Origin of the sequence: Chitinophaga lutea (assembly GCF_003813775.1) — a bacterium.
Classification (GTDB): Bacteria; Bacteroidota; Bacteroidia; order Chitinophagales; family Chitinophagaceae; genus Chitinophaga; species Chitinophaga lutea.
Genome location: NZ_RPDH01000002.1, coordinates 519,045 through 634,387 on the forward strand (window position 1 = coordinate 519,045; position 115,343 = coordinate 634,387).

Genomic DNA, 115,343 nt, shown 5'->3' on the forward strand with positions numbered 1-115,343 from the left:
TTAGCATCCTCCTCATTGCCCAGCAACCGCAGCGCGAAGCGGAACAGCTTCTGCCGGATAGGCATGATTTGAGCAAGGAATACTTCTGACGACATTTTCAGGTTTTTGGTTTGGCGGAAGGAGGCATTCCTTCAGTGTGTTACAATAAGAAGACGACCCTCCGGAAGGTTTGTTACAAAATACGAGAAAAAAAATTGAAGGGACTGTAAATCAGTTGCTTAAACGGATGCGGGGATCCACGATGCTGTACAGGAGGTCCGCCAGCAGGTTGATGATCACGAATATCCCGGCGGTAAACAGCACCGCCCCCATCACCACGGGGAAATCGAACTTCTCCAGGGCGTCCACCGTCACCTTGCCTATCCCCTTCCACCCGAAGATATATTCCACGAAGAAAGCCCCGGCCAGCAACTCGGCAAACCAGCCGGTAATGGCCGTAATAACGGGATTGAGCGCATTGCGGAGCGCATGCCGGTATAAAATGGCCCGCCCGGCGAGCCCCTTGGCATAGGCGGTCCGGATATAGTCCTGCCCCAGCACGTCGAGCATGGCGCTGCGCGTAAGCTGTACGATGATGGCCAAAGGCCGTATGCCCAGCGTCAGGGCGGGCAGGATGAGGTTCCGCAGGTTGAGCACCCGACCCTCGAAAGGATCGATATCAAAGAGGCTGCCGGTCATATGCAGCCCGGTATAGTCCGTGAGCACGAAGCCGAACAGGTACGCCAGCACGATGCCGGTAAAAAACGAGGGCGCCGAAATGCCGATCACGCTGGCAAACACGGCGCTCGTATCCATCCAGGTATTCTGTTTGACGGCGGACAGGATGCCGAGGGCGATCCCCAGCACCGTGGCCAGCACCATGGCGGCCAAAGCAAGCACCAGCGTACCGGGCAGGGCTTCCATGAGTATTTCCCAGACGTCCTTTTTGCCCTGGTAGCTGCGCCGCAGGTAAGGTGTTTTCAGCACGAGCGCACGGTCGCCCCCCACCGAAAAAAGCGCCACGCCATTCAGGGATTCCTGCAGCTCGCCGCGGGTATGGATGCCGAGGGGCGACAAATCATTGAGATACAACAGAAACTGGACGCTCTTCGGTTTGTCGAGGTGCAGCTCCCTGCGCACGTTCTCCAGCGAAGCCACATCGGCCCGCTGGCCCAGCGTAAGCCGCGCCGGGTCGGCGGGCAGCACGTTGAAGAGCAGGAAAATCACGATCACCACGCCCAACAGGACGAGGATGCCGTAGCCCAGTTTTCGTATGAAGAAACGCAGCATTTACGGGATGTCGTTATAGTGCCATTTGCCCTTGATGGTGGCGTTGTTGAGCAACAGCAGGCAGGGCGTGCTGCGGCCGGCGGTTTTGATGGCGGTACCGTCCATCTGCAGGAACGGCATCTCAACGCGGTGCTGGGCTTTGAACAGCTCCACGTCGGATTTATTGGAGCTGGTCACCCCGAATACCACCACTTTTCCTTCCTGCGCCTGTTTGAGCAGGGCGTTCACTTTGTCTTCCCAACCGTAACCGGACTGGCTTACATCCCGCACAAGCAACAGGTATACGGGACGTGTTTCTTTCAGCACGGCGTCGTTCTGGCGGTTGCCGTCGAAGTCGGTGAGGATGAAGTCCTTGATCGCCGGTTCGGCATTGCCTTTTTTGATGAGTTTGTCTTTCCGGTCCACGTACTTCCAGGTGGAATCCTGCCAGGGGTAATTGTCCACCGTAAACTCCTGTTTCTTCCCGTCTTTTTCGTAGATCATCACGGTTTCGTACACATCGGGCGTTGAGCCGGGAGGCGCTTTCATTTTTTCCTCGATGTTGTTGCCTACTTTATACGGCAGGCAGTCCACGATAGGCAGGTGCGCCAGCGTGTACCATTGCAGCAGTATGGGAAACAGTACGGCCAGCACCATGATGATACCGGTGGCGCGACTGGAGAACAGGGGCTCGATGCGCTTGCGATAGATGAAGATCACGACGATCATCACCAGCAGGATGATATCTTTCCAGAACGATTGCTCGGCCGTCAGTTTGATACAGTCGCCGAAGCAGCCGCACTCCCGGATGAGGCCGCTGAACAGGGCGAAGCCGGTGAGGAAGGTGAAGAATATGATGAGCAACAGTAATAACAGGGAGAAGATACGCATCCTGTACCCCAGCAGCACGGCAAAACCGGCGATGATCTCGAAGGCGTTCATCACCAGTGAAAAGGCCAGCGAAAACGGCACCAGGAAAGGCAGGTGCAGCACCTCGAAAAATTCATCCATTTTGTAGCTCAGGCCGAGCGGGTCGTTGGCTTTGATAAGGCCCGAAAAAATGAACAGTACTCCTACTACCAGACGGAACAGAATCAGGATTGGTTTCATTAGAATATCTTTTGTCTTTTCAATTGCCTAATGGCATTTACATGTCATTAGAATATCTTTTGTCTTTTCAATTGCCTAATGGCATTTACATGTCATTAGAATATCTTTTGTCTTTTCAATTGCCTGAGGGCACTTTAACATGCATCAGATATTTTTTGTCTTAGCAATGGCCTGATGGCACTTGCATGTCATTAAAATAGCAATTTGTCTAGCAACTATCCCATCGCATTCGCACACATGGGATATCTTTTATCTTTTCCGGTAGTCTGACGGCACTTGCGTGTCATTAGATACCATTTGTCTTATCATTGCCTGATGGCATTCGCATGTCATCAGGTATCTTTTGTCTTCCCGGCGGTCTGACGGCACCAGCGTGTCGCCAGCATACCTTTCGCCTTATTTATACTGATTTTTCATCCAGCAGGATGAGCGCGAAAACCGCATAGTTGACGATATCTACATAATTGGCGTCTATTCCCTCCGAAATGAGGGTTTGCCCGTTGTTCCGCAGGATTTGTTTGATGCGGAGCAGTTTGGTGAGAATAAGGTCTACAAAAGACTCCTGGCTCAGATCCCGCCAGGCCTCCCCATAATCGTGGTTTTTATTTTCCATCACTTCCCGTACGAAGCGGGCTTTGTCGTCGTATAAATGTTCCACCTGCTCCAGCGGCAGGTCGGTATAAGGATTCTCTTTCGGCAGGTCCATCTGCATCAGCGCGATGATACCGTAATTGATGATGGCCCGGAATTCACCGGCGATATCGTCCTCCACCTTCTGCTGCTGCACTTCCTGGAGGTTGCGGATACGCTGGGCCTTGATAAACACCTGGTCTGCGATCGAAACCGGGCGCAAAACGCGCCACGAAGTGCCGTAATCCCTCGTCTTTTTTATAAAAACATCCCTGCTTTGCGCCACAACCGCCTGATATTGCTCCAGTGTTCTGCTCATAATTTGTGTTAAATTGCCGGTCTATCATCTTAAACCGAATGAAATTCAAAAATACATTATTACATAAAGATTTCACTATCTGTTGCCGGGGAAAGTTGGTCGACCTTTCCACCCCTGCCGTGATGGGGATTATCAATGTAACGGACGATTCGTTTTACGCCAACAGCCGCACCCGCACGCTGCACCACATCGTGGAACGCGCCGGCCAGCTGCTGGCCGACGGGGCCGTGTTCCTCGACATCGGTGCCCAGAGCACCCGCCCCGGCGCCGAGATGGTGGGCGCCCCGGAAGAAACGGAACGCCTCCTGCCGGCCATCCACGCCATCCTGCACCACTACCCGGAAGCCCTCCTGTCGGTCGACACCTTTCACGCCTCCGTGGCAGAGAAGTGCATCCTGGCGGGCGCGGCCATCGTGAACGACGTCAGCGCCGGCGACATGGACCCGGATATGCTGGCCGTTACCGCTTCCCTGCAGGCCCCTTACATCGCCATGCACATGCAGGGCACCCCGGCCACCATGCAGCAGAACCCGCAGTATACCGACGTAACGCAGGAAGTGCTCGGCTACTTCCTGCAAAAACTTCACCAATGCCGCGAAGCAGGCATCAAAGACGTGATCCTCGACCCCGGCTTCGGTTTTGGTAAAACGCTGGCCCACAACCATATATTATTGCAGCAGCTGGACCTGCTGCAGGTGGCCGGTGCGCCCATCCTCGCGGGCGTATCCCGCAAGTCGATGATCTACAGGCTCCTGGGCGGCACGCCGGCGGAAGCCCTCAATGGCACCACCGTGCTGCATACCATCGCCCTGCTCAACGGCGCGGCCATCCTGCGCGCCCACGACGTGAAGGAAGCCGTGGAGTGCGTACGCATTGTTTCTTACCAGCGCTCACTATAGCTGCGCAATTATTTTTATTTTTACCGCATGAAGGATGTATATCAATTTTATGGATTTGAGTTTCGCTGGCTGAATGTAATTGACCTGTTGATCGTAATTTTCCTGGTGATCCAGTTGTACCGCCTGCTGAAAGGCAGCCTCGCGTTCAACATTTTTATCGGGCTGCTGATGGTCTATGCCGCGTATTTCGCCGTGCGCTCGCTACAAATGCCCATTCTCACCAACATACTCGAGAACTTTATTAACGTAGGCCTCATTGCCATCATCATTATTTTTCAGCCCGAAATCCGGAAGTTCCTGCTGGTGCTGGGCAAAAAAACGCCGTTGAGCAAAGACAGCTTTTTCACCAAACTCTTCCTCCCCGACCGTTTCAAAAGTTACAAGGAAGAAGAAAATATCATCAATGAGCTCATTACGGCCGTGGGCCATATGGCCGCCAGCCAGACGGGCGCGCTGATCGTGATCGCCACCACCTACAGGGTGAAGTTCGACACGGCCTCCAGCATCGCCATCGACGGGAACGTGAGCGCCAAATTGATCGAAAGCATTTTTGAAAAGAACAGCCCGCTGCACGACGGGGCGCTGATCATCGTGGGCAATAAAATACTGGCCGCCAAGGTCATCCTGCCCGTATCCGAAAACCCCAACCTGCCTACCCGCATCGGTATGCGCCACCGCTCCGCCGTGGGCATTACCGAGCACAGCGACAACCTGGCCATCATCGTGTCTGAAGAACGCGGTTCCGTATCGTTTGCCAAAGACGGCCAGCTGGTGCAGAATGTGTCGCTCGAGGAACTGAAAGTGAAGCTGTATGAGGTGCTGGTAGACGGGATCTGATCTCTTTCCCTCCAGGTAAATTAGCCCGTCCCGCGAATACCGCCTGTCCTGCTATGCCCATAAATACAAAGTCCTCCCGTTGGTACGGGAGGATCTATGTTTGGGGGGATGACTCTATTAGAATATCTTATTTCACTTCGATTGCCAGTTGCTGTGGCCCTATATGCACCGTATAGGCGCCGGGCGGCAGCGTTTTGACCTGCAAGGTATACAACCCTTTGTGGTGGCCTCCTTCCAGAGGGATCATCCTCACCGGCTCCTGCCCGCTGTTGTAAATCGTGCATTGTACCGCACCCTTTTGCCTTTCCATTGCCGGAACCCTGATACATACATGCCCTTCCGGGGCAGGTAGCTGTTGCATCGCAACGGTCAGTGGATTCAAAAACAATATAAAACTCCAGATATACATAAGAACCTTCTTTCAGGGAATGTTGCTTCGGTTCTTACAGGAAATGATCAAAAGGATTGGATACCTCAAATATACAAAAGTTAACAAATCTGATATACTCAGATTTGTTAACTCGTTGTTAATCCGGTTTTCAAAAAGCGTCTTCGAAATGCACGATCTCTTCCCCGCCCACGCCCAGCGTGACGGAGATAATGTCGAAACGGATGCAGTCGGGCTGCAGTGCATATTGCTCGAGGTAATGCTCGGCCGCCCTTAACAGCAGTTCCTGCTTGGCGCCGTTCACCGCTTCCTCCGGCATACCGAAAAACTGGGTGCTGCGCGTTTTCACTTCCACGAATACGAGCGTGCCGCCCTGCCGGGCGATGATGTCGATTTCTTTTTTACCGGAGGTCCAGTTGATATGCAATATTTGATAATGTTTGCGCAACAGGAAATTCGCGGCTAACTGCTCTCCCTTTTTACCCAGGTCGTGATGAGATGCCATCTGATTTATCTATTTTTACGGCTTAACAATGGAAAAGATGCATCGCTCAAACGTATATTATCTTAAAGGAAAGGTACAACATTATGCCTGGGGAGGTTACAGTTACATTCCTCAATTGCTGGGACAGCCGGTGACCGACAAACCGGCGGCGGAATACTGGATGGGCGCTCACCAGAGTGCGCCTTCGGAACTGGATACGCCGCAGGGACCGGTTTTGCTGAATGAATATATCGCCTCCGCGCCGGCGGGCGTGCTGGGTGCAGCCGCTGCCGAAAAGTTCGGGGAACTGCCCTACCTGTTCAAGATACTGGATGTTAAAGACATGTTGTCCATCCAGGTGCATCCCACCAAAGCCGAAGCGGAAAAAGGCTTCCGGCGGGAAAATGAGGCGGGCATTCCCCTCAGCGCCCCCAACCGCAATTATAAAGATGCCAACCACAAACCGGAGATCATGGTGGCGCTCAGCGAATTCTGGCTGCTGCACGGGTTTCTGCCGGAAGACAAACTGAAAAAAGTACTGCAGGAAGTGCCCGAGCTGCGCTCCCTCGCAGGCACCTTCGAACAGGACGGTTATTTCGGCCTGTATAAAAAAGTGATGGAAATGCCGCAGAACGAAGTGAACGCCCTGCTCCGCCCCCTCGCGGAACGCGTGCTGCCCGCCTACAAAGCCGGTCAGCTGCAGAAAAGCGACCCGGCCTTCTGGACGGGCCGTGCCATCGACAACGACCCCGCCGGCCTGGAGCGGCTCGACAGGGGCATCTTCTCGATCTATTTTTTCAACATCGTATATGCGGCCCCGGGAGAAGCGGTTTTCCAGGATGCGGGCATCCCCCACGCTTACCTCGAAGGCCAGAACGCCGAACTGATGGCCAATTCGGACAACGTGCTGCGCGGCGGCCTCACCCCCAAGCACATCGATGTGCCGGAACTGCTGAAGCACACCCGCTTCGAGGCCGTGCACCCGAACATCCTGAAAGGGGAACCCGTGCATAACGGCCAGGAACGCATCTACCCCACCCCCGCACCTGATTTTGTGATCAGCACCATCACCCTGAAGGCCGGCGACACCTACCAGCATACGGCCACGGCGCCGGAAACCTGGATCGTGCAGGACGGCGAAGGCCAGGTGAACGAACTGCCGATCCGCCAGGGCTCTTCCGTGTTCATTCCCTTCGGCGTGCCCTATACGCTCACGGCCGGGTCCGGACTGGTAGTCTTTAAAGCAGCTATCCCTTAATTGATTATATTTGTATTGTTAAAGAACAATCCGTATGAAGAAAGAAACATTATCGAACATCATCCTCATAGCCGCGCTCATCTTCCTGACCACGCTCGGCCGGCTGGCGACCAATTACATGGCCATCTATAATTTCACCGCCATCGGCGCGGGCGCATTGTTCGCCGGCGTGGTGCTGAAAGAGAAAAAGTACGCATACATCGTTCCGCTGGCCGCTCTTGTGCTCAGCGACATATTCTTCCAGCTGTTCACCGAAATCCCCGGCTTCTACGGCGGCGAAATGCTGTTCGTATACGGCGGTTTCGTGCTGATCACCTTCATGGGCACCCGGATCCGCAAACCGAAAGCGGGCAATATATTCCTGGCATCCATCGCATCGGGCCTGATTTTCTACCTGGTATCGAACCTGGGCACTTTCCTGTTCCGCGACATGTACCCGCATACTTTCAGCGGCCTGCTGGCCTGCTACTATGCCGCCATTCCGTTCTACAAAAACGAACTGTTCGGCAGTTTCTTCCTGAACACCATCATGGGCAACGTATTTTATACCGGCCTCCTGTTCGGTGCCTACAGCCTGCTGAAACCCGTTTTCGTGAAACAGACCGGGAACAGGGAACAATTCGCATAAGTTCTCCAAACATATTTGGAAAAGCTTCCGCCTTAGGGTGGAAGCTTTTTTTGTTGGGGTATGCCTTTACAGGAAATTGCCTGCCACGGTAGATATGCCAGGATCAATACCCTTCATAACAATAAAATCGTTACATTTAGAAGGATGCCGGTTGACCGCCAGCTTCATATCGTTTTAACCCTTACTGCCATGAAAAGTTTGCTGCATATTCTTTGCCCACTCCTCTTATTTACCAGTGCCACTGCGCAAAAGGTACAACGACCGACATTTGAAGGCAACAAACCGTTTGAAACTTTCATGGCGATCCATTTCAGGGTGACGCCGGAGGTAAGGGATTCGATGACGGCAGGCAACGGCACGGCCGCGGTAGTGTTTTCATTCGTGATCAACGGGCAGGGACGGGCAGACAGCCTGGTGTTCCATGAAAGCACACCTACGGCGCTGGAAAGCGAAATACGCCGTCTCCTCGCCAAGCCGGAAAACCGCTGGAAGGCGGCAACGCGTAAGGGGCAGCCGGTGGTTTCCGCGCCGTTCTTTCAGAGTATTTATATTGTCTATGAGGAAACAGATAAAGCGGCAGAAAAAATTGCATCGTTGACGTCGCGTTACCGGCACTTTGCCTATCAGTCATTGCCCAACTGGCAACGGGGCAGTATAGTGATCGAGCCCATGCAGGTGACCGTTTTCCAGGGAATCGTGTGTGATTTCAAGGTAAAGCCGCCGATAGACGATTTACCTTCAGGTTACACCACCTCTCGTATCCCACCGCTTCAAAAACCCGTCGTTTTCCTGCAGCTCCGTCCACAAACCAGCGGCGCTGAAAAACATTGAACCCGTTTTTATGACGGGCAAGCAGGAAAAGTAAACAACCTGGAAAATAGAAAAGGTCACCTCCCGGCAGCCCTTTTCATACAATGATTTATTCCTTACCTGGCGGCGGCTGAATATGCACATCGCGCTGGGGAAACGGTATCACGACCCCTTCCGCTTTGAACAGCGCATGTATGGCCTGTATCATTTCACTGTTCACCTGCCGCCATTCGGAAATATGCCTTACCCAGAACACAAGCTCGATGTTGACCGAACTGTCGTCGAACGATTTGGCCAGCACGCTGGGCACCGGAAAGTGCAGTATCCTTTCATCTTTTTCGAGGAGCGGCCGCAACAGGCCGATCACCCGCGGCAAATCCGTACCATAGGCCACGCCCACTATAATGTCGACCCGCCGAACATTCCGCCCCATCGTCCAGTTCACCAGGTCTTGCTGCAATAGCTGCCCGTTGGGTATGATGATGCACGCGCCGTCGATACTGGTCACTACGCTGCTCCGGAACCCGATCGACTTCATCGTGGCCAGTTTACCGTTGATCTCTATCAGGTCGCCCACGCTCACCTGCTTTTCGAATGCAATGATGAGACCGCTGACGAGGTTATTGACCAGGCCCTGCAAACCGAGGCCGATGCCCACGCCCAGTGCGCCGAGAATGATGGTAATGCGGTCGAGCGGGATGCCCGTGGCCGCGAAAGCAAGGAAAAGCCCCAGGCTGAAGATAAAGATGCGGATGAGCAGGATCCAGTTGCCCAGCCCCATTTTCCCGGCTTTCTCCTGGTGGCCAGCAGGCTCCGCGGCAAAGAAGGAAATCAGCCGCGACAAAAACGCGGCACAAACGAGGATCAGCACAAACACCAGGATGGTATTGATGGAAAACTCATAATGGCCCAACGTCCGCTGGTCCGACAAAAAGTTGTTCAGCGGATCTGCCAGCAATTTGAACCCGTAAAAATTCCTGCCGACGAGAATAAACCAGCCCACCACCAGCAGTACATAAAACAATGCCGGTACCTTCTGGCCCACCCGGCTGAAATTGAGGTAAAACAGACGGCGGTCGGGATGTTTGTATATCATGGCGGCCAGACCGAGCCCTTCGTTGATCAGGCGCACGGTCCAAAGAAACAGGATGGCGATGAGCACGCCGGCGTATCCGCTGACCATAAAGGTTTTGGAGAGATTGTGCCGGCCATATACGTTAAACGCCAGGGCGACGCTTTCCATCGCGCATACGAACGCGATAAAATAGAGGATATTCTTTTCCCGCAGGTCGTGGCGGTGTTTGCTGCTTAAAATGTAACCGGTGTACAGGATGCCCGCCAGCTGCAGCGCCAGCATAAAGTACCGTTCCGTCCGCGATGCCTGCAGGATGAAGTTATCGGCGCCGGCCAGCACGAACAGGGTTATCATCACTATCCAGAAACTCATCCAGAAACCGGTAATAAAACGGCTGAAGATAAAAGCCAGGCAAACGGCGGATACCACCCACAGCACATAGTTGATGATGAACGGGGGCGACTGGAACATGAACTGGAAAATACTGATCGAGATGAGCGCGGCCGACAGCAAGGGATACCGCACCACCAGCTGCTCCTTATGATCGCCTGTCAGCAGCCCGCCCGCAGCCAGCTGCCGTTTCAGCGACCGCAGGAATATGCAGGACGCGACGATCACCAGCAGGAGCACCAGGAACCTGCCGCCGTTATCGGTTACGTAAAACCGCAGCAGCAGTGCTTCTTTCGCCCAGGAGAAGCGCATGATTTCTTCGAGTGGCCGCGAAAAGGCAACCGGCCCCCAGATGTTGCTGAACTCGCGCCGGAAAGTTTTGCCGGACAGGTCCTGGCGGTAGATCTCGATATCTTCCAGGGCCGACCTGATTTCGAACACGAGCGGGTCGAGCCTGAGCTGGAGATTCTGGGCGTTGGCGGTCGCCAGTTTGAGGCTGCTGTCGATGGGCCGTACTTCCCGGACAACCACCGCCAGTTTTTGCACATACTTCACCAGCGCCGCGGAATCCCCCGGGAAAAAATACAGCGCTGAATCTACGGACAGTGAGTCTATCCGGTCTTTAAAACCGATCAGGTCGCTGGTATAACGGTTGAGCGCCTGCTGCCGGTGCAGGGCCGACTGGTACAACTCAGCAAGAATGGCCGCCGATACGGTCAGGTTGCGTTGCGTCTGGTTGCTGCCTTTATTGGTGAATACGCCGTCTTTCACAATGGCAAGGCTGGCGGCGGTTTCCTCTATTTCAGCCGCGAGCCCGGCGTTGCCGGCGCTCTTTTTCAGGTAGATTTTAGCCTGTTCCAGGGTGCGCTTCATCTGCTCGATCAATTCCCCCTGGCGGATCCGAATACGGCCTTCCCGGTATTCCTGGAGGTTCCGGGCAGCGCCGCCCTGCACCGCCTGTTTCACGCGGCTTACCACATCATTGGCGGGCGGAAGCGCGGCGGTATCCGCGGTGATGGAAGTGGTGTCCATGTGCTGTTGCGCGGAAACCGTACCGGCCCAAAAACAGGCCGCCAGCACCAGTAATCGCATGAAGCGCGCGGCGGGCTTTGCTGCCGCGGTGGAACAGAAATGAAACGAAAGGAAATGTTGAAGTTTGTCAGGGCAGTTCGTCCGCATCCGGTATGTTGCTATTATGGCACTGAATTTACTAAAAATATTTACGCCAGCTGCAGGAACCAGTAATCTTCATGCCGCACCTTTGTGAACGGCGGCAGCTGCACCGGGGTGGCAAACAGCGGGCAGTCGAGCACTACGGTATGGAACTCCCCGTTCTCCCCACATACGTCCACGCCTTTTTCCTCCAGTTCCGCGATCAATACATCGTCCATCACACGACCCAGGAAGTCTTCGCCCAGGTGGGTGTTGCACGACACGATCATGCAGCGGATGCCTTCCTGCAGCATGCGGTACACGAGCATCTTACGCTCCTGTTGCCAGAGGGGCAGCAGGGCTTTGAGGCCGGCGGCGGCGCATACTTTTTCTTCCCAGTCGCGGTGCGGCTGCAGGTCGATGTCGCCGAACACCACGGCCTGTGCCGCATGTTCGTCAGCGGTGGTTTTTAAAGTGGCGATAAAGTTCTTTTCGTAATCCTGCCAGGAGCTGGCTACGGTGTGCAGGGGCAGGTCGAGCGCGTCGGCCTGTTGTTGCAATATCGATGTGGGGAGGCCGTGCGAACGGGAAATGCGGCCGTTTTCATTGAGCACATTCAGGAGTGCAACGGGGCTGTGACCCTGCTGCACTGCCTGCATGAGCGCGAAGCAGCTGTCTTTTCCGCCGCTCCAGGATGCAATAACATTAATCATCGAGTTTCAATACGGCGAGGAAGGCTTCCTGCGGCACCTCTACGTTGCCGATCTGGCGCATCCGTTTTTTACCTTCTTTCTGTTTCTCCAGCAGCTTGCGTTTACGGGAGATGTCGCCGCCATAACATTTGGCTGTTACGTCTTTCCGCATGGCGCTGATGTTTTCCCTCGCCACGATTTTGGCGCCGATGGCGGCCTGGATGGCGATGAGGAATTGCTGGCGCGGCAGCAGCTCTTTCAGTTTTTCGCAGAGCTTGCGGCCGAAGTCGGTAGCGCGGCTACGGTGAATGAGCGCGCTGAGGGCGTCCACTTTTTCACCGTTGAGCAGGATATCCATTTTCACGATATCGCTGTCGCGGAAGCCGATGGGGGTATAATCGAAAGAGGCGTACCCGCGGGTCTGGCTCTTCAGTTTATCGTAAAAGTCGAACACGATTTCGGTGAGGGGCAGCTCGAACATCAGCTCCACACGCGTGGTGGTGAGGTAGCTCTGGTTGAGCAAAATGCCGCGCTTGCCGAGGCACAGCGTCATGATGTTGCCGATGTAATCGGGCTTGGTGATGATCTGCGCGCGGATGAACGGCTCCTCGATGCGCTCCAGCTTGGTGGGGTCCGGCATTTCGGAAGGGTTGTTCACCGTGATCACTTTTTCCTTCGTATCGTGGGCGATGAAACCTACGTTGGGCACGGTGGTGATCACCGTCTGGTTGAATTCCCTTTCCAGCCGCTCCTGTATGATCTCCATGTGCAGCATCCCGAGGAAACCGCAACGGAAACCGAAACCGAGCGCCTGCGAGGTTTCCAGTTCGTAAGTCAGCGAGGCGTCGTTGAGCTGGAGTTTGTCCATGCAATCGCGCAGCTCTTCGAAGTCTTCCGTCACTACCGGGAAAATACCCGCGAATACCATGGGCTTCACTTCCTCGAAACCCTGGATGGCCTGTTTGCAGGGGTTGTTGGCCAGGGTGATGGTATCCCCTACTTTCACCTCCTTGGCGTTTTTGATGCCGGTGATGATGTAGCCTACGTCGCCGGCGAACACCTGGTTCTTGGGCTCGAGCCCCAGTTTGAGGATGCCCACTTCGGCCGCTTCATATTCTTCGCCGGTGTTCACGAACCGGATTTTGTCGCCTTTTTTGATGGAACCGTTATAGATACGGAAGTATGCGATGATACCGCGGAAGGAGTTGAACACGCTGTCGAAGATCAGCGCCTGCAGCGGCTCGTCCACATTGCCTTTCGGGGCCGGGATGCGGGTCACGATAGCTTCCAGGATCTCTTCGATGCCGATGCCGGACTTGCCGGAGGCCAGGAGGATGTCTTCATCCTTCACGCCGATCAGCTCGATGATCTGGTCTTTCACTTCCTCGATCATGGCGCCCGCCATGTCGATCTTGTTGATCACGGGGATGATTTCGAGGTCGTTTTCGAGCGCCAGGTACAGGTTGGAGATCGTCTGGGCCTGGATGCCCTGGGCGGCGTCTACCAGCAGCAGGGCGCCTTCGCAGGCAGCCAGCGCGCGGGATACTTCGTAGGAGAAGTCCACGTGGCCCGGGGTGTCGATCAGGTTAAATATAAAGTCTTCGCCGTTTTTGGCTTTGTAGCTCATTTGGATGGCGTGGCTCTTGATGGTAATGCCTTTTTCCCTTTCAAGATCCATGTCGTCCAGCACCTGCGCCTGCATGTCCCGGTCGGAAATGGTATGGGTAAACTCCAAAAGTCGGTCTGCCAGGGTACTCTTCCCGTGGTCGATGTGTGCAATGATGCAAAAATTCCGGATATTCTTCATATATAAACTCCTAAGATCACTGCGTTCTAAGGCTCCGGACGCTTTTTACACCGATTCCATCGCAGATCAGGCTAAGTTCAAGGCGCAAAGGTATTAAATTTTGTTCTTCTTTCATGTGTTGCATCCCTCAATTGCACGTATTTCTTTACTTTTAAAGCAAAAAACCGACATATGGCACTGCAACAACAATTCGAGGAGGCCGTAGCCGCCAGTAAAACGCTCAGCAGCAAACCGGACAACGACATCCTGCTGCAATTGTATTCCCTGTACAAACAGGCCACGGAAGGCGACGTGAACATCGAGCCGCCCACAGGCGCATTCGATTTTGTGGGCAAAGCCAAATGGGACGCCTGGAATAACCTGAAGGGGAAGTCGAAGGACGAAGCCATGCAGCAGTACATCGACCTGGTGAATAAATTAAAGGGATAAAAGCGGAATGCATAACTTTGGGGGATATGGTACCGAATTATACGATCAGTGAAAAGACGCAACATTTCCTGGACCTGGAAGAGCAGTACGGCGCGCATAATTACCACCCCCTGCCGGTGGTGCTGAACCGCGGTGAAGGTGTGTACGTATGGGATGTGGACGGCAAACGTTATTACGATTTTTTGTCCGGCTACTCCGCCGTGAACCAGGGCCACTGCCACCCCGCCATCGTGGCAGCGCTCACTGAACAGGCGCAGCGGCTCACCCTTACTTCAAGAGCGTTCCACAGCAGCCTGCTGGGGGAATATGCCGCTTATATCACCCGTTATTTCGGATACGACAAGGTATTGCCCATGAACACCGGCGTGGAAGCCGTGGAAACCGCGCTGAAGCTCTGCCGCCGCTGGGGGTATGTGGTGAAGGGCATTCCGGAAGACAAAGCAAAGATCATCGTATGCAGCGATAACTTCCACGGCCGCACCCTCAACGTGGTATCCTTCAGCACAGACCCTGTAGCCCGTAAAAACTTCGGCCCTTATATGCCCGGTTATGAGATCATCCCGTTCAACGACCTGCCGGCGCTCGCCCATGCGCTGCAGGACAAAAACGTGGCCGGTTTCATGTTCGAGCCCATACAGGGCGAGGCCGGCGTGGTGGTGCCCGACGAAGGTTACCTCTCAAAAGTGCGCCAGTACTGTACCGATGCCGGCGTGCTGATGATCGCCGACGAGATCCAGACCGGCCTGGGGCGCACCGGCCTGATGCTGGCCTGCGACCATGAAAATGTACGGCCCGACATCCTGGTGCTCGGCAAAGCCCTTTCCGGCGGCGTGCTGCCCGTATCCGCCGTACTGGCCGACGACGACATCATGCTCACCATCAAACCCGGCGAGCACGGCTCCACCTATGGCGGCAACCCGCTTGCCTGTAAAGTGGCCATGGCCGCACTGGAGGCGTTGCGCAACGAACGCATGGCCGAAAACGCCGCCAGAATGGGCGCCCTGCTCCGCGAAGGCATCCGGAACATATCATCTCCTTACATCAAAACCGTCCGGGGCAAAGGCCTGCTCAACGCCATCGTGATCGATCACCCGCACGAAGACGCCGCCTGGCAGCTGTGCCTCGCGCTGAAAGAAAACGGGCTGCTGGCCAAACCCACCCACGGCGATAAAATCCGCTTCGCGCCGCCGCTGACCATCAACGCCGCGCAGATCGCGGAGTGTGTAAACATCATCCGCAAAAGCATCGAGGTATTAAACAGCTGAGTGATTCCATGAATAACAATACAAAAGCCATCAGAAGCTCCGGCTGGAGAACAGACATGCTCATCGGCTTCCCCGACGGGTTGCTGCTGCTCCTGTTCACCACGCAGGTGCTGTATTCCAAAGAGCTGTCCGTCGATTCGTTTTACCTCATCCACCTGTTCATCCTCGGCGTTGCCACGCTGCTGATGATGATCGCCGTGTTCCGCGCCAACCGCGGCGACGATGAAGACGGCACCATGAGCCCCGAAGAAAGGGCCAAACTGCAGAACCTCGATATATCAAGGCCCACCATCGAACAGATCGCCATGGAAATGGAACGCGACCAGCAGATCTGGGAAAAAACCCTGCAGGAAGAAAATGTGGAATTAAGGAGTTACGGACTGGGCCACGCGCTGAAAAGCGCACTGGCAACCGGGTTGTTTTTCCTGTTGGGAGGCAGCCTCACCTTCCTCCCCTACCTGGCCAGTGAAGATTTTTCATTCGCCTCGAAAGTCAGCCTCAGCATCAGCCTGATCGCGCTGCTGATATTCGCTTACCTCAAATCACGCATCACCGGCCAGCGCGCCATCCGCACCTCCCTGCGCTACCTGGCAACGGGCGGACTGGTGATACTGGCGTCGTACCTGATCAGTATTGCTATCTAGATTTTTTTAATGAACCGCTGGTGATTCATCAATACGCAGATGAACGCCAGGATGGCCGCGCCCAGCGAGAGGAACAACCCGATCTTCTGGTCGGGGCAAATCCCCATTTCGCAGCGGGAATAGATGAGCATGTTGCGGAAGGCCCATGCGGCGAGGAAGGCGCTGGTAAACAGGTTTACCCGCGGCGACCAGCCTTTTTGTATCAGGAAGAGAATGAGGACGATGACGGAAACGGCGATGCTTAATTTGCCCGGCTCCCCGAAACTGGAGCCTTCGCTTTGCAGCCCGGTAAACACCAGTACCTGCCCGTTGACGGACACGCTGACCCAGGGCAGGAATGCGCTGACGATCACGACTAAGGCGGCAATGGCGCCGATGATGCTTGATTTCGACATTGGGAACGAATTGAACGGCAAAGTAAGGGAGAATTTTCGGGAAAGGGAAATTCGAAATCACCCGCTCGATAACAGCATTCCAGATCAACCTGCGGCCAGCCGGAAGATATGACTTCCCCCATCGTCGTTATCCGCGACGAGCATGATCTCCATGGTATCGGCGAGCTCGCGGACGCAGATGGATTCGATCTTCTGGCTGTTGAACACAGGATGTACTTCTTCCAGCTTAAACCATTCATCGGGCCTGACGGTTGATTGTTTGACGGCGGCAGTGGCGTTTTTGATGATGCCCATCCGGCTGTCTGATATTTTGCCGTCGTCGTAAACGTTGGTGGTTTCTTCTTTCGATGTCGTAAAGAACAGCCAGTCTTTTTCCGGATGCCAGGCCAGGCCTGATATGCCGGAAAAACCGGGTTCTTCCGGGAGATGCAAATGGCAGATGTGCGTGCCGCTTACCGGTTTCCAGATCTCCTGTACGGCCGATAAAATGAGCAGGTTTTCCGGTTTGCCGAGGTGGCCGCGGTTCCCGAGCAGCAACGCCTCCCCTAGTTCCGTGGCCGCTTCGATGTTCAGGTCCGCTTCGAGCTTCAATGTTTCATAGAATGCCGTGAGATCTTTGATTTCCATTGCTCCCGTATCGGGAAAATAAAGCAGCGCGGCGTTCCGGTGCGGTGCGAGGGAGCCTGAACCGAGGGCCATCAAGGCGGTTTTGTTAGCGGCTTTTATGATGGAGAGGCTTTCCCAGTCTTTTTTGATCTTTTTCGGAATACGCGGTTGCTCACCGTTGCTTTCAGCGCCGGGAACAGGCAGGCGGTTATTGAGCGTGAGATCGGCGTTCAATATGAACAACTTCGTGGCGTCGTCGCCAACGATATAGTAGTGACCGTTATAGAAAGCAAGTCCGCTGGCACTGGGGATGCCGGGGAAGTGCTGGTGATGTTGGAGGGTGAGAACCATGGTGATGGTTTGGATTTTTTGACGGCGAACCGGTTTCACATAGATAAGTAATTCTCCTGAAATTTCAACATAGAAACATGGCCGCCGGTATTCATACAAGGGAAAGCTTTGCTGTCTTCAAACAAAAAAAGCCGCACCCAACGGTGCGGCCCTGAATGTTATGAATAAGCTCCTTACTCCCAGCTATCGTTGTAGGCATACGAAGCTATCAAAGCCAGGCTGCGCCACTGGCCGGACCAGGAGGTGATGGACAGGCTCAGTTCTATATTGCCGGGATATTTCACCACCAGTGTTTGCATACCCGGTTCGCCCCATTGAAGCGCGCCGTCTTTGCCGTAGCTCTGTCCGCGGATGGTCATGAAGGAATCCTCCGTATCCCATCCCAGGAAGTTGCTGTCCATCATCGTGCGCTGCGTTTTGGTCAGCAGTGTTTCCGTGTTGGCGAGGTAGGCCATGAACCGGGCCATTTCCATGGTGGAGAGGTAATATCCTCCGCCGCCGCATTCAGGCGTCCAGTCGAAATGGTCGTAAGTCACAAGTTTCGGTCCTTCGTTCATTGCCTGTGCGGAATTGACGCCCGGCTTGCAAAGGGCGCTGCCGATGCCGATGGGCGTAAAAATATTGCCCTGCAGGTATTTGACATACTGGATGCTCATCCATTCCTCGAACAGGGCGGTTTTTTCCGGCACCAGGCTGGCCTCGATCTGGAGCGCCGCCTGTTTGTTGATCATGTACGGGATCATGACGCGGAAGATGGCGAAGTTCATGTTATCGTAATCCTTGGGTTTGGCGGGATTGTCCAGCCCGTTGAGGCACAGTGCCTTGATAAACTCGATTTTACCCGTGCCCTGTGCGATGCCCGAGCGGTGCGTCAGCAACTGGCGGAAGGTGACGTCTTTGACCTCCTGTACCGTGTTGAAGTATTTAGGCAACCACTGGCCGATGGCATCGTCCAGTTTGATACCGTTTTTCTCCATCAGTTGAATGACCGCCACGGCCGTGAGCGTTTTGGTCACGCTGGCGATGTTCATCTCCTGGTCCGGGTGCATCGGGCTGAACCCGCCGGCGGTTTTCACATAGGCTATACCTGTGGAGCAGGTGTCTACCCAGCGCCCGTTCTGGCTGATGACGAAGGAATACCCGCGCGGTTGCGTGGCAGCGGTTTTCGAGATGTTCTTCTTCAGTTCTTCCTTGAATTTGGCCGCGTTGAATTTCTTTTGGGGTACCGGCGCCTTGTCTTTGACACAGGAGCTTGCTGCGATCACCGTGATACAGGCCACCAGCATAAGTTTCAATAACGTTTTCATGTTTGTTGCAATTGGGGTGAATGATTTAACGCCACAAAAATGCGGTGGAAAGCGGGAGATTATTGAACGGGTTAACGGATGGGGGGATTGGGTTAATGAATGGGAGGATGTGTTCGCACTCGCATCTCAAGTTACAGGGGAGACTATCTAAATAAGCAATTTCCCTTTACATATCAAAATACAAACATCTTTGCATCGCTTCGATACAAACATCTTTGCAATCCTCATTGCATTTGTTTCAACCTGCCCGAACGCTCCTTTTCAACGAATCTTACATAGGCCGAACCTTATGATAGTATTAGGTTTCAAGGGGGTTGCGTCATATCTCCTTTATATTCCCGTCATATCTCCTTCATTGTTGCGTCATCCTTATAAAGATATGGCGCAACAATATTGAAATTCAGGTGTTAGTACGTTGGTAATATATCCATGATATCTGAATTTATTGTTTCACCCTAAAGTATCACTATGGCAATCCTTGATCCGAACGCACCTCCATTCATCGGCACCATCGGCAATCTGACCTACTACCGCCTGCCGGGCAGCGACAAGATTATTGTCCGCCGGAAAGGCGGTGTTTCCAGGAAGAGAATCAAAAACGCAGAAGAGTACCGGCGCACCCGCGAAAACAACTCGGAATTCTCCGGTTGCGCCAGGGCGGCCAGTCACATCCGGGATGTGATGCACACTACCAACCTGGTGGCAGACTATAATTTCACGCCCAAACTGATCGCATTGATGAAGAAAGTCCAGCTGAAATGCGATACCGGCAACCGCGGCGAGCGGAATATCCGCATAACGCGGTACAGTGCCCTGCTGGAGGGGTTTGCCCTCAACCGATATAACCCTTTCACCGGCATCGTGCGCCAGCCCATCCATGCCACCATCGACCGGGAACGGGCAACGGCCACCATCGAAGTACCGGCGCTCATCAGCGGGCTGAACCTGTATTCACCCTGGAAATCGCCGTATTACCAGCTGTCTTTCAGCTTCGGTGCGGTACAGGACCTGATGTTCGATGGAATGAATTTTAAAAGCTGCCAGTCACCGGCAAACTATGAAACCGTTGAAACGGCCTGGGCCCTGGTGTCGCAGCCTGCAGGCAAACAAACCGTCACCCTGCAATTGCCGGTTCCGGTAAAAGCGGACGAAACGCTGATTTTGTCGGCAGGCATACACATGGGAACGCCCGGACATGAAGGGAATATCGCGTGGGTAAAAAGACAGGGCGCCGGGATGATATTGCGGGTCGGGTGATCATAGTATCTCCACATAACCATCCGTCCCATTCACGCGGATACGCTGCCCGTCTCTGATCAGCCTGGTGGCATGCTCCACGCCGACAACCGCCGGCAGGCCGTATTCCCGTGCGATCACCGCTCCATGGGTCATCAGTCCGCCCACTTCGGTGACCAGGCCTTTGATGGAAACGAACAGGGGCGTCCAGCTGGGGTCGGTGAAAGGGGTGACCAGTATATCGCCCGCTTCCAGGTTCGCGTCTTCCATGTTCAGGATGACGCGCGCACGCCCTTCAATAACGCCGGAAGAAACGGCCAGGCCTACGATCGCGCCGGCCGGGAGGTTTTCCCGTTTGTATTGACCGGTGATGGCCTCACCGTCCGACGTGATCACCCGTGGCGGCGTGAGTTTTTCAAATGATTTGTACTCCTCTTTTCGTTGGTTGATGATGTGATAATCGAGCTGATGCGTGCGCACGACTTCCTGGAATTCGTCAAAAGAAAGGTAAAACACATCTTCCTCCTCACGGATAACGCCGGCTTGCGCCAGGCGCCGGGCTTCATTCAGCAGGGCCTGCTTGTAAACGGCGTAGCGGCTGATCTTTTCGTATTTCGGATATTCACGATAACCGCTGAAGTTCCGGACCAGGTCGATCTTCTGTTTTGTTTCCTCCGCCTTTTGTCCACCGTCCGGCAATTGCTTCAGCCGTTCCAGTAGTTCCCGTTCTTTTTTCCCGGCTTCCTGCCGCCCCTGCTCAAATTTGCGTTTACCGGCGCCGGGCTCAAAGTTTTTGATATTACCGAGAATGATGGGGATCAGTGCAGCCGGCTTTTCGCTCCAGCGGGTTTTGGTGATGTCGATTTCCCCGACACACCGCATGCCGTATTTGTCCAGGTAAGCCTCCAAAGCCTGCCGGGCCGCCCGTCCGCCTTCAAGTTCAAGCAGCCCTTCCAGGAAGTCATCATTTTTTACATGCCGCAAATATTCGACCACCGCCGGGTAAGGGCGGATCACATCCGCCACATCCAGCAGCGCGAGCCCCATTTCGGAAGTAATATTGTTCGGCACGGATTGAGAAAGCGTGTCTGCCGCGTTTTTTTCTCCCAGCCACTCATTCATTTTCTCATTGAGCCATGCGGCGGCATTCATCGCAACCATGATCACGCCGATGCTGCCCGATTCAAATAAAATCTTCCTGAGCTGCGCGATATCTTCCCGGATAAAATCAAATACCTCCGGCCCTGATTTCGCCGGGATGGCCTGTTTTAACGCGGCAATCGATGCTTCGCTGTTCCGGATCAACGCCGTAACGAGCGCCGGGTCGTTTTCGAAGTCTGTAGGCACGTCCAGCGCCTCCATACCCCTGCCTTTGCCGGGCACCGGCCCTTCATGACCGTCCGGCAACGATCTTATAAAATCACCCCGATCCAGCACGGTCAGCAGCGCGTCTTTCATGAGCGGATCCGATTTCCCCATGGCATCCAAAAGCTTTTCCCTGGAGGCAGGCGAAGCCAGCATGTGCGTGACGTCCACAAACAACCTCCCGCCGGCCGCGCGCATGGGCGCAGGGGTCACCAGCAGGTAAAAAGACAATCCCAGCGGCGTCATCGGATCCGTCATCATTTGCTGATGACCGACAGATACATACACGTGATTTTCCTGATCGCTGGCCACCGGGATGGGAAATAACGTGGTAACCGGCCGGCTCTGGACGATATAGAAGACATCATCCGCCAGGCACCATTCGATGTCCTGCGGGCGCCCGAAATGCGCTTCGATCTTTCTGCCGATGCCGGCAAGCTGCAAGATCCGTTCATCCGTCATCACCGGCAGGTGCTGCCGTTCCGGCTCAATCGCGTATTCTTTCGTACCACCGCCCTGTACGGCGTAAATCGCCAGTTTCTTGGCGGGTATTTTCTTATCCGTCACCTGGCCGTTGGAGACTTTATAGTTATCGGCATTCACCAGGCCGGAGACGAGGGCCTCCCCCAACCCGAAGCCGGCGTCGATGGACAGCACCTTCCTGTTACCGGTGAGCGGATCGGCCGTAAACAGGATGCCCGCGGCCTGGGGGAATACCATCTGCTGCACCACCACGGAAAGGCTCACTTTCCGGTGATCGAAGCCGTTTTGCAGCCGGTAGATGACGGCGCGGTCGGTGAACAGGGAAGCCCAGCATTTGCTGATATGTTGCAGGATTGATTCCGTGCCGATGACGTTCAGGTAGGTATCCTGCTGGCCCGCGAATGAGGCTGTGGGCAGGTCTTCCGCCGTGGCGCTGGAGCGGACGGCGAAGGCGGTGGTTTTATCGAATTTAGTGAGGTGGCGTATGATTTCGCTGGCTATGTCTTCGGGGATGGGTGTTCTTTCAATGGCCGAGCGGATTTTTGCGCTGGTTGCGCTGATGTTTTCCCGGTCATCTGCTTTGAGGTGCGTCAGTTCTTCGAGGAGGCTTTCGAGGTTGGGGGTATTGGCGGTTATTCTTTGATAGGCTTCCGTGGTGACGCAAAACCCTTCCGGCACCTGTATTCTGCTGATTCGGGACAGCTCGCCGAGATTGGCGCCCTTGCCTCCGGCAATCGTCAACTTCGAATGGTCGATTTCGCTGAATGAAAGTACATGGGTATGTGTTTCCGGGTTGAGTTTCTTTTCGGGTGTCATGCTGATGGCCTTTTTTGAGGGTGAAGGCCACAAAAATACAGGGTGAGATGTATCGAAATATCGTTTCTGCAGTATATTTTTTGGTGCACAATAATGATGGAAGTGAAGGCGTTTTCCTTACAACTAGAGGGGGCAAGCAATATTAACACGTAAGAATCACTCTGCAAACATCTGTATCGCCAAACCAATGAAAGTAACTCCAACAAACAGTAATCCTAAACTTGCCGCACCGCTATCATTTTCTTCCTGAATCAGAAAATCTTCCGGCTTATCAGCATCGTACAAAACAGTAACCTTTTCTCCCTTTTTATACGATGTGAAAATTATGCTCACTGAATACGCAGTCTCTATAATTTTGTTCTTATTAGTCACGAACCGGATAACGGGCGATTGGGTAAACATCTTGTTAGAAAATCTATATTTAAATGCCACCACCTCCCCTTCAGCTTGAAGCCCCATTGTCAAGAGTCGCCTCTTTTTCCTTCTTAAATATATAGCACACACAACGGCTATACCACCCATTACAAGAAATGCAAACGCTTCAAAATCAAATTTACCTAAACATTCAAGCCAGTTCATATCAATCCGTATTATAGAATTTCGAAACTATAAGCAATTTCCCCTAACAACAATTCATAGATATCAAATTTCCCTTTTGGAACAAAAAAAGATATCATGTAAATTTCATTTGACCTAGGAATAAAATACTGTAGCCCAATTAACATTCTTTCATTTACGTTAACATCATAAATAACCTCATATGCTGCCTCCCTTTTTATCTCCACTTCACGACGCGAAATAACTTTTACAATCCCATACGATGCATTTTTTTTTATTTCTTCATCAATAAAATTAATGACACTAACTTTAATGTTTTTATGAATAAAAACGTTAAAGTTAACCGCTGCACCTAAACTATCACTAATTACAAAAAGCGGCATATTAGGAAGACTATCCGAAATAACCTTCCAAGAATCAGGAATACTAATTTTTATCGGTCGCGCTAAGTAAGTTAGCCAGTTAATTCTATAATTTTGGTTTCGAAAATTATATACCCATCGCCCGTCTTTATAATCGTCTTTAAAATGTCCTTCAGCCTTCAATCTTCCATCAGAATGATAGTATTTCCAAACTCCATTTTTGTTCCCAGTTTTATCAACTTCACCTGAATTATTAATAGTCCCATTTGGATAGTATTCTGTATAAAAAAAACGGCTACCCTTCAACAGCACTCTACTCTTCAGTTTCCCATTTTCGAAGTTTTCTTCAATAGTTGTTTTACTACTACAAGCAACTCCAAACAATAAAATGCCTATATAGAAATATGCAGCTCTATACATATCACCTAATTTTATATCTCACCTCACTCTTAACTTCAGCTTCTATACCAAGTACTCTTGCAGCGCCACCAGATACTCCAATGTTTATAAATCTATATTCATGGCCCTTGTTGTCCTTTTTTGTTCCATAATTAAATCCAACTCCCATTATCGAAAATCCAGCTTGCCTGGTATCTTCAGAATCCGTTGATTTAACTACGGTTTTATCGCCCTTTACAAAAGTAGTTTCGTTGCCAGAACTTGCTCCAATGCCCACTCCCCAAGGAACTGAACCATTTAAACTCACTCCTTTTGTCACCTTCACTTCACCACCTTTCCCTATGTATCTTTCCTCCGCTTTATTTTCAATTCCATCTTTTGACACCTTATTGCTCAATTTTAAGCCATATAATTCAACACTTCCCAAATTAACAGATCCTCCCACCGCACTTTTTATTTCTGCCCCTGCCTGAACACCAGCCGTCACTTTTACTTCCGCGCTATTTTCAACTTCAACCCTTTCTCGAACAACTTCTTTTGCAGCTACCGTCGCAGCTTCCGGTGCATCATTAATAATTCTATTTACTTTATTTTTTACTCTATCGACTGCAGACCTAACTACTCTAGACACAATGTTGCTCAGAAAATCGTCCTCGGGCCACATCCCATCAGGATCCACGAACCTAATAGGGTTATCAAATGCATACGCATAGGGACTCCATCTCCTGCCTTTCTCATTCAATGGATCTCCTACATGCCACCTTCCAATCTGTGGGTCTTGCATCCTTGCACCATAATCATACCATTCCAGGCCTCCACCATCACCGAACTCACCGTTCTGCAATTCCTTCCCGTTATACCCGTACCTATTCTGCGCAAGCTTGTTGATCGCCTTGGTGCTAATCCCCGCCATAGTGAGCCCGAATGGATAATAATGCGTCTCCTCTAACACCGGCCCAGGGCTGTTCAGCACCGTCAAATTATCAAAGAACACATCCTGCGGGGTTTCGTTGCTGGTGTAGACGTACAGGAACCCACTGCTCTTCATCACCATCTTATCCTGCGCCAGCGCCTGCAACTGGTCAGGCTCCGCTTTTACCTGCTTCACCCCGCTGTTGTCTTCCACTAAGTTAAACCGATCATCAAACAATGCAAAATTCAGGTAGGCTTTCGGACGGTTCGCCTGCGCAGGGTCAGCCGGCTCTTTCTCCTTCATCCGCTGGTAACCGTCGTTGATGAATTGGTCGTTGAACGGCGTACGGCCGGCGCCTTCGGTGGTTACCTCCTTCTGGCTGCTGCCTGGCTGTCCGCTACCGAAGGCTCGGATAAGGGAGGCGGCCATGTCAGCTACCGGCACCGGTGATTTATCCTGTTTAGAACCAATCGATTTGTAAAAGGCCTTGGCCCCGATGGAGATTGTATCGCCTGCCATCACCCGCAGCACCAGTGACGGCCCTACCCTTTTGTCCGGGTGCTGGCCATTGAGTTTGGCCACCTGTTTGTTCTCCGAGCCCGTGGTGGCATCCTGCGGATACCCGGCCGGTTTTACGCTCCGGCTCGATTCGATGTTGCTGAACAGGCATTTTCGGTAGCCGAGCGTTCGGTCTCCATGGTGGCCAGGTACATCTGCTGTTCGCTGCCTTCCGTCAGCACCATCCGCACGTTACCCAGGTGGTCCTTGATAAAGTAATCGTAGGTATAGGTCACCGGCTGGTTCGAAGGATAACTCAACCGGATACGGCCTTCTTCATGGCTGATCAGCCGCAGGCTGTTACGCTCGTACACCAGCCCGCCATTATAGGCCGTGGTGGTGGTTTGAGATTGGCCACTGGTGTTGTCCGTTACCGTTTTGCGGTGTTTGACACCAGCAGCATCATACACATAGCGGATGGTGCCTTTGCCGGTGATGGTGATCTGCTCCGGCAGGTTCAGGTGATTATAAGTGATCTGGCTGATGCCTTTGTTGGCATCACTCACCATATTACCGTTGGAATCGTAGATGTAGTCAACGCTCTGGCCGGGGGTGATTTCCTTACAACTAGAGGGGGAGAATTTATCATAAACCTATCGATATAGCGCCTACGGTCTTAAAACAAAAAGCACATAAACAGCACTACCCAAAATCCCAGCAGTTGTGAAATCTTAGTATTTAGGTTATTCCATCAAGTATAGATTCCAGGGCGCATCTGTGCGATCTCTATATGCAGCCCATCCCAATGGCAAATCAGCGAGCTCTAAAACGGAGGGATCCAATTTTATAATTTCTTCTAAAGCTATAATCATGTAATCAGTCTCATTAACAGACTTATCACTCCCTATAAACTCCCATGCACCATCTTCATCATGATGAAATACATACAGAATGGGCTTACCTTCCCTGTAAACATATCGTGTAGTAAATACTGCGACGTTCATTTCTTCGTTAAATTTTTTCATTCTTTTGGTTTTTGCCCGGGCTTTCCGTTAAAGTGTATTCGTACATTGCCAATCCTCCAAATCGAAACCAGCACCTGCCGTTGTAAACGCAGTTTGACACAGATAACAATTTGACCCTTCAATAATTTCAATAGAATCAATAATCTCTGCAACTGTGCTCTTTTCTATATCCCGATCCGACAAACTGCAATTGTATGTTCCGAATACCGCTATTCAATTTCTACCTTCCCAATAATTGTCCCATCAGGAAGATCTTTGGTTTTCTTCACGATCTCTCCATTTATGTGCCAATACACTTCCATATCCTGCGCCTCATAGTTGCCTATACTATCTTCTCCACCCAAAAAAAGTGGAATTTTGAAGCCCAAACATTGATCATAATTCAGGCTGCTCATTTTGTTGTGAGCAAGAATCCGGTCAAACATATTTACAGCCAGCATCTCGTCCGTATCATCCGCAAAATCTTCATTATGCAATGGCACCAACGTTTGGTCTATTTCAAAATCCTCTGCCGTCGCGGGATCAAACATAAAAAGCCGCTTGTCGTTTATTGCAGCACAGAACTGCCTCCCCATCCAGTCGAATCCGAAAGGCAAAATTTTGTTTTTATATTCCGTAAAATAATCGCCGATAATTCCCGCCCACTTAAAGCTGCTCTGGAAAGAATGCAGCCTGTATAAACCATTACCGAAAGTACTCCCGGCGTAAGCGTTGAGTATTCCTGACAACTCAGCGGGGAGGTTTTCGAAAACCCCACCTTGTTTTTCATCTACGGCTGTTGCGGTAATGCCGATTTTTTTTACTAATCGTTCAATCATTTATGAAGGTATTTTGTTCTGTTATCGAAAGCCAGCCATCACTTCATCATTTTCATACCCATCTTGTATATTACGAAGAAAATCCCCAACGCCGTCAAAACGTCAAAAACAATAATGAATTCCTTTTCCCGGAAACCCGCTGGAGACAGCGAACGGTGAATGGAATAGGGCAACAGGTTGAAAACACTCGGGGGCGTCAAAACCATCATCAGGAAAAGTATGCAAATGGATAAAGCGATCGCAACCGCAGCAAACTTCTTTTTCATAGATATTCTTCAACGGTGTTGAATTATTACAAAAAGCCCCGGTACTTCACCGGGGCTTTCCAATTTCATCAAGGGTTCGTCACTTCCCTCCACCCGCACAATGCTCATTGATAAACCGCCTGTACATCGCCGAAAGATGGGCCGAGGTGCCTTCTCCTTCGTTGATGCTGTGGGTGCGGTTGGGATACGGCATGAACTGGAATACTTTTTTATGCCTGATCAGTTCGTTCACCAGCATCTCCGCGTTCTGGTAATGCACGTTATCGTCGCCGGTGCCGTGTACGTAGAGTAACTGGCCCTGGAGGTTTTTAGCGTACGTCAGCGGGGAACCTTTCACGAAGTCTTCACGGTTTTCCTGGGGCAGGCCCATGTAACGTTCCTGGTAGATGTTGTCGTAAGTGAGCTGGTTGGTCACCGCTGCGATGGATACGCCGGTTTTATAGATCTCCGGGTACTGGAACATCAGGTTCAGCGTCATGGAGCCGCCGCCGCTCCAGCCCCATACCGCTACGCGCTCCGCGTCGATGAAGGGCCATTTCAGGATCTCTTTGGCGGCCATGGCCTGGTCGCGCGCATTGAGGATGCCTACTTTTCGGTAGATCGCCTTGCGCCAGGTGCGGCCTTTGGGGGCCGGGGTACCGCGGTTGTCGAGCGAAATGCAGATGTAGCCGTCCTGCGTGGCATTGCCGTACAGGAAGTTGGTACCGGCGCCGTACGTGTCCGTTACGGTGCACGCGGCGGGCTCGCCGTACACGTAAAAGAGCACGGGGTATTTTTTGGTGGAATCGAAATTATCGGGTTTGGCGATCCACCCGTCCATCGTTACGCCGTCGGCCGTGGTCACCTGGAAAAAAGAGGCGCGGCTTTTTGTGATGGCCGGCGTGGTGACGGTGCCGTTCGCGGTGTTTTTATGATCGGGCAGGGTAATGAACTCGTTGAGGGGTTTTACTACGTGGCTTTGATAGATGTGCATGGCGTAGTTGCCCGCGGGTGAAATATTGTACTGGTGCGTGCCGGGCTGCACGTCGGGCGTGAGCCTTACTGCTTTGCCGCCGGCCAGGGGCACTTCGTACAGGTATTGTTGGGTGGCGTTGTCGGGAGAAGCGATCAGGTAGATCTTGCCGCCTTTCTCGTCGATCTGCACAATGCGGATCACGTCATAGTCTCCGGGCGTGAGGAGTTTTTCCTCCTTGCCGTCGGCCGACACGCGGTAGAGATGCCGCCAGCCGTCTTTTTCGCTGACCCAGATGAAGGCGCGGCCCTGCTGTATCCAGTCCCAGCCTTTGATGTCGTCGTTATCCCAGCGGGACTTCACGTCTATCCAGGCTTCGTCCTGTTCGGAGTAGATGGGCTTCACCTGTCCGCTGGCGGCCTGTGCCGTCATGAGGCGGGAGGTGTTCTGTTTGCGGTTCAGCTGCTGGAGGATGAGCTCGTTTTTACCGGGCACCCATTCCATGCGGGGAATATAATGCTGCTGTGCGTCGCCGGGCACCTGCAGCCAGGTGGTTTTCTTCGTTTGCAGGTTTACCACGCCCACTTTGCAGGCGGACGGGCTTTCGCCGGCTTTCGGATATTCCACGGGGATGGTGTAGGAATAGATCGAATCGGTGTTATCGATCATGAGGAAGTCGCGGATTTTGCGGGCGTCGATCTGCCAGTAGGCGATGCTTTTACCGTCCGGGCTCCAGCGGAAACCGTCGCGGCAGCCGAATTCCTCTTCATAGGCCCAGTCGAACGTACCATTGATCAGGCGGCGGGAGCCATCCTGCGTGAGCTGTTCGGTTTTCCCGCTGGCGAGGTCTTCCACATACAGGTTATGGCCGCTTACATACGCCGCTTTGGTACCGTCGGGCGAAAGTTTCGCGAACATCAGCGACGCTTCGGGCAATTTTTTGCCCAGCTGGCGCAGCTGGCCGCTGCGGCGGTCGAGCAGCCAGTAATCGCCCCGGGTATGGTAGCGCCACACTTTCCGGGTATTGGTGAAGATGAGCACCTGCTGTTCATCGGGCGAAAAGGTGAACCCGGCGATGGACAGCGGGCTCTGCGCACCCGCGGGTGTAAGTTGTTTGGCGGTGATTTTTTCGCCGGGCTGCCGGTCTTTCACCCGGTAGGCGGCAATCTCCCCCTCGCCGTCCTGCCAGATGGCATCGCCGTTGCGGGTCCATTGCACCTCCTGTGCGGTGGCGCCAATACAATAAAGAGCAATAAAGCAGAGCAGGAATAGAAAACGCTGTAGTTGCATCATAGTAAGATAAGCTAGTTGGTAATGAGTAAAATAAGGGAAATAAAATCAATCCCCGAAAAGGAAAATGTTAAATGGCGCAAGGGGGGTAACAAAGCGGCCCGGGGTTTGATATACATGAGCGGAACAGCTTTATTATAAATGGTTTATTACGTAGTAGCATGGACTTTGCCAATTTATTCATAATAAATTTTGACAATTTATAAAATTCCGTATTTTTATGGCGTATAGCGATCCTATTGAAAAACGAAAAATAATGGTACAAGTATCCTATTCTTACAAAAACCGGGAGTTCTTCCACATGGAAGACTATATCACGAACCAGATAGCGGAAAGCGGCAAGAGAATGCTTTTTGCCCTCCTGGAACCGATTCACGAACTTTTGATGCACGAGAACGGCAAGATCAGGATCTGCCTCGACGAGCGGCCCAATATTGAGCTGGAAGGTTTCAGCGCACCTGTAAAATACCGGATCGAATGCACCCTCCGGGGCGAAGACCTGGAAGACTAACCGGATACGAACACACCACCTACTGATATTTGCGGCGCCCTTCCCTGCGCCGCATTTTTTTGTAAAAGGAAGGCTGCATCTCCAATGAAGACAAAGACCCGCACGACTACAAACCGCGGCAGCAAAACGCTGCCGGGCAAACTGCTCTACAGCCCCCTCACCCTCTTAGCCCTGCCCGTGCTGCTGCTGGGCCTTTTTCTCCGCAGCGCCTGGCTGATCGTTCCGGCCGCCCTCCTGCTCAGCGGTTCGTTCGCTGCCCGGCTGGTCCGCGCCCGCACCGTGGTATCGCTCAATGAAAAAGGCATTTATTACGACAGCCCCTTCCGCCGGCTGCACTTCGAATGGCACGAAATCAGGGCCGCCGGGGTATATTACGTCAGCAAGGGGCAGGTGTACGAAGAAGACCATACCGAGCCATCTCCGCCTGAGCACGAGGGCATCCCCCGCACGATTTATGTGTCGCTGCGCCCCGCTTATTCGCCTGCCCGGCACCGCCGCCTGGTGAATAAAACGGACATACATTTCCGGTGGAACCAGGAGGCCTGGGAAGTGATCACGGCCAAACGGGAAAAGGCGGTAACTGAAAAGGCATAAGGGTTTACCGGCGTACAGCGCGAACTCTTTCCGCCGCTTTCCCTCCCCGGCCGGCAGCTTCGGCCCGGGCAAACGCAGCGGCGAGGGATATTCGTTCTCAGCAACGGGCGAACTCGGCACAAAAAAGCCCCGGCAAATCTGCCAGGGCCTTTCTATTCGTAGTAAATGCTTGTCGCTTAGCGGTTGCTGCTCAGTTTGGAGAGCAGGCGCAGTATCTCGAGGTACAGCCATACCAGCGTTACCAGCAGGGCAAAAGACGCATACCATTCAAAATACTTCGGCGCACCCTGCGCGATACCGTTTTCGATCATGTCGAAATCGATGATCAGCATGAGGGCGGCGATGGCGGTCACCAGAATGGAGAAACCGATGCCGATCAGGCTGCCTTCGTGCAGGAAGGGAATGCGGATATCGAAGAAACCGAGCACGAACGCGATCAGGTAAAAGATCGCAATGCCGGCCACCGCGGTGAACATGATGGATTTAAACCTTTCCGTGGCCCGGATGATGCGGGCGCGGTACAGGATGAGCATGCCGATGAAAGTAGCAATGGTGAGGCCCACCGCCTGGATCACGATACCGTCGGTACGGCTGGCGTAAAACGCGGAGATAGCACCCAGGAAAAGGCCTTCTGCCAGCGCATAGGCCGGCGCCAGGTAACTGGCCCACTCTTTTTTGAAGGAAATAACAATCGCCAGCACAAAACCACCCAGCGCTCCGCCGATCACGTAGGGCATCACGTTTTCTCCCTTGATGAATATACCCCAGGAATACACGGATGCAGCCAATACCATCGCCAGCAGAAACGCCATTTTACCGATCGTGCCGTTCAGGGTCATCGCGTCGCTGTACTGCGTTTGCGAAATCTCCTGGAAGGTCTTTTCTTTCAGTACAGGGTTGTTTGATTCAAATAATGCCATATTTCGTTCTGTTTTAATTCACTCAAATATACAAAAAAAATTTAACGTTCAGCTCAGTCGTCTTTCCCGCCCTTCTCGCCTGTAAACCAATGCTCCTTGTCGCGGAATAGCACGTTAAAGGTGGTCAGCGACCCGTAAATGCGGGTGATGTATTGCTGCAGGTTCACCTTGTCTTCATCGCTCAGCAGCTTATGGGCGTTGATCTGCTGCTCCAGCACCCGCAGGCGGTCGCGCACCATCACGATCTTGTGGAAAAACACCTCAACGGGCACTTCCTTTCCTTTCTGCGACGGGTCTTTGGGCTGCAGCACCATCGTGCCGCCCATCCAGCGGTCGCCAAGCGGCACCACTTCGGAGAAACCGCCCCACAGGCGGAGGATCTTCAACAGGGAGGTTTCCACCGCGGAAACGGTTTCGACTTCCACCGTTTCGTTTTCGGCATATAATACTTCGAACAGGGGATCGGTTTTGTCTACTTCCACCGTACCCTGGTTGATGAACGTCACCATGTACTGCGCGTATTTAACACCGATGATCACACCGGGGCCAAAACGTGCATGCTGTACACGTGAGCCGATGCCTGCTGTCAGTTCTGTCATGTTTTTTTCCGGAAATATAATATAAGATGTTGAATCATGCACCCTTTTCACCTTCATTTAACAGGTCATACGCCCTGCTCGGCGGCGTTGATTTCGCGGCCGGAGAAAGAAAGGATCGTATTGATGAGCATCCGGCGCATCCGGCGCTCGGTTTCCTTGTCGGGCCGCGGTATCAGGAACTGCACCTTGTAATGCACGAGGTCTTTTTTGATCTCGAGAATCTTCAGCGAAAAACTGTTTTCGGTGATGTTGCTGGCGAAAGGGCGCAGCACGCTTTTCAACTCCTGCTCCAGCTGGTCGGGCGACGACTGGTATTTGAGATCGAGCTCGAACTCGATGGTGAGCTTCTTGATGTTCTGCTTGCTCTGGTTGAGCACCATCGATGAAAAGATCACGGAATTGGGGATGAGCACGATGTCGTCGTCGTCGTTCTGCAGCACCACGTTGATCAGCGTAATGTCGAGCACCTTGCCCTTGTAATCTCCCACCCTGATCTGGTCGCCGAGCGAAAGCTGGTCGGAAAACATGATGATGAGGCCGTTGATCATATTGGCCACGTATTCCTTGGACAGCAGGGCGAACGCGGCGGCGGCGATACTGAGACTGAAAAACAGGTCTTTGATATTGGCCCCGAACAGGGTGAGCACCGCCACCAGGAACATGATGGTGTTGAGCACGGACGAAATGCGGTTCAGCCCCAGCACGAAGTTATCGCGCGTGAGCCGCTGCAGCCGGTGTTTACTGAGGTACCACGATATCATCACTATCCACCCGATGGATATCAGCAGGTTGGCCCCGAGGAAGAGCGACAGCGCATTCACGGCCCTGCCGAGCCAGCTGTATTTTTCGAACAGATCGTGCTTGGAGAAGTTGAAGAGCAGTACAGCCAGGTACACCACGAGTTTCAGGATAAACACAAGTATCTCATTCCTGAACCGTTTCTTATTGTATGTAGCCTGATCTGTTACCATGGGTTATTCATTTTGCATCCTAGGCTGCAAAAATAGGTAATTATGAGGCATGGAAAAAGTGACGCCGGGCGAAAATGAAGGCGCTTTGGATAATTCCTTCTCCATCGCAACAAAAAAGAAGAAACGTTGTTTTGCAGAGTATGACGGTTTCAGATTTCAACTGGGAGTTTGCGGGCACGCATTTTCATGGCATGCAATGGCGTCCGGAAAAATTCGGCAGCCTCTTCATCATCATTCACGGCATCGGGGAACATGTGGGCCGGTACACCCATGTAGCGCGGTTTTTCGCAGAAGAAGGATACCTGGTAGCGGGAATCGACCACTACGGCCACGGCAAAAGCGACGGCAAGCCCGGCGCCAGCAAAACGCTGGATGAGATCTTCGACTACGTCGACGCCTTTATCGGGCACATGCAGCATGTGTACCGCATGCCGGTGGTGCTGTACGGCCACAGCATGGGCGGTGGCATCCTGACGGGTTTCCTGCTACACCGCCATCCTCGGGTCAAAGCGGCCATCATTTCCGCCCCGGCGCTGATCGTGGCACGCAACCCCAATGCGTTGCTGCGGGGCGTGCTGGGCATCGGCGCCGCGCTCTTCCCCCATCTGCGCATCGCCCAGGGCCTCGACATCCATAAAATCTCGCACGACCCTGCCGAAATAGAAAAGTTCACAGCGGATCCGCTGCGGCACGACAAAGCCAGCCTGCGCCTCCTGCACCTGCTGGTGTCCAATGGCCGCTGGTGCCTCGAACATGCCGGGCGCCTGCAGGTGCCCGCACTCCTGCTGCACGGCGACGCCGATGAATTCACCAGTGTGGCCGGCTCGCGGACATTCGCGGAGCGGGCGCCGAAACAATTACTGACTTACAAGGAATGGAAAGGATTCTATCACGAAATGCATAACGAGCCGGAGAAAATGCAGGTGCTGCAATTCATGGCCGGCTGGCTGAGCCATCTGCCAGGTGCAGCGCCTCCAGTAACATAATGCCGCTCATCTGTATGGACGCATCCTGCCCAATCGTGGCCGGCGCCTTGCACCAGCGGGTGTCGAACAGGTATTCCGGCCGGCGGGTGCCGTTTTCCAGCAAACTGCGGCCATTGTTGCGCAGCCAGGCAAGGAAAGCTTCTTTTTCGGCGGCCTCCAGTTTGCCGCGCAATAGCAGCTGGGTGAAGTACCGCACAAAAATCCCCTTGAACAATCCGCCGTCGCCGTTATTCTCCCCTTTCAAAATGCCCTGTGGCGAAAACCGCACCGTATCGCGCACCACAAAACGGGCCGTGCGCAACGCGCTTTCGAGATATTCCGGCTGCCCGGTAAGGGTGTACAATTCCAGCGCGCCGCCCAGCCAGGTGCCCTGGTTGTAGGTAAACACCATGCCGGGATTTTTATTGACCTGCGCTTCCCCGTTCTTCACCTGGACATTATCCCACACAGTGCCGTTTTCGGGGTTGATGAGATGCGCCTGCTGCCAGCGGTAAATCTTCGTCGCCATGGCCAGGTCGCTTTCCCTTTTGAAAAGCCGGTACATCCGCGCGGCGATGATCATGGCCGGGCCGTTGGAGCAGGCGTTTTTGGAATGCGGGGTGGTTTTCATCCACATGATGCCGCCGCCCGCCACGGGCGTCCAGCCTTTTTGAATGTCGGCCCACAAGGTATCCGCCAGCCGCGCGTACCGCGTATGACCGGTGGCTTCATAAGCGCGCAGAAGCGCGAGCGCCAGCCATTGTTCGTCGTCGTAGAAATCATTGTACCAGGAGCTTCCGTTCATGCGGTGCATACCGTCGAGCAGCTGGTCGAGCTGCTGTATGTAGCTGTTCCGCTTCGTGCGCAGGTAACCGTCCACCATCAGGTCGGCCGCGTGCGCGTTCCACCAGTAGTCGAAGCTCCGGTTGCCGGTATTGTTGTGCTGGTAATATTGCCGGGAAGCAGACCAGTATTGGGTGTTGAGGGCATGGTAACCGCTGTCTGCCGCGGCGCCCCAGTGCTGCGCGCAAACGGAAAAGCCGTGCAGCAGGCAAAGGAGGAATAAACTGTAGCGCATGCAACAAAATAAAAACTTAGGGAATACTTTCCAGTTTTATTTTATAAGTGTTCAGCAACTCTTCGTTGTTGTTTTGCCGGGACACGAGGTCCATTGCCGTGCGGATGGCTTTTTTGGCCTCTTCGTTCCGCTGCGCCTTGATATACAGGTTGCAGACGTTCTCGTATACCAAGGGGTTTTCAGGGGTGTATTGCACGGCCTTTTCCGCCCACGACAAAGCCCTTTCGAATTCCGGTTTTCCTGCCGGGAACATGGCCCCATAAAACCGGGAATGGTTCTGCAGAATGATACCGACCTGTTTGGAATAGGCATGGCGGTTCCGTTCGTCGTTGCCGTCGTACACTTCCTCAAACCGGAGCCTGTCGTATTTCGCCAGCGTATCCGGCGGCAGTTGCGCCAGGCTGTCGATGAACGGCACGCCTTCGGTGAAGTATCGATCCTTCGGGTAATTACGGTAAAGAAAATGCAGGCGGAAAGCATCGAATACCAGCGGGTACAGTACAGACGCGTTCCGGATGCGGGCGCTTTGCGCGGTGAGCCGGTTCAGCAGCGTATCGTTTTTGGCGGTGAGCTGCCTCATCATGGTTTCGGTGATCAGGTTGCTCAATATCACCCCCAGTTTTTCAGCGTTGGTGCGGCGTACGACGTCCGGTTCCACATCCGGCGTGAGCACCGCCTCTCCGGTAAAAAAAGCCTGGTGGTCGAGGATGTAGTTGAATGTGCGGGATTGTACATCCGTCACATGTTTCAACAGGAACTGCCCCTGCTCCGGCTGCTCCAGTTCCGCCGGCGTCAGCAGGCTGAGATATTGGTCCAGTGCGGCGGTTGCGGCGGTGTCTTTTTGCAGGCTGTGCATGCGGGCCACATACTGGCGCAGGAATTCCCTGTCTGTTTTTTTCTCTTCGTACAGCCGGGCCATCTCCTGCTCCGATTCTCCGCTGGCGGATTCGCGCAACGCGGCGTTGGCATGCGCCAGGAAAACACGGGGATTGTTATTGTATCCTCCGGCACGGTACACCAGGTCGCCGTTGCCGTTCACCCAGAGGTAAGTGGGATAAGATTTCACGTTGAATTGCCCTGCTACAAACCGGCCATCGCTTTCGGCATCGAGCTGGAGGTTGATGAAGTGGGTGTTGAACACTTCGCCGACCCCGGGCAGCGGGAATATTTCCTCTTCCATTTTTTTGCAGGGCACACACCAGTCGGTATACACATCCACAAAGACCAGCTTGCCTGTTTTCTGGGCTTCGGCCAGGGCTTTGCGCCATGAACCTTTAAAAAACCGGATACCGGGTTTGGAAGATTGGGCACCTGCCAGGAGGGTGGTCAGTACAATGGCCAGGGTCAGCAAATATTTCATGTCGGGATTTTCTGTGATCCAATTTACACATTTTATGAGTAACGGGGGCTTATCGTACCGGCACCGGCTCCACTGTAAAACCGCTCCTTTGCAGGCCCGCCAGTATGCCATCACTGTAAAACAGGTGTGCAAGGCCCACTGCCACAAAACAATCGGTGCCTTTCAGGAGCTTGGCCGCGAAAAAGGTCAGGCTGTATGTAGCCTGACCTTTTTATATTAAGAACATCGGAATGCTGCTATCAGAGGGTGGCCATATCGATCACGAAGCGGTAGCGCACATCGCCTTTCAGCATCCGCTCGTATGCTTCATTAATATCCTTGATGTCGATCACTTCCACGTCCGACACGATATTATGTTCGGCGCAGTAGTCGAGCATTTCCTGCGTTTCGGGAATACCGCCGATCATCGACCCGGCGATGCTCCGGCGTTTGCCGATGAGGTTGAAACCGAGCACTTCGGTTGGCGTAGGCGGCACGCCCACACAGATCTGCACACCGTTCACCCTGAGCATGGACAATACCTTGTTGTAATCGTGCGGGGCGGATACGGTATCGATGATAAAATCGAAGTAACCGCGCACGCTTTTCACCTGTCCGGGATCGGAGGTCAGCACGAATTTATGCGCCCCCAGCCTGCGGGCATCGGCCTCTTTGGCCGCGGACGTACTGAGCATGGTTACTTCCGCACCGAAAGAAGCGGCGAACTTCACGGCCATATGCCCCAGGCCACCCAGACCGATCACGCCCACCTTATGCCCCTTGCCTACTTTCCAGTGGCGCAGCGGCGAATAAGTGGTGATACCGGCGCAGAGCAGCGGCGCCACGGCGGGCAGCGGCAGTTTGTCCGACACCCTGAGCACAAAAGCTTCGTCGGTCACGATCATGCTCGAATAACCGCCGTAGGTAGGCGTTTTATGGTCCTGCTCCAGCGAATTATACGTGCCGGAGGAGCCGTTCTCGCAATACTGCTCCAGCCCTTCCCTACAGGGGTCGCAATGGCGGCAGCTGTCTACCAGGCAGCCCACCGCGGCCAGGTCCCCTGCTTTGAAGCGGGTCACTTTATCGCCCACTTTCGTTACGCGCCCTACAATTTCGTGGCCGGGCACCATCGGGAAAATGGCGCCGCCCCATTCGTCGCGGATCTGGTGCAGGTCGCTGTGGCATACGCCGCAATAGAGAATATCGAACTGTACGTCGTGCGGGCCCGGCTCGCGCCGGCTGAAATTCCAGGGAGCGAGCGGTGTGGTGGCATTCTGCGCTGCATAAGCTTTTACTTGAGACATTGTGTTGATTATTTTAAGCGTCAATATTCCAGGTCATTCATCTTCGAACATCATCGGCGGTCCGGTAACGCCGCGCTTTCCGCGGCGGGCATCGAGGGTGTAGTAAAAAAAGAGCCGGAGCGTATGGTTCCGGTCGTACTGGTAGCCGCCGGCTTTTTGCTGGTACACGAGCATGTACCCCAGGTCATAACTCCAGCCTTTGCCGATGTTCTGCCGGATGCCGCCGAAAAGCCGCACCTGGTCGAACGTATTAAAGATAACGGATCTCCCGAATTGAATAAGCACTTCATTGGCGAAACTGATTTGCGGGAAGTGCGGTTTGGCGGAGAGCGGGATGCCCAGGCTGAGCAGGTACCGCAGGCGGTTGGAATAGGTGTAGGAACCCGTCGAGCGGTCGCCCGTAATGGTTTCGCGCCAGCGGTGCTCGTCGCGGAAACGGTTGAGGATGCCTACTTTGCCGAGGGTGCTGGTGTAGATCACCTGTTCGTACAGGCGGTTCTCATCCGAAAACGTATGCAGCCCGGGCTGCGGGGGCGCCAGCCACATATGCGCGTACCCCGCCACGATGGAAAGATTGTCGTGGAGCCAATAGCTGGCGCCGCCGCGCACAAAATAAAACGAAGGGTTGGCGAGGAAGTTATTCCTGCGCACATGCACGTCTGCAATGGTGCCCCAGCGGTGGCTGAGGCGGATGGTGCTGTTGACCGACAGCCAGACCTGCTGCTGGTCGTTGATCTGTTTGGCCGGCGGGGTTTGCGCCGCTGCAGCCAAGCAGGCATGCCATGCGAGTAAGGATAGGATAAACCGGGTCATCGCAGTAACAACAATGCCGCACTCATTTTAGTTTGATGGAAAGGTTGCCGGGCGCATCTTTCACTTCGAACACCGCTTCTTCGTAAGTAGCGGCGCGCATGGCCGGCAACACGTTGTTGGAGAAACCGTACTTTTCGCGGGGAATGCCCACCAGGTTGGTATCAAGCTCGCCGTTACCATTTTCGTCGAGGAATACGGAAATGGCGTATTTACCGGCCGGGATGCGGTCGAATTCCACCAGTACTTCACTTTTACCGCTGACCGGCACCACTTTGGCGAATACCGTTTTATCGCGTTTCATAAAGGTGCCCGCATTGCCGTACCAGCCGATGTAGAGCTTGCCCGTTTTATTTCCGAGGTTCGTGACTTTGACCGCGTATTTCGTTTGTGCGCCCGCGGTAAGGCAGCTGAAGAGGGTTAGAATGAGGCCGGGGATGAGGTAACGTAAAGCCATAAAGTTGTTTTAACAATTGAAGGAAAAACTGTGCCGGAACGGATGGCGCATTATTTGATGCTGATGCAATGATAATCACTTTTATTCAACCCATTAAAAGTAAGATCATGGCAAAGTATTCCAGAAAAGCCGGCGACAAGGTGGAGCGGGCCATGCATGAAATGCATGAAGGCAAACTCAGGAGCGGCCGGAGCGGGAAGAAAGTCACCAATCCGAAACAGGCCATCGCCATAGGCCTTTCCGAGGCCCGTGAAGAAGGCGCCAAAGTGCCGAAAAAAGCGGCGGCCAAAAAAGGCGGTGCGAAGAAGGCCACCCGTAAAGCCGCCACCAGGAAGGCTGCTCCGAAGAAAGCAGCGGCCGGCAAAGGAAGAACAAGAAAAGCGGCGGCAAAGAAAGCGGCGCCTAAAAAGGCGGCCGCGCGAAAAGGCGGCGCAAAAAAGGCCGCTACCCGGAAAGCAGCAGCCAAAAAAGCCGCTCCGAAAAAAGCGGCAGGCAGGGAAAAAGCCGCTTCCAAAAAAAGAAGCACCAGCAAGGCCACGGCATAAACGTAAAAAGCCGGTACAGCAAGTACCGGCTTTTTGTAGAAAATCATCCCCAATCAGTTGCCCGGCGGGTAAAAACGGATATGTTCAAATACATAATGGTCATTCCTGCGGAGGGTATCGATCAGCTGCTTCAGTTCACTCTCCTCCCACTTCTTCTGAAACATTTCGTCGTGCACCAGTATCACGATATGGTCTTTGGTCAATGTGCTGCCCGCGGCGAGGCGCGCGTTGATGGCTTTGGCCATCTGCTGCACCGTCTGGACGGGTGTTCCGTCTTGATCGTGATGCTGCCATTCGATATCCCACCCGAATAATTTAAACCCGCGTGCCGCCAGCGAATCCGCCGCCGCTTTGCCGCTTACGCCGTCGTCGCGCTTTTTGTTCCCCACCCGCCACATGTTGCGGCCCGGCAGGCGCACGATCTTATAACGGAGGTTCAGGCTGCTTTCGTTCTTCTCCACGTCGTTCACCACGTTCAGGGGGTTACTGTAAAATTGCTGGTATTTGTTATGGGCGTGCGTGAAACTGTGGTTATACGATTCCACGTAAGGATTGCGTTCGTACATGCCGTAATAGGACTGCAGCTTTTTGCTTTCCTCCGCATGTTCGCCGACGAGGAACACACTGATCTTCAGCTGTTCGGCCAACACCACGCTGTCGATGTTTTCACTGCCCTGGAGCGGGCCGTCGTCGAACGTCAGGTAGATATATTTGATGGGCGCCCTGTAAGCGGAAGGCTCTTCTTTAAACGCCACCAGCACGGAAACAAACAAAATGACGGCGAGTGTTTTCATACGGATACGGGTTATACGATAAAGATAAGCGATTCCCATAAAAAAACCCGGCTGCTGCCGGGCTGTCGAAATAATGGGTTGGTAAGGGGATAAAGCGGTATTGTATAAAAATAACGTGTAATCTCCTGGCGGGGAATACTCAGAAATAGGTATTTATGGCAGCTCTTTGTGCGCGGGAGAACCCGGGTGATGTGGAGGAGAACATTCTGCTTTGTTGAAATTCGGCCGCCGCTAAAAAGCAAAATCGTCCGCTGAAAATTCAGAAGGCGTGACGCCAAGAAACTGGCGGAAATCGCGGATGAGGTGCATCTGGTCGGCATACGCAAATTCGTAAGCAAGCGCCGCCCAGCGTGTCTGGCTGTTTCGCATTTTGTACTGCAGCATGTTGGAGAAACGCAGCATCCGGCTGTACATTTTCGGCGTAACGCCTACTTCCTTTACAAAGTTCCTTTCGAGCTGTCGCTTGCCAAGGCAGACCTGTTGTTGCAGGCAGGCGATGGACAGGGCGCCCTGACCGCCTGCGATGAGCGCCGCCATTTCCTGCACGGCGGGCGACGGATGGATATGCCTGCCGGCCTGCTGAAGCAAATGCAGCAGGTAAGGTTCCGCCGTTTGGATGCAGTGGTCGAGGCTGGTACAGGCCATCAGCCGTTCGGTGAGGCCAGGGAACACGGCGGGCATTACCAGCGCACCGTCTATCGCTTCATCGCTGAATTCGCTGGCGGGAATGCCCAGCAGCGCATACAAACCTGCCGGTGTAAAGCGGATACTGAAACTCACCAGGTCCCCGCTCAGGCGAATGGCATACTTCCGGTGCGTGCGCGGCCCGCGGATGGTGCAGCGCGCAAACGGCACCACCCTGCCGGACGCGCAGTCCGTTGTTTCAAATGCATCACCCATAAAAAAATCGATGGAACTGACGCTGCGGAGCGGCATCGCTTTGTGCACCGCCGCGTCTTTCGCGCGGATGGCGGCCGTACGGAACACGTATCCCGCAACATAAGGGCGCAACGCTTCGGTGGGGAGTTGCTGTGCGACTATGGAGAGCAGCCGGGGCATGGGGCATGATTTACACCTGTAAATTACGGCTTTCAGCCAGCGGGAACAAGCGAACAAATACGTTTTATCAAAAGAAAGCCGCCCTGGAACGGAGCGGCCTTGTATATCACGCGGTTAGTAGTCCACATGATAATCTTTTTCAAAATTCTTCCCGGCCCAGGCCTTTTTTGCCGACCATTCCGCCGCCGGCGCCGCCCAGAAAGGATTACCGGCCGGCAGGCCCAGCGGTAAAAACGACAGGGTGGCCATGTACAGGCTGCCCGTGGAGGTATAATAATCCGCGATCTGCGGATCGTGCCCGACGAAGCCGAGGTTCAGCCAGTTATCTTTACCGAAAGTGCCTTTCGCACCGTACATGTTTTTCTTCACGAGCGTGAGCGCGCTTCTCACCTGCGCCGGTTCGATGCCTTTGGGCAGCAGCTCCATCAGCGCGATCTGGCTCAGGGCCTGGAAAGCGCCGGTGCGGTAGGTGATCGAACGGCCGATGGGCGGGAAAGTGCCTTCCGGCGATATCATTCTTTCCTGCTCCAGTGCGTACCGCTGCATTCTTTTCACAGCGAGATCGTATTCCTTTTTCCGTTCCGGCTGATGGCGGGCCAGCACGGCCAACGTATCCACCAGCATGGGATGTATCACAAAGGAATTGTAATAGTCGAACGCCAGGTTCGGGCCATCGCCATACCAGCCATCGCCTTTGTACCATTCCGCCATTTTGGTGATACCCTTTTCCAGCCGCTCCGCGTCCGGCTCCTCGCCTACCGACAGCAGAAAGGCTTCCGTCAGCGAACCGAACAGCAGCCAGTTGCTGTTAAACGGTTTGCGGTTGCGCAGCGATTTGAACGCCGTGATAATGTGCGTTTTCGTATCCGCCGGCAGCGGTTCCCAGAGCACTTTGGGCGCGCGCAGGAACGTTTGCGCCAGGTAAGCCGCATCCACGATCGGTTGATAGTCGGTTTTAAAATTCAGCGCGTCCGCACTGCCGGGCGTAAAGCAGGCCACCAGCCCCTTCACGGCATTCGTGCGCATGCGCTGCCGGTACTCTCCTTCCCTGCCCACATCATCGGTCAGCGCCAGCCAGGGCGCGATGCCTGCGTAAGTGCGGCCCACCGCCTCGAGATAAGTAACATGGGCAGAGCGTTTATCGAACGTCGGGGATTTCTCCACCGGCATATTTTTAACGAGTGTGCCCGCGGCGAGATTGGCCACCACCGGGTCGGCGATTTTATACAGGAGTTGCCACCAGTATTCACGGTCGTTTCCCGCCGGTGCGCTTACCGCCGGCTGCTGCGGCCCGCCTGCCAGCAGTTCTTTCGGGCTCAGCGCGCCCGCTACGCCGGCGAGTGACAACGCGCCTAAAAATTTCCTTCTTTCCATCGTGCTAATTTATAGATACCAGGTTTTGTAACGGTGCAGCGCTTCCAGGAAATAATAATCCGCATACGTGAGCGGCACATCCACCTCCGATTTGAGCGGCAGCGCGCCGGTGCTGTGCATCAGCAGGAAACCGCCGTTTTCACCCGGTTGTGCGCGGTAGGCGGGCGACGACAGGGAGCGGATGATCTTTTCCGCGGCGGCCACATAGGTTTTGCGTTCCTTTTTGCTGCCGTATTGCGCCAGCTCCAGCAGCGCAGAGGCCATCACCGCCGCCGCCGAAGCGTCGCGGTAGGTGTCGGGGATACCGGGCGCATTAAAGTCCCAATAAGGCACCAAATCCACAGGCATGTTGGGATGGCGGAGCATGAACGCGGCAATGTTTTTGGCGTGCGCCAGGTAACGTTTGTTCCCGGAGAAACGGTACATCATGGTGTAACCGTACAGTCCCCAGCTCTGCCCGCGGCTCCAGGCAGATTCATCCGCAGCGCCCTGCGCGGTCACCTTTTTGATAACCTTGCCGGTCTGCATATCGTAATCGATCACATGGTAAGAACTGTGATCGGGCCGGAAATGATTTTTGAGGGTATTGTCGGCGTGCGTCAGGGCGATCTCGCGATACTTTTTATCGCCCCCGTGGTCGCTCACCCAGTACAACAGTTCCAGGTTCATCATGTTGTCGATGATCACCGGGCCCTGCATTTTTTTGCTGGCGTTCCATGACTGGATAACGCCGGCGCCGGGGCGGTACCGGGTGGCCAGCGAGGCCGCGGCCGTATCGATGGTGGTTTTATAGGCGGGATTGCCGGTTATCCGGTAAGCGTTCCCGAAGCTGCAATACATCATGAACCCCAGGTCGTGGTTGCCGGTGTAATGTTTTTCTTTTTCGAGAATGGCGAGGCGGCGGCCGGCTTCGGCCATGGTAGCCTCGTCTTTGGTGTTTTCGTAAATGTAGAGGAGCGCACCGGGGTAAAAACCGCTGCACCACCATTTGGTGTCGCTGGTTTCCACCTTACCCGTTTTGGCATAGTAGGTTTTCGGCATCCGGTCGGCCGGCACCTGCCGGCTCAATACCTTGTATTGCTCTTTGGCAAACTGGAACTGTTCGTCGATCAGCTGTTTCATGCCGGCCTGCTGCGCCAGCAGCCCCAGGCTGTTGCACAGGAAAAAACAAATCATCAATCCTTTTCTCATTATCGTTCGTTTAACGGAACGGTAAAAATAACCGGACTGATGGCCGTATTTGCGGGTTTAAATGGTCAAATATGCAGGTGAAATGTTACAAAACGCCTAAAAAAGGGCTAATAATCAACATTTTACCCGGTTGATTATCAGCCCTTCCCTGCCGGGGGCAGGTGGACGGCATACATCGTTTTACCGCCCCGCTGCTCAGGCAAAATGCTGCGCGAGCATCCGGAGTTTCTCCGGGTCGACGACGTTGTTGATCTGGAGAATCCGTCCGCTTTCCGGCGACACGTCGAAGATCTGGCAGGAAATAAGCCGGCCCTGGTAATAATACAGGAAAGCCGGCTGGTGATTGATCGTGGTGGCTTTGATGTCGGAGCTTGCCTGGTATTTGTGGAACACGAGCATCAGCAGTTCCGCCACTTCCGTAGCCCCGATGCAAACCCGCTTCACCACGTTCAGTTTCGTACCGCCGTCCGCATAGAAAGCGATGTCTTCCGCCAGGAGATGCTCCAGCTTTTCCAGGTTCCGGCTGCGGATGGCGTTGATATAGTTTTCCAGCAGCACATTGGTCTGGGCCGACCTTACCGGCGGGGCTTCGGCTTCGCCCGGCTTGAAGAGTTTGGTTTTGGCACGGCTCAGCAGCTTGCGGCTGTTTTCTTCGGTGGTAGACAGGATGTCGGCGATTTCCTGGTGGGAATAGTCGAAACTTTCTCTCAGGATAAAGGCTGCCCGCTCTTTGGCGTTCAGCTTTTCCAGCAGTACCAGCAGCGAGTATGAGAGAATATCCTTCAGGTACACATTGGTGTCCGCCGCTTCGGTGGCCACCGGCTCCGGCAGCCACACTTCCGGCTGGAGGGTGCGCTTTTTCCGGTTTTTGGCGTTGATGGCATGATTGATCACGCTTTTGACGAGATAGGCTTTTTCGTTTTCGATGCCTTCGCGGGGCGAGGCATAATAATGGGTGAGCACATCCTGCACAATGTCGCGCGCATCTTCGGCGCTGCCGGCGATATTGTACGCGTACGGAAACAATTCGTTCTGATAGTCTTTCATGAGATGGTTATGCTTTTGCCCTGGCCAGTTCTTTGCGGAGCAGGTGGATGTTCATGAGAATGATGGACACGATGATGAGCACGATGCCGAACCATTGCCAGCCGTTCACCCGTTCGTGGAGGAGCAGCCAGGCCATGCTGACCGATACCGGTATTTCGATGGCGATGATGATGGCGCCCAGGCCGATGCCCGTTTTCGGGAACCCGACGTTGAACAGCAGCGGGGGCAGAATGGTGCCGAACAGCGCCAGCAGCAGTCCCCAGGTCCAGAAAATCGACAGCTGGAACTGCGGCGGCATGTTGAACAATCCAACCGCTACCACCATCACTGTACCACCCAGGAGGATAAAAAATCCTTTCTTTTCCGATGGCATGCCGGTGGCCACGCTGTTGGAAACATATAACGAAATGGTATACATGACCGCCGCCGCCAGGCCCCACAGCACCCCGATGGCGCTGGGGCTGCCGTGGGCAGACAATACATTGGTAGCGAGCACGGTACCCAGCAATACCACGATAACCGCGATGATCTTGTTCAGCCCGGGCCATCGCGCCGCCAGCAGGCTTTCCAGCACCACGCCCATCCAGATGGTCTGCATGAGCAGGATGACGCATATCGACACCGGGATATATTGTACGGAGAGATAATAAAATACGCCCGTAAGGCCGTAGCTGGTGCCGCCCGCGATGAGCTTCAGCACATCGTTCCGTTCCCTGGCCGGTTGCGGCGCCGGCGAAGGTTTCCTGAACAGCCACAAACAGCCCATCACCACCAGGCCCACGAGGTACTGGGCGTAAGTCACTTCCGTTACCGAATATCCCTGGTTATAGGCCAGCCTCACCAGGGTAGCCAGTACACCGTAACTTGCCGCGCCAATACCTACGAATAAGATGCCTTTTAATAAATTCCTGTCCATGACACTTTCCTTTTCAACTGCAATGATACGTTTTCCGGGCGTGTGCCGGCCTTATTGCCATATGGTATTCGGCTGATAGTTGCCGGCGATGGTGCGGAAAGCCTTGTTGAGCCTGTTCCAGGTGTTGATCATGCCTACCGCCAGGGAGATGTGGGCGATCTCCGCTTTGGAGTAATATTCCGCGAGGTGATCGTACACTTCATCGCTTACTTCGCATTTAACGGTCAGTTCTTCTGCGAAAGCCAGGGCCGCTCTTTCCTCTTCGGTGTAATACGGCGTTTCGCGCCAGGCAGCGAGGCCGTGAAGGCGTTGTTCGGTTTCACCCGCATGGATGGCGTCTTTATGGTGCATATCGAGGCAGAACGCGCAGCCGTTGATCTGGGACACGCGGTAGTTGATCAGCTCCTGTAATTTGCTGTCGAGGCCAGATTTACGGATGTAACCGCCTACTTTCAAAAGGGATTCGATAAAGCCATTGGGCATTTCCTGCATGGAGATTCTTGCTTCCATTGTGTTTGATTTTTAATTGTGATGTAAAAGATTCCCTAATAAGACACAACGGAAAAAGGAAACGTGACAGGATCCGGAAGTTTTTTTTATTTTTTTATGAAAAAAGCCCCTGGAGTGGCCAGGGGCTTTCGTTTCGCCTTATAAAATATTTTTAAGCACAGCCTGCAACCGGCTGCGATTTCCCGTTTTACCGACGGAAAAACGCACGTGCCCATCACCACTGCAACACGAAATCAACCGTTACTGGCCCGGATATTTCATCGCCGGATATCCCAGCAATCTTCTCCACAATCCGATCTGGCCGATACCGTAGGATTCCATGTATATAAAGAAGCCGATGATGCCGGAGAGTTTTTCCTTATCGCCCATCCCGGGAATGGCGACCATTTCATCCAGTTGTTCTTCGGTGAGGGAGGCCAGTTTATCGCGCAGCGCGGGAGTGATCTTGTCCCAGTCTTTTTTATAGTCCGCCAGCGGCGGATAGGTAACACCATCCTGGATACTTTTGAAGTTGTCGAGGAAGGCCTTCTGCGCTGCATCGAGCGCCACGCCGGCTACGTCTGCCAGCCTCAGGCGCAGCTGCACCATATTGTTGGTCAGCCAGGCCACGTGATTGGCCGGTGTGTTGAGGCGGTTATGGGCGTCTTTATCGGAAATACCGTCTATGACATTGGGAAACAGCCCTGTGTGCAGGTCGTGGAGGGCAATGAGGCTGCTGATTGAGTTTTTCTTTTCCATGGCTCAGTATTTTAGGTAAAAGTAGCGATTGCGGGGTTGGTGAAGCGGGTGTGTATATGGCAGGAATGGGGGCATTTGCGCCATCCGGTTTAATGTGTATCTTGGCTACCGGCCGGTATGCATATACCGCACGAAACACAACAGCCTATGCAACAACTGAAACACATCCTGACCGCTACCGCCCTGCTGATGAGCGTTGGCGGCTACGGACAATCCGGGAACGGGCTCATCTGGGCCGATGAATTCAACACCGGCAGCAGACCGGACACCAGCAAGTGGAGCTATAACATCGGTACCGGCAACAACGGCTGGGGCAACCAGGAACTGCAATACTATACCGACCGTCCACAGAACGCCGAAGTGTCTGACGGCACATTGAAGATCAGGGCGATTAAAGAAGACCATAACGGCAGTGCCTATACCAGCGCGCGGTTGCTCACCAAAGGCAAATTCGATTTCAAATACGGTAAAGTGGAAGTACGCGCCAAACTGCCCGTGGGTAAAGGTACCTGGCCGGCCATATGGATGCTGGGCGCCAACATCTCCGAGGCTGGCTGGCCCGGCTGCGGGGAAATCGACATCATGGAGCACAAAGGCAGCGTTCCCGGGAAAATATACGGTACGGTGCATCACCCCGGCCACTCTGGCGCTAACGGCGACGGGCTGACCACGATGACCGCCAGGGTGTCGGAAGACTTCCACATTTATACGGCCGACTGGTCGGCTACCAGCATCCGGTTTTATGTGGACGGAAAGCTGTATTATACATTTGCCAACAATGCTGCCGTTCCTTTTAACCACCACTTTTTTATCCTGTTGAATTTCGCCGTAGGCGGCACATTCGGCGGACCGGTGGATCCTGCGTTCACATCCGGCGTACTGGAGATCGACTATGTGCGGGTGTACGGGAATTGACAGGTCGCGAAACGAAGGAGTACTGGATAATGAGCAGGTGTACCGGGGAATTGATACGTAGCAAAGGAGTGCTCGATGATGTGCGGGTGTACCGGAAATTGACATGTCACGAAGCGAAGGAGTACTGCATAATGTGCGGTGTACCGGGGCCAATGGACAGGTCGCGAAACACAGAAACACCGGATAATACATTCAACTGCAACAACTGAATATGCACACAATACAGGGCCGCGCAACACGCGGCCTCTTTTTTATGTTCCCTGTTCGTGCGGCAGCTTCACCAGCATGGTTGTTCCTTCCACGGTAGCCTCCAGCTGCAACTCCCCTTCATGCAGTTGCACTATCTTTTTACAGATCGACAGGCCGAGGCCATGGCCGCGCGTTTGCAGTGCATTACTGCCACGGTAGAAAGGCTCGAATATCTTGTCGGCTTCCGATGCGGGAATGCCTTCGCCCTGGTTCTGCACCCGCACAAGAATGTGCTTCGCATCGAAGTCGATGCTGATGCGGGCGGTATGATCGGGGGAAAATTTACAGGCATTGTCGGCCAGGTTGATGAACAGCACCTTCAGGAGGCTTTCGTTGCCGTTGCAGGTGAGCAGCGTGTCCTGCTCCGGCTCGCGGAGAAACTGGATATCGACTTTCCCGCCGGCCTTTCTTTTTTCGCGCACAAGCTCGCCGGTATCCCATAACAGTTCGTCGATGCGTACGGGGGTAAATACAAACTCCTGCCGGTTGAGCTCCGATTGCGCGAGCTGCAGCAGGCCGTTGGTGAGGTCGGACAGCCCTTCCGCATCTTCCAGTACCGATTGCAGCACGGCCTGGTACTCCTCCCCGCTCCTGTTTTTAGCGAGCGTTACCTGCAACTGGCTGATGATGGAGGCCAGCGGCGTGCGTAGTTCATGCGAGGCGTTGCTGACGAAACTTTTCTGCAGGTCGAACGAATGGCTCAGCCGCTGCAGCATGGTGTTGAAGTTGGCGCCCAGTTGAGCTATTTCATCTTTGCCCTTTACGGCCACGCGTGTGTTTTGCAGGTTATTGGCGTTGATCTGATCGGCCTGATCCACGAGGCGGTCGATCGGCTGCATCATTTTGCGCGCAAAAAAGTACCCGATGCCCACCAATAGCACCACGGCCGCCGCGAGCTCTATCAGCAGGATGCGGCTGAGGTTCTGGAGGTTCTGGAAACCGTATTTGTCGAACGACGACACCAGCACCAGCACAGACATGTTGCCTTCGCGGTAATAAATCCCCACGGTTTCGCCGCCGCTGTCGTTGTGATTGTATTGTTTGTGCTCCCTGATGTGCTCCAGGAGCTGGCGCGGCGTGCGCACGGCCGTATCGAGGAGGTTGGTGTACAGCAGCTCGTAGCTGTCGCTGTATACGAGAATGCTTTCGCGGTAGAGATCCTGGAAAGTGGTTTTATCGAGTTTTCGCAGCAGCCCTATCTGTACCTGGTCGTTCTCGATGATCACGCTGCCGATGGAGCGGGCGCGGTATTCCAGCCGGTCGAGGTACTCGGCGCGGCGCGATTGGCCGGAGAAATAATACGCCAGCACGGCGAAGGCGATCAGCAGGAAAGCCGCGGAGAGCGTATAATAGAGAGCTATTTTGTATTTTATCTTCATTCGTCGGCCAGGTAGTATCCCATTCCGGTTTTGGTATGCAATAGTTTCCGGTCAAAATCCTTGTCGATTTTTTTGCGGAGGAAGTTGATGTACACCTCGATGACATTGGTGCCCGTGTCGAAGTCGATGTTCCAGACCCTTTCCGCGATCGTCATTTTGGAGATCACTTTGCCTTTCTGCAGGGCCAGCAGCTCAAGCAGCTGGAATTCTTTGGCGGTGAGGGGGATTTTTTTGCCGCCGCGCCACACTTCTTTCCGTTCGCGGTCTATTTCCAGGTCGGCTATCGTGAGTTTGAAACGCTGGTCGGGCACCACGTCTGCCCCGGCCCTTTTGAGGAATACGCGGATGCGGGCCAGCAGTTCGCGGAAGTCGAAGGGTTTCACCAGGTAATCGTCTGCCCCCAGTTCGAAGGCCTGCATTTTATCGTCCATCCCACCCAGTGCGGTGAGCATGATGACCGGCACTTTCGCGTTACGGCGGCGGATGACTTCACATATTTCGTAGCCGTTGTGGTGGGGCAGGTTCAGGTCGAGTATCACGAGGTCGAAATCCTGCCCTGCGGCGAGGCTTTTGCCCATGCGGCCGTCGTACGCCACCTCCACTTCAAAGCCGTTCTCTTCCAGCCCCTTCTTTACTGCATTGGCTACTTTTACTTCATCTTCGACAATCAGGATCCTTTGCATATTGCTAATCTAGGAAATTCATTTCGTATGCTTGCGGTTTGGCAGCACATTCTCCCGCGTCCAGGTGATTTTGCGGGTAAAGGGCTCGCTGCGCACCGGGCATTCGGTCAGCTGGCAATGCCGGCAGCTGGCGGGCACACAGGGGTCCATATGGATGAAGAATTCCACTTCGCCCGGACCCAGTTCACGGTTCACCAGCAACTCTATCTCTTTCACGGCATCGTGCGCCTGTTCGAGCGACAGGTAATATGGCAGCGTTACATGGCAGTCGATATGATAATTGTGCCCGTATTGCTGCACGCGCATATTATGCACGTCGATCCAGGCGGCCTGGCGGTGTTCGTTGAGGATGCCGATCACGCGGTCCACCACCTTCATATCCGTTTCATCCATCAGGCCGGAGATGGATTGCCGCATCAGCTGGTATCCCTTGCGTAAAATCAGCACACCGATAACGGCCGACGCCACGGGGTCTATCCAGGTCTGGCCGGTAAAATACAGGATCACGAGGGCGATGATCAGCGCGGCGGAACTGTACACATCGGTCAGGATATGCTGTCCGTTGCCGGTGAGGGTGATGGACTGAAGGCGTTTACCCGAACGCGTGAGATACAGGCCCAGCAGCAGGTTGATGAACGCCGTGGCGCCGATCATCCAGATGCCCGAATCGATGCGTTGCAGGCCGGGCTTCAGGATAAAAAACTGCACAGCTTTAAACAAGATAAGAATGCCGGCGATGAAGATCATCGCGCCTTCGAAGCCGATGGAAAAGAACTCCACCTTGCCATGGCCGTAGGGATGGTTCTCGTCTTTCGGCTTGCCTGACAGGTAAATGCTGTAACAGGCGAAACCGCCGGCCACCACGTTGATAATGGATTCCAGCGCGTCAGAGAGTATCGCCACCGACGAAGTGAGGAAAAACGCCAGGAACTTGGCAATGGTCAGCAACAGGCTGATGCCCAGCGACAGCAATATGATGCGCAGTTCTTTTCTGATCAAAACAGGCCGGTTTGTTGAATTATGGCAAAGAAAAAGGAAAAATGGCGGAATTCGGGACGCCTGCTAAGTTTTTTATCTGGTTTAATTTAATTAAATTAGATATAACTTTATATCGTGGAATAGCAAAATGGCAAAACGAATCTAAATCTAAATTAACCAAAGTCAACGCAATTGAAAGGTCGCAGCACCTTTGTTCCGTCTTGTATTATTTAATATATCTGCTTTCATGAACAGGTAGCAAAATTCAGTAAACCGCTTCGATCAATCATTCGACTAAACAACCAAAATCCGTTACACTATGATGAGACGTCTATGCGCGTTCCTTTTACTCATGGGAATCTGCAGCGCTGTTTCGGCGCAACAAAGCATCCGGGGAAAGGTTACTTCCGACGACGGAAGCCCCTTGCCGGGCGTTACCGTGCGCGTGCAGGGTACCACTACCGGCACCGCCACTAATGTGGAAGGTAACTACACCATCGTGGCCTCTCCCGGCCAGGTATTGCAGTTCAGTTTCATCGGTTATACCACCCGCAACATCACTGTGGGCGCGCAGGCCGTTGTGAATGTGTCCATGATCCCTGACCAGACGCAACTGAAGGAAACCGTGATCTCCGCTTACAACATGTCGAAAGACCCGCGTTCGCTGGGCTCTTCGGTGCAGAAGGTCAACGGCGCCGAGGTAGCGCAAACACAGCGCGAGAACTTCCTCAACGGGCTTGCCGGCCGCATTGCGGGGGCTACCGTTACAGGCACTTCGGGCCTGCCGGGCTCGTCGTCGCAGATCGTGCTGCGCGGCGCGGTATCCATCGGGGGCAACAACCAGCCGCTGTTCGTGGTAGACGGCGTGCCGTACGACAACCAGACGCTCAACCAGGAAGCGCTCATCAGCGGGCAGTCCGTTTCGTTCGCCAACCGTAACTCCGATTACGGCAACCGCGCCATGGACCTGAACCCTGAAGACATTGAAAGCATCACCGTACTGAAAGGCCCAGAAGCCGCTGCGCTGTATGGGTCGGACGGTGCTTCCGGCGCCATCCTCATCACTACCCGCAAAGGGAAGGAAGGAAGGGCGTCCGTTACGTACGACAATAACTTCCGCTTCGAAAAAGTATACCGCTTCCCGGAAACGCAGCGCGTATACAGCCGCGGCACCAACGGTGTAGCCGACCCCAACGCTACTGTAAACCCGTTTTCGTTCGGCGCCATTTCTGCTTATTTCGGCCCGAAGTATAATACAGACACCACCACGTTCTACGATAATTTCAACGCCTTCTTCAAAACCGGTTTCCAGAACCGCCACAGCCTCAACATCGACGGCGGTACCGACCGGTACACCTACCGCCTGTCCAGCAGCTGGCTGAAGCAGGACGGTACCGTGCCCAACACCAGCTTCGACCGCGGCAATATCCGCCTCTCCGGCACGGCCAAAGTGAGCAAGATATTCGACATCAACTCCAGCTTCACCTATGTGACCTCCACCACTAAAAAAGGCTCAAAAGGCGCAGGCAGTTATTTCCTGACCCTGCTGACCTGGCCGGCGGACGAAGACGTGCGCGACTACAAGAATCCTGACGGCACCCGTAAAACCTTGCGTGGCGTGGCTTTTAACAGCGAATTCGACAACCCCTTCTGGGATGTGTATAAAAACTCCTCGCAGGATCATACGGAAAGAGTGACCGGCAACCTCACCCTGAACCTTAACCCGCTTTCCTGGCTGAGCTTCAGTGGCATCTTCGGTGTGGATTCCTATGCCACCGATGGTTTCTTCACCACCAACCCGCAGTCCCGCTACGGGTTTGCTTCCAACGGTTTTTATTCCGGCGATGATGTGCTGACCAAAAACCTCAGCGGCGTATTGAGGGGCTCGGCCCGCAAAACCTGGGGCAAGTTCGGCCATGTGCTGAACCTCGGTTTTGCGTTCGACGATAACACCACAAAGATCAACGCATTCAAGGGGGAACGTTTTTATGAACCGAATTTCGTGTCGATCAACAACACCGACCCGCTTTCCCGCGATGCGAAGCTGACCTATTCCAATATCCGGAAAACGCGCTTTTTCGGGAATTACGAATTCAATTACAACAGCATCCTGTACCTCTCGTTCGCCGGCAGCCGCGAAGGCCACTCCGCATTCATGAGCCGGTTTGTGGACAAAAACCCGTTCTTCAATTACGGCGCTGCTTCGCTGAGTTTCATTTTCTCCGATTTGCAGGTATTCAAGAACTGGACGCCGCTTTCCTACGGTAAAGCCCGCCTGTCTTACGCCACTACGGGTAAAGCGCCTTACACGCCTTACATCATCGACTATACGATGCAGTCGCAGATCACTACCGGCGGCGGTTACGCCTACGGCTTCACGGGCAACAACTTCGGCCTGCAGCCGGAAATTACCCGCAACTTCGAATTCGGCGGCGAACTACGTTTCTTCAAAAACCGTATCGGGATCGATGTGGCCCGTTATTCGCTCAAAAGCCGCGACCAGATCCTGGGCGCCAGGGTGAGTTACGGCACCGGTTTCGTGATCAAATACCTCAATGGCGGACTCGTGGAAAACCGCGGCATAGAAATCCAATTGTCCGGCAAGCCCGTACAAAGCAAGAATTTCAACTGGGACGTGCTCGTGAACTTCGACCGCAACGTGGGTGAAATCCTCGAAATGCCGGCCGATCTGCCCACGTACTACGACTCGGATACCTGGGTATTCGGCAATGCCCGTTCCCAGGCCTACAAAGGCGCATTTACAGGCAACATCTCCGGGTTCTCCCTCCGCCGCAACCGCAGCGGACAGATGCTGATCAGTCCTACCACCGGCCTGCCCCTTTCCAGCGGCGATTTTGTGATCATCGGCGACCGCCAGCCCGATTTTAAAGTGGGGCTCATCAACAACTTCTACTACAAGGATTTCAGTCTCAGTTTTAACCTCGACTTCAGAAAAGGCGGCGATGTGTTTAACGGGAACGAATATTATCTCTATCTCTGCGGCCTCAGCAACCGTACGCTCGACAGGGAACAGACCATCGTGTACAAAGGTGTGCTGGCAGACGGGCTCGAAGAATCCGGCAAACCCACCCCCAATAATATCGCCATTACACCGTATTACCGTTCCGATTACTTCGGCACCACGGTGGCCACCGAAGCGGATTTCATAGAAGAGGTGAACTGGATGCGGCTGCGCGATATCACCCTGATGTACAACCTGCCGAAAACACTGCTCCGCAAACAAAACGTGGTGAAAAGCGCATCCGTGTTCGTAACGGGAACAGATGTATTTATGATCACCAACTACAGCGGTGCGGATCCCAGCGTGAATACGAATACCGCTGCCAACAGAGGTTACGGCGGTGCGGGCATCGACTTCGGTTCGCTCGCCAATCCGCGGGGCATCAACTTCGGGATGAAAGTGCAATTCTGATTTTAAAACAGACTTATCATGAGAAAACACACCATTATCTTCATCATATTCGGGTTACTGACCATCACGGCCGGCTGTAAAAAATGGCTGGATGTGAACAGCGACCCCGACACGCCACAGAACCCGGATCCTTCATCGGTTTTCCCGACCCAGCTGGCCGGCATTCCGAGAGGCATACAATTCGACGCGCGTTATATCGGCCGTTATATCCAGAACTGGAATACAGACCTCAGCACGCGCACGGCAGACGTTAACTGGGACCAGATGGGTTATACCGGCAGCAGCGACACCAACGGCGACATCTGGCGGCAGGTATATTTCGGGCTGGGACAAAACCTGAACTATATCATCGACGTGGGCCGAGCCAAAGGCCAGTGGGATTACGTGGGGGCCGCCTACGCCCTGAAAGCGTATATGTTCCAGATCTGTACCGACCAGCATGGGGAGATCATCTTCACAGAAGCATTTAAGGAAAACACGGCGATCTTCCGGTTCGACGGGCAGGATACCGTGTACCAGGGCGTGCGCAACTACTGCGATTCCGCGTTGCTGTACCTGCAGCGCACGGATCTGAACCCGTCTTCCAACAAGCTTTCACGCGGCGACTTTGTCTACGGCGGCAATACCGCCAGGTGGATCCGCTTTGTGTATGCGATACTCGCCCACAACTACAACCACCTGTCCAACAAGAGTTTTTATGACCCGAACAAGGTGATCGAATTCTGTGATAAATCTTTCCAGTCAATCGACGATGATTTCCTCATTCCCTTCGACGCATCCAAGAACGACGACTCCAATTTCTTCGGGCCGTACCGTAACAACCTGACAAACTTCAGGCAGAGCAATTTTATAGTACAGCTGATGGATGGCACATTGCTGGCCGGCGCCAGATCTTACGTGAACCGCGACCCGCGCATCCGTCACATGCTGTCTGTTTCGCAGGATACCACCAACGGTAATGGCGGTTACCGCGGTGTATCACCCGGCGCAGGCGACCCTAATTTTTCCACCACCGATTCCCTCCGTAAGCGGCAAAGGGTGGCGGCGCCGTTTGGCGACAGCCTGTACGACAATCCCAGCTCCAACGTGTTTACTCCCAATGCGGGCAAATACCTGTTCAGGGATAAAGCCGTGTCACCCGTGATGACGTATGCCGAAATACTGTTCATTAAAGCGGAGGCGGCCTACCGGAAAAAAGACTATGCCACCGCGCTCGACGCATATACCAAGGGCATCAATGCGCACTTTGATTTCATCAACCGGGGCACCATGCCGCGCGGCAACGATAAACTGTACAAGGGCGATCCGATTTCCGTACAGCAGCGCAATGAGTACCTCGGCGGCGCGAATGTGAAGAGAAGCGCCGCTACCCTTACACTGCGGGATATTATGATGCAAAAGTACATCGCGCTGTGGGGCTGGGGATTCGTGGAAACCTGGGCCGACCTCCGGCGGTTTGCCTATAACCAGGTGCCCGACGAACGTACCGGGCAACCGGTGTACCAGGGTTTCACCCTGCCTGCCACCATTTCCGCCGACAACCAGGGCAAGCTCGTGTACCGTGCGCGCCCGCGTTTTAACTCGGAGTATGTGTGGAACAGGGATGAACTGAGCCGTATCGGCGCACTCGCGGGCGATTACCATACCAAACCCGTCTGGTTTATTTTACCCTAAATTCAATCATCATGAGAGTAATTTTCATCATCATATGTATATCGGTGCTGGCGGCCTGTAAAAAGAATTCATTCCATATCACCGAGCGCGACATCATCACCAATTCGACGGTGGCCCGCCTGAAAGTCGGTTACTTCAGTGCATCCGTCAACAACCAGGGCGTGCAGGTCAAGATCAACGGCGTGCGCCAGAGCAACAACCTCATCTATCCCATCGCCTTTCCCGGCGGCGGCCTCAATACCGGAGGTTCCAGCAACAGCGACTACCTGTACCTGACACCGGGTGAGACCAACGTCGACATCTCCGTGCCCAAAGCCAGGACAGACGAAGATTCCGTGAAGATATTCAACTTCGCGGCTCCCCTGGAAGCCGGTAAACGGTACACATTGTTCACCACCGACACGATGCCGAACGTAACCGGCATACTGGTGCCGGACGATACCGAGGCGCCCACGAACACCGATGCCCGTATCAAGTTCATCAACCTGATGCCCAACGTGCCGGCAGTGGACTTTTATCAGCGTACAACGCTGGTATTCGGCAACGTGGCGTACAAAAGCGTAACCGAATACAAAAACATTCCGTTCGGCAGCGATACGTTCCTGATCCGCGCGGCAGGCAGCGGCCCCACCGGCACGGTGATCGCCACACGGGTGATCGCCACGGCCAGGCAACGCATCTATACGTTTTTCTCGAGGGGTTACAGGACCGCCACCGGTACCCGTGCTCCGAACGTATCTGCCTTGATTGTGCAGTAACGTTGCGGCAGCATGGCAAAGAGGATGCACCTCCTGTTCAGAACGATGCGTTCTTCACAGATGGAAACATTCAGGCCTGCTACGCATAAAAAAATCATGGCATACGCCGCCCGTTTCACCGGGCGGCGTATTTTTGTATATGCACCTGCGTAACGACATCCTCAAAGAACATTCCCGCGAAAACACCCTGCGCATCGCCAAATGGATCGGTAACAAACCCGACCGTGTCACCGCCCTGATGGAACTTTTCCTGCACGACGAATACCGCGTGGTGCAGCGCGCCGCCTGGATACTGAGCCATGTGGCGGAGAAACATCCTGCCCTGGTAGAGCCTCACCTGCATCAGATGGTGGACCGTATGGGACATCCGGGTATACCGGTAGCGGTTAAACGAAATGTAGTACGGATTTTGCAGTTCCTGCCTGTGCCTGAAAACCTGCAGGGGCCGGTGATGGACTATTGTTTCCGTTTCCTGGAAGACCCGCAGGAAACGGTGGCCGTACGCGCGTTTTCGATGACGGTACTGGCGAACCTCGCCGAGCAGTATCCGGAGATCAGGAACGAGATTGTTCTGCTGATCGAAGACCAGCTTCGGGAAGGCGCCACACCCGGCTTTAAAAGCCGTGGTAAAAAAACGCTGGCACGGCTGGCGAAGGGGCATAAGAACTGATGGCGTTGTTGTGATGTGTAGAACGGCACGGCAGGATGTAAAACAGGGAATTGCAGGAGAACTCTCTCGGGTGATGTGCAGTATGAGAGCTGTTGTAATATGAAAAAGATGCGGCAGGATGCAAAACAGGTAATTGCAGGAAAGCACTTTTGGGTGATACTGCAGTATGGGCTGTTGTAGTATGAAAAAATACGGCAGGATGCCCGGCGTGAAGCCCCTTCGAATCTCAAACGCAGTATCTTCCGCCGATGACAAGGCATAAAAAAACCCGGAGCATGGCACTCCGGGCTATTGAATCTATTTCGATAACACTTAAAAACTAGTTGTTACCTGCAGGCTTGTCTTCTGCCGGTTTATCAGCAGGCGGCCTGTTGGCATACTTGATCTCAATCGGGCGGCGTGCCGGGGCAGGCTGCGGTTGAGCGGGCTGAACGGGCTGGGACTGTGATTCGCCGCCTTCCCTGGGCTCTCTCGGTTCCCTGGGTTCTCTTGCCTCTTTCGGCGGTTTTTCGCCGGCCGGTTTTTTCTTGGCAGACTTCGGTGCGAAAATCGCGATCATGCGTTTGCCTTCCATCAGCGGCATCCCTTCCAGGGCGCCTACTTCCGCCAGGCGTTCCGCGAACTTCAGCAGAATCAACTCACCACGTTCCTTGAACATGATGGCGCGGCCTTTAAACTGCACGTATGTTTTAACCTTATTGCCTTCCTTGAGGAATTTCTCGGCATGTTTGGCTTTAAAATCAAAGTCGTGATCATCGGTATTCGGCGTAAAGCGGATTTCCTTCACCTCGCTCTTGTGAGCGTTCGCCTTCATTTCCTTTTCCTTCTTCTTCTTCTCGTAAAGGAATTTATTATAATCGATGATACGGCAAACAGGGGGGGCTGCATTGGGGGATATTTCTACGAGGTCAAGCCCCTGGTCTTCCGCCATGCGCAATGCTTCGTCCGTTCTGTAAATGCCCGGCTCCACATTTTCGCCTACCAACCTGATTTCCGGAACACGGATCATCCTGTTGGTACGATGCTCCTGTTGTTGTTCTCTTCTGAAATTTGGGTTTCTTCCCCGGTTGTTAAAGTTTGGTCTTGGTCCTTGTTGCATTAAAATGTTGAATTGTTAAATAATAATGATGATACTGCCGGTGGACTTTTCAAAACCAACAGTAGCATACTACTGGTTAAAATCGTTTAAGGGAATATTCATGTCAATTTACCACTGAACCATATGAATAATCCGCCTGACCACTGAAAAGATAAATAAATATGAGCAAACGAAAAAAACAAAGGCTTATTCGAAAGGTTTGCGGTTGATGACTTCATCTTCCACCAGTTTCATAAACGCTGCTATTTCCATTGTTCCGAGATCGCCTTTGGCCTGCCTGCGTACCGCTACCTTGCCGTCTGCCTCTTCTTTTTCACCTACCACGAGCATGTAAGGTACTTTTGCCAGTTCCGCCTCACGTATCTTCTTACCGATCTTTTCGCTCCTATCATCAATTTCAGCGCGAATTTCCGCATTTTTTAGCAATTCTGCCACTTTTTCTGAATACGGCACGAACTTGTCGCTGATGGGCAGGATTTTCACCTGGGTGGGCGTCAGCCACAGCGGGAACTTACCTGCGCAGTGCTCGATCAGCACGGCAATGAAACGTTCCAGGGAACCGAAGGGCGCCCGGTGGATCATGACCGGCCGGTGGGGCTTGTTGTCGGCACCGATATATTCCAGCTCAAAACGTTCCGGCAGGTTGTAGTCCACCTGGATGGTACCCAGCTGCCACTTGCGGCCCAGGGCGTCTTTCACCATAAAGTCGAGTTTCGGGCCGTAGAACGCCGCTTCGCCGTATTCCACGACGGTGCGCAGCCCTTTTTCGGCGGCAGACTCGATAATGGCCTGCTCCGCGAGGTTCCAGTTTTCGTCGGAACCGATGTATTTGCTGCGGTCTTCCTGGTCGCGCAGGGAGATCTGGGCGGTAAAATCAGTGAAACTGAGACTGTTGAACACATACAGCACCAGGTCGATCACCTTGCAGAATTCCTCTTTCACCTGGTCGGGCCGGCAGAAAAGGTGGGCATCGTCCTGGGTAAAGCCCCTCACCCTTGTCAAACCGTGCAGTTCACCGTGTTGTTCGTAACGGTAAACGGTGCCGAATTCGGCAAAACGCACGGGCAGGTCTTTATACGATTTGGGCGAAGTTTTGTAAATCTCGCAGTGGTGCGGGCAGTTCATGGGTTTGAGCAGGAACTCCTCTCCCTCTTCCGGCGTATGGATGGGCTGGAAGCTGTCTTTCCCGTATTTTTCGTAGTGCCCGGAGGTCACATACAGGTTTTTACTGCCGATATGTGGTGTAACCACAGGCAGGTAGCCGCTTTCCACCTGTGCTTTCTGCAAAAAGTTCTGCAGCCGTTCGCGGAGCATGGCGCCTTTGGGCAGCCACAGCGGCAGGCCCAGGCCTACCCGCTCGGAGAAGGCAAACAGTTCCAGTTCCTTGCCCAGCTTGCGGTGATCGCGTTTTTTCGCTTCTTCCAGCAGGGTCAGGTACTCGTCGAGCTCCTTTTGGGACGGGAAAGTGATACCGTAGATGCGGGTGAGCATCTTGTTGTTTTCGTTCCCCAGCCAGTACGCGCCGGCAATATTGGTCAGCTTTACGGCTTTGATGAAGCCGGTGCTGGGAATGTGCGGGCCACGGCAGAGGTCGGTGAACGCCCCCTGGGTGTAGAATGTAATCGAACCGTCTTCCAGCTTTTGCAGCAGGTCAAGTTTATAAGGGTCGTTTTTGTCTGTAAAGTACTGGATGGCATCCGCCTTGGAAACGTCTTTGCGGACGTAGGCGTTGTTCTGTTTGGCCAGTTCGGTCATTTTTGCTTCCAGCTGGCGCAGTTCCTCATCGGAAATGGCGCGGCCGTCGAGGTCTACGTCGTAGAAGAAACCGCCGTTTTCCAGCGGGGGACCGTAACCGAATTTCACTCCCGGGTACAGGCTCTCCAGCGCTTCCGCCATGAGGTGGGCGGAAGAATGCCACATAGTCGCTTTGCCGTCCGTATCCGTCCACGTGAGCAACTGCAGGGTACCATCTTTCGTAATGGGGCGGGTTGCGTCAATCACCTGTCCGTTTACTTTCGCCGCTAAAACCTTGCGGGCTAAACCTTCGCTGATGGATTTTGCAATGTCCAGTGCTGATACGCCTTGTTCATACTGTCTTACTGCGCCGTCCGGGAATGTAATGTTGATCATATATCCTTTTCTCAAATAAAATGCATGCGAAATTACGAAATCAATTACAGATTGCGAAGCAATCATTCGCATCTGTAAAAAATGACAAATATGATGACGCCGGCAGGGCAACAAACCGTCCACATCTGTGAAAATCCGCATATGATACGGACAATCAACGGTGCCGGTCAAACCCTGGGCGATGGCATGGCTATGCCGCCATCGGCCTGCTTCCCCGGCCCGTACAAATTATTGCGAATTACGATAAATTGACTGTAGTGTGCGTGCAGCCCTTATATTTGCAGCCCGAACAACCCAGAAAAGACATGACAGCGGAGATCGTCACTGAAGAAAATGTTACCCGGATACTGGACAAACTGTTGGATACCCAGACCTTTTCCACCGAATCGCGCATTCCCGGCCTGAAAGGCTCCGTGATCGCAGGCAGTTCCTATCTGGATGCCTACCACACCGAAGAAAGCCTCGATTTCAAAAAACACGGATTCGACAGCGCCGACGCCTTCCTGACCTGGCTGCTGGGCCAGTGCGGAGCGACCACCTTCGCCCGGGAACACCTGCTGGTAGTGTATTATCCTGAAAACACCACCGGCGAATTATCGAAGCACCTCAAATGGCTGACCATCCCGTTTTATTTCGCTTTTACGGACAAAGGCATGCACATCCTGCAAAGCACACGGCATAGCTATATCGACATTATCGAGGAAATGAAGGCGCTACGCCCACTGGAGAACGTGCCGGAAGCCGACCAGGCAAAGGCCACGCAACAACTGGCCGATGCCTTGCTCAGCCTGGGCAGGCGGCTGCGCCTCCCCTTCGCCGCCGGCAGCGCACCGAAAAAAGCGCCCAGCGAAGAAAAACTCATCAAGGAATTGACGGCTCTCCTGCTGAAGCCCGATGCCAAAACCGCCAAAGAGCTGAAAACGATTACCGCAGAAGCCGTGGCCGAACTCCGCACCGGTTCCGGCGACGATGAAGACGACAACGATGGCGAAAACAGCCGCGCCATCCGCGGCCTCACGTTACTGCAGCACGTACCGGTAGCGCATGCCGACTGGAAATTCAGCGCCGCGGACATGGAAAGCTACCTGGAAGAAATCACCGGCCAGGAAATGAAACTGGACCTTCCCCGGCCCGACATACTCTCGTCCGATCTGTTCCCTTACGCCCAGCAGGCCATGGCCGGCAACGGCTGGACGCTGCTCTCCTACGATACCGGCGGCGACAGCTATATGTTTTTCGCCGTATACACCGCGGACGCCGACAGGGTTATCCGGCTGTTTGAGCAACTGGGGCTGCCCGCGGAGATCTGCAAATAACCGTATACTGCCGGATCGCTGCGTCCGGCAGATTCCCCTATTTTTGCGCCATGAAAACAATGGCCGACAAGATCATCCACTTCAACACCCACCTTGTTTACAAAGGCACACTGCCACCCGGTATCCGTATCATGAACCCTTTCCGGGAGCAGCCGGGCGTGGTGGACATCATGACCACCTTTTACAAGAAGTTCTATAACGACACCCATACCCGCAAACTGATACTGGGCATCAATCCCGGTCGCTTCGGCGCGGGTGTTACAGGCATTCCGTTCACGGACTCGCACCGGCTGGCCGATCCCTGTGGCATTATTATTCCCGGCATCAAAACCTACGAGCCCTCATCGGTCTTTGTGTATGATGTAATTGCAGCCTATGGCGGGCCCAAGGCGTTCTACCACGACTTTTACATCGGCGCCATCTGCCCGCTCGGGTTTACCTCCCAAAAGCCCGGCGGTAAAGAAGTCAACTACAATTATTACGACAGCAAGGCGCTCACCGATGCCGTATTGGAATTTATGCTCGACAGTCTCCGGAAACAGCTGGCCTTCGGCCTCGACACACGGGTGGCCTATGTGCTGGGCACCGGCAAAAACGCCGCCTTTATCCAAAAACTTAATGAGCAATACCGTTTCTTCGAACGCATCGAGCCGCTGGAGCATCCGCGGTTCGTGATGCAATACCGGCTGAAACGGAAGGAGGAATACATCAATAAATACCTCGAGGCGTTCCATCTTTGAATGCGTGCGTGAGCATATCCGACCTGTTGATGCCGGCGTCAAGTGAAGTTCGGTCTCAATCAGAAGTCGGAATCCCTGCTGATGCTGATTTCCTAATATCAGATGCCGGTGTGTACCGGTATAAATAGCATTCGGGCAAATACGATTGCAGGATGGATTTTCACGGGAACATACCGGAAACATTCGGATACACAATTTTTACCCGCCCGTTCTGATTGAAATATAGTGTTCCGGGAATCGGGTTTCCACAATACCGCCGGGGTCAGAACTTAAAATTCCACGTAATGGCCGGGATAATCGGGAACAGTGACACCTGCTTCGCTTTGATCTCCAGATCGCCGTTCAGCACCGCCCCTGTCTGATCGAAGTAGATGAAATACGGGTTGAGGCGGCTGTAAGTGTTGTAGATGGAAAAAGCCCAGCTGCTGGTGAATTTCCTGTTTTTCTTTTTCTTCTTTCCGGGCGTGTAAACGGCCGACAGGTCGAGGCGGTGATAGGGCTTCATCCGGTAACCGTTCATGTCTCCGTATTCCTGCATCAGCACGCCTTCCACGAAATAGAATTTCTCCGGCAAGGTGGTGGTATTGCCGGAACCGAAAATGAACACGCCGGAAAAGCTCCAGCGTGGGTTGAGATCATACATGGCCACAATCGCCAGGTCGTGCCGCCGGTCGTATTTCGCGGGGAACCTTTTGCCGCCGTTGAGATCGGGAAACTGGCGCCAGGTCCAGGCCAGCGTGTAACCCACCCAACCCGTGAATTTCCCTTTGATTTTACGCAGGAACAGCTCCAGTCCATAGGCATACCCCCTGCCGAATACGAATTCCTCTTCCGGATCTTTCAGCGTGGGCGTGTACCCGGAGCGGTACTCTATCTGGTTTTGCATATCCTTGTAATAGGCTTCCCCGGAGGCTTCCCAGGCATTTTCATTGAAGTTGCGGTAATAGCCGATGGCATATTGCCAGGCATATTGCGGTTTTACGTTGAGGGTGCTGGGCACCCAGATGTCTGTCGGTAAAGTGCTGCCGGCATTGGTCACCAGGTGAATGAACTGGTTGTTGCGGGTAACCGCCGCTTTGATCGAGTTCCGCTCGTTCCAGGCATACCGTACGATGATGCGCGGTTCAAACCCGCCGTAGCTGCGCACTTCTTCGTTCCATTTATAGGTAACGCTATCGATTTTGTTACCGTCTCCGTCCCGGATATAGCGCGTGTACGGGCCGATCTGGCGGAAACCGCTGTAACGCAATCCCAGGTTAACTTTCAGCTGGGGGCTTATTTCCCAGTCGTCCTGGATATACAACGCCGCCTCATGCGCATATTTGCGGAAGGCGTTGTCCGGTTTGAAGGTCGTGGTATCCTGTCGCCCGCTGATGGACGACGGCGTGAAGCGGTGATAGATATAGTTGCCGCCGAATTTGAGGTGATGCCTGAAGTTGATGAAATAATCGAAGTCCAGCTTCCCGTTGTAATCCCGGATGCCGGATTGCAGGTTCATGTGGAAGGTTTGCTGGGTAGCGCTGAACTGGAATTTGTAATCGTTGTAGATCAGCGAGGTGTTCATAAAGAGTTTTTTGCTGAACACATGATTCCACCGGAGTGTAGCTGTATTGTTCCCCCAGGGGATATCCGTTTCAAAGCTGCGCCCCGCGTTACGGTAGCGGAAAACATCCCGCCCCACGTAACCGCTCAGGAAAAGGCGGTCTTTATCCGAAAAGCGGTAGTTGATTTTGGCGTTCAGATCGTGGAAGTGGTAGCCCGAACCGTAAAAAGAACTCGTCTTTTTGACAAAGGGTTTGGCCAGCAGGTCCGCGTACGTTCTTCTGCCGGAGATGATAAAGCTCGATTTGTCTTTCTGGATGGGCCCCTGGATGCTAAGCCGGGAGGCGATTGCGCCGATGCCGCCTTCTACCTGGAACACCTGGTTGTTGCCGTCTTTCATGACCACATCGAGCACAGACGACAGGCGTCCCCCATAGCTGGCGGGCATTCCGCCCTTGATCAGGGTCACATCGCGGATGGCGTCTGCATTAAACACGGAAAAGAATCCGAAAAGGTGCCCCGTGTTGTATACCGGCGCTTCATCCAGCAGAATGAGGTTCTGGTCCGGTCCGCCGCCCCGCACATAAAAGCCCGCGTTACCTTCCCCGGCAGCCTGTACGCCCGGCATCAGCTGTATGGCTTTCAGCGGGTCCACTTCCCCCATCAGTGCCGGCAGTTTCTTCATTTGTTCCGTAGCCAGCTCCACTTTGCCCATCTCGGTGTTTTTGACATTTTCGTCTTTGCGTTTTTCCGTGATGACGATTTCGCGGGCCTGGAAGGATTTTGGCACCAGGGAAGTGTTCAGGTTCTGGGAAGCTTTTACCTGGACGGTTCTTTCCTGCGCTTCATATCCCATGAAAGAAAACGCGAGAGTGTATTCGCCCGCCGGCAGCGTGATCGCGTAAAAACCGTACGTATTGGCCTGCACGCCGCTGCTGGTGCCTTTGATGCCGATGCTGGCGCCCATCAGGGATTCGCCGGATGTACTGTCGCGCACATAACCGCTGATGACGAACCGCTGCTGCGCATACGATAGCGTGGAGAAAAAACAGGATAATAAAAGAAAGAGGCGGCAGGCGATTTTCATCCCGAACAGATTGATATGGTTTTAATGATGGGTATGCGGGAAAACAGGAAGTTGGTGATTCAAAGGATACCGGGCGAAACAGGATACTTGTCAAAGGAATACAGGACGAAACAGGAAACGCTTATTCAGGAGTATAGGACTAAATCGGAATCCGGTCATCGAAAGATACGGGAACACTGGACAATACAGGAAACGTTTATTAAGGAGTATAGGACTAAATCGGAAACCGGTCATCAAGGATATGGGAGTATAGGACGAAACGATACAGCTGGTTATTCAAAGGTACTCGGTATGTCGAACAAACTGACGCTCAAAACCTCAGCGTATCCGTCACGGAGCCGCAGTGCAACATTTCATCCCCGAAATATGGATTGACAATTTCCGTTTTATCACTGAGCCAGTGAGCACCGCGGTTATCGAAGGCCATCGGGCAGTATTGGCGGAAAATGGCGGTGTTTTTCAGCGGCGTTACCCTCAGCAGGTCGTATAGCTGGTCGGAAACCATCTGAAAAGCGAGGCGCCGGCCGTCCAGCCCGTTTTTGTCGATCAGCATACCCTCCAGTTCTGCGGAAATCCCCGATGCCTGGCCGGCCAATTGCGCCACCCGGGAGGAGTCGAGCCCTGTACGTGCCACCGGCAGACTGTCGAGGTGATATTTCAATGCCGCAGCCGCCATATCCGCTCCCATTGTGTCTGCCTTGACGAGCGCGGCCGACAGCTGGTAATAGGCGGACATAGTCACTTGCAGGGAATCATAGTACACTGCAGGCAAGGTGGCGGTTACAGCAGTAAGGGGCTGCTCCGCCGCTGCTTTACCGGCGGCATCATCCGCGCCCTGTGGCTGGTTGCAGGCGGCCAGGGAGGCGGCTAATAAAATGATTCCTGAAAAACGACGAATAATCATGATATGTGAATGACGGATTTACAGTGATTGCGGAACAAACCGCCCTGAAACGAGCGCAACTCATTGCAGCAAATATAGCACCAAAAAATATACTATCTTTGCGGGTTTAATAGCAATTTACGTATGCTCATCGCACTGCAGGACATCACATTTGAATTCGGCGCAAGAACCATTATAGAGGATTCTTCCTTGCACATTATTCCGGGCGACCGCATCGGGCTGATCGGCCTGAACGGGACCGGTAAATCCACCCTGCTCCGCATTATCAACGGAGAATATACCATTTCGAAAGGCAGTATAAATAAAATACGCAACCTGAGCATCGGTTTCTTCAACCAGGACCTGCTGAGCTTCGAAACCGACGACTCCATCCTCAATGTAGGCATGACGGCCTTCGAGCAGGCCCTCAAAGTGGAAAAGGAGCTGGAAGAACTGACCGCCAAACTGGAACATTCGCAGGACGAAGCCCTGTTGCATGAGTATAGCGACAAACTCCACGAGTTCGACACCCTTGACGGCTACAATATCCGCCACAAAACGGCCACCGTGCTGGAAGGCCTCGGCTTCAGCACGGCCGACCTGGAACGGCCCTACAACCAGTTCTCCGGCGGCTGGCGCATGCGTGTGCTCCTGGCCCGCCTCATCCTGCAGCAGCCCGACGTGCTGATGCTTGACGAACCGACCAACCACCTTGACCTTCCGTCGATCGAGTGGCTGGAAAAGTACCTGTCCAACTATAGCGGCGCGGTGATCATCGTTTCGCACGACCGGTATTTCCTCGACCGGATGGTCAACAAGATCGTGGAAGTGTACCAGGAACAGCTGCACCATTACGCCGGCAACTACAGCGACTACGAAAAAGAAAAGGTGCTCCGCCGCGAGCTGCAGCAAAGGGCTTACGAAAACCAGCAGGACTATATCCGTCAGCAGGAAAGGTTTATCGAGCGGTTTAAAGCCAAAGCATCCAAAGCCGCGCAGGCCCAGAGTATCGCCAAAAGGCTCGATAAACTTGAACGCGTGGAACAGGTAGACGGCGGCCCGTCCAAAATCCGGATGAACTTTTCCGTAGACAAAATGCCCGGTAAAATCCTCTGCACCCTCGACAATGTCAGCAAATCGTTTGGCGACCTTCATATTCTGAAACATGCCAAAGCGGAGATCAACCGCGGCGATAAAATAGGCCTTATCGGGGCCAACGGTAAGGGGAAGTCCACCCTCCTGCGCGTAATCGCCGGCACGGAGCCCATCCAGGGCAACCGTACCCCCGGTCATAACGTGGTGACCAGCTTCTATGCGCAACACCAGCTGGAAGACCTGCACCTCGACAATGAAATACTCGAGGAACTGAAAAGCTGCGGCAGTGGCAAAACCGAAATGGAACTGCGTTCCCTGCTCGGTTGTTTCCTGTTCCAGGGAGACGATGTGTTCAAAAAGATCCGCATCCTCTCCGGTGGTGAGAAAGCCCGTGTGGCGCTCGCCAAGGTAATCATCAGCCAGGCGAATTTCCTGATGCTTGACGAACCGACCAACCACCTGGACATGAACTCCGTGGAAATGCTCATCGACGCCCTCGGTAAATATGAGGGAAGCCTGGTGCTCGTTTCGCACGACCGTTATTTTGTGAGCAAAACCGCCAACAAAATCTGGGAAATCGTAGACGGGGAAATCAAGGAATTCAAAGGCACCTATACGGAATGGGAAGAATGGAAGAAACGCCAGGCGCTGGCAGCCCAGCCTCCCAAACCCGATAAAAAATCGGCGTCCGCTGCGGCCAGCGTATCCGCTCCTGCACCGGCGCAACCCGTCCAGGCGCCTGCCAATACACCATCAGCCAACAAGCCGATCGACAAGGACCTGAAAAAGGAACTGCAAAAACAACAGCGCCAGTTTCAGCAACTGGAGCAACAGATCGCCGGCCTGAAAGACAAAATGCAACTGCTGGAGGCGGACCTCGCCAACCCGGACATTTACGGTGACAAACAAAAATTCCTCAACGCCGAAACCGCCTATAAAAAGGCCACCGCCGAACTGGAAAAAGCCAATAAGGAATACGAAACCGTATTTGAAAAAGTCATGGAACTGGAAGAAAAAATGCAGGCTTAACAAAACTGTTTTTCGTCTACTAAACGTCCCTCATGGCTCCGCTATGCGGGATGTTTCTTTTACGCCCGGGTTGCCGGCCCAATGTATGTTCAACGTGCATCGAACCGCATTCCATACAATACGTCCTGCTTTAAATCACACCTGGGCGATTTTGTTCAACCCTTTCGTCAAGCCATTTCTCCCCTTCGTGTAGCGCCGCTGTCCCTAAAAAAGCTTACATTTAAATTGCCATATGAACATTCTCAAAAAGATCATCGACTGGCGCCTCCATCACGTGCTTTTCTGGCTGGCATTCTTTGTGGTGTGGATCACATTGCGGATAGATGATTACCCGGACCTCCTGCCCACGATCCTGGCAGGCCTCCTCAAAGTCCTTTCCCTCGCCGGCGCCGTCTATTTCACCAACTATGTTCTCATCCCGAAGTTTCTTTACACCAAAAAATACATCGCGTTCCTCCTCTCCTTCACCGCCCTCGTTTTTGTCACCGGCTTTCTCGTCATCAAACTGCTCGACCTCATCCTGCTGCCCTACGCCTCCAGCATCACCCACTGGCCCAACGCCACCCTCAACAGCCAGCTGTACGACGTGTACATCCCGTTGTTCTTTATGGTAGGCGCCGCGGCAGGCATCAAATTCTATATCGACCAGCTGCGCACCCTCCACCGCCTCCAGAGCGCCCTGCGGGCCGGCGCGGAACAGGAGTTGCAATACCTTCGTTCCCAGATCAACCCGCATTCGCTTTTCAATTCTCTCAATACCATCTATTTCCTGATCGATAAAGAAAACAAACCGGCCCGCGAAACGCTGATGAAATTTTCGGAATTGCTCCGCTACCAGCTGTACGACTGCAATACGGAAAGCATCGGCATCGAACGGGAGGTGCAATATCTCCGTAACTATGTAGCCATACAGCGGCTGCGGCACGACGAGCAATACGACATACAATTCGACAGTGCTGCGAGCGTACGCGATTTCAACATCGCCCCGCTCCTGCTGATCCCCTTTGTTGAAAACGCATTCAAACATGTATCGTCGCACTTGTCCCCGAATTCCATCCACATCAGCATGGACATGACGGGGGGCCGGTTTTGCCTCCGCGTACGGAATACCCGGGAAGAAAAAAATACCGGTGCTGCCGGCGGCATCGGCCTGGCCAACGTCAAAAGAAGACTGGAACTGCTGTACCCGGAGAAATACGACCTGCATATACAAAACGGCGGCGATCTTTATTCCGTGACCCTCAATCTGCAAGTAACATGACTATCCGTTGCCTCATCGTGGACGATGAACCGCTTGCCCGTAAAGGCCTGAAAGAATATATAGAAGATGTCCCTTTCCTGGAACTGGCCGGGGAATGTGACTCTCCCGTGAAAGCCGCCGCCATCCTGCAGACGCAGCCGGTGCAGCTGCTCTTCCTCGACGTCCAGATGCCGCGGATGACCGGCATCGAATTCCTCCGTTCCCTACCCCAGCCGCCGCTGGTCATTTTCACGACCGCGCACCCGGACTATGCCGTGGAAAGCTTTGAGCTCAACGCGCTGGACTACCTGCTGAAGCCGATATCGTTCGAACGATTCATGAAAGCCGTCATGAAAGCAAGGGCGTACATGGACGTGCATCAGAAAAAAGATGCGGACTATTTTTTCATCAAATGCGATAACAAACTCGAAAAAATAAATTTCCAGGATGTGCTGTTTGTGGAGGCGCTGCAGAACTATGTGGCCGTTCATACCACCCAGCGCAAATTCACGACCTACCTCACCTTCAAAGGCGTGGAAGAATACCTGCCGGCGGAGCGGTTTATCAAAGTCCACAAGTCGTTCATTGTGGCCGTCGACAAAATAGACAGCATTGACGGGAACGAGCTGGTCATCGGCCAGCATCATATCCCCATCAGCCGCAACCTGAAAGACGAAGTAATGGAAAAAATCCTGAACAAACGGTACCTCCGGCGGTAGCGCTTACCGCTTCCTGCGCTTATTAAACAGCATCAGCCCTTTATCGATCCCTTTCCGCAGCTGCGCCTGTTCTTCTTCCGGCAATGCCAGTACGTCCGTACATTCCTGGCTGCAGCAGCCGTTATATTTAGCCGCGCATTTTTCGCATTGAATAAACAGAAGGTGGCAGCCTTCATTGGCGCAATTGGTATGAGTATCGCAGGGCTCGCCGCACTGGTGGCACTGGCTGATGACGTCGTCGCTGATGCGCTCGCCGAGCCGCTCGTCGAACACGAAGTTTTTACCCTTGAATTTATTGGGCAGGCCTTGTTCCCTTGCCTTGTTGGTGTATTCGATAATACCGCCCTCGAGGTGGAACACGTTTTTAAAGCCCTGGTGCAACATATAGGCGGAAGCCTTTTCGCAACGGATGCCGCCGGTGCAGTACATGATGATGTTTTTTTCTTTATGCTCCTGCATCATCTCCACCGCCATCGGCAATTGTTCCCGGAAAGTGGCGGAAGGTACCTCCAGCGCCTTGTCAAAATGCCCCACCTCATATTCGTAGTGGTTGCGCATGTCGATGATCACCGTATCCGGGTCCTCGGTCAGCCGATTGAACTCCGCGGCATTGACGTACCGGCCCCGGTTGTCCATGTCGAACGAAGGATCGGTGATACCGTCGGCCACGATTTTATCGCGCACTTTGATCTTTAATACCCAGAACGATTTCCCATTATCATCCACCGCAATGTTCAGGCGGATGCCATTGAGGAAAGGAATCGCGTACAGTTGTTGCTTAAACGCCTCAAAATGATGCTCGGGAATACTCACCTGTGCATTGATGCCTTCGTGCGCCACGTAAACGCGGCCAAACACACCAATTTGTGAGAGGGAAAGATACAGGCTGTCTCTGAACGCCTGCGGGTCTGCAATTTTGGCGTACTGGTAGAAAGAAACAGTCACGCGCCTAAATGTTTCTGCCGCGAGCTTTTGCTTCAGCTCCGTGGCAGACAATCTGTTATGTAATACCATCTTTGAATTTTAAGGACGAACGCCGGTCGAACAAAATTCTGTTATCGCCTTGATTCCCAACGGCAGTAGGGAATTTTACTTCCCCGGAACATGCCGGACGGAAAATCGGACTGCCAGACAATACTCTGCTGGCAGCGCCGCAAAGTTATGAAAAATCTTTTCCACATCCGGTACAACAGTAGCCTCACAAGATAAAATATTGAAAACCACAACAAATTATCTAAATCATTCATTTATAGAGAATCGTCATGCAAGTTATCCCCCAAAAGTATGGCACGATATTCGAAAATTGTCTGGTAACGCATGAGATCGCCCCCGTGAGGACAGTACAATTATTTAACCCTAAACGCAAACCTATATGAATATTTATGCGTACTACTTTTTCGCAGTGGTTTTAGGCCTTTGGGCATACCGGCTGGCAGTTTATTTTTTCGGTGGTGAGAAAACGCCAAAAAATTCTTCGGCAAGAAATTACCGGAGGAGGATACAACGTTCCTGACAAAATATTCAGGCAAGCAAAAAACATGGGGCTGATGGAAAAGCAGGCAAGGCTTTTCTGTCAGCCCCGGATTTTTTCTATTGGATTTGTAAATCCCTTTTTCTATTTTTAGTTCAGGTAACTATTCCACGATATGTTTGCACCGCGTTGAGGGCGCTTGATTTCCAGCCAGCTTCCGATTCCCTTTCAGTTGTACCTGATGCCGCCTGTTGAGTAAACCATGCAGCACATCTCTGACATAGCTGCTGCGTTTCCACCCTTGCGTCGGCCACTGCGGGTTATCACTATTCGAATTTAAAGGCGCTGCCAAGGATACCACCGAAGCCAATGCGAACACCTACACGCGTATCGGCCTGGCTCTGATAGCCGGCCACCACGTCTACCCTGATCACTTTGAAAATATTTTCCAGTCCTGCGAATACTTCCACATAATTATTGGCGCGGTTTACATAGAATGCGTTCGAACCGGCTACCAGGTTCCATTTCAGCCGGTTGAACAACGGGATTTTATTGGTCAGTAAACCGTTGAAATGATGTTCAATGTTGTAGGTCGCATACAAACCCGCAGATGTGCTGTACTGGTAATACGGCGCCAGCTGGAAACTATTGACGTATTTGATGTTGTAAAAAGTCTGGTTGCCGTTAAAATGCTGCAGATCGGGGATGCTGACCTTTTTGCTGTTCAGGAAACCGCCTGCCGACACATTGTACTGCACCGCCCCGAACAATTTAAAGTTCTTATCGCCGCGCACGCCGAATTTCCACTTATCGAAATCCGCATCCAGGAAACCTTTGGTGTACTGGAATGAGAACGTGGGATAATCGGAGCCGATGGCCTGCCGGTAGCGCGGGTATTCTATAAAACGCTGCCCCGGCTGGTAACGCAGCCCTACCGATGCCGCCAATACCTGCTCCCGCACAAAAGGCAGGTGGGCCAGCTCCTGCGGATGGTTGGGTGTAAAAGTTTTTTTGCCGTCTTTAAACAGTACGAAGTCGGTGGTATTTTCCAGCGGAATGCGATCCTCGTACGTCACATCGGCGCTGAGCTGCATGGCGTTCTGGAAGTTCCGCGAAAACTGTGCTTTCCCGAACCAGGCTTCGTACAGTTTCATGTAATTCTCTTTCAGGAGCAGTGTGTACAACGAGTTCATGACCGGGCCGATAGGGTTTTCGCGGTTGAACTGCTGCACTTTTTTACCGCCGGAAAGCGTCCACACGTTACGCGATCCGAAACCGTCTTCGTTGTTGCCGAACAGGCGCAGGCTGGTGTATGCATTGAGGTGCGAATTGCTGAAGCCGTACCGGATGTTGTTTGTCCAGTTCAGCACACGGCGGTTACGCAGGCTGAAGGTCACGCCAGGCTCAACGGCCACCGACAAACCTTCCACCGTATTGTAACTCAGGCCGCTCAGCAGCGACCGCATGTGAAACCGGTGCGTCCGGATGGTGGTGTCGCTTTTGAAATACCAGGTGTGCCCCCAGCCGTTCAGTGCGATATCGTCCAGCTTCACCGGCTGCGGCTTTTTGCGCAGGGAATCGAGGTGGTACTTTGACCGGGCGGAATCACGCCGCGCGCGGGCGGTGCTGTCTTTCACCCGGAAATCCTTCGCTTCGTCCGCTTCCAGCGGCACGGGCCGGATACTGTCCCAATACTTCACATTCCGGTCGCCCGCATCTTTTTCGTACCGCATGATCACTTTATTGAAAAATCCTTTCGGGAACACGGGATGCAGGTTGTAGTTCGAATATACCTGCACGGAATTGGCCACGAGGTCGAACCCGAACATCTTCAGCGCGATGTACACCACCTGGTCTTTCGTACGCCATACTTCCGGCGTTACGGGCACATGCGTCTGGCGGATAATGAGTGTATCGATCAGCTCCAGCTGGTATTCCTTGGTGAGCATCAGGTCGGTGCTGTGAATGCGCCAGTCGTCTTCCGTAATATAAATATACCCGGCAAAGAGCGGTTCGTATTTGCGGCGGGGAATGACTTTGATTTTGTTCACGAGTTTATTGTCGTCCAGAAAAGTACCTTCCAGCCTGTACTTGTAATACAGCAGCGCGTTCTGCGAAATGGGCGAAATGAATCCCCGCGGGCCCAGCTGGGATGTGATGGCTTCCACGTTGTTGTCGTAAAAACTGATGGTGGCGGGAATGCTGAAACCCAGGCCCCCGCCGCTTTGCCGGCTGGAGAGCACATCCAGTTTGGTGTTGGGCGCGTCGTAATTCACACGGGTAACGGATTCCGACAAACCGAAGATCCCCTTCCCCGTGGAATCCACACCGATTTCGTCCGTATCTATTTTCTGGCCGAAAACCTTTTTGGGCATCCTGCGCATTTTCGCCAGCAATTTCATGTAGGTATCGACCGTGTATTTTTTGAGCTGGCTTTGGTAGAAAGAGCGTTTTTTGATCGCCTGGCGGATGATGGCATAGGCGGGATCTTCGCCACCGGATTTGATCACCACTTCCTTGATCTGCATGCTGAGCGGCTCCAGCACAAAGTCGAGCTGCACCGGCGCTTCGCCTGCCTGCACCGGCTTCTCCATTTTGCGGTAGCCCATATACTGGCAAATGATGGTGTAGGCGCCCGCGGCAACTTCCAGCTGGTACAGGCCGTCGGCGTTGGTGGTAACGCCGTTGGTGGTGCCTTTGATCATGACGGTAGCGAACGGCAGCCGGTCCCCTTTCTGATTGGTGACGGTACCGCGGATAAGTGAGGCATGGGCTTGAGCGGCAACAAACAAAAACAGGGTAAGGAGTAAATATTTCATCATATATCAAAAATAACGGATGGCCTTACACGATATATGCGCCAGTTGCTGTTTTAAAGCAACTTTAACATGTCTTTCCCAATACCGCCTGGATAAGTTCAGGTGCCGGCTATGCCGTCTTTTTGTACCGCAGCACGGACGCCGATAGTGCGCTGAGTGCGCCGACGATGCCGCCAAGCACGGCGGTAATCACCACCATCATGCCGGGGGAAGAAGATTTCAGGATGAGATTGGCCATACGGGTGGCCAGGATGTGATCGTTGCGGGCGTCCATCATCGTGGCCAGGATGCCCCACAGGAGGAACACGGCCAGGAATCCGCTGATGAATGCTTTACCGGGAGATTGCGGGTATAACAGGGCTATTAAAAACGCAGCGAGGGCCACACTCCACCAATCCAGAAAAATACCAAGGATATAACCGGTCGCCGCCGTTAATAATAGGGAGAGGATAAAACGCATAGAACAGACAATATTAAACAGTACTCAATTTAAGGAATCCGGCAAATATGCGGGCTGTCATTTTGGGGGCGATGGCCGGGTTATAAAAAAAGCCGTTGCGGGTGCCTGTTGTAGCGCCCTGCAACGGCATAAAAATTTATTTGCTGGCTTCGAGCGCCTGCTGCACATCCTGGAGGATGTCGCCGATGTGCTCGAGCCCTACGGAGATACGGATAAGACCCGGGGTGATGCCCACGTTCAGCCGTTCCGCCTCGCTGAGTTTGGCGTGGGTGGTGGAAGCGGGATGTGAAGCGATGCTGCGGCTGTCGCCCAGGTTGGCCGTGAGGCTCAGCAGTTCGAGTTTGTCGAGGAAGCGCCGCCCTCTCTCGAGGCCGCCTTTCAGTTCAAAACAAACGATACCGCCGCCGCCGCTCATCTGTTTCTTCGCGATGGCATGTTGGGGATGGCTTGGCAGGAAGGGGTATTTCACCCATTCGAGGTGGGGGTTGCCTTCCAGTGCGGTCGCCAGCGCCAATGCGCTACCGGAGTGGCGCTCCATACGCACGTGCAAAGTTTCCAGCGCACGGCTCAGTACCCAGGCATTGAAGGGCGATAAAGCCGGGCCGGTGCTGCGGCAGAAGGCATACACTTCATTCACCAGTTCTTTGCGGCCCAGTACGATGCCGCCCAGTACGCGCCCCTGCCCGTCGATCCACTTGGTGGCGGAATGCGTTACGAGGTCTACGCCCAGTGAAAGCGGCTTTTGCAATACCGGTGTGGCAAAACAGTTATCGACGTTGATGATGACGTTGTGCCGCTTCGCGATGCTGACCAGCGCTTCCAGGTCCACCAGGTCGAGGCCGGGGTTGGAGGGCGTTTCCACGAAAATCATTTTGGTATTGGGTTTGATCAGCGCTTCGACACTTTCCGGTTTGGTGAGGTCGAAGTACGTATGCTCAATGCCCCATTTGGGCAGGAATTTCGTGATCACGGTGTGGGTGGAACCGAACACCGAGGCGGAAGACAGCAGGTGGTCGCCCGTTTTCAGGAAGGCCATAAAGCTGCCGAATACGGCGCTCATGCCCGAAGCGGTGGCAAAGCCTGACTCCGCGCCTTCCAGCGCACACATGCGGTCGATGAACTCCTGTACGGAGGGGTTGCTGAAACGGGTATAGATATAAGCATCCGTTTCATCGGCGAAAGCAGCGCGCATCGCCTCCGCATCTTCATAACAGAAGCTGGAAGTGAGGTACAGCGGGCCGCTGTGCTCCATGTGCGAGGTGCGTTCGGATTGTATCCTGATAGCCTGGGTTTCCGGATGATAGGTTGGCTTGTTCTTTTTCTTCATCAGTTCTTTACTTTAAAATCAGCTATTGAGCTTTACTTCCCATGTCAGGCTGGTTTTGCCCTGGCGGAGGGTTTCCGCAACAGAGCAGTATTTGTTCATGGAAAGTTCCACGGCGCGCGCCGCTTTGTCCGCGTCAATATTACCGCTGAGGTGAAACACGATATGCGCTTTTTCCCAGAGGGACGGCTCTTTGCCCTTTTCCCGCTCGGCTTCGATTTCGATACGGAAGTCTTTAATTTCCTGGCGCTGTTTTTTGAGGATCATCACCACGTCGATGGCGGAACAGCCTCCCAGGCCCATGATCAGCATCTGCATGGGGCGTACGCCGTTGTTCTTGCCGCCGTTCTCCACGGAGGAATCCATTAAAACCTTGTGGCCCTGTTCGTCCACCGCTTCCATGTTAAAGCCGTCGTCTATTCTTTGTAAAGCGATCTTCATATGTGTTTGCTGGTATTTGACTACAAAAATACTGGTAAACCGGTAAAATACTAAATAACGGCGGAGATTATATGACAAGCCGCATTCATAAGCCGGAATATGTGACCTGTAATTTGTAATTAGAAGCTGACTTTTGTAGGTTTGCGCAAATTTTGTTGAAAGTTGTCGTTGCAAACCTTCCATAGCCATCAACCATTTACGCTCGAATCCGGCGAAGTATTGCCCGGCCTGGAGATTGCCTATCATACATACGGAACGCTCAACCGTCATGCGGATAACGTGGTATGGGTATGCCATGCCCTCACGGCCAATTCGGACGTGGCCGACTGGTGGCAGGGGCTCATCGGCGACGGCCGCGTCATCGACCCGGCGCGCCACTTCATCGTATGCGCCAACATCCTCGGGAGCTGCTATGGCACCTCGGGCCCGCTCAGCACCAATCCCGCCACGGGAGCACCCTACTACCGCAGCTTTCCGCAGGTCACCATCCGCGACATCGTACATGCGCACATCCTGCTGCGCAAACACCTCGGCATCGAACACATTCACCTGCTGGTAGGCGGTTCCATGGGCGGCTACCAGGTGATGGAATGGGCACTGATAGAACCGGAGCGCATCGGCAAACTGTTCCTGCTCTGCACCGGTGCGGCCGAAAGCCCCTGGGGCATCGCCGTTCATACCGCCCAGCGCCTCGCCATCGAGGCGGACGGTTCCTGGGAAGAAGCACAGCCCCAGGCCGGCGCCAAAGGCCTCAAAGCGGCCAGGGCCATCGGTATGCTCACCTACCGGAACTACCAGACCTTTGTCCGCACACAGAGCGATCCCGACAAAGAAAAGACGGACCATTTCCGGGCATCGTCCTACATCCAATACCAGGGCGACAAACTGGTGAAACGCTTCAATGCCCAGAGCTACTGGCTGCTCACCAAGGCGATGGACAGCCACAACATCGCCCGCGGCCGCCACGACGATATTACCACCACCCTGCGGCAGATCACCCAACGGACCCTGCTGATCGGTATTACCAGTGATATCCTTTGTCCGCCCGAAGAACAGGTATTGCTCGCCACTCACATGTACAATACCATTTACCATGAGATCGACTCTCCCTATGGCCACGACGGGTTCCTGATTGAATTCGAAAAAATAGGCCGCATCCTGAGCAGGTTTCTGGAGCAGGAATAATAATATCAGATTTATTTGCCCTTTTAATTAGCTATTAATCAAAGCTTTAATGGAAAACTTTTCGTTTTTCCAAAAAAGCGTTAACTTCTGATTAAATTTTATAATACCAAATGCACCAGTAAACGGCCACGTGTATATTTTCCTTATATTTAATTTAAGCATTATCTAAATACTGTATCAGCCAATATCCTCTCATTAAATTCTCACTTTATGAAATGCATTTTACGTATGCTGTGCCTGCTTGTTATCATATTGCCGGCCTCCCGGCAAATATCGGGCGCACAAACCCAGCACGTTATAACGGGCACAGTTGTTAACTCCTCCAACAGTCAGGGCCTGCCCGGGGTGAGTGTCAGCGTAAAAGGGGCCGCTACAGGGGCAGTGACCAACAGCAGCGGCGAGTTCCGCGTCACCACTACCCGCTCCCTGCCATTGACCCTTATTTTCTCCTATGTAGGTTTTTCATCACAGGAAGTGACCGTTACGGATGCAGGGCAGGCCGTAAACGTGCAGCTCGTTTCCACCGAAATACTCGGGCAGGAAGTAGTGGTATCTGCCAGCCGTGTTGCAGAAAGCATCCTGCAATCGCCGGTATCGATCGAAAAGCTGGATACGCGGGCCATCAAATCCACGCCCGCTCCCACTTTCTACGACGCCATGGCCAATATGAAAGGTGTAGAAATGAGCACTCAGAGCCTCACCTTCAAATCCGTGAATACCCGTGGTTTCAACAGCAACGGTAACACCCGTATGCTGCAGCTGATCGACGGTATGGATAACCAGGCGCCCGGTCTGAACTTCTCCGTGGGCAACATCGTAGGCATTACCGAGCTGGACATGGATAACGTGGAAATCCTCCCTGGTGCGGCCTCCGCGCTGTACGGCCCCAACGCCCTCAACGGTATTGTGCTACTGAACAGTAAAAGCCCCTTCCAGTATGAAGGCCTCAGCGCCAATATAAAAACCGGGCTGCTGAACGAGTCCGGCAGAAGCAGCGCCACCACCGGATATTATGATGTGTCCGTACGTTACGCCAAAGCATTCAATAATAAATTCGCCTTCAAGGTGAATCTCGGTTATATCAAGGCAGACGACTGGCAGGCATATGATAAGCGCGACCAGAGCCTGCTCAACGGCCGCAACCTCAAAACAGGCGACCGTTCCAACCCAGGTTATAACGGCGTGAATATTTATGGTGATGAAACCAACGTGAACATGTACGGCAGCCTCCGGCCTGTAGCTACTACGCCCGGTCCCGGCAATGCCCTGGGCAACGGCATCGCACAGTTCGCCGCACAGGCAGGCCTGCCTGCCGCCACCATATTCAGCGCATTCATGCCCGACAGTGCCAACACCTTTGTTTCCCGCACCGGCTATGACGAACGCGATCTGGCCGACTACGATACCAAAAACCTGAAAGCCAACGTGGCCCTGCACTACCGGATACAAGGCAACCTGGAGGCCATTGCCCAGGGCAGCTACGGTACCGGTACTACCGTATACACCGGCGCAGACCGCTACTCTATCAAAAACTTTCGCATGGGCCAGTACAAACTGGAATTGCGAAGCGATAACTTTTATGTACGCCTGTATACCACACAGGAACGTTCCGGCGATTCATACGCCGTGGGTACGCTGGGCTCGGGCATCAACGAAGCCTGGAAGCCCAGCACCACCTGGTTCCAGCAGTATTTCGGCACTTATGCAGGCGCCGCTTTCCCGGCATTCGTGACGGCCTTCCAGCAGGCCAGGGCCGGGGGGCAATCGCCGCAGCAGGCATTCGGCACCGCCTCTGCCGCCATTAAAGGCAACGCTGCCGGTTACCATGATGCCGCCCGTAAAGCGGCCGACCAGGGCCGCCTCCTCCCCGGCACCCCTGAATTCGACGCCGCTGCCAACAAGGTGAAAGACAAACCCATTCCCGGCGACCTCGCCACCGGCATCGGAGCCAAGTTCATGGACAAAACCAACCTTTACCAGGCCGAGTTCATGTACAACTTCAAGAACCAGATCGACTTCATGGAGCTGATGGTCGGCGGTAACTACCGTGTATATGCGCTCAACTCCGAAAAAACCATCTTCGCGCTCGACGACAACGGGAAGGAATTCCGGATCAACGAATACGGCGGCTATGTACAGGTTGGTAAAAAACTCCTTGAAGACAACCTGAAACTCTCCGCAGCGTTGCGTTACGACAAAAATGAAAACTTCGAAGGGCAGTTCAGCCCCCGTGTTTCCGCGGTGTATACATTCCTGAAAACACAGAACCTGCGGGCCTCCTATCAAACCGGTTTCCGCATCCCCCATACACAGGATCAGTACATCGACCTGCTCACGCCGCAAGCCCGCCTGCTGGGTGGTCTGCCTTTCCTGCGCGAACGATACGGGCTCGACAAATCGCCTGTATTCACACTGGAATCCGTACAGGCCGGTGCGCCCAAACAGTATACTTTCCGGGAGTTCAAACCTGAAAAGATCATTGCATTCGAGCTGGGGTATAAAGGCCTCATTGCCGGCAAGTTGCTGATAGACGCTTACGTGTATTCCAACACCTTCAAAAACTTCAACGGCTCACAGGTACTGGTGAAACCGCTCGCTTCCGGTGGCAGGGAGATCTACTCCATCCCCGTGAACTACGAAAAAGACCTGAAATCGTGGGGCTGGGCGCTGGGGCTCGATTACAGCCTGCCCGCCAACTTCGTTGCGGGTGGTAACGTATCGTTCAACAAACTGCGCGACGAAGATGAGCTTGGCAGTTTCCAGGCCATGTACAATACGCCGCGGTACCGGTACAATATCTACGTGGGCAACCGCAACATCGCCAACTCCAACTTCGGGTTCAATGTTACCTGGCGCTGGCAGGAAGCGTTCATCTGGTCATCTTCTTTCGTAGGCCCGGCCGTGCGGGTGAGCAACCAGGGCGAAATACCCGCCTACGGCACGTTAGATGCGCAGGTAAGCAAACTGTTCCCGAAACCCCGCATCACGGTGAAAATCGGCGGTGCCAACATCACACAGAACACTTATGTTCAGTCGTGGGGGAACCCCACCGTGGGTATGCAGCTGTATGCAGCCATCGGATACAATCTCTAACCTGACTACTTCTTACTTTGCCATAATAGCGAAGGCCTCCCGGATTTCCGGAAGGCCTTCTGATTTTGTTGTAACCCTCATGATTGCTCATGGGTATCTTTGGTCTATACGTTGAAGCGGAAATGCATCACATCCCCGTCGCTCACAACGTACTCTTTGCCTTCAATGCGTAAACGGCCGTTATCGCGGGCTGCGGCCTCTGAGCCGAATTTCACGAAATCCTCATAAGAAATCACTTCCGCCTTGATAAAGCCTTTTTCGAAATCGGTGTGGATCACGCTGGCCGCCTGCGGTGCTTTCCAGCCCTGATGAATGGTCCAGGCCCTTACTTCCTGCACGCCGGCGGTGAAGTAAGTGATGAGGTCCAGCAGTTTATAAGTGGAACGGATCAGGCGGTTCAGGCCCGGTTCGGTCAAGCCGTATTCTGAGAAGAACAGTTCTTTATCCGCGGGATCTTCCATTTCGGTGATCTGTGCCTCAATGGAGTTGTTCATCACGATCACCTCCGCCTTTTCCGCTTTTACGGCTTCTTTCAGGGTTTCGGAAAACTTGTTGCCGGTGAGCAGCGAGCCTTCGTCTACGTTTGCCACGTACAGAACGGGTTTTTCGGTGAGCAGGAAAAGGTCGGCGATGGCTGCACGCTCTTCTTTGCCGAGGCTCAGCTCACGGATGTTTTTACCTTGCTCGAGATGTTCCTTGCAGCGTTTCAGCACTTCAAACTCGGCTTTGGCTTTGGGGTCGCCGCCGGTTTTAGCCATTTTCTCGGTGCGTGCGATTTTTTTCTCCACGCTTTCCAGGTCCTTGAGCTGCAGCTCGGTATCGATGATCTCCTTGTCGCCTACAGGGTTGATGGGTCCTTCGTCGCGGAGGATGTTTTCGTCTTCAAAACAGCGGATAACATGCACGATGGCGTCTACCTCACGGATGTTGGCCAGGAACTTGTTACCCAGGCCCTCTCCTTTGCTGGCGCCCTTCACGAGGCCCGCAATGTCTACGAACTCGATAGTGGTCGGCACGGTGCGATTGGGCTTCACCAGTTCTTCCAGTTTGGCGATCCGCTCGTCCGGAACGTCTACCAGGCCAACGTTCGGCTCAATGGTGCAGAAGCGGTAATTGCTGGCCTGCGCTTTGGCGGAGTTGGAAACTGCATTAAATAAAGTAGATTTTCCCACATTCGGTAATCCTACAATTCCTGCTTGTAAAGCCATTTCTTCAAAAATTTGCGCAAAGATAGTGCATATCACCGAGTAATAGCGTGTTAAAATTTACTATTTTGTCCCCCGTCCGGGAGAATTGTCCGACAGACATGCCCGGATACTACCAAATTATACATTATGGCATTAAATTATGTTTGGATCGCCTTTTTTGTGATCGGGTTTATCGTGGCGCTGTGCAAACTCATTTTCCTCGGGGATACCGAGATTTTCGGGAAAATGATGACCGGCACTTTCGAAAACGGCAGAACGGCGGCTGAAATAGCCATCGGCCTCACCGGGGTGATGACTTTCTGGCTGGGCATCATGCGGGTGGGCGAAAAGGCGGGCATGATCGAACTGCTGGCCAAATGGGTGAACCCGCTGTTTTCCAGGCTTTTTCCGGACATTCCGCCGAAGAACCCGGCCATGGGCTCCATTGTAATGAACTTTTCGGCCAACGCCCTGGGGCTCGACAATGCGGCCACCCCCATCGGGCTGAAGGCTATGAAGGAGCTGCAGCAAATCAACCCTGATAAAGAAACCGCCAGCAACGCGCAGATCATGTTCCTGGTGCTGAATACAGCCGGCATCGCCATCATCCCAACTTCCGTGATGGCCATGCGCCTTTCCATGGGCGCCGCCAACCCGGCGGATATTTTCATCCCCACCATGATCGGTACGTTCATTTCTTTTATTGCCGGTATCATTGCGGTGGCCGCCGTACAGCGCATCAACCTCTTCCGCCTGCCCATCCTCGTTTTCGTGGGTGGTTTTATACTGGCGATCTACGGCATCTATGCCCTCATGCACAATATGCCCACCGATAAAATCGCATCCGTAACGGCTACCGCCGGCGGCATCATCATCTTCGGCATTATCCTCTCTTTTATCCTGATGGGCGTGAAGAAAAAGATCAACGTGTACGAAACGTTCATCGACGGGGCCAAAGAAGGGTTTACCACGGCAGTGATGATCATTCCCTACCTCGTGGGCATCCTCGTGGCCATCGGCGTATTCAGGGTAACGGGCTGCCTCGATTTTATCACCAACGGCATCGGCATGGCGGTGGCCGCGCTGGGGCTGAACACTGACTTTGTGCCCGCCCTGCCGGTAGGTATCATGAAACCCTTCAGTGGCGGCGGTGCGCGGGCGCTGATGGTGGATATCATGAAAACCTACGGTGCCGATTCTTTCCAGGGCCGCATGGCCTGTATACTGCAGGGTTCCACTGAAACCACGTTTTATATACTGGCCGTGTACTTCGGTTCGGTCAATATCAAAAAAACAAAATATGCCCTCGCCTGCGGGCTCATTGCGGATGTGGTGGGTATCATCGCGGCGATCGCCATCGGATATTTCTTTTTTCACTAACCATTAAATGATGCCAAAACAGAAACCATTACATGAAGACTGGATTGCAGTGATACTGGCCTTTGCCGGCATCCTGCTCATTTTGCTGGGCCTGCGCCCGGCTATGCCTAAATTCGACTGGAACCACGTGAGCGAGCTTGGCGAAAAGCTCACCAGCACCGCCAACCTTGGCCGTATGGGCGTGCTGTACCTCTGGATGCTTGGGAGCCTCCTGATCGCCTTTGTGCTCGGCGGGAAAAAAATCACTGCACAGCTGGCCACCGGCCTGCTGGCCATCATGCTCATTTCGATGTTCGCACAGGTGATCACCGGCCAGGCCGGCGTGAAAGACCTCGGCATCGAAATCGTGCTGTTCAGCCTGCTGCTGGGCCTTTTTATCAGCAACGTCACCGGCCTGCCGGGTTTCATCAAACCCGCGTTGCAAACCGAACTGTTCATCAAAACCGGCCTGGTGCTGCTCGGCACGGGCATTATTTTCCAGGAACTGGTGAAAGGCGGCGGGCTCGGCGTATTGCAGTCCGTGGTGGTGGTGTTCACCGTATGGTATTTTACGTTCTGGCTCTGTAAAAAATTCCGCCTCGACGACGAGTTCCGGATGATGATATCCAGCGCCGTGAGCATCTGCGGCGTATCGGCGGCCATCGCCACTTCCGGGGCCATCGAAGGTGACAACAAAAAACTCAGCCACGTGATTTCCCTGGTGCTGATCGTGGCCATTCCCATGATGATTTTTATGCCGTATGTAGCCCGGTGGATGAATATGCCGCCCGAAGTAGCGGGCGCCTGGCTCGGCGGCACCATCGATACGTCCGGCGCCGTAGTGGCGGCGGGCACGCTGCTTGGCGAAGAAGCGCTGAAGTACGCCACACTGGTGAAATTTTCGCAGAACGTACTGCTCGGCATCGCGGCATTTCTCATTTCCGTTTGGTGGACATACTCCAAAAAAGAAGGCAACCAGGCCAAACCGGGACTGGGCACCATCTGGGAGCGTTTCCCGAAATTCGTGCTGGGTTTCATCGTGGTGTCGCTGGTGTTTTCTTTCCTGCTCACCCCGGGCCTCGTGAAGGAAGTGAAAGGCAGCATCAAAGACCTGCAGACCTGTTACTTTGCCCTCGCCTTTGCCTGCATCGGCCTTGAAACAAAATTCACCGACATCTTCAGAATGGAAAATGGCCGCCCTGCCATGGCCTTCATCATCGCGCAGGTGTTCAATATCCTGATCACGCTTGCCATGGCGTATCTCGTATTCGGCGGGATACTGTTCGGCAAACTATGATATTTCACAACAAGTAACGCAAGCCGCTGCCTTCCGGTGCAGCGGCTTTTTTATGTCACTTCAACGGGCATTTCCGTCATTTCAGCGCCGGCCATGCCCGCCGGCAGCGCATTTCACCCCACCTTTGCGACACATTAATCGTAACCCCTTTTATCAAACAGCTCATGAAAAAGACAGTATTCCTGCTATTGATCGCAGGCGCAGCATTCACGGCCTGCAAAAAAGACAAAAACAACGGCGGCCAACCCAACATCACGAAGTACATCACGAAGATGACAGAAAAAGATGCAGAAGGACTGGAAACGACGATCGACTTTACCTGGAACGCAAAGAACCAGCTCGTCACCCTGACCGACAGCGACGGCCCCACCCGCACGTTCACATACGACGGCGCCGGGCGGCTCATTAAACAGAAAATGGAAAACGGCGACGAAAGCGAGGAATACACCTTCACCTACACCGCCGCAGGCCTTCCCGAAAAATATGTACGCCGGAGCGTGGACGGAAATGGCGACGAAGGGGTGTTTAACGGCGTTTACACGATCACGGACGGCAAGGTGAGCAAGATCTTCGAAAAGGACACGGACCCGGAAAGCGGGCACGAAACATACGTAGAATTCGGCTATGCAGCTAACAACCTGGCAACGGTTACCGCGGTGGCAGGCAATAACGGCACACAGGACCCGGTTACCAAGGCGGTGATCACCCTCACCCACGGTTCCAAAAGAAACCCGGCAGCGGCCATGCAGCTGAAATACGCCCTCACGTCGGAACTTGCGATAGAGGCCTACTCCGCCAACGAGATCAAAACGCTGACCATGAAGTTCCTCGGCAATACCCTCACCAGCACCACTACCTACGAATATGATGCAGCCGGGTTCCCCACTTCATCGCAGACGAAGGAAGAAGACAGCGACGATGTAACGAAGACGACCTACCAGTATAAATAATTGTTTTGCCAAATTGTTTTGCCAAATTGTTCCCCAAAACACAGCGGCCGGCTCATCTATCTGAGCCGGCCGCTTTTGTAATGCAGTTGCAAATCACCCGTCGTATTTGCCGGTCTTGTCTTCGATCGACACGTCGGCATCCTGGTTGTTCTGGATTTTGATGTACACCAGCAGTTGCCCCGCTCCTGCCTTGAAACACACTTCCTGCGTACGTTTCACGATATCCATGAGCTGGTCGTATGTGCCCTCCATCACGGTTTCGAACGGGCACACCCTGTATTTGACGCCGGATTGCTGGATCACGGCGATGGCTTCGTCTACAACGGCGTATACTTTATCGGAGGCCACCTGCGGTAAAATTTGCAGGGCCAGATTGATGGTACGTTTATGCATGGTTTTATTTTTTCCTCAGTTGTACCTGGTACAAATCGCTGCGAAGATCTTTCAGGTTCTGCACACTTCCAAATGCATGCAGTTCTTTGAGCAGTACCAGGTCTACGTCCGCTACCACGATCATTTCCGTGTTGGGGGTAGCATCCGCCTTTACGCCGGTGACGGGGAACGCGAAGTCGGACGGGGTTAGCACGGCTGACTGTGCATATTGCAGATCCATGTTGTTTACCTGCGGAAGGTTACCCACACAGCCTGCAATGGCTACGTAACATTCATTTTCGATGGCGCGGGCCTGTGCGCAGAAACGCACGCGGTTGTAGCCGTTCTGGGTATCGGTGAGGAAAGGCACGAACAGTATCTGTAAACCCTGCTGTGCGAGGATGCGCGACAGTTCGGGGAATTCCACATCGTAGCAGATCAGGATGCCCACCTTCCCGCAATCGGTATCGAACACCCGGATCTCGTTACCGCCCTTCATGCCCCAGGAATATACTTCGCTGGGCGTGGGATGTATCTTTTTAAACGATTCATGCGTGCCGTCGCGGCGGCAGAGGTAGGAAATATTGAACAGCAGGTCGTCTTCCACGATGGGCATGCTGCCGGTAATGATGTTGACGTTGTAAGATACAGCCATCTGGGAAAACGCTTCGCGAAGCTCCTCCGTGTATTTGGCGAGGCCGCGGATGGCGGCTGCCGGGTCGAGCTGGTTGAACTCCATCATCAGCGGGGCGTTGAAGAATTCGGGGAACACCACGAAGTCGGCTTCGTAATCGCTTACCGCATCCACAAAAAACTCCACCTGCTGCAGGAGGCCCGCCATGCCAGGATAGGCCCGCATCTGCCATTGCACCAGGCCGATGCGTACGGTGGACTTGTTATAGCGGATGGTATCCCTGTCTTTCTCGTAATAGATATTGAACCACTGCAGCAGCGTCGCGAAACCTTTGGAGGCGGCATCGTTGGGCAGGTAGTTCCGGAGTATTTTTTTGACGATGAAATCGTTCGAAAACTGGAAGGTAAGCGTGGGATCGTAGATTTCCTTGTCCCGCACCTTTTCGATGTATTCGCGCGGGCTCAGCTGCTGCGCATATTTTTCGTAGTTGGGGATACGCCCACCGGCCACAATGCCTTCGAGGTTCAGGTGCTCGCAGAGCGTTTTGCGCGCATCATAAAGGCGGCGCGCCAAGCGTCTGCCGCGGTAATCGGGGTTTACGAACACCTCGATGCCGTACAGCGTGTCGCCTTTCGGGTTATGGGTATTGAAGGTATAAAAGCCGGTAATCTGCTCGTAAGTGTGATCATCGCCGAACTTCTCATAGTCCACGATGATGGACAGCGCGCATCCCACGACTTTCCCGTTTACGGTCACGCCTATCTGCCCTTCCGGGAACAGGGAGGTCAGCCGCTGAATGGTGCCCTCGCGCCAGTACGAGCCCGGCATGTCGGCGTAGGCGCTCACCATGGATTCCTTTAAATCACGGTAGTCTTCCGCTGTAAGCTGGCGGATCTCTATTGTTTCTTCTGCCATATCGGTGGGTTTTACACTGGCAAAAGTTAAAGAAAAAGTATGAAACGCGGGCTTATGTGTTGATTTTGATAGCGGGAAGCTGATTATAAAAATTGTAAATTCTTCCTAAATTTAATAATAGTGCCCTACCTTCGCAATAGCTTATCCGGCATGGATTTGTCTCAAAAATTTGGTATTTATTCCTAGCTCATGCGCATACAAAACAGAGATTTTGTTATAATCGGCCTGCAACAATGGTATACCCCCATCGGAAGCAATTGTAAAAACATCGCCCGCCAGCTGGCAAAAGATAACAGGGTACTCTACGTAAATTCCCCGCTCGACAGGCGGACGATCCTCCACGCAAAGGAAGACCCCAATATCGGCTATCACCTGCAAGCGACCCGTGGCGAAAAAGAAGCCATCGTTCCTATCGGCGACAACATGTGGAACCTGTACCCTCCCACCACTGTGGAATCCATCAACTGGATACCTTTCACCCCCGTGTTTTCCTGGTTCAACCGGCGGAACAACCGGAAATTCGCCGCGGATATCAAAGCAGCGGCAGATCAGCTGGGTTTCAGGGACCTGATCGTGTTTAACGATAACGACATGTTCCGTGGCTTTTACATGAAAGAATATCTTCAGCCCAAGACCTATATTTATTACAGCCGCGACTACCTGCTGGGTGTCGATTACTGGAAAAAGCACGGCACCACGCTGGAACCGCAGCACATTGCCAAGGCGGACGTAGCCGTGGCCAATTCGTTGTACCTGGCCGATATGTTGAAGCAGTACAATACCAACAGTCATTACGTAGGCCAGGGCTGCGACTTCAGCCTGTTCAACGCCGCAGAAGACCACCCGGTCCCTGCCGACCTGGCCGCCATTTCCGGCACCAGGATCGGGTACGTAGGCGCATTAAACTCGATCCGCCTCGACATCGGCATTCTGGAGCAGATGGGCGATGCACGCCCGGACTGGCAGATCGTGCTGGTGGGCCCGGAAGACGATACATTCCGGTCCAGCCGCCTGCACAGTATGCCAAACGTGCACTTCCTCGGCCGGAAAGAACTGCCCGAGCTGGCAGCATACATCAGGCATTTTGATGTTTGCCTCAATCCCCAGCTGGTGAACCCGGTGACGATCGGTAATTATCCGCTTAAAATCGATGAATATCTTGCGATGGGCAAGCCGGTAGTAGCTACCGCCACGCAAACCATGAGCCTGTTCCGGGATCATGTTTACCTTGCACAGCAGCCCGGAGATTATGTGGCGCTGACAGAAAAGGCCCTCGCTGAAAACACGCCTGCCGTTGCCCGTCAACGGATGGATTTTGCCCGTTCCCATACCTGGGAAAATTCGGTAGATGCTATTTATAACGCAATCCTTTCCAAAGGCCTATGAGCTTCAAAGAAAAAATAAAACAGAACGAGAAATTGAAGCAGTTTGTACTGCTGATGCTGATACCCCGTGGTCAGGCGAGGCCCCGCACCTGGGTAAAATGGCTGGTAAACCCGTTCTTCCACAAAAAAGGGAAGGGTGCGCTGGTGCGGCGCAGAACACGGATGGATGTGCTACCATTTAACCCGTTTACACTGGGTGCACATTCTACTATCGAGGATTTTGCAACCGTCAATAACGGGGTGGGCGCCGTGCACATCGGAGAACATGTGCGCATCGGCATCGGCAATGTATTGATCGGGCCGGTACGCATCGGGAATAATGTCATCATCGCGCAGAACGTGGTGATGTCAGGCCTGAACCATAATTATGAGGATATTAACCTTCCCATATCATTACAGCCCGTAACAACGGCCGAAATCATCGTGGAAGACGACTGCTGGATAGGCGCTAACGCCGTATTGACGGCGGGCGTACGGATAGGCCGGCATTCGGTGGTGGCAGGAGGCAGTGTTGTTACCAAAGACGTACCTCCTTTCACCATCGTAGGCGGCAACCCGGCGCGCATACTGAAACAGTATAACCAGGCCACCAATACCTGGGAAAAACCCTAGTTCCCCGCACTGGTCACTTTCGCGAACCGGTGGGTGTAGGTGTAACCCTGGCTGCCAGTGATTTTCAGCAGGTAAATTCCCGCCGTAAGCCCGCTGACATTGATGTCTTTACGAACCCTTCCCTCGCCGGAAATCTGATCTGTACCCACCAGCATACCCTGCGTATTGAAGAACTGCAATTGCAATTTGGTTTCACCGGCAGGCATCTGGATGCTCAGGTGCAGCATATTCACCACAGGGTTGGGGAAAATAACGATGGGCGCTTCTCCCTGTTCGTTTTTGTCCTTCAACACCAGGATACTGAAGTCTTTGAAGCCCTTCGCTCCCAGGTTGTCCGTTACGGAAAGGCGGAAAATATAATCCCCGGGCAACAGCAGGTTGCTGATGGCCGTTTTAGCGTCTTGTTTATTCCAGATCAGCGCCGTTCTGGGGCCGGATAATTGCTCCCAGGCATAACCGGTCACTTTACCGTCCTCATCATACGAAGCGCTTCCGTCCACTTCCACCATACTCTTCGGCAGCTCCAGCGTAAAGTTGCCCTGTACCGCTACGGGGGCTTTATTCGGGGCAGGGAGCACCGTTACTTTCGTGGTGGCGGTGGCGGACTGGCCGGCTTCATTCGTTACAGTGAGCTGGAACACGTATGGCCCCTCTGCCAGTTGCGACACCTGCTGTACGGCAGCATTCGGGTCTGAGAATTTTACATCCGGACCTGACATTTTCACCCAGCGATAACCGGTAATACGCGACTGTGCATCGCTGGAAGCGGAACCATCCAGCGTGGCGGTATTCCGCGGCAGGTTGAACTGCTGGTCGGGGCCTGCATTGGCAACAGGTTTGCCGGCAGCAGCCAGTACGGTAATGCTGACCTGGTCAGCGGCGGTAGCGCCATTGTTATCGATAACAGTCAGCTGGAACACGTAAGTGCCCGCCTGCAACCCGGAAACAACGGGCCGTACGGCAGTGGCATCATTGAACGTACCGCCGGACGGGCCGGAAGTTTTGGTCCAGTTGTATGTAAGCGTTCCATCGCTGTCTGAAGAGGCGGAGCCATCTAAAGTAGCGCTGGAAACAGGCTGGGATAATGTCTGGTCGGGACCGGCGTTAGCTGTGGGCGGCACATTAGCAGCCGACGTTACGTTGACGGTCATCTGGTCTGAAGCAATCGCGCCCTTGTCGTCAGTCACGGTGAGCTGGAACACGTAAGAACCCGCCTGCAGCGATGTTACAATGGGTTTGATCGCTGCGGCATCGGTGAAATTGCCGCCGGCGGGACCGGATATTTTGGTCCATGCGTAAGTGATCGTACCGTCGTTATCCCTGGAACCGGAACCATCCAGTGTCGTCGAAGACAAAGGCAGTGCCACCGTCTGGTCCAAGCCGGCATTGGCGATAGGCGCCTGGTTGGATGCCGACGTTACGTTGACGGTTATCTGGTCTGAAGCGGTAGCGCCCTTGTTATCAGTCACCGTGAGCTGGAACACGTAAGTGCCGGCCTGTAGGGATGTTACGATGGGTTTGATTGCTGCAACATCGGTGAAATTGCCACCCGCCGGGCCGGATATTTTGGTCCATGCATAGGTGATCGTACCGTCATTGTCCCTGGAACCGGAACCATCCAGTGTAGTGGAAGACAGAGGCAGCGCTACCGTCTGGTCTAAGCCGGCATTGGCAATGGGCGCCTGGTTAGGCGCGTCGTTCACGGTGATGCTCACCTGGTCTTTCCCACTGGCGCCGAGGTTATCGGTTACCGTCAGCTCAAACACGTAGGTTCCTGCCTGTAAAGCGGACAGTGTGGGTTTTATGGCAGCCGCATCGCTCAGGTTGCCGCCTGCGGGGCCGGAAACCTTCGCCCAGTTATAGCTTGCGATTGTGCCGTCTGAATCGCGGGAAGCGGAACCATCGAGTGTCGCGGTCGTCGCCGGCAACAGTACTGTCTGGTCTCCGCCCGCGTTTGCCGCGGGCGCTACGTTTGGGGGCGTACTCCTGTATTCGTATGCCCCAATGTCGTATTTGCCATTGCTGGGACGTGCGTAGTTGTCGAGGTCAAAAGTAAGCTCAGGCATGTCCCGGCCTTTGTCTACTGAGGTGGAAGTGGCGGTCAGGTGAAAGTCGCTCCCCGCTACATTAACAAACCCGGCGGCGTTGATATCCGCCATCTGGAGGTTGTTGCCGTTTTGAATCAGCACCGGTTGCGCGCCTCGGGCGTAAATTCCCTTTTCGGGAGTATCGTAAGCCGTGCCGTTGACTATCATCAGGTTGTTATACACCTGGTGCGGCACGGTAGTAAGGGACGCGTATATTTTGATCGCGTCCTGGTTCCGGTTCGTATTGATGATGGTGTTGTTGTAGACATAAGCGAGCGCTGGCCCAAACAGGCCGGGCTCCACGCCGGAAGGAATCTTGTCGTATGCACTTACACCCTCCTCCACTTCGATATTTCGGATGAGGTTATTATACACTTTACTCAGGCCACTCCCAAAAATAGTTACGGCGGCAAAATAGCCGTCGTAAATGTTGTTGTTGTATATCTCGAGTGAACTGCCACCCCCGCACAGGATCCCGTACCCGTGGGCGTCATTGCGCAGTTTCCCGTACCCCACCAGGCGGTTGCCGTACACTTTGTTGTTCGGGCCACGGGCCAGTGAAATCTGTATCCCGTCCTGCCCCATGGTTTCAAGATCGTTGTCATACACCAGCAGGTTTTCCAACCAGTGAGAACGCATTTCGGGACAGCCGCCCGGCGTATATAAATAGTTAGTATTCCCGATGTAGAAACCTTCGTAAGCGGCATTACGCCCCCTGATCTTGTGGATCTTCACGTTCCTCATTGTAAATGCGCCATCCAGCCACTGCGGGTTGTTGCAGCTTTGTGTTGTTTTGGCTACAATAAAACTGCTGACATCATGAATATTGATATGGTGCACATCAACATCGGTGGAGCCCTGGCCCAGGTAAATGCCGGTCAGCGTACCACCCGTAGTGTTTCGGCCATTGATATCAAAACCGTACTCGACACCAGGTGTGCCGGAACCGGAAATTTCGAGATTGGAGCATGTGGAGACCGCCAGTACTGTACCACCGGCAGATGCTTTATTGTTGACGCCGAGGCGCACCTGCCCTCCGACGTTTATCACCTGAACAGGACTCTCCGCAGTGCCCTTGATGTTACCAAGGTACAGGAATGCATAGTCTCCCGCCGGTACTTCAATGATGTCGCCGGGCAGAAGACCTAGGGAGGTCATCGCATTCGGGTAATTAAAACCGTTGTCCGGTGTATTCACCGTCAACCGCACCCGCCTCGGCGGGGCCAACGTTCCGGATGCCTGCACATCGGCAGCCATCGCAAACAGCAAAAACATCATCCACACTAGTACACATCTTCTCCGTTCTTTCCTGCCTGTTGGTTTGGAATTAGGATTGGTATAAAGGTTCTTCATCAAAAACTATGGTTATAGAATACAGTTACTTTGCAGTAATCTCAAAAAAACACGACAACAACAATAAAAATCATCAAAATTCCGTCGAAAATAACTATTTCCACGAAATAAATAATAAAATTTTCTTATATACATTAAGTCTGATTATAAATTATTAAAAAATGCATATTATAAGCGATAGACTGCCATTTTTGTATAAGAAACTGACGTTATAACATTTAATATTCTAATAAAAAGAAACTACCTTTACCCGCATTTTGGCCGCAGGGTTTCGTTTATGCGGCTCCCCATTAATCGTATCCACTTGAAAGGCGTTCATTAGATCACAAACTTTATTGCAGTAAATGGCTTTCAAACTCCTTTCGGCCCTAAAAAACCAACATTTGTACTCATTGATGGGAAATGTTGTGTCGGCTTTTTTCAATCTTTTATCGTTCGCGATCCTTGTACGGATGTTAGCCCCCGGCGCTTTCGGAGAATGGGTATTATTTCTGGCCACCTATACGATGCTTGACCTGATGCGGACGGCATTGCTGCAATCCGGCCTCATCAAATTTTACGCAGGCGTACCGGAGTACCGCGGCCGCAAGGTGGTAGGCGCCGCCTGGTACATCGCCATCACGCTTACACTGGTTTACCTGCTGGCCTGCGGTATCCTCGGATTTTTGGCGCCGTCGTTCCTCAGCCCCGTGTGGCAGCAGTTCATGCGCTGGCTGGGCCCTATGCTCCTGTTTTCACTCCCCTTCAACTTTGCCTCTTGGCTGTTACAGGCATCGCATAAATTCGACAAAATATTGCAGCTGCGGGTAGTGCAGAATGGCTCATTTCTCATATTGCTGTGTGCGCTTTACCTGACAGACTATTTTACCCTGCCTAACGTGCTGTATGCTTATGCGCTGGCGCTGGCCATCACCAGCATTTACAGCCTGTTTTTCCGCTGGACGCAGGTACGCACGATCTTTTTTCGTACCCGGTCGAGAGTACGCGAACTGGTAGTGTACGGCCGGCTGATCGTGGGTAGTATGCTCACCAGCTCGGCGCTCAATTATTCAGACAGCTTTATTATCCGGACGATGCTCAATCCTGCCGCTGTGGCTATGTACAGTATTCCGCAGAAATTCATGGAAGTGATCGAGATTATTCTCCGGAGTTTTGTTGCCACAGCGCAGCCCGCAATTTCAGCAGCGGTAAACAGGAACGACTGGCCCGGCGTGGCAAGGGCCTTTTGCCGGTATACTGGCGTGGTGACCATCATCATCATCCCTTTCATTTTCATTGCGGTACTGCTCACCAAACCGTTTATTCTCATCCTTGCAGACAGTACTTACCTGCCGGCCACCGACGTGGTCCGCATTTTCCTGCTGTCCGCGATCCTGTATCCGATAGACCGTTTCCTGGGTGTAACGCTGGACATGATTAACAAACCGCACTTGAGTTTTTATAAAAGCGTGCTCAAACTGGCGATCAATGTCCTGGGCGATATCCTGTTCATCTGGTGGTTTATGGACATCAGGGCCGTGGCGGCCGTTTCGGTATTGCATCTTGTTGTCGGCGTGGCATTCGGCTATTTCTGCCTGCAGAAATATCTGCATTTCAGCTGGCGCGATATTATGCGGCTGGGTGTATGGGAATGCCGGAACATCTTCCGCAAGGTGTTGACCAAACTCGGATACGCCCAAAACTCCGGCACCCTGTAGCTGCACGGCCGCGCTTTGTTTAAAATCCCCGAAGGGGAATTTATGACCACGGATTCCCCGATGATTGCCAATAGTTGACTACCTTGCGATAGTTTTTTTTCATTCAAAATCCCTGAAACTACATGAGAATTGGTATTGAAGCGCAACGCCTGTTCAGAACTAAGAAACATGGAGTAGAAATTGTTGCCCTGGAACTGATTAAACATCTGCAGCAAACAGACAAAAAAAATGAGTATTTCATTTTTGTAAAGCAGGATGCTGATGATGCCTGTATCCGGGAAACGGAGAACTTCCGCATTATTAAGCTGCCCTCGGCCCCATATCCCATATGGGAGCAATGGTTGTTGCCCCGGGCCATAAAAAAATACAAGCTGGATGTACTGCACTGTACAGCCAATACCGCTCCGCTGTTTCCGGGGGTGCGCACGGTGATTACCCTCCACGACGTCATATTTCTGGAATCCGTGAGTTTCAAAGGCACTGCTTACCAGAACTTCGGCAACCTTTACCGGCGCGCGGTTGTGCCAAGGGCCGCCAGGGGCCGGGAGCTGGTGACCGTTTCAGGGTACGAACAGCATAACATCGCCAAGGCGCTGAACATCCCGGCTTCGGCAGTAAAAGTAGTGCATAACGGGGTGAGCGGCATGTTCGCCCCCCGCACGGATCCCCGGCAGCTGGCGCAGATCAGGGACAAGTACGCGCTTCCGGAAAAATTCGTGTTGTTCTTTGCCAATCCCGCGCCGAAGAAAAACACCCCGAATGTGCTGGCCGCATTTGCATGGTACTGCCGCAATCACCCGGATTCGTCCATCAAACTGGTCATTACCGATTCCAGCAAAACATATATACGCCAGCAGATCAGCGAACTGAAGGCGGAGGATATCCTGCCCCGTTTACAGATCATGGACTACATCGCCTACAATGATCTGCCGTTTGTATATTCACTGGCTACACTCTACCTCTACCCTTCCCTTCGCGAAAGCTTCGGGCTGCCACTGCTGGAAGCCCAGGCGTGTGGAACGCCGGTGATTACCTCCAATATTTCATGCATGCCTGAAATAGCCGGAGAAGCGGCCATCTTTGTGGATCCATACAACCCGGTTTCGATTGGTGAAGCGATTACGGAGGCATTGCATAACAAAGACGCGGTGGCCGGGCTCTACGAAAAAGGAATCAACAATGCCCGCCTGTATTCATGGGAAGCTGCCGCGCAAAAGATGTGTGACATCTACGAACAGGCCCAATAAAAAAAGGAACTGGTACGCGGCGATCGTCAACCGGTACCAGTTTCCTGTCTGATTTTACTCAGAAAAAAATTACGCTATTTTAAGGCAGCTGTTTACAAAGAAACATTTCTATTTCTTTTTCAGCACGCGTGACTTGATAATGCTTTTACATAAGTGGCCAAATGCACTGGTGGCTTCCCATAACTCCGCTCCCAGGGAACGGCGGGGAAAATGCCGCAACACCATTTCTTCCGTCCAGGGCTCTTCGAAGTACTGGCGTATCTGCTGATCTTCCGGATCGATGACAAAATCAAAACCTCCCTCCCATTCTATGCGCACGGTATGCAAATCCGGGTGCGTGTACTCCAGTATCCTGTACCCGATGGAGCTTTTAGGCAGCTGGGTAAGGAACAGTTCTCCGAAGTCGAAATGCGGCTGACTGAAGTGCAGCTTCGCTTTTTCAACGAGTACCAGCTTGTTGTCTACTTCCAGCAGTACCCATTTGTGTGAGGCTTTCGGGAAGAGGAACTCACCGATCAATGAAGGGGTTTCTATATAACCGCGTTTTGCCACACGGAACTGTTCACGTAAGAAGGCCGCGGGGTCCGGCACATGTTCCAGCACCTGGTTGCAGATCACATAGTCGAACTCATGGTCCCTGAAAGGCAGCCGCTCACCGTCAGCCACCATAAACTGCTGGTTTTTACGCACGAGAATGTCGCCGCTCCGATGATAATTGTTATCGTCATATTTATCAACCACCACATTGGATCTGGGGTGCGGATTGTGCCCTCCGCCTACCTCGAGTACTTTATCGCCCGGCTTTACTTTGATATCGAAACGCGATCGCGGATTCCTGATTTTCATATTGCCCGATCTTAAATTTATCATTTGATTTTTGAGGTTATCTATTTTTTCATCCACCGTTCGTACCAGAGCTGGAACACGAGCAGGTTCCACAGCTTCTGATGGCTTACTTTGCCACCTTGCTGGTAACGTTGCAGCAGTGCCTGCACGTTTGCGCCGTTGATCAGCCCGGTGCTGTTGAGGTTGTCTGCCGACAGGTAATGATCCATCTGCGATTTCAGTTCATCCTTGAACCATTCCGTCAGTGGCGCAATGAACGGTTTTTTGGGACGCTCCATGATGGATCGCGGCACATATTTGTGAACGATCGTTTTAAGGAGATATTTGTTGATGTTGTTTTTTGTTTTCAGTGCGTCCGGCACTTTGGCGAGGTATTCCACCAAACGGTGGTCCAGCATGGGCTCACGGCCTTCGATGCTCACGCTCATGGTGGCGCGGTCCATCTTCACCAGGTTGTTATCGACCAGGAAGGTCATATAATCCACCGCCAGCAGGCGATTCAGCTTTCCATTCACTGCGGTGAGATTGCCATTGAGGTCGAAGTTGGTTTTATACCGTTCTACCGGCACACCCATGTAATGGTCTGCCTCACTTTCCGTTACGTACTGGCTGATATATTTCATGGCCATCTCGGGTTTGCCGGAATGCCAGATCAGTTTCATTTTTTCGAAGCGGGTAGCAAAGTTGTACTTTTTGTTGAAGTACGGGATATGTTCCGGGTTGACGAGGCCCATCGCTGCGCTGGCCATCACCTGTACGGCGCGTGGCATGCGGCTTGTGTAGCCGATCGACTGGTTGAATTTGTTGTAACCGGCAAAGATTTCGTCTCCTCCATCGCCACCCAGGGCCACTTTCACTTCCTTGCTTGCCAGTAAACTCACGAGCGTGGTGGGCACGGTGGAATTGTCGGCAAAGGGCTCATCGTAAATCTCCGGCAGTTTATGCAGTACAGACAGTGCGTCTGCCGGGCCTACGATCCACTCATGGTGGTCTGTTCCCAGGTGCATGGCAATTTTTTTCGCCTCTGCGGATTCGTCGAACTGCTGTTCTTTATAACCGATGGTAAAGGTTTTGATACGCGATGCAGTGCCGGCCTGCAGAATGGCGGCCACACTTGTGCTGTCGTATCCACCGCTGAGGAACACACCCACCGGCACGTCTGATACCATGCGGTACTTGTAAGCGCTTTGCAGCAAGGCTTCCGTTTTCCGGAGCACTTCTTCCTCGTTGTCTTTCACCAGGGGCTGGCTGTACGCGTTCAGTACGCTCCAGTAACATTCAAGGGAGGGGTTGCCGTGCTTCAGTGAAACACGCAAAAGATGCCCGGGTTTTAATTTCCAGGTGTCCTTGAAGATGGAATACGGAGCCGGGATATAGCTGTATTGAAGGAACAGCGAAAGGCTGTTGACATCTATCTCTTTGCGGAAACGCGGATGCTGGTGAAAGCTTTTCAGTTCGGAAGCAAAAAGGAGCGTATTGTTCTGCCAGTAATAATATAAAGGTTTCACACCCGCACGGTCGCGCACCAGCACCAGTTCTTCGCGCGCCTGGTCGAGGATGGCGAAGGCGAACATGCCGATGCATTTGTCCACCACTTTCTCCTGCCAGAGGTCGTAACCTTTCAGCAGCACTTCGGTATCGGAGCCGGAAGAAAAGGTATAGCCATGCTGTTCCAGTTCTTTCCGGATTTCTTTATAGTTGTATACTTCTCCATTGAAAATAATGGTGAGTGCGCCAAACTCCATGGGCTGATGCCCCGAGCTGGAGAGGTCCAGGATGGACAGGCGCCGGTGGCCCAGCCCGATGGTGCACGACGGATGCTCTACCGTCTTGTACCCGGCATCATTAGGCCCCCTGTGCTGCAGCACGTCAGTCATACCCCGCAGAATTTCTTCCCCGGAGCGTCGGCTGAAATCAATAAAACCGGCAATACCACACATTAGACAACTTTTTTGATGTTTTTAATATTCCAGAACAATCCGTTCCAGAATGCTTTCAGATGCGCATGTTCCCGCTTCAGCAGGAACGTGAGCGTGTTTTTCGGGATGGTGAACAGGGCCAGGTAACACATAAACACTGCGCGGTGAAGCAGCTTCACATTCCGGCGCATAAAGAGGATGCGGTTACGTGTGATGTAATATGTCTTGAGCGGGCTGTTCTTCCCGGTAGTCATCGACTCTTTATGGTAAATCAGTGATTTGTACTGATAGTAAACCTTGTATCCTTTCCGTTTGATCTGTTCGCACCAGTCGAACTCTTCGTAGTAGAGGAAAAAAATTTCCGGCATCAGGCCCACCTCCTGCAATACCCGGGCGGGAATCATCATGCCGCCGCCGTGCGCGTAATTGGTTTCGGTAACCTTGTCGTACTGTCCGTTGTCCGGTTCCTTGCAGCCCACCATGCCGTTGCGCCCCGTAAAGATGTCGACCGCCTGGTAACCGGCGTATTCGATGGTGCCTTTGTGGAAGTAGTAGTGGAATTTAGGGCTCGCGATGCCGGCATCCGGATATTGTGCAAACAGTTCCAGCAGGCCTTCGATGAGGCCGTCTGTAAATTCCGTATCGTTGTTGACGAGAAACAGGTATTCCCCGAGGGCTGCGCGCAGGCCCAGGTTATTGCCGCCAGAGAAGCCGAGGTTTTTTTCGCTCCTGATCACCTTTACGGCCGGGTCCACCGCTTTCAATGCGGTGGTGGGGTCTTCAGCCGAAGCATTGTCCACCACGATCACTTCCACATTCCTGTAGGTATTGCGCGTAATAGACCGCAGCAGATCGCACGTCACCGCGGCATTGTTGTAGTTGACGGTGATGATGGAAACAAGCGGGCCGTATGACTCAGTTTGCGTTGCCATCTAACAGGGGATTGTCGATACCGGTTTTGGTATGTTTAGTGTGAATGAATGTTTTGTTTGCGCCTTTCAGCCTGAACATCAGCGCCACCATAATACCCAGCACACGGGGCAGCGCCATCATGGCCGTAAAGAAATACGTGGTGTAAAACTTCTTGGGCAGCGGCAGCAGCAGGCTGATGATAAACATCGCCATGATTATAAGCCAGGCAGCGGCCGGTATACCAAGATACGGGGAAAAGAGCAGATATACCAGTGTAAAAAACCCGACTGCCACCAGCAGCAGCATACGCGGCATCAGCATGTTCTGTATTACGGCCAGGTTGAAATAATCGATCTGACCGCGGAAAAGTGCTTTCATACCCGGGGCAAAGAATTTCCGGAGGTAAACGATCTGGGCTGATATCCAGCGGCGGCGCTGATTGCGGAACGCATTCGGGTTTTCGACCTTCTCATCGAACACCAGCGCGTTTTCGAGGTAGTGTATCTTTTTACCGTGGGCTACCACTAACAGCTGTAATACTTTATCGAACCCGCCGATAGCCTGTATGTCTTTCAGTACCGATTTTACGAATGCGAAAGGAAACACCATACCGGAGCCGATCACGGGAGCGGACAGGCCAACCGCGTTGGCGCCTTTACGGTGAATATGATTGGCAACGATTTCGTTGGCCGCATCGAGGATAGCAAACGGTGTATCCATGTTTTTGGCCACGCGTTGCGCCTGGAGCACTTCTTTGCCTTCCAGCCAGGCCTGATTCACTTTGAGGAGAAAATCTTTTTCCAGCACATTATCCGCGTCACAGATCAGCGCCAGGTCGTAGCGGTCTTCCAGCTGTTCAAAAGCTGTATTGAGCGATTTGGCTTTGGTGCTCACATCGAAAGAAACCGGGATCACACGTACGCCGGGGCCACGGAGGGCCTCCAGTGTTTCCGGTCGCAGGGAGTCCGCAATCACCACGGTGTCGTAATACGCTTTCGGGTAATTGAGGTGACTGTAGCTTTCGGCTGCTGAGAGAATAACTTCGTCTTCCTTATACGCAGGCACCAGAATGGCTATGCGCTGATAAGACGGGGGGGGCTGCACAATGTTTTTTTTCCTGCGGGCCAGTTTTCCGGCCACGGAGAAGAAAAAGTTAAAAAAGACGCATCCGGCTAAGTAGGTAAAAATTATTATCTCAATAATCAGTAACATTATACATTATCTTTTTGAATAAGGGCAAACGGCGTGTTCACCATCAGCCACATATCATACGCGAAGGTGTTTTTGTTCGCATAGTTGATATCGAGCTGAATCCGTTCTTCCACAGACATCTCTGCTTTGCCGCGTTTGCTGATCTGCCAGAGGCCGGTGATGCCGGCCGGGGCCAGAAAGCGCTCCACCCATTCGTCTGTAGTGAGGGTGGTGGCTTCATACAAAGGTAACGGACGGTTACCAACGAGCGACATATCTCCTTTCAGCACGTTGAAAAGCTGGGGCAGCTCATCGAGACTGCTGTTGCGGAGGAAATTGCCGAGTTTGGTGATCCTGGGGTCGTTAGACACCTTATAGAAAACAGGGCCTTTTCCGTCTGTAGCATACTGGTTCAGGTGCTGCAGCTGCTGGAGTTTTTTGTCCGCATCGGGCACCATGGTCCTGAATTTGTAGAATTTGAACACTTTATAGTTCCTGCCGGCTCTTTTAGCTGCGTAAAAGATGGGGCCTTTGGATTCCATGCGGATGGCCGCGGCAATCACCAGCATTATAGGCGCAGCGCAAATGAGGCCGAAGCTCGCGGCGGTGATATCCAGGGAACGTTTCAGGAAGTTGCTTACGCCTTTCCCTTTGTAATGAGCCCTGGGCATCGCCATTTTTTCACCCTGCACACTTTGCATGCGTTTGATCTTGCTGATGAACTCCACCTTGGCCTTCAACTGTTGTTCAGTGCAGGCAGGTGTTACCACTTCGTCGATAAAACCGCACTGTTTCGTAAATACCTTCACCTCGTCGGTAATCTCCCCGGCGAGCAGGAAGAAGGGTATGGTGCGGAGGGCCTGGTAGCTTTTAAAATAAGCTGCCCAGCTTTCACTGTCGCGGCGGCTTACCGTACTGTAATCCAGGAAAATGGCAGCAGGAGCTTTCCTTTCCATCGACAGCAGGTCGGAAATCAGTGCCTGTCCGTCTTTTGCCGTGTGGCCTTCCATCACGCGGTGGAAAAAAGCCGAGAAGGCAACCTCGGGGAAAGCCTTACCGATAAACAGTGCAATCCTTTCTGCCCGGACGGTTGCCTGGTGCAGTGGAAGTGTAGGGGCCAATGATGTAATAGGTGCAGTCGTTTCCATATGTTATAGATTAGTACAAAACCTTTGGGGTCGGTGCCAGGAACATCGTTCTCACGGCGTCGCATATTCTTTTTTCCTGTTGAACACCGTTTCTACTTTACCCAGCAGTTGTACGGGATCAAAGGGTTTCTCCATTACTTCCACTACATTGCTGTAACGGGCGGTAATAGCCGCGGTGTCGGAACCAATACTACCACTCAGCACCACCACGGGGATATCTTTATACAGCTCGCTGTCAGAAAGGTAATCGAGCAATTCCCATCCGTTCACATTGGGCATGGCCAGATCTGTAATGATCGCGTCCGGCGTATTTCCCTTCATCAGCCACATGATTGCTCCTAATCCATCCTGTGCGGAAATAGTGCTGTATTTTTTGTCTAACATTGCTTCCAGTAAGAACCTTATTGGCAAGCTATCATCAATGAGCAATATCTTTTTTTTCATTACCTTATCTTTTTCCTGGTTTTGTTAAAATCCATGCTGCATAACAAAACGTTATGCCGATGGGTGTTCAAGGCTTTAAATGGATAAGGTTGAAATACTAAAAAAACTTTTCAGTTCTTCAGGAGGAGATGGTAATTGAGGTCGGGTTAAAATTCGTGAGCTAAGATACAATTTAAATTAATATGCAGGATTCGAACCTGTTTTTTTTAAACTGTGCGACATTCTCGCGATATTCTCTTAACTGGAGTCAAAAATAGGGACATATTTTTACCGGAAGATATTTTTTTGGTGAAATGTAACTTTCGGCCTGTGAACGCCAAAAAATTTCATGTAAGTGGTAGACGCGGGGAATATTCCCGCATAAATTTCGGAAGAATAGCTAATTTTACGCCCGTTCAAAAACCCCGTATTCATTTTATAAAGCTTTATCAGTCATATCTATGTACTTCTGGTCCCTGCTTTTATTCATCAGTCTGTTTATCGTCTGCTATACATACGCGGGATACGGCGTTCTATTATATATACTGGTAAAGCTGAAGGAACTGCTGTTTGGCAAACGCCCCGCTCCTGCGGGGGAACCGCCGGTTACCCTGCTGATAGCCGCGTATAATGAGGCCGATTTTATCGCCGCCAAGGTGGCTAATACGCTGGCGCTGGATTACCCGGAAGAAAAGCTGGAGATCATTTTTGTGACCGATGGCAGCACGGACGCCACGCCCGCGATACTGGCGCAGCATTCCCGTATCCGCCTGCTTCATGATGCGCAGCGCAGCGGAAAATCAGCTGCTATTAACCGGGCGATGGCTTATGTGAGCCATCCCGTTACCGTTTTCTGCGACGCCAATACCCTGCTGAACCCGGGCGCCATCCGGAAACTGGCCGCACACTTCAGCGACGCGCAGGTGGGTGCGGTAGCGGGCGAAAAGAAAGTTATGGCTACGGCAGATAGCGGCGCCGAGGGCGCGGGCGAAGGGCTGTACTGGAAATACGAGTCCAAGCTGAAACAGTGGGACGCCAGCCTGTACAGTGTAATGGGGGCGGCCGGGGAATTGTTTGCCGTGCGTACGGAACTGTACGAGCCCATTCCCTCCCATTGCATCCTCGATGATTTTATAATATCCTTCCGCATCAATATGCGCGGTTATACGGTTATGTACGAACCGGGGGCCTTTGCCACCGAAACCGCCTCTGCTTCACTGGCAGATGAATACAAACGCAAAGTGCGCATCAGTGCCGGCGGCTTCCAGTCCATCGGCATGCTGCTGCCCCTGCTGAATCCATTCCGGTTCCCGAAGATCACCTTCCAGTACATTTCCCACCGCGTACTGCGGTGGACGCTGGCCCCACTTTGCCTGTTACTTGCGCTTCTTGCCAACATTGTCCTGGTGGTGCAAGGCGCCGGCACATTTTTCACCGGTCTGCTGGCGGCTCAGCTGCTTTTTTATGGCGCTGCGTTTTCGGGCTACCTGCTGGCGCGTAAAAACGTTAAGGTAAAATACCTGTATGTGCCGTTCTATTTCGTGTTTATGAACTGGGCGGTATTCCATGGCTTTTTCCGCTTCCTGGGCAAGAAACAGTCTGCCGTTTGGGAACGTTCACAAAGACGTCTTTCCACCCCGGGGGTGTAATTGTTAACGCTTCACATACGCAACATGCACACACCCGGTTAAAAGCCACCATTTACCCGCTAAAAACGGTCATTCACCAAATATTTGTAAATAATCCGGCCTAATGCGCTAAATTAGCAGCCTGAAATAGTCAATTTTTTTAACCCCGTATCCTCCGAAAAGACCACAAAAGTCAATGTGGATTAACCTCCAGCTGATTTTAATAGTTTTTACCATCTCCTCGTGATCAATCTCCCGGCAGCATGTGACAAGTGCGCTATGGCGTTGCTATAGCTGTGTTCTCTTTACCATGGACATTTTCAACCGATTGACACATACACTCAAATACACATCTCTATGAAGAGAATTTTACACTTACTGTTCATACAGGTAATCCTGTTATTCTCCGTACAGGCAGTGGCACAGCTTAATCCCGCTGACCCCGTCGTTACGTACAATTCCGGCAATCCCCCTCCTACCCCAGACTTCAACAAAATCACCAAATGGGTTCGGACCGTGCGGATGGGCTGGAACACCGATCTCTACAAAGCATATATTTTCCGTAACATGGCTTTCCGCCTGAAGTTCCCTAAAACTTATCAGCATGGCGTAAGCGACGGCAAGAAATATCCAGTACTGGTGTTTTTCCACGGTGTGGGTGAGGCCGGCACTATTTACGATAACGAATTCCAACTGCTTCATGGCGGCGAACTGATGAAAAATGCAGTGGAAAACGGTACCTACGATGGTTTCCTGCTCTACGCCCAAAGCCAGGACGGTACCTGGGGCAATCCGTTGTTTGACAATATCAAAGTACTGCTGGATTCCATGGCATTAAGTGTGAAGGCCGACCTGAACAGAGTGTGTGTCAATGGACTTTCGCACGGCGGCCTCGGTACCTGGGACTGGACGTTCCGCTACCCCTGGATGACTGCCGGCTCACTGCCCATGTGTGCGGCATCCACCATCTACACCGGCCAGTCTTATGTAGACAAAGTAAAATTCATGCCCGTCTGGATGTTCCAGGGCGGTCTCGATAATAACCCGGCCCCTTATACGGCCGGTCTGGTACGCGATGCCATCCGTAACGCAGGCGGCACGTTGACCTACTCCTTTTACCCCAACGAAGCGCATAGTGTATGGTACAGCGCCTGGGCCGAACCGGACTTTTTCAGTTATCTGAAACGCGCCAACCGTTTGCTGCCGCAGGCCCTCTTCCAAAAAACAGCGCTCTGTCCAGGAGAATCCACCACCATTGGTATTTCTCCAGGATTTTTGGCGTACCAGTGGCGTAAAGACGGCGTGGACATTGCCGGTACCGGCAACTCCATCGTTGTGAACAGCACCGGTTCCTACAGTGTGCGCGCCCAAACGGCGGAAGGATGGACGGAATGGTCGCCCACCCCGTTGGTGATTACTGCCAGCCCCTCCACCACACCGCCCATTATCTCTCCTGCCGTATTGGCCACTAATGTATTCCCGGCTCCCAATGGTGCTACGAATGTGGCCCTGCAGGTACCCGCAGGTATGGAAACATACGAGTGGATCAAAACCGGCACTACCACCGTACTGAGCACCACTAACACGCTCACTGCTTCCGCGGTTGGCGGTTATGTTGTACGTGCGAAGGCTGCCAATCTTTGTGTAAGTGCATATTCTGATACTTTCAGGATCGTAAACGCCAACGGCGCAAACGGACCTGACCCCATCAGCGGCCTGATCGTGTCTGCCTTTACCAAAACCTCGCTCACCCTGAACTGGGCGCAGAACGTTTCTGCTCCGTTCAACGAAAAATATTTCGAGATCTACCGCTCCGCCACAGCAGGCGGCCCGTACACGCTCGTAGCTAAAAATGCGGCGGATGTGCTGACCTATACGGATAACAACCTGACGCCCGGCACCAATTACTTCTACATCGTACGCCCCGTGAACGATAACGCGGCAGCGGCGGTTTCCGTGGAAGTAAAAGGCACCACCACCGGCGATGCCACTCCGCCCACCATCCCCACCAGCCTCACGCTCCTGAGCACCGGTAATACTTTTGTATACCTGCAATGGAACGCTGCTACAGACGATGCCGGCATCACCGGGTATGAAATTTATGCAAACGGCGTACTCCAAACCACCGTTAGCGGCACCACTACTAAAACACAACTGACCGGCCTCAACGAAGGCACATTCTATAATATTTACGTGAAAGCGAAAGACGCCTCCGGCAAACTGTCCGGCGCCAGCAACCAGGTAACCACCAAAACGCTGAAAGCGAACCTCACTTACAAATATTACCAGGGTACCTGGAGCACACTGCCGAATTTTGCCAACCTCACCGCGAACAAAACCGGCAAAACCGTTATTCCGGACCTGACGCCGGTGCCCAGCAACCGGACCACCAACTTCGGTTTCCTGTGGACCGGGTACATCCACATCCCGGTGGATGGTAACTATACCTTCGCCACCGGATCGGACGACGGCAGCAAGCTGTACTTCAATAGAACCTACAGCCATACCGCCACCGCAACCGTGAACAACGACGGGCTACATGGAGAATCGATCGTATCAGGCACCGTCAACAATCTGACAGCTGGTGTATACCCGATCGCCATCACCTTCTTCCAGCAAGGCGGAGGTTCGGCGATGAAAGTATACTGGACCAATACGACGCTGGGTGTAACGCAACAGCTGATACCTGGCGGCTATTTCATGGACACCGTTTCTACCAGTGGCGGCACCGCCGCACCGGCAGCGCCTTCTGCCCTGACTGCCACCGCTAATGGCTGGAGCAAGATCAACCTCGCCTGGACCGACAACAGCAGTAACGAAACCGGTTTTGAAGTATATAGAAGTGCCACCAGCGGCGGTACCTACCAGATTGTCGGCACCGTTGCGGCCAATATCAAGGTGTATACGGATACGGCCCTGAACCAGACCACTGCATATTACTACCGCGTAAGAGCGATCGGCACTTATGGCGAATCCGCCATGAGCGGTACCGCCACTGCCACCACAGGAGCTAAACCGCTCCCGCCGGCAGCACCCACTGCTTTCCTCGCCACTGCACTTTCGACAACCGTCGTAAAACTGCAGTGGACGGATGCTTCCAACAACGAAAGCAACTTTGAAATATACCGTTCACTGAACGATCAGAACAACTACTCGCTGCTGAAAACAACGGCCGCTAATGTTGTGACCGTGAATGATTCTACCCTGGCCGCCAATACCATTGCATGGTACAGGGTACGGTCCATCGGTGAGGGCGGTGCGTCTGCGTACGCCACTGCGGACTCAGCGAAGACACTGAGCAACCCGCCGGTGATCAGCAACATTCCCAGCCAGAGCATCCGCTACGGCACAACCACTAACATTGCTATACAGGCGAGCGATCCGGACAGCGATCCGATCACTTACAGCCTGTTAAACGCACCTGCATTCATTACGGTAGTGGCCGACCCGGGCAATGTGCACCTGGCAGCCGCTCCCCTGGCCGCAGACATGGGCGTATATAACAACATCGGCGTAATTGCGAAAGACAGCCATAACGCGTCCGACACCACTTATTTCAACCTGACGGTGAACGACAACTTTGCACCTGTCATTACCGCTATTGGCGCCGTAACCGCCAACGAGGGTAAAGACACCACCATTGCGGTGACTGCCACAGATGCGAATGCTGCCGATCATTTCACCTGGTCCGTACTGCAGAAACCGGCCTTTGTTACCGTTACAGGATCCGGCGATACTTTGCGGCTGCTGGTGAGCGCGGGTTATGCAGATGCAGGCACTTACACGGTAGAAGTGAAAGTGACCGACAGCCAGGGCGCTATCGACACCAAATCATTCACCCTCACGGTGAACGATAAGCCTACCCCGAACTACAATCTGTTCATCAATATCAAAGGCAACAATACCGCTCCCGCACCGTGGAACAACGTGACCGGCCTGACGACTGTCAACCTTGTGAACGACAGGGGTGAAACCACCACTGCGGGCCTCACCTTCGATACCTACTGGTGGGCAACCCACAACCAGGGTGCTGTGACCGGCAATAACTCCGGTGTGTATCCTGACGTAGTACTGGGCGAATACCTGTACTTCGGCTCACTGCCCGGCGTATTCAGTTCTCCCAGCTCCATCAACGGCAAACTCACCGGTCTTGAAACCAACCGTGCCTACACGGTGAAATTCATGGCAGGCAGCCAGTGGGGAGCACCGCAGCCGGACAATGGTACCACCAACTTCACCATCAATGGTATCACCAAACCGCTGTACACCCATAACAACACCAGCAACCTGGCCATATTCGCCAACCTGACACCGAACGCTGCCGGTGAGATCGCCTTCAACCTGGCTGTACCGGCCGGCGGACAGGTAGGTTTCCTCAGCGCGATTGAAGTGAATGCCGGTGGTGCGGGCGAACCGCCTGTTAACCAGGCGCCCGTCATGACCGCCATCACAAACAAGAGCGTGCAGGAAGGAGCGATTTCAAATGTGACCGTTTCCGCTGTTGATCCGGAAGGAGACAACATCACTTATAGCGTGGTGGATGCACCGGCCTTTGTGACCATTACCGGCACACAACTCCGCTTTGCTCCGCTGGCTGGCAACGCCGGCAGCTATAACAACATCGGCGTAATAGCGAAAGACTCGCATAACAACGCCGACACCACCCGCTTCAACCTGACCGTAACACCGGCAGGCGCAGCTACCGGCTACAAGATCTTTATCAATATCAAGGGCAATAATACCGCTCCGACGCCGTGGAACAACGTAACCGGCCTGACGACCGGCAGCCTCGTCAACGACAACGGTGAAACCACCACCGCGGGCCTCACCTTCGATACCTACTGGTGGGCAACCCACAACCAGGGTGCTGTGACCGGCAATAACTCCGGTGTGTATCCTGACGTAGTACTGGGCGAATACCTGTACTTCGGCTCACTGCCCGGCGTATTCAGTTCTCCCAGCTCCATCAACGGCAAACTCACCGGTCTTGAAACCAACCGTGCCTACACGGTGAAATTCATGGCAGGCAGCCAGTGGGGAGCACCGCAGCCGGACAATGGTACCACCAACTTCACCATCAATGGTATCACCAAACCGCTGTACACCCATAACAACACCAGCAACCTGGCCATATTCGCCAACCTGACACCGAACGCTGCCGGTGAGATCGCCTTCAACCTGGCTGTACCGGCCGGCGGACAGGTAGGTTTCCTCAGCGCGATTGAAGTGAATGCCGGTGGTGCGGGCGAACCGCCTGTTAACCAGGCGCCCGTCATGACCGCCATCACAAACAAGAGCGTGCAGGAAGGAGCGATTTCAAATGTGACCGTTTCCGCTGTTGATCCGGAAGGAGACAACATCACTTATAGCGTGGTGGATGCACCGGCCTTTGTGACCATTACCGGCACACAACTCCGCTTTGCTCCGCTGGCTGGCAACGCCGGCAGCTATAACAACATCGGCGTAATAGCGAAAGACTCGCATAACAACGCCGACACCACCCGCTTCAACCTGACCGTAACACCGGCAGGTGCGGCTACCGGCTACAAGATCTTTATCAATATCAAAGGCAGCAATACCGCTCCCGCACCGTGGAACAACGTGACCGGCCTGACTACTGGCAGCCTCGTGAACGACAACGGTGAAACCACCACGGCTGGCCTCACTTTCGATACCTGGTGGTGGGCAACCCACAACCAGGGCGCTGTGACCGGCAACAACTCCGGTGTGTATCCCGATGCGGTACTGGCTGAATATCTGTACTTCGGCTCACTGCCCGGCGTATTCAGTTCTCCCAGCTCCATCAACGGCAAAATCACCGGCCTCGAAACCAACCGTGCCTACACGGTGAAATTCATGGCAGGCAGCCAGTGGGGAGCACCGCAGCCGGACAATGGTACCACCAACTTCACCATCGGTGGCGTGACCAAACCGCTGTACACCCATAACAATACCAGCAACCTGGCCGTATTCGCCAACCTGACGCCGAACGCTGCCGGAGAGATCGCCTTCAACCTGGCTGTACCAGCCGGCGGACAGGTAGGTTTCCTCAGTGCGATCGAAATCAACGCAGGCGCCGAGGGCGGTGTGCCGCCGGTGAACCATGCACCGGAACTGGCAGCAGTTGCCAACCAGAGCGTTGCCGTAGGCAGCACGACGAATGTGAACCTCTCGGCTACGGATGCCGACGGTGATGTGCTCAGCTACAGCCTGGTGAATGCGCCGGCCTTCGTGACCATTGTTGGCACACAACTCCGGTTTACCCCCCCTGTTGGCAGCGCAGGTACCTACAATAACATCGGCGCGATCGTGACCGACCCGCAGAACGCGGCAGATACCGTTCGTTTCAACCTTGAAGTGACACCTCCCGGCGCTAACCCGGGCTACAAGTTCCTGATCAACATCAAGTCCGTAACCTCTGCTCCGGCGCCGTGGAATAACGCCACCAGCCAGACCACCAACAACCTGGTAAATGACAGAGGTGAAACCACTTCAGCACGGCTCGTGTTCGACACCTGGTGGTGGGCAACATATACCGAAGGCGCTGTTACCGGTAACAACTCCGGTGTATACCCGGATGCAGTGATGAGCGAGTTCCTGTACTTCGGCAACCTGCCAGGCGTATTCAACGGGCCTAGCACCATCAACGCCAAACTGGCCGGTCTCGACCCCACCCGCACCTACTCGCTGAAATTCTTCGGCAGCAGCAAATGGTGGGCTCCGCAACCGGACAATGGGTCCACCGAATACACGGTAGGCACTGTGACCAAGACGCTGTACGTGCACAACAACACGGCCAATGTCGTGAGCTTCGAAAACCTCACCCCGAACGCAGCCGGTGAGATCGTCTTCACCCTGTCAGTGCCTTCCGGCGGACAGGTAGGCTATCTCAATGCTATCGAGGTGGACGTTGCCGCACAAGGCGGCGGCGGTGGTGGCCAGCTGGCATTTGCCCGCGATGCCGACAAGAACAATAACGCTACGGCCCAGGCGACAGAACTGACCCTGGCGGCCTACCCGAACCCTGTTCAGGATGAACTGTCTGTGGACGTAGAGCTCCGGAAAGAAGCCCATGTGCAGTTCGAGTTCTTCGATATCACCGGCCGCATCAGCCACAGGGAGGCAAGAAGCAATGTGCCTGCAGGCAAATCCACCTTCAGACTGCACACAGCCAATTACCTCCATGTCAAAGGTTTCTACCTGCTGAAAGTATCCGCATCAACGGGTGAATCCAAAGTGATCAAACTACTTAAAAGATAAAGAATCAACACTTTAAGTAAAAAACAAAGGCCTGGTAAATACCAGGCCTTTGTTTTTTACTTCATCCCCCTAAACTGTGCGTTCCCTAACTATTTCTGACACTTCGCGCAATAAATTTCAAACAATTTATTTTCTGTTCTAATTTCGTTGCTAGAACCGGATATACCAGGACGCAGCTATGCCTGCCAGTCAGCGGCATATGCATAACCCAGGATTTGTTATCATCTCCCCCTTGGTATTTCCCATTTGAAATCGGACATTTGTTTTAATTTTGCACCCGACGATAACCTTATCCTCCCAAAAGCCTTCACTTTCAATCAGTGAATTAAAGTACTGCCATTCCTTTGAATTTCTGAAAAAACGTTAAGCATAATACTGCTGTTTAAAACCGCATTTTATGCCTGCTTTGTTTTCGAACATATTAAAATAGAAAATAAAATTTATGGATATTACATATTTCTTAAAGGCACTATTAAAGAAAAAATGGTGGCTCGTCCTGAGTGCAGTGGCAGCCGTTTGCATAGCCTTCGTACTGACTATGCTTAAGCCCCGGCTATATGTATCCGTGTCTCAGATTTCCACCGGATTCACCACCAGCGACCAGGTAAGGCTGCGTGAGGAGAACCTGAACCTGATGGAGGCCGATGTGAAGTTCGATAACGTTGTTCAGACCATCAATTCCCCGCTGGTGATCAGCTTTCTTTCATGCAACCTGCTGCTGCATGATCTGACCAGCAACAAACCTTTTATCCACCTGAAAAATGCGGACAGGGAATCCAAAGCCTTCCGTGAATTCAACCGTGAGGCCGCCCTCCGGATCTGTAAAGAAAAGCTGGACTCCCTTACCATCCTTTCCTCTTATCATCCGGAAGAAAGGAAGATCATGGAATTCCTCAAGCTCTATAAATACGACGTTGAGTCCATCCGCAAAATGCTGTATGTGGGCCGTCTCCAAAAAACGGATTATATCGACATCATTTACCGTTCCGAAAATCCGGAGCTTTCTGCCTATGTGGTGAACACCCTGTTCAAGGAATTCCTCCGGTATTACAGAAGCTCCCGTTCCGAAAGATCGATCGAAAACGTGGAAACCTTCGAAGCGCTCGTCAACCAGAAAAAAATGGAGCTGGATACCAAACTTGAAGCGCTGCGGATGTACAAATCCTCCCAGGGGGTATTGAATGTAGACGTAGCCAGCGGCAACGAATGGGATCTGATCAAACAATTCGAAAAATCGCTCTTCGACGAAAAGTCCAATAATAACACGCTGCAATCTTCGCTCGCCAACGTGAACGCACAACTCGTAGAACTGAACAGCGGGAAAACCGTGTATAGTTCCAACAACAACGTGGTGACCCTCCGCAACCAGCTGAACGACCTCAACGATCAGTACCTCCGCGGCGGCTCAAGCGACCAGGCGCTGGCAGACAAGATCAAAACCCTGCGCGGGCAGCTGCAGAAAGCGCTGGCCGAAGGCACCGGCACTACCAGCAAGAGCACTTCCAAAGAAGAGTTGATTGCCCGCAAACAGAACTTACAGGCCGAGCTTAGCGCTTCCAACCTGAATATTTCCAACCTCGAAAGCAAAATATCCCGCCTTCGCTCATCTGTCGGCTCATTTGCCAATAAGGAAGCCACGGTGTCGTCCCTGACGCAGGAGGTGACCCTTGCGCAGGAAGAATATACCAAACTGAAGGAACGGCTCAACTCCGCGCTGGATAACCGCACAGTACCGCAAGACGGCTTCCGGCAGACCCTCAAAGGCCAGCCCGCCTTCAAACCGGAACCCTCCCACCGCCTGATCATCATGGGCCTCTCCGGCGTGTCTGCTTTCATGCTGGTGGCCATGTGCATACTGCTGGTGGAGTTCCTTGATTCATCTATTAAATCGCCGTCCGTTTTCGGCCGCTCGGTAGACCTGAAGCTGATCAGCACCGTGAACCACGCCAACCTCCGCAAACATGCCGTACTGGATGTATTGCAGGGCAACCGCAAAGACGAAACCATTATGAAGCGGGAGAACATTTTCCGCGAAATGCTTCGTAAATTGCGGTATGCGCTTGAAAGCAGCGGCAAACAGGTGTTTTTGTTCACCAGCACAGAACCCCAGCAGGGTAAAACGACCCTGACACAGGCAGTAGCCTACAGCCTCAGCCTCAGCAACCGAAAAGTACTGGTGATCGATACCAACTTCTGCAACAACGACATTACCCTGCAGATGGAAGCACGCCCCATGCTCGAAACGTTTAATGTTCCTCCAAACGAATTCAGTATAGACAAAGTGAAAGAAATAGTGACCACGTATTCTGTCGATAACATCGAGGTGATCGGATGTAAAGGCGGCGACTATACCCCGTCTGAGATCCTTCCCAAAAATCACCTGCTCAATTATCTGCCGCAACTGAAGCTGCACTACGATTTTATTCTCATGGAAGGCGCGCCGCTGAACGATTACACAGACAGCAAGGAGCTTGCGGCATATGCCGATGGCGTCATCGCCATCTTCTCCTCCAAAGCAACTGTTAAACAAATAGATAAAGACTCCATCGACTTCCTTCACCAGCTTGGCGACAAATTTGTCGGCGCCGTACTGAACAATGTGAATGAAGACTTCCTGGAGCTGTAAATTTAAAGAAGTGTAATGCATGTAACACCCCATATAACTGCCACTGGTAAAGGGCGGTACGACTGGATTGATTGCGCCAAAGGCATCGCCATCATCCTGGTTGTATACCGCCACATTGCCCACGGCCTGTTCATGTCTACCGTGGAATTGCCAATGTGGGTAAAAGATTGTAACGACATGTTGTACAGTTTCCGTATTCCGTTGTTTGTAGCACTCTCAGGCGTTTTTTTCAGCAGAAGCCTTCTGCGGTATGGTGCGGGCCAGTTTGTGATCAACAAAATGAACACCCTGCTCTACCCCTACCTGCTTTGGGCCATAATACAGATCAGCTTGCAGATATCGTTCGCAGAATATACCAACTCACAACGCACGGCCGCGGATTATTTCAACATCCTGCTGCAGCCGCGGGCGCTTGATCAGCTGTGGTACCTGTTCCTGCTGTTCAATGTGTCGGTG

Annotated in this window: 96 protein-coding genes (2 of these 96 cut by a window edge); 36 read left to right on the forward strand and 60 right to left on the reverse strand. The window is 53.2% G+C overall.

Features of this window, described 5'->3' with window-relative positions:
• The 4 genes from EGT74_RS14370 to EGT74_RS14385 all read right to left on the reverse strand — a co-directional run.
• Nucleotides 1-95 carry the 5' portion of an RNA polymerase sigma factor gene (locus EGT74_RS14370; RefSeq protein WP_123847282.1) on the reverse strand. The gene continues 424 nt to the left of window position 1, outside the view, so only the first 95 of its 519 coding nucleotides appear in the window; it begins with the start codon at nt 93-95; its stop codon lies beyond the left edge, outside the window.
• A gap of 115 nt (nt 96-210) precedes the next feature.
• The gene (locus EGT74_RS14375) at nt 211-1,269 is read right to left on the reverse strand and encodes an ABC transporter permease (RefSeq protein WP_123847283.1); all 1,059 of its coding nucleotides are present in this window, start codon (nt 1,267-1,269) and stop codon (nt 211-213) included.
• The gene (locus EGT74_RS14380) at nt 1,270-2,358 is read right to left on the reverse strand and encodes a BT_3928 family protein (RefSeq protein ID WP_123847284.1); all 1,089 of its coding nucleotides are present in this window, start codon (nt 2,356-2,358) and stop codon (nt 1,270-1,272) included.
• A 400-nt stretch (nt 2,359-2,758) separates the two neighbouring features.
• The gene (locus EGT74_RS14385; protein ID WP_123847285.1) at nt 2,759-3,307 is read right to left on the reverse strand and encodes a DUF1599 domain-containing protein; all 549 of its coding nucleotides are present in this window, start codon (nt 3,305-3,307) and stop codon (nt 2,759-2,761) included.
• Nucleotides 3,308-3,345: 38 nt separating this feature from the next.
• Here EGT74_RS14385 and folP point away from each other — a divergent pair, with 38 nt between their 5' ends.
• Together folP and cdaA are read left to right on the forward strand one after the other, a co-directional pair.
• Nucleotides 3,346-4,206, forward strand: a complete 861-nt coding sequence (gene folP, locus EGT74_RS14390) for a dihydropteroate synthase (RefSeq protein WP_123847286.1) — start codon at nt 3,346-3,348, stop codon at nt 4,204-4,206.
• Between the two features lie 27 nt (nt 4,207-4,233).
• Nucleotides 4,234-5,043 carry a diadenylate cyclase CdaA gene (gene cdaA / locus EGT74_RS14395; RefSeq protein WP_123847287.1) on the forward strand — a complete coding sequence of 270 codons (810 nt, stop codon included), beginning with the start codon at nt 4,234-4,236 and terminating at the stop codon, nt 5,041-5,043.
• A gap of 127 nt (nt 5,044-5,170) precedes the next feature.
• On the opposite strand, the gene EGT74_RS14400 is transcribed toward cdaA, so the two are convergent.
• Together EGT74_RS14400 and EGT74_RS14405 are read right to left on the reverse strand one after the other, a co-directional pair.
• Nucleotides 5,171-5,353, reverse strand: a complete 183-nt coding sequence (locus EGT74_RS14400; protein WP_123847288.1) for a hypothetical protein — start codon at nt 5,351-5,353, stop codon at nt 5,171-5,173.
• 229 nt (nt 5,354-5,582) lie between these two features.
• Nucleotides 5,583-5,936: a YraN family protein gene (locus tag EGT74_RS14405; protein WP_123847289.1), complete on the reverse strand. Its 354-nt coding sequence runs from the start codon at nt 5,934-5,936 to the stop codon at nt 5,583-5,585.
• A 37-nt stretch (nt 5,937-5,973) separates the two neighbouring features.
• On the opposite strand from EGT74_RS14405, the gene manA reads away from it, so the two are divergent.
• The 3 genes from manA to EGT74_RS14420 all read left to right on the forward strand — a co-directional run bounded on the left by manA (nt 5,974) and on the right by EGT74_RS14420 (nt 8,632).
• The gene (manA, locus tag EGT74_RS14410) at nt 5,974-7,173 is read left to right on the forward strand and encodes a mannose-6-phosphate isomerase, class I (protein ID WP_123847290.1); all 1,200 of its coding nucleotides are present in this window, start codon (nt 5,974-5,976) and stop codon (nt 7,171-7,173) included.
• Nucleotides 7,174-7,207: 34 nt separating this feature from the next.
• On the forward strand, nt 7,208-7,801 hold the full coding sequence (locus tag EGT74_RS14415; RefSeq protein ID WP_123847291.1) for a DUF6580 family putative transport protein: 594 nt from the start codon (nt 7,208-7,210) through the stop codon (nt 7,799-7,801).
• Nucleotides 7,802-7,990: 189 nt separating this feature from the next.
• Nucleotides 7,991-8,632 carry a hypothetical protein gene (locus tag EGT74_RS14420; RefSeq protein ID WP_123847292.1) on the forward strand — a complete coding sequence of 214 codons (642 nt, stop codon included), beginning with the start codon at nt 7,991-7,993 and terminating at the stop codon, nt 8,630-8,632.
• An 88-nt stretch (nt 8,633-8,720) separates the two neighbouring features.
• Here EGT74_RS14420 and EGT74_RS14425 read toward each other — a convergent pair whose 3' ends face one another.
• From EGT74_RS14425 to lepA, 3 genes are all read right to left on the reverse strand, one after another.
• Nucleotides 8,721-11,168: a mechanosensitive ion channel family protein gene (locus EGT74_RS14425; RefSeq protein WP_158618157.1), complete on the reverse strand. Its 2,448-nt coding sequence runs from the start codon at nt 11,166-11,168 to the stop codon at nt 8,721-8,723.
• 128 nt (nt 11,169-11,296) lie between these two features.
• Nucleotides 11,297-11,941 carry a Dph6-related ATP pyrophosphatase gene (locus EGT74_RS14430; RefSeq protein ID WP_123847294.1) on the reverse strand — a complete coding sequence of 215 codons (645 nt, stop codon included), beginning with the start codon at nt 11,939-11,941 and terminating at the stop codon, nt 11,297-11,299.
• Nucleotides 11,934-13,727, reverse strand: a complete 1,794-nt coding sequence (gene lepA, locus EGT74_RS14435; RefSeq protein WP_123847295.1) for a translation elongation factor 4 — start codon at nt 13,725-13,727, stop codon at nt 11,934-11,936. Before lepA ends, EGT74_RS14430 begins: the two co-directional genes overlap by 8 nt.
• A gap of 171 nt (nt 13,728-13,898) precedes the next feature.
• Between lepA and EGT74_RS14440 the strand changes: the two genes are divergently transcribed.
• From EGT74_RS14440 to EGT74_RS14450, 3 genes are read left to right on the forward strand one after another with little or no spacing between them, the layout of a single operon-like run.
• Nucleotides 13,899-14,156: an acyl-CoA-binding protein gene (locus tag EGT74_RS14440; protein WP_123847296.1), complete on the forward strand. Its 258-nt coding sequence runs from the start codon at nt 13,899-13,901 to the stop codon at nt 14,154-14,156.
• Between the two features lie 26 nt (nt 14,157-14,182).
• The gene (gene rocD, locus EGT74_RS14445; protein ID WP_123847297.1) at nt 14,183-15,421 is read left to right on the forward strand and encodes an ornithine--oxo-acid transaminase; all 1,239 of its coding nucleotides are present in this window, start codon (nt 14,183-14,185) and stop codon (nt 15,419-15,421) included.
• A gap of 8 nt (nt 15,422-15,429) precedes the next feature.
• A complete protein-coding gene (locus EGT74_RS14450; protein ID WP_123847298.1) occupies nt 15,430-16,065 on the forward strand; it encodes a VIT1/CCC1 transporter family protein in 636 nt (211 codons plus the stop codon).
• Here EGT74_RS14450 and EGT74_RS14455 read toward each other — a convergent pair.
• The 3 genes from EGT74_RS14455 to EGT74_RS14465 all read right to left on the reverse strand — a co-directional run bounded on the left by EGT74_RS14455 (nt 16,062) and on the right by EGT74_RS14465 (nt 18,724).
• On the reverse strand, nt 16,062-16,460 hold the full coding sequence (locus EGT74_RS14455) for a hypothetical protein (RefSeq protein WP_123847299.1): 399 nt from the start codon (nt 16,458-16,460) through the stop codon (nt 16,062-16,064). The two genes, EGT74_RS14450 and EGT74_RS14455, sit on opposite strands and share 4 nt — an antisense overlap.
• A gap of 84 nt (nt 16,461-16,544) precedes the next feature.
• Nucleotides 16,545-17,417 (reverse strand): DUF6929 family protein, encoded by an 873-nt coding sequence (locus EGT74_RS14460; RefSeq protein WP_123847300.1) that lies wholly within the window; start codon nt 17,415-17,417, stop codon nt 16,545-16,547.
• A gap of 173 nt (nt 17,418-17,590) precedes the next feature.
• Nucleotides 17,591-18,724 carry a serine hydrolase domain-containing protein gene (locus EGT74_RS14465; protein ID WP_123847301.1) on the reverse strand — a complete coding sequence of 378 codons (1,134 nt, stop codon included), beginning with the start codon at nt 18,722-18,724 and terminating at the stop codon, nt 17,591-17,593.
• Nucleotides 18,725-19,192: 468 nt separating this feature from the next.
• Between EGT74_RS14465 and EGT74_RS14470 the strand changes: the two genes are divergently transcribed.
• The gene (locus EGT74_RS14470; RefSeq protein WP_123847302.1) at nt 19,193-19,981 is read left to right on the forward strand and encodes a hypothetical protein; all 789 of its coding nucleotides are present in this window, start codon (nt 19,193-19,195) and stop codon (nt 19,979-19,981) included.
• Here the strand turns inward: EGT74_RS14470 and ppsA are convergent, their stop codons facing one another.
• The 9 genes from ppsA to EGT74_RS14515 form a co-directional block, all read right to left on the reverse strand.
• Complete coding sequence (gene ppsA / locus EGT74_RS14475; protein ID WP_123847303.1) at nt 19,982-22,624, reverse strand: phosphoenolpyruvate synthase; 2,643 nt, start codon at nt 22,622-22,624, stop codon at nt 19,982-19,984. It lies immediately after the preceding gene.
• Nucleotides 22,625-22,780: 156 nt separating this feature from the next.
• Nucleotides 22,781-23,203 carry a DUF3592 domain-containing protein gene (locus EGT74_RS14480; RefSeq protein WP_123847304.1) on the reverse strand — a complete coding sequence of 141 codons (423 nt, stop codon included), beginning with the start codon at nt 23,201-23,203 and terminating at the stop codon, nt 22,781-22,783.
• Between the two features lie 11 nt (nt 23,204-23,214).
• Nucleotides 23,215-23,964, reverse strand: coding sequence for a PsbP-related protein (locus EGT74_RS14485; protein WP_123847305.1), 750 nt, complete (start codon nt 23,962-23,964; stop codon nt 23,215-23,217).
• Between the two features lies 1 nt (nt 23,965).
• Nucleotides 23,966-25,438 (reverse strand): RHS repeat domain-containing protein, encoded by a 1,473-nt coding sequence (locus EGT74_RS14490; protein ID WP_220392881.1) that lies wholly within the window; start codon nt 25,436-25,438, stop codon nt 23,966-23,968.
• A gap of 50 nt (nt 25,439-25,488) precedes the next feature.
• A complete protein-coding gene (locus EGT74_RS14495) occupies nt 25,489-25,923 on the reverse strand; it encodes a hypothetical protein (RefSeq protein WP_123847306.1) in 435 nt (144 codons plus the stop codon).
• A gap of 174 nt (nt 25,924-26,097) precedes the next feature.
• Nucleotides 26,098-26,379: a DUF2185 domain-containing protein gene (locus EGT74_RS14500; RefSeq protein WP_181954749.1), complete on the reverse strand. Its 282-nt coding sequence runs from the start codon at nt 26,377-26,379 to the stop codon at nt 26,098-26,100.
• 209 nt (nt 26,380-26,588) lie between these two features.
• Nucleotides 26,589-27,197, reverse strand: coding sequence for a T6SS immunity protein Tdi1 domain-containing protein (locus EGT74_RS14505; RefSeq protein ID WP_123847307.1), 609 nt, complete (start codon nt 27,195-27,197; stop codon nt 26,589-26,591).
• A 38-nt stretch (nt 27,198-27,235) separates the two neighbouring features.
• Entirely contained in the window at nt 27,236-27,463 is a 228-nt protein-coding gene (locus EGT74_RS14510; protein WP_123847308.1) for a hypothetical protein, read from the reverse strand.
• Nucleotides 27,464-27,542: 79 nt separating this feature from the next.
• Nucleotides 27,543-29,708 (reverse strand): S9 family peptidase, encoded by a 2,166-nt coding sequence (locus EGT74_RS14515; protein ID WP_246008215.1) that lies wholly within the window; start codon nt 29,706-29,708, stop codon nt 27,543-27,545.
• A gap of 253 nt (nt 29,709-29,961) precedes the next feature.
• Here EGT74_RS14515 and EGT74_RS14520 point away from each other — a divergent pair, with 253 nt between their 5' ends.
• Together EGT74_RS14520 and EGT74_RS14525 are read left to right on the forward strand one after the other, a co-directional pair.
• Complete coding sequence (locus EGT74_RS14520) at nt 29,962-30,216, forward strand: hypothetical protein (protein WP_123847309.1); 255 nt, start codon at nt 29,962-29,964, stop codon at nt 30,214-30,216.
• An 84-nt stretch (nt 30,217-30,300) separates the two neighbouring features.
• Nucleotides 30,301-30,810, forward strand: a complete 510-nt coding sequence (locus EGT74_RS14525) for a hypothetical protein (protein ID WP_123847310.1) — start codon at nt 30,301-30,303, stop codon at nt 30,808-30,810.
• A gap of 176 nt (nt 30,811-30,986) precedes the next feature.
• Here EGT74_RS14525 and EGT74_RS14530 read toward each other — a convergent pair whose 3' ends face one another.
• The 3 genes from EGT74_RS14530 to EGT74_RS14540 all read right to left on the reverse strand — a co-directional run bounded on the left by EGT74_RS14530 (nt 30,987) and on the right by EGT74_RS14540 (nt 33,300).
• Nucleotides 30,987-31,730 carry a Bax inhibitor-1/YccA family protein gene (locus tag EGT74_RS14530; RefSeq protein WP_123847311.1) on the reverse strand — a complete coding sequence of 248 codons (744 nt, stop codon included), beginning with the start codon at nt 31,728-31,730 and terminating at the stop codon, nt 30,987-30,989.
• A 53-nt stretch (nt 31,731-31,783) separates the two neighbouring features.
• Entirely contained in the window at nt 31,784-32,329 is a 546-nt protein-coding gene (locus tag EGT74_RS14535) for a hypothetical protein (protein ID WP_123847312.1), read from the reverse strand.
• A 65-nt stretch (nt 32,330-32,394) separates the two neighbouring features.
• Nucleotides 32,395-33,300, reverse strand: a complete 906-nt coding sequence (locus tag EGT74_RS14540) for a mechanosensitive ion channel family protein (protein WP_123847313.1) — start codon at nt 33,298-33,300, stop codon at nt 32,395-32,397.
• Between the two features lie 140 nt (nt 33,301-33,440).
• Between EGT74_RS14540 and EGT74_RS14545 the strand changes: the two genes are divergently transcribed.
• Nucleotides 33,441-34,286 carry an alpha/beta hydrolase gene (locus tag EGT74_RS14545; RefSeq protein ID WP_158618158.1) on the forward strand — a complete coding sequence of 282 codons (846 nt, stop codon included), beginning with the start codon at nt 33,441-33,443 and terminating at the stop codon, nt 34,284-34,286.
• Here EGT74_RS14545 and EGT74_RS14550 read toward each other — a convergent pair.
• The 6 genes from EGT74_RS14550 to EGT74_RS14575 form a co-directional block, all read right to left on the reverse strand.
• Nucleotides 34,234-35,343, reverse strand: coding sequence for a glycoside hydrolase family 76 protein (locus tag EGT74_RS14550; RefSeq protein ID WP_123847315.1), 1,110 nt, complete (start codon nt 35,341-35,343; stop codon nt 34,234-34,236). The genes EGT74_RS14545 and EGT74_RS14550 overlap by 53 nt on opposite strands.
• Nucleotides 35,344-35,359: 16 nt before the next feature.
• Complete coding sequence (locus EGT74_RS14555) at nt 35,360-36,703, reverse strand: thioredoxin family protein (protein ID WP_158618159.1); 1,344 nt, start codon at nt 36,701-36,703, stop codon at nt 35,360-35,362.
• 49 nt (nt 36,704-36,752) lie between these two features.
• Nucleotides 36,753-36,893: a TraB/GumN family protein gene (locus EGT74_RS27370; protein ID WP_123848913.1), complete on the reverse strand. Its 141-nt coding sequence runs from the start codon at nt 36,891-36,893 to the stop codon at nt 36,753-36,755.
• 49 nt (nt 36,894-36,942) lie between these two features.
• On the reverse strand, nt 36,943-37,986 hold the full coding sequence (locus EGT74_RS14565; protein ID WP_123847317.1) for an NAD(P)-dependent alcohol dehydrogenase: 1,044 nt from the start codon (nt 37,984-37,986) through the stop codon (nt 36,943-36,945).
• 33 nt (nt 37,987-38,019) lie between these two features.
• Entirely contained in the window at nt 38,020-38,757 is a 738-nt protein-coding gene (locus EGT74_RS14570; RefSeq protein ID WP_158618161.1) for a DUF2490 domain-containing protein, read from the reverse strand.
• A gap of 64 nt (nt 38,758-38,821) precedes the next feature.
• Nucleotides 38,822-39,253 (reverse strand): DUF2141 domain-containing protein, encoded by a 432-nt coding sequence (locus tag EGT74_RS14575; protein ID WP_123847319.1) that lies wholly within the window; start codon nt 39,251-39,253, stop codon nt 38,822-38,824.
• A 107-nt stretch (nt 39,254-39,360) separates the two neighbouring features.
• Between EGT74_RS14575 and EGT74_RS14580 the strand changes: the two genes are divergently transcribed.
• Nucleotides 39,361-39,798, forward strand: a complete 438-nt coding sequence (locus tag EGT74_RS14580; RefSeq protein ID WP_123847320.1) for a DUF6496 domain-containing protein — start codon at nt 39,361-39,363, stop codon at nt 39,796-39,798.
• Nucleotides 39,799-39,851: 53 nt separating this feature from the next.
• Here EGT74_RS14580 and EGT74_RS14585 read toward each other — a convergent pair whose 3' ends face one another.
• From EGT74_RS14585 to EGT74_RS14620, 8 genes are all read right to left on the reverse strand, one after another.
• Nucleotides 39,852-40,592, reverse strand: a complete 741-nt coding sequence (locus tag EGT74_RS14585) for a polysaccharide deacetylase family protein (protein ID WP_158618162.1) — start codon at nt 40,590-40,592, stop codon at nt 39,852-39,854.
• A gap of 231 nt (nt 40,593-40,823) precedes the next feature.
• Nucleotides 40,824-41,651, reverse strand: a complete 828-nt coding sequence (locus tag EGT74_RS14590; RefSeq protein ID WP_123847322.1) for a helix-turn-helix domain-containing protein — start codon at nt 41,649-41,651, stop codon at nt 40,824-40,826.
• 114 nt (nt 41,652-41,765) lie between these two features.
• A complete protein-coding gene (locus tag EGT74_RS14595; RefSeq protein WP_123847323.1) occupies nt 41,766-43,025 on the reverse strand; it encodes a DUF2264 domain-containing protein in 1,260 nt (419 codons plus the stop codon).
• A gap of 9 nt (nt 43,026-43,034) precedes the next feature.
• Nucleotides 43,035-44,216 (reverse strand): glycoside hydrolase family 88 protein, encoded by a 1,182-nt coding sequence (locus EGT74_RS14600; RefSeq protein ID WP_246008216.1) that lies wholly within the window; start codon nt 44,214-44,216, stop codon nt 43,035-43,037.
• A 195-nt stretch (nt 44,217-44,411) separates the two neighbouring features.
• Entirely contained in the window at nt 44,412-45,263 is an 852-nt protein-coding gene (locus tag EGT74_RS14605) for a sigma-70 family RNA polymerase sigma factor (protein ID WP_123847324.1), read from the reverse strand.
• 7 nt (nt 45,264-45,270) lie between these two features.
• Nucleotides 45,271-46,179 carry a DMT family transporter gene (locus tag EGT74_RS14610; protein ID WP_123847325.1) on the reverse strand — a complete coding sequence of 303 codons (909 nt, stop codon included), beginning with the start codon at nt 46,177-46,179 and terminating at the stop codon, nt 45,271-45,273.
• Nucleotides 46,180-46,230: 51 nt separating this feature from the next.
• Nucleotides 46,231-46,689, reverse strand: coding sequence for a carboxymuconolactone decarboxylase family protein (locus EGT74_RS14615; protein WP_123847326.1), 459 nt, complete (start codon nt 46,687-46,689; stop codon nt 46,231-46,233).
• 240 nt (nt 46,690-46,929) lie between these two features.
• Nucleotides 46,930-47,427 carry a DinB family protein gene (locus tag EGT74_RS14620; RefSeq protein WP_123847327.1) on the reverse strand — a complete coding sequence of 166 codons (498 nt, stop codon included), beginning with the start codon at nt 47,425-47,427 and terminating at the stop codon, nt 46,930-46,932.
• A gap of 147 nt (nt 47,428-47,574) precedes the next feature.
• Between EGT74_RS14620 and EGT74_RS14625 the strand changes: the two genes are divergently transcribed.
• Nucleotides 47,575-48,342 (forward strand): glycoside hydrolase family 16 protein, encoded by a 768-nt coding sequence (locus tag EGT74_RS14625; protein WP_220392882.1) that lies wholly within the window; start codon nt 47,575-47,577, stop codon nt 48,340-48,342.
• A gap of 251 nt (nt 48,343-48,593) precedes the next feature.
• Here the strand turns inward: EGT74_RS14625 and EGT74_RS14630 are convergent, their stop codons facing one another.
• Genes EGT74_RS14630 through EGT74_RS14640 form a run of 3 tightly spaced genes read right to left on the reverse strand, consistent with a single transcriptional unit; the run spans nt 48,594 to nt 51,652 of the window.
• Entirely contained in the window at nt 48,594-49,970 is a 1,377-nt protein-coding gene (locus EGT74_RS14630) for a sensor histidine kinase (RefSeq protein ID WP_123847329.1), read from the reverse strand.
• The gene (locus EGT74_RS14635) at nt 49,967-50,653 is read right to left on the reverse strand and encodes a response regulator (protein WP_123847330.1); all 687 of its coding nucleotides are present in this window, start codon (nt 50,651-50,653) and stop codon (nt 49,967-49,969) included. Before EGT74_RS14635 ends, EGT74_RS14630 begins: the two co-directional genes overlap by 4 nt.
• 18 nt (nt 50,654-50,671) lie before the next feature.
• The gene (locus EGT74_RS14640; RefSeq protein WP_123847331.1) at nt 50,672-51,652 is read right to left on the reverse strand and encodes a cation diffusion facilitator family transporter; all 981 of its coding nucleotides are present in this window, start codon (nt 51,650-51,652) and stop codon (nt 50,672-50,674) included.
• A gap of 298 nt (nt 51,653-51,950) precedes the next feature.
• Here EGT74_RS14640 and EGT74_RS14645 point away from each other — a divergent pair, with 298 nt between their 5' ends.
• The 4 genes from EGT74_RS14645 to EGT74_RS14660 all read left to right on the forward strand — a co-directional run bounded on the left by EGT74_RS14645 (nt 51,951) and on the right by EGT74_RS14660 (nt 58,166).
• Nucleotides 51,951-55,064 (forward strand): SusC/RagA family TonB-linked outer membrane protein, encoded by a 3,114-nt coding sequence (locus EGT74_RS14645; RefSeq protein WP_220392883.1) that lies wholly within the window; start codon nt 51,951-51,953, stop codon nt 55,062-55,064.
• An 18-nt stretch (nt 55,065-55,082) separates the two neighbouring features.
• The gene (locus tag EGT74_RS14650) at nt 55,083-56,738 is read left to right on the forward strand and encodes a SusD/RagB family nutrient-binding outer membrane lipoprotein (protein ID WP_123847332.1); all 1,656 of its coding nucleotides are present in this window, start codon (nt 55,083-55,085) and stop codon (nt 56,736-56,738) included.
• Between the two features lie 11 nt (nt 56,739-56,749).
• Complete coding sequence (locus EGT74_RS14655; protein ID WP_123847333.1) at nt 56,750-57,496, forward strand: DUF4397 domain-containing protein; 747 nt, start codon at nt 56,750-56,752, stop codon at nt 57,494-57,496.
• A 139-nt stretch (nt 57,497-57,635) separates the two neighbouring features.
• Entirely contained in the window at nt 57,636-58,166 is a 531-nt protein-coding gene (locus EGT74_RS14660; protein ID WP_123847334.1) for a hypothetical protein, read from the forward strand.
• A 319-nt stretch (nt 58,167-58,485) separates the two neighbouring features.
• On the opposite strand, the gene infC is transcribed toward EGT74_RS14660, so the two are convergent.
• Together infC and thrS are read right to left on the reverse strand one after the other, a co-directional pair.
• Nucleotides 58,486-59,175, reverse strand: coding sequence for a translation initiation factor IF-3 (infC, locus tag EGT74_RS14665; RefSeq protein ID WP_246008217.1), 690 nt, complete (start codon nt 59,173-59,175; stop codon nt 58,486-58,488).
• A gap of 276 nt (nt 59,176-59,451) precedes the next feature.
• Nucleotides 59,452-61,395 carry a threonine--tRNA ligase gene (gene thrS / locus EGT74_RS14670; RefSeq protein WP_123847336.1) on the reverse strand — a complete coding sequence of 648 codons (1,944 nt, stop codon included), beginning with the start codon at nt 61,393-61,395 and terminating at the stop codon, nt 59,452-59,454.
• Between the two features lie 305 nt (nt 61,396-61,700).
• On the opposite strand from thrS, the gene EGT74_RS14675 reads away from it, so the two are divergent.
• Nucleotides 61,701-62,711: a DUF6630 family protein gene (locus tag EGT74_RS14675; protein ID WP_123847337.1), complete on the forward strand. Its 1,011-nt coding sequence runs from the start codon at nt 61,701-61,703 to the stop codon at nt 62,709-62,711.
• A 50-nt stretch (nt 62,712-62,761) separates the two neighbouring features.
• Nucleotides 62,762-63,451 (forward strand): uracil-DNA glycosylase family protein, encoded by a 690-nt coding sequence (locus tag EGT74_RS14680; RefSeq protein ID WP_123847338.1) that lies wholly within the window; start codon nt 62,762-62,764, stop codon nt 63,449-63,451.
• A gap of 262 nt (nt 63,452-63,713) precedes the next feature.
• Here the strand turns inward: EGT74_RS14680 and EGT74_RS14685 are convergent, their stop codons facing one another.
• Together EGT74_RS14685 and EGT74_RS14690 are read right to left on the reverse strand one after the other, a co-directional pair.
• Nucleotides 63,714-66,080 (reverse strand): TonB-dependent receptor, encoded by a 2,367-nt coding sequence (locus EGT74_RS14685; protein ID WP_123847339.1) that lies wholly within the window; start codon nt 66,078-66,080, stop codon nt 63,714-63,716.
• Nucleotides 66,081-66,390: 310 nt separating this feature from the next.
• Entirely contained in the window at nt 66,391-66,984 is a 594-nt protein-coding gene (locus tag EGT74_RS14690; RefSeq protein WP_123847340.1) for a DUF3347 domain-containing protein, read from the reverse strand.
• 123 nt (nt 66,985-67,107) lie between these two features.
• Between EGT74_RS14690 and EGT74_RS14695 the strand changes: the two genes are divergently transcribed.
• The 3 genes from EGT74_RS14695 to EGT74_RS14705 all read left to right on the forward strand — a co-directional run bounded on the left by EGT74_RS14695 (nt 67,108) and on the right by EGT74_RS14705 (nt 71,046).
• On the forward strand, nt 67,108-69,087 hold the full coding sequence (locus EGT74_RS14695) for an ABC-F family ATP-binding cassette domain-containing protein (RefSeq protein WP_123847341.1): 1,980 nt from the start codon (nt 67,108-67,110) through the stop codon (nt 69,085-69,087).
• 232 nt (nt 69,088-69,319) lie between these two features.
• Entirely contained in the window at nt 69,320-70,348 is a 1,029-nt protein-coding gene (locus EGT74_RS14700; protein WP_123847342.1) for a sensor histidine kinase, read from the forward strand.
• Nucleotides 70,345-71,046, forward strand: coding sequence for a LytR/AlgR family response regulator transcription factor (locus EGT74_RS14705; protein ID WP_123847343.1), 702 nt, complete (start codon nt 70,345-70,347; stop codon nt 71,044-71,046). The genes EGT74_RS14700 and EGT74_RS14705 overlap by 4 nt, the downstream gene beginning before the upstream one ends.
• Before the next feature lie 3 nt (nt 71,047-71,049).
• On the opposite strand, the gene trhO is transcribed toward EGT74_RS14705, so the two are convergent.
• From trhO to EGT74_RS14730, 5 genes are all read right to left on the reverse strand, one after another.
• The gene (gene trhO / locus EGT74_RS14710) at nt 71,050-72,060 is read right to left on the reverse strand and encodes an oxygen-dependent tRNA uridine(34) hydroxylase TrhO (RefSeq protein ID WP_123847344.1); all 1,011 of its coding nucleotides are present in this window, start codon (nt 72,058-72,060) and stop codon (nt 71,050-71,052) included.
• Between the two features lie 783 nt (nt 72,061-72,843).
• Nucleotides 72,844-75,339, reverse strand: coding sequence for a DUF5686 and carboxypeptidase regulatory-like domain-containing protein (locus tag EGT74_RS14715; RefSeq protein WP_123847345.1), 2,496 nt, complete (start codon nt 75,337-75,339; stop codon nt 72,844-72,846).
• 106 nt (nt 75,340-75,445) lie between these two features.
• Nucleotides 75,446-75,796: a hypothetical protein gene (locus EGT74_RS14720; protein WP_123847346.1), complete on the reverse strand. Its 351-nt coding sequence runs from the start codon at nt 75,794-75,796 to the stop codon at nt 75,446-75,448.
• 136 nt (nt 75,797-75,932) lie between these two features.
• The gene (locus EGT74_RS14725; RefSeq protein ID WP_123847347.1) at nt 75,933-77,123 is read right to left on the reverse strand and encodes a trans-sulfuration enzyme family protein; all 1,191 of its coding nucleotides are present in this window, start codon (nt 77,121-77,123) and stop codon (nt 75,933-75,935) included.
• A gap of 18 nt (nt 77,124-77,141) precedes the next feature.
• Nucleotides 77,142-77,561, reverse strand: coding sequence for an OsmC family protein (locus tag EGT74_RS14730; RefSeq protein WP_123847348.1), 420 nt, complete (start codon nt 77,559-77,561; stop codon nt 77,142-77,144).
• Between the two features lie 162 nt (nt 77,562-77,723).
• Here EGT74_RS14730 and metX point away from each other — a divergent pair, with 162 nt between their 5' ends.
• Nucleotides 77,724-78,746 (forward strand): homoserine O-acetyltransferase MetX, encoded by a 1,023-nt coding sequence (gene metX, locus EGT74_RS14735; RefSeq protein WP_246008218.1) that lies wholly within the window; start codon nt 77,724-77,726, stop codon nt 78,744-78,746.
• A 210-nt stretch (nt 78,747-78,956) separates the two neighbouring features.
• Nucleotides 78,957-81,839: a TonB-dependent receptor gene (locus tag EGT74_RS14740; RefSeq protein WP_123847349.1), complete on the forward strand. Its 2,883-nt coding sequence runs from the start codon at nt 78,957-78,959 to the stop codon at nt 81,837-81,839.
• Nucleotides 81,840-81,943: 104 nt separating this feature from the next.
• Here the strand turns inward: EGT74_RS14740 and ychF are convergent, their stop codons facing one another.
• Nucleotides 81,944-83,047, reverse strand: a complete 1,104-nt coding sequence (ychF, locus tag EGT74_RS14745; protein ID WP_123847350.1) for a redox-regulated ATPase YchF — start codon at nt 83,045-83,047, stop codon at nt 81,944-81,946.
• Between the two features lie 126 nt (nt 83,048-83,173).
• On the opposite strand from ychF, the gene EGT74_RS14750 reads away from it, so the two are divergent.
• From EGT74_RS14750 to EGT74_RS14760, 3 genes are all read left to right on the forward strand, one after another.
• Complete coding sequence (locus EGT74_RS14750) at nt 83,174-84,406, forward strand: nucleoside recognition domain-containing protein (protein ID WP_123847351.1); 1,233 nt, start codon at nt 83,174-83,176, stop codon at nt 84,404-84,406.
• A 10-nt stretch (nt 84,407-84,416) separates the two neighbouring features.
• Nucleotides 84,417-85,682 carry a YeiH family protein gene (locus EGT74_RS14755; protein ID WP_123847352.1) on the forward strand — a complete coding sequence of 422 codons (1,266 nt, stop codon included), beginning with the start codon at nt 84,417-84,419 and terminating at the stop codon, nt 85,680-85,682.
• Between the two features lie 164 nt (nt 85,683-85,846).
• Nucleotides 85,847-86,632, forward strand: coding sequence for an RHS repeat domain-containing protein (locus EGT74_RS14760; protein ID WP_123847353.1), 786 nt, complete (start codon nt 85,847-85,849; stop codon nt 86,630-86,632).
• Between the two features lie 93 nt (nt 86,633-86,725).
• Here EGT74_RS14760 and EGT74_RS14765 read toward each other — a convergent pair whose 3' ends face one another.
• Both EGT74_RS14765 and EGT74_RS14770 read right to left on the reverse strand, forming a co-directional pair.
• The gene (locus tag EGT74_RS14765; RefSeq protein ID WP_123847354.1) at nt 86,726-87,025 is read right to left on the reverse strand and encodes a thiamine-binding protein; all 300 of its coding nucleotides are present in this window, start codon (nt 87,023-87,025) and stop codon (nt 86,726-86,728) included.
• Nucleotides 87,026-87,029: 4 nt separating this feature from the next.
• Entirely contained in the window at nt 87,030-88,553 is a 1,524-nt protein-coding gene (locus EGT74_RS14770) for a bifunctional GNAT family N-acetyltransferase/carbon-nitrogen hydrolase family protein (RefSeq protein WP_123847355.1), read from the reverse strand.
• A 189-nt stretch (nt 88,554-88,742) separates the two neighbouring features.
• On the opposite strand from EGT74_RS14770, the gene EGT74_RS14775 reads away from it, so the two are divergent.
• Nucleotides 88,743-89,939, forward strand: coding sequence for a glycosyltransferase (locus tag EGT74_RS14775; protein ID WP_123847356.1), 1,197 nt, complete (start codon nt 88,743-88,745; stop codon nt 89,937-89,939).
• A complete protein-coding gene (locus EGT74_RS14780; protein ID WP_123847357.1) occupies nt 89,936-90,550 on the forward strand; it encodes an acyltransferase in 615 nt (204 codons plus the stop codon). The genes EGT74_RS14775 and EGT74_RS14780 overlap by 4 nt, the downstream gene beginning before the upstream one ends.
• On the opposite strand, the gene EGT74_RS14785 is transcribed toward EGT74_RS14780, so the two are convergent.
• Nucleotides 90,547-93,990 carry a PKD domain-containing protein gene (locus EGT74_RS14785; RefSeq protein ID WP_123847358.1) on the reverse strand — a complete coding sequence of 1,148 codons (3,444 nt, stop codon included), beginning with the start codon at nt 93,988-93,990 and terminating at the stop codon, nt 90,547-90,549. The genes EGT74_RS14780 and EGT74_RS14785 overlap by 4 nt on opposite strands.
• Nucleotides 93,991-94,385: 395 nt before the next feature.
• Here EGT74_RS14785 and EGT74_RS14790 point away from each other — a divergent pair, with 395 nt between their 5' ends.
• On the forward strand, nt 94,386-95,687 hold the full coding sequence (locus EGT74_RS14790) for an oligosaccharide flippase family protein (protein ID WP_246008290.1): 1,302 nt from the start codon (nt 94,386-94,388) through the stop codon (nt 95,685-95,687).
• 122 nt (nt 95,688-95,809) lie between these two features.
• Nucleotides 95,810-96,934: a glycosyltransferase family 4 protein gene (locus EGT74_RS14795; RefSeq protein ID WP_123847360.1), complete on the forward strand. Its 1,125-nt coding sequence runs from the start codon at nt 95,810-95,812 to the stop codon at nt 96,932-96,934.
• Nucleotides 96,935-97,042: 108 nt separating this feature from the next.
• On the opposite strand, the gene EGT74_RS14800 is transcribed toward EGT74_RS14795, so the two are convergent.
• From EGT74_RS14800 to EGT74_RS14825, 6 genes are all read right to left on the reverse strand, one after another.
• Nucleotides 97,043-97,780, reverse strand: coding sequence for a class I SAM-dependent methyltransferase (locus EGT74_RS14800; protein WP_123847361.1), 738 nt, complete (start codon nt 97,778-97,780; stop codon nt 97,043-97,045).
• A 41-nt stretch (nt 97,781-97,821) separates the two neighbouring features.
• A complete protein-coding gene (gene asnB, locus EGT74_RS14805) occupies nt 97,822-99,720 on the reverse strand; it encodes an asparagine synthase (glutamine-hydrolyzing) (RefSeq protein ID WP_123847362.1) in 1,899 nt (632 codons plus the stop codon).
• On the reverse strand, nt 99,720-100,631 hold the full coding sequence (locus EGT74_RS14810; RefSeq protein WP_123847363.1) for a glycosyltransferase family 2 protein: 912 nt from the start codon (nt 100,629-100,631) through the stop codon (nt 99,720-99,722). The genes asnB and EGT74_RS14810 overlap by 1 nt, the downstream gene beginning before the upstream one ends.
• Entirely contained in the window at nt 100,615-101,751 is a 1,137-nt protein-coding gene (locus EGT74_RS14815; protein WP_158618164.1) for a glycosyltransferase, read from the reverse strand. The genes EGT74_RS14810 and EGT74_RS14815 overlap by 17 nt, the downstream gene beginning before the upstream one ends.
• Before the next feature lie 71 nt (nt 101,752-101,822).
• Nucleotides 101,823-102,950: a sugar transferase gene (locus EGT74_RS14820; RefSeq protein WP_246008220.1), complete on the reverse strand. Its 1,128-nt coding sequence runs from the start codon at nt 102,948-102,950 to the stop codon at nt 101,823-101,825.
• Nucleotides 102,951-103,001: 51 nt separating this feature from the next.
• Nucleotides 103,002-103,394 carry a response regulator gene (locus tag EGT74_RS14825; protein ID WP_123847365.1) on the reverse strand — a complete coding sequence of 131 codons (393 nt, stop codon included), beginning with the start codon at nt 103,392-103,394 and terminating at the stop codon, nt 103,002-103,004.
• 440 nt (nt 103,395-103,834) lie between these two features.
• On the opposite strand from EGT74_RS14825, the gene EGT74_RS14830 reads away from it, so the two are divergent.
• The 4 genes from EGT74_RS14830 to EGT74_RS14845 form a co-directional block, all read left to right on the forward strand.
• Nucleotides 103,835-105,022 carry a glycosyltransferase family 2 protein gene (locus EGT74_RS14830; RefSeq protein ID WP_123847366.1) on the forward strand — a complete coding sequence of 396 codons (1,188 nt, stop codon included), beginning with the start codon at nt 103,835-103,837 and terminating at the stop codon, nt 105,020-105,022.
• 336 nt (nt 105,023-105,358) lie between these two features.
• The gene (locus tag EGT74_RS14835) at nt 105,359-112,261 is read left to right on the forward strand and encodes a fibronectin type III domain-containing protein (protein ID WP_123847367.1); all 6,903 of its coding nucleotides are present in this window, start codon (nt 105,359-105,361) and stop codon (nt 112,259-112,261) included.
• Between the two features lie 565 nt (nt 112,262-112,826).
• Nucleotides 112,827-114,887, forward strand: a complete 2,061-nt coding sequence (locus tag EGT74_RS14840; RefSeq protein WP_158618165.1) for a GumC family protein — start codon at nt 112,827-112,829, stop codon at nt 114,885-114,887.
• A 15-nt stretch (nt 114,888-114,902) separates the two neighbouring features.
• Nucleotides 114,903-115,343 carry the 5' portion of an acyltransferase family protein gene (locus tag EGT74_RS14845; RefSeq protein WP_123847369.1) on the forward strand. Its footprint extends 630 nt past the window's final position, so the window shows 441 of its 1,071 coding nt (coding positions 1-441); its start codon is at nt 114,903-114,905; its stop codon lies off the right edge, out of view.

Bases quoted from the DNA above. Each gene is read 5' to 3' on its own strand.
- EGT74_RS14375 (WP_123847283.1), bottom strand. From the start codon at position 1,269: ATGCTGCGTTTCTTCATACGAAAACTGGGCTACGGCATCCTCGTCCTG.
- EGT74_RS14380 (WP_123847284.1), bottom strand. From the start codon at position 2,358: ATGAAACCAATCCTGATTCTGTTCCGTCTGGTAGTAGGAGTACTGTTC.
- EGT74_RS14385 (WP_123847285.1), bottom strand. From the start codon at position 3,307: ATGAGCAGAACACTGGAGCAATATCAGGCGGTTGTGGCGCAAAGCAGG.
- folP (WP_123847286.1), top strand. From the start codon at position 3,346: ATGAAATTCAAAAATACATTATTACATAAAGATTTCACTATCTGTTGC.
- cdaA (WP_123847287.1), top strand. From the start codon at position 4,234: ATGAAGGATGTATATCAATTTTATGGATTTGAGTTTCGCTGGCTGAAT.
- EGT74_RS14400 (WP_123847288.1), bottom strand. From the start codon at position 5,353: ATGGAAAGGCAAAAGGGTGCGGTACAATGCACGATTTACAACAGCGGG.
- EGT74_RS14405 (WP_123847289.1), bottom strand. From the start codon at position 5,936: ATGGCATCTCATCACGACCTGGGTAAAAAGGGAGAGCAGTTAGCCGCG.
- manA (WP_123847290.1), top strand. From the start codon at position 5,974: ATGCATCGCTCAAACGTATATTATCTTAAAGGAAAGGTACAACATTAT.
- EGT74_RS14415 (WP_123847291.1), top strand. From the start codon at position 7,208: ATGAAGAAAGAAACATTATCGAACATCATCCTCATAGCCGCGCTCATC.
- EGT74_RS14420 (WP_123847292.1), top strand. From the start codon at position 7,991: ATGAAAAGTTTGCTGCATATTCTTTGCCCACTCCTCTTATTTACCAGT.
- EGT74_RS14425 (WP_158618157.1), bottom strand. From the start codon at position 11,168: ATGCGATTACTGGTGCTGGCGGCCTGTTTTTGGGCCGGTACGGTTTCC.
- EGT74_RS14430 (WP_123847294.1), bottom strand. From the start codon at position 11,941: ATGATTAATGTTATTGCATCCTGGAGCGGCGGAAAAGACAGCTGCTTC.
- lepA (WP_123847295.1), bottom strand. From the start codon at position 13,727: ATGAAGAATATCCGGAATTTTTGCATCATTGCACACATCGACCACGGG.
- EGT74_RS14440 (WP_123847296.1), top strand. From the start codon at position 13,899: ATGGCACTGCAACAACAATTCGAGGAGGCCGTAGCCGCCAGTAAAACG.
- rocD (WP_123847297.1), top strand. From the start codon at position 14,183: ATGGTACCGAATTATACGATCAGTGAAAAGACGCAACATTTCCTGGAC.
- EGT74_RS14450 (WP_123847298.1), top strand. From the start codon at position 15,430: ATGAATAACAATACAAAAGCCATCAGAAGCTCCGGCTGGAGAACAGAC.
- EGT74_RS14455 (WP_123847299.1), bottom strand. From the start codon at position 16,460: ATGTCGAAATCAAGCATCATCGGCGCCATTGCCGCCTTAGTCGTGATC.
- EGT74_RS14460 (WP_123847300.1), bottom strand. From the start codon at position 17,417: ATGGTTCTCACCCTCCAACATCACCAGCACTTCCCCGGCATCCCCAGT.
- EGT74_RS14465 (WP_123847301.1), bottom strand. From the start codon at position 18,724: ATGAAAACGTTATTGAAACTTATGCTGGTGGCCTGTATCACGGTGATC.
- EGT74_RS14470 (WP_123847302.1), top strand. From the start codon at position 19,193: ATGGCAATCCTTGATCCGAACGCACCTCCATTCATCGGCACCATCGGC.
- ppsA (WP_123847303.1), bottom strand. From the start codon at position 22,624: ATGACACCCGAAAAGAAACTCAACCCGGAAACACATACCCATGTACTT.
- EGT74_RS14480 (WP_123847304.1), bottom strand. From the start codon at position 23,203: ATGAACTGGCTTGAATGTTTAGGTAAATTTGATTTTGAAGCGTTTGCA.
- EGT74_RS14485 (WP_123847305.1), bottom strand. From the start codon at position 23,964: ATGTATAGAGCTGCATATTTCTATATAGGCATTTTATTGTTTGGAGTT.
- EGT74_RS14495 (WP_123847306.1), bottom strand. From the start codon at position 25,923: ATGGTGAGTGATGCCAACAAAGGCATCAGCCAGATCACTTATAATCAC.
- EGT74_RS14500 (WP_181954749.1), bottom strand. From the start codon at position 26,379: ATGAAAAAATTTAACGAAGAAATGAACGTCGCAGTATTTACTACACGA.
- EGT74_RS14505 (WP_123847307.1), bottom strand. From the start codon at position 27,197: ATGATTGAACGATTAGTAAAAAAAATCGGCATTACCGCAACAGCCGTA.
- EGT74_RS14510 (WP_123847308.1), bottom strand. From the start codon at position 27,463: ATGAAAAAGAAGTTTGCTGCGGTTGCGATCGCTTTATCCATTTGCATA.
- EGT74_RS14515 (WP_246008215.1), bottom strand. From the start codon at position 29,708: ATGATGCAACTACAGCGTTTTCTATTCCTGCTCTGCTTTATTGCTCTT.
- EGT74_RS14520 (WP_123847309.1), top strand. From the start codon at position 29,962: ATGGTACAAGTATCCTATTCTTACAAAAACCGGGAGTTCTTCCACATG.
- EGT74_RS14525 (WP_123847310.1), top strand. From the start codon at position 30,301: ATGAAGACAAAGACCCGCACGACTACAAACCGCGGCAGCAAAACGCTG.
- EGT74_RS14530 (WP_123847311.1), bottom strand. From the start codon at position 31,730: ATGGCATTATTTGAATCAAACAACCCTGTACTGAAAGAAAAGACCTTC.
- EGT74_RS14535 (WP_123847312.1), bottom strand. From the start codon at position 32,329: ATGACAGAACTGACAGCAGGCATCGGCTCACGTGTACAGCATGCACGT.
- EGT74_RS14540 (WP_123847313.1), bottom strand. From the start codon at position 33,300: ATGGTAACAGATCAGGCTACATACAATAAGAAACGGTTCAGGAATGAG.
- EGT74_RS14545 (WP_158618158.1), top strand. From the start codon at position 33,441: ATGACGGTTTCAGATTTCAACTGGGAGTTTGCGGGCACGCATTTTCAT.
- EGT74_RS14550 (WP_123847315.1), bottom strand. From the start codon at position 35,343: ATGCGCTACAGTTTATTCCTCCTTTGCCTGCTGCACGGCTTTTCCGTT.
- EGT74_RS14555 (WP_158618159.1), bottom strand. From the start codon at position 36,703: ATGAAATATTTGCTGACCCTGGCCATTGTACTGACCACCCTCCTGGCA.
- EGT74_RS14565 (WP_123847317.1), bottom strand. From the start codon at position 37,986: ATGTCTCAAGTAAAAGCTTATGCAGCGCAGAATGCCACCACACCGCTC.
- EGT74_RS14575 (WP_123847319.1), bottom strand. From the start codon at position 39,253: ATGGCTTTACGTTACCTCATCCCCGGCCTCATTCTAACCCTCTTCAGC.
- EGT74_RS14580 (WP_123847320.1), top strand. From the start codon at position 39,361: ATGGCAAAGTATTCCAGAAAAGCCGGCGACAAGGTGGAGCGGGCCATG.
- EGT74_RS14585 (WP_158618162.1), bottom strand. From the start codon at position 40,592: ATGAAAACACTCGCCGTCATTTTGTTTGTTTCCGTGCTGGTGGCGTTT.
- EGT74_RS14590 (WP_123847322.1), bottom strand. From the start codon at position 41,651: ATGCCCCGGCTGCTCTCCATAGTCGCACAGCAACTCCCCACCGAAGCG.
- EGT74_RS14595 (WP_123847323.1), bottom strand. From the start codon at position 43,025: ATGGAAAGAAGGAAATTTTTAGGCGCGTTGTCACTCGCCGGCGTAGCG.
- EGT74_RS14600 (WP_246008216.1), bottom strand. From the start codon at position 44,216: ATGAGAAAAGGATTGATGATTTGTTTTTTCCTGTGCAACAGCCTGGGG.
- EGT74_RS14605 (WP_123847324.1), bottom strand. From the start codon at position 45,263: ATGAAAGACTATCAGAACGAATTGTTTCCGTACGCGTACAATATCGCC.
- EGT74_RS14610 (WP_123847325.1), bottom strand. From the start codon at position 46,179: ATGGACAGGAATTTATTAAAAGGCATCTTATTCGTAGGTATTGGCGCG.
- EGT74_RS14615 (WP_123847326.1), bottom strand. From the start codon at position 46,689: ATGGAAGCAAGAATCTCCATGCAGGAAATGCCCAATGGCTTTATCGAA.
- EGT74_RS14620 (WP_123847327.1), bottom strand. From the start codon at position 47,427: ATGGAAAAGAAAAACTCAATCAGCAGCCTCATTGCCCTCCACGACCTG.
- EGT74_RS14625 (WP_220392882.1), top strand. From the start codon at position 47,575: ATGCAACAACTGAAACACATCCTGACCGCTACCGCCCTGCTGATGAGC.
- EGT74_RS14630 (WP_123847329.1), bottom strand. From the start codon at position 49,970: ATGAAGATAAAATACAAAATAGCTCTCTATTATACGCTCTCCGCGGCT.
- EGT74_RS14635 (WP_123847330.1), bottom strand. From the start codon at position 50,653: ATGCAAAGGATCCTGATTGTCGAAGATGAAGTAAAAGTAGCCAATGCA.
- EGT74_RS14645 (WP_220392883.1), top strand. From the start codon at position 51,951: ATGATGAGACGTCTATGCGCGTTCCTTTTACTCATGGGAATCTGCAGC.
- EGT74_RS14650 (WP_123847332.1), top strand. From the start codon at position 55,083: ATGAGAAAACACACCATTATCTTCATCATATTCGGGTTACTGACCATC.
- EGT74_RS14655 (WP_123847333.1), top strand. From the start codon at position 56,750: ATGAGAGTAATTTTCATCATCATATGTATATCGGTGCTGGCGGCCTGT.
- EGT74_RS14660 (WP_123847334.1), top strand. From the start codon at position 57,636: ATGCACCTGCGTAACGACATCCTCAAAGAACATTCCCGCGAAAACACC.
- infC (WP_246008217.1), bottom strand. From the start codon at position 59,175: ATGATCCGTGTTCCGGAAATCAGGTTGGTAGGCGAAAATGTGGAGCCG.
- thrS (WP_123847336.1), bottom strand. From the start codon at position 61,395: ATGATCAACATTACATTCCCGGACGGCGCAGTAAGACAGTATGAACAA.
- EGT74_RS14675 (WP_123847337.1), top strand. From the start codon at position 61,701: ATGACAGCGGAGATCGTCACTGAAGAAAATGTTACCCGGATACTGGAC.
- EGT74_RS14680 (WP_123847338.1), top strand. From the start codon at position 62,762: ATGAAAACAATGGCCGACAAGATCATCCACTTCAACACCCACCTTGTT.
- EGT74_RS14685 (WP_123847339.1), bottom strand. From the start codon at position 66,080: ATGAAAATCGCCTGCCGCCTCTTTCTTTTATTATCCTGTTTTTTCTCC.
- EGT74_RS14690 (WP_123847340.1), bottom strand. From the start codon at position 66,984: ATGATTATTCGTCGTTTTTCAGGAATCATTTTATTAGCCGCCTCCCTG.
- EGT74_RS14695 (WP_123847341.1), top strand. From the start codon at position 67,108: ATGCTCATCGCACTGCAGGACATCACATTTGAATTCGGCGCAAGAACC.
- EGT74_RS14700 (WP_123847342.1), top strand. From the start codon at position 69,320: ATGAACATTCTCAAAAAGATCATCGACTGGCGCCTCCATCACGTGCTT.
- EGT74_RS14705 (WP_123847343.1), top strand. From the start codon at position 70,345: ATGACTATCCGTTGCCTCATCGTGGACGATGAACCGCTTGCCCGTAAA.
- trhO (WP_123847344.1), bottom strand. From the start codon at position 72,060: ATGGTATTACATAACAGATTGTCTGCCACGGAGCTGAAGCAAAAGCTC.
- EGT74_RS14715 (WP_123847345.1), bottom strand. From the start codon at position 75,339: ATGATGAAATATTTACTCCTTACCCTGTTTTTGTTTGTTGCCGCTCAA.
- EGT74_RS14720 (WP_123847346.1), bottom strand. From the start codon at position 75,796: ATGCGTTTTATCCTCTCCCTATTATTAACGGCGGCGACCGGTTATATC.
- EGT74_RS14725 (WP_123847347.1), bottom strand. From the start codon at position 77,123: ATGAAGAAAAAGAACAAGCCAACCTATCATCCGGAAACCCAGGCTATC.
- EGT74_RS14730 (WP_123847348.1), bottom strand. From the start codon at position 77,561: ATGAAGATCGCTTTACAAAGAATAGACGACGGCTTTAACATGGAAGCG.
- EGT74_RS14740 (WP_123847349.1), top strand. From the start codon at position 78,957: ATGAAATGCATTTTACGTATGCTGTGCCTGCTTGTTATCATATTGCCG.
- ychF (WP_123847350.1), bottom strand. From the start codon at position 83,047: ATGGCTTTACAAGCAGGAATTGTAGGATTACCGAATGTGGGAAAATCT.
- EGT74_RS14750 (WP_123847351.1), top strand. From the start codon at position 83,174: ATGGCATTAAATTATGTTTGGATCGCCTTTTTTGTGATCGGGTTTATC.
- EGT74_RS14755 (WP_123847352.1), top strand. From the start codon at position 84,417: ATGCCAAAACAGAAACCATTACATGAAGACTGGATTGCAGTGATACTG.
- EGT74_RS14760 (WP_123847353.1), top strand. From the start codon at position 85,847: ATGAAAAAGACAGTATTCCTGCTATTGATCGCAGGCGCAGCATTCACG.
- EGT74_RS14765 (WP_123847354.1), bottom strand. From the start codon at position 87,025: ATGCATAAACGTACCATCAATCTGGCCCTGCAAATTTTACCGCAGGTG.
- EGT74_RS14770 (WP_123847355.1), bottom strand. From the start codon at position 88,553: ATGGCAGAAGAAACAATAGAGATCCGCCAGCTTACAGCGGAAGACTAC.
- EGT74_RS14775 (WP_123847356.1), top strand. From the start codon at position 88,743: ATGCGCATACAAAACAGAGATTTTGTTATAATCGGCCTGCAACAATGG.
- EGT74_RS14780 (WP_123847357.1), top strand. From the start codon at position 89,936: ATGAGCTTCAAAGAAAAAATAAAACAGAACGAGAAATTGAAGCAGTTT.
- EGT74_RS14785 (WP_123847358.1), bottom strand. From the start codon at position 93,990: ATGAAGAACCTTTATACCAATCCTAATTCCAAACCAACAGGCAGGAAA.
- EGT74_RS14790 (WP_246008290.1), top strand. From the start codon at position 94,386: ATGGGAAATGTTGTGTCGGCTTTTTTCAATCTTTTATCGTTCGCGATC.
- EGT74_RS14795 (WP_123847360.1), top strand. From the start codon at position 95,810: ATGAGAATTGGTATTGAAGCGCAACGCCTGTTCAGAACTAAGAAACAT.
- EGT74_RS14800 (WP_123847361.1), bottom strand. From the start codon at position 97,780: ATGAAAATCAGGAATCCGCGATCGCGTTTCGATATCAAAGTAAAGCCG.
- asnB (WP_123847362.1), bottom strand. From the start codon at position 99,720: ATGTGTGGTATTGCCGGTTTTATTGATTTCAGCCGACGCTCCGGGGAA.
- EGT74_RS14810 (WP_123847363.1), bottom strand. From the start codon at position 100,631: ATGGCAACGCAAACTGAGTCATACGGCCCGCTTGTTTCCATCATCACC.
- EGT74_RS14820 (WP_246008220.1), bottom strand. From the start codon at position 102,950: ATGGAAACGACTGCACCTATTACATCATTGGCCCCTACACTTCCACTG.
- EGT74_RS14825 (WP_123847365.1), bottom strand. From the start codon at position 103,394: ATGAAAAAAAAGATATTGCTCATTGATGATAGCTTGCCAATAAGGTTC.
- EGT74_RS14830 (WP_123847366.1), top strand. From the start codon at position 103,835: ATGTACTTCTGGTCCCTGCTTTTATTCATCAGTCTGTTTATCGTCTGC.
- EGT74_RS14835 (WP_123847367.1), top strand. From the start codon at position 105,359: ATGAAGAGAATTTTACACTTACTGTTCATACAGGTAATCCTGTTATTC.